The organism is Flavobacterium palustre (genome assembly GCF_014639535.1).
In the GTDB taxonomy this organism is placed as follows: domain Bacteria; phylum Bacteroidota; class Bacteroidia; order Flavobacteriales; family Flavobacteriaceae; genus Flavobacterium; species Flavobacterium palustre.
On record NZ_BMGA01000002.1, the window covers coordinates 173,015 to 288,357 of the forward strand.

Annotated in this window: 107 protein-coding genes (2 of these 107 running past the window's edge); 57 read left to right on the forward strand and 50 right to left on the reverse strand. The window is 34.3% G+C overall.

Annotation, left to right across the window (positions count from 1 at the left end):
- The 4 genes from IEV84_RS05535 to porX all read right to left on the reverse strand — a co-directional run.
- Positions 1-278, reverse strand: partial view of a DUF4258 domain-containing protein gene (locus IEV84_RS05535; protein ID WP_188493248.1) — the 5' portion only. 100 nt of this gene lie to the left of the window's left edge; 278 of the gene's 378 nt are visible here — the first part of the coding sequence; the start codon lies at positions 276-278; its stop codon lies off the left edge, out of view.
- Between the two features lie 35 nt (positions 279-313).
- Positions 314-1,513: an alanine dehydrogenase gene (locus IEV84_RS05540; protein ID WP_188493250.1), complete on the reverse strand. Its 1,200-nt coding sequence runs from the start codon at positions 1,511-1,513 to the stop codon at positions 314-316.
- Between the two features lie 205 nt (positions 1,514-1,718).
- Positions 1,719-2,126: a tRNA (adenosine(37)-N6)-threonylcarbamoyltransferase complex ATPase subunit type 1 TsaE gene (tsaE, locus tag IEV84_RS05545; protein WP_188493251.1), complete on the reverse strand. Its 408-nt coding sequence runs from the start codon at positions 2,124-2,126 to the stop codon at positions 1,719-1,721.
- Between the two features lie 67 nt (positions 2,127-2,193).
- Positions 2,194-3,747: a T9SS response regulator signal transducer PorX gene (porX, locus tag IEV84_RS05550; RefSeq protein ID WP_188493254.1), complete on the reverse strand. Its 1,554-nt coding sequence runs from the start codon at positions 3,745-3,747 to the stop codon at positions 2,194-2,196.
- Between the two features lie 368 nt (positions 3,748-4,115).
- On the opposite strand from porX, the gene IEV84_RS16470 reads away from it, so the two are divergent.
- The 4 genes from IEV84_RS16470 to IEV84_RS05565 all read left to right on the forward strand — a co-directional run bounded on the left by IEV84_RS16470 (position 4,116) and on the right by IEV84_RS05565 (position 7,513).
- The gene (locus IEV84_RS16470) at positions 4,116-4,256 is read left to right on the forward strand and encodes a hypothetical protein (protein ID WP_229732617.1); all 141 of its coding nucleotides are present in this window, start codon (positions 4,116-4,118) and stop codon (positions 4,254-4,256) included.
- The gene (locus IEV84_RS05555) at positions 4,228-5,664 is read left to right on the forward strand and encodes an HNH endonuclease family protein (protein ID WP_229732619.1); all 1,437 of its coding nucleotides are present in this window, start codon (positions 4,228-4,230) and stop codon (positions 5,662-5,664) included. The genes IEV84_RS16470 and IEV84_RS05555 overlap by 29 nt, the downstream gene beginning before the upstream one ends.
- Positions 5,665-5,715: 51 nt before the next feature.
- A complete protein-coding gene (locus IEV84_RS05560; protein ID WP_188493256.1) occupies positions 5,716-6,195 on the forward strand; it encodes a GyrI-like domain-containing protein in 480 nt (159 codons plus the stop codon).
- A gap of 274 nt (positions 6,196-6,469) precedes the next feature.
- Positions 6,470-7,513 carry a methyltransferase gene (locus IEV84_RS05565; protein ID WP_188493257.1) on the forward strand — a complete coding sequence of 348 codons (1,044 nt, stop codon included), beginning with the start codon at positions 6,470-6,472 and terminating at the stop codon, positions 7,511-7,513.
- A gap of 84 nt (positions 7,514-7,597) precedes the next feature.
- Here the strand turns inward: IEV84_RS05565 and IEV84_RS05570 are convergent, their stop codons facing one another.
- Genes IEV84_RS05570 through IEV84_RS05585 form a run of 4 tightly spaced genes read right to left on the reverse strand, consistent with a single transcriptional unit; the run spans position 7,598 to position 13,790 of the window.
- Complete coding sequence (locus tag IEV84_RS05570; protein ID WP_188493260.1) at positions 7,598-8,998, reverse strand: efflux transporter outer membrane subunit; 1,401 nt, start codon at positions 8,996-8,998, stop codon at positions 7,598-7,600.
- A complete protein-coding gene (locus IEV84_RS05575) occupies positions 8,988-12,155 on the reverse strand; it encodes an efflux RND transporter permease subunit (protein WP_188493262.1) in 3,168 nt (1,055 codons plus the stop codon). Before IEV84_RS05575 ends, IEV84_RS05570 begins: the two co-directional genes overlap by 11 nt.
- An 18-nt stretch (positions 12,156-12,173) precedes the next feature.
- Positions 12,174-13,286, reverse strand: coding sequence for an efflux RND transporter periplasmic adaptor subunit (locus tag IEV84_RS05580; RefSeq protein ID WP_188493264.1), 1,113 nt, complete (start codon positions 13,284-13,286; stop codon positions 12,174-12,176).
- Positions 13,287-13,295: 9 nt separating this feature from the next.
- Entirely contained in the window at positions 13,296-13,790 is a 495-nt protein-coding gene (locus IEV84_RS05585) for a GbsR/MarR family transcriptional regulator (protein WP_188493265.1), read from the reverse strand.
- A gap of 230 nt (positions 13,791-14,020) precedes the next feature.
- On the opposite strand from IEV84_RS05585, the gene IEV84_RS05590 reads away from it, so the two are divergent.
- The 31 genes from IEV84_RS05590 to IEV84_RS05740 all read left to right on the forward strand — a co-directional run bounded on the left by IEV84_RS05590 (position 14,021) and on the right by IEV84_RS05740 (position 49,278).
- Positions 14,021-14,812, forward strand: a complete 792-nt coding sequence (locus IEV84_RS05590; RefSeq protein WP_188493267.1) for a 3-keto-disaccharide hydrolase — start codon at positions 14,021-14,023, stop codon at positions 14,810-14,812.
- A gap of 125 nt (positions 14,813-14,937) precedes the next feature.
- Positions 14,938-16,167 carry an HD domain-containing protein gene (locus IEV84_RS05595; RefSeq protein WP_188493269.1) on the forward strand — a complete coding sequence of 410 codons (1,230 nt, stop codon included), beginning with the start codon at positions 14,938-14,940 and terminating at the stop codon, positions 16,165-16,167.
- Positions 16,168-16,205: 38 nt separating this feature from the next.
- Complete coding sequence (lpxD, locus tag IEV84_RS05600; RefSeq protein WP_188493271.1) at positions 16,206-17,252, forward strand: UDP-3-O-(3-hydroxymyristoyl)glucosamine N-acyltransferase; 1,047 nt, start codon at positions 16,206-16,208, stop codon at positions 17,250-17,252.
- A complete protein-coding gene (locus IEV84_RS05605) occupies positions 17,245-18,636 on the forward strand; it encodes a bifunctional UDP-3-O-[3-hydroxymyristoyl] N-acetylglucosamine deacetylase/3-hydroxyacyl-ACP dehydratase (protein ID WP_188493273.1) in 1,392 nt (463 codons plus the stop codon). The genes lpxD and IEV84_RS05605 overlap by 8 nt, the downstream gene beginning before the upstream one ends.
- 80 nt (positions 18,637-18,716) lie before the next feature.
- Positions 18,717-19,502, forward strand: a complete 786-nt coding sequence (gene lpxA / locus IEV84_RS05610; RefSeq protein ID WP_188493276.1) for an acyl-ACP--UDP-N-acetylglucosamine O-acyltransferase — start codon at positions 18,717-18,719, stop codon at positions 19,500-19,502.
- A 134-nt stretch (positions 19,503-19,636) separates the two neighbouring features.
- Positions 19,637-20,203: an elongation factor P gene (gene efp, locus IEV84_RS05615; RefSeq protein WP_188493278.1), complete on the forward strand. Its 567-nt coding sequence runs from the start codon at positions 19,637-19,639 to the stop codon at positions 20,201-20,203.
- Between the two features lie 102 nt (positions 20,204-20,305).
- The gene (locus IEV84_RS05620; protein ID WP_188493280.1) at positions 20,306-21,238 is read left to right on the forward strand and encodes a UDP-3-O-(3-hydroxymyristoyl)glucosamine N-acyltransferase; all 933 of its coding nucleotides are present in this window, start codon (positions 20,306-20,308) and stop codon (positions 21,236-21,238) included.
- 168 nt (positions 21,239-21,406) lie between these two features.
- Complete coding sequence (gene sucD, locus IEV84_RS05625; RefSeq protein ID WP_188493282.1) at positions 21,407-22,291, forward strand: succinate--CoA ligase subunit alpha; 885 nt, start codon at positions 21,407-21,409, stop codon at positions 22,289-22,291.
- 202 nt (positions 22,292-22,493) lie between these two features.
- Entirely contained in the window at positions 22,494-22,916 is a 423-nt protein-coding gene (locus IEV84_RS05630) for a hypothetical protein (protein WP_188493284.1), read from the forward strand.
- A gap of 137 nt (positions 22,917-23,053) precedes the next feature.
- A complete protein-coding gene (gene fabG, locus IEV84_RS05635) occupies positions 23,054-23,800 on the forward strand; it encodes a 3-oxoacyl-[acyl-carrier-protein] reductase (protein ID WP_188493286.1) in 747 nt (248 codons plus the stop codon).
- 71 nt (positions 23,801-23,871) lie between these two features.
- Entirely contained in the window at positions 23,872-25,899 is a 2,028-nt protein-coding gene (locus IEV84_RS05640; protein WP_188493288.1) for a hypothetical protein, read from the forward strand.
- A 52-nt stretch (positions 25,900-25,951) separates the two neighbouring features.
- Positions 25,952-26,908 (forward strand): YeiH family protein, encoded by a 957-nt coding sequence (locus tag IEV84_RS05645; RefSeq protein ID WP_188493581.1) that lies wholly within the window; start codon positions 25,952-25,954, stop codon positions 26,906-26,908.
- Positions 26,886-27,050 (forward strand): hypothetical protein, encoded by a 165-nt coding sequence (locus IEV84_RS05650; protein ID WP_188493290.1) that lies wholly within the window; start codon positions 26,886-26,888, stop codon positions 27,048-27,050. Before IEV84_RS05645 ends, IEV84_RS05650 begins: the two co-directional genes overlap by 23 nt.
- A 118-nt stretch (positions 27,051-27,168) precedes the next feature.
- A complete protein-coding gene (locus IEV84_RS05655; protein ID WP_188493292.1) occupies positions 27,169-27,573 on the forward strand; it encodes a hypothetical protein in 405 nt (134 codons plus the stop codon).
- A 98-nt stretch (positions 27,574-27,671) separates the two neighbouring features.
- Positions 27,672-32,006, forward strand: a complete 4,335-nt coding sequence (locus IEV84_RS05660) for a CusA/CzcA family heavy metal efflux RND transporter (RefSeq protein ID WP_188493294.1) — start codon at positions 27,672-27,674, stop codon at positions 32,004-32,006.
- 1 nt (position 32,007) lies between these two features.
- Positions 32,008-33,135, forward strand: coding sequence for an efflux RND transporter periplasmic adaptor subunit (locus IEV84_RS05665; RefSeq protein WP_188493296.1), 1,128 nt, complete (start codon positions 32,008-32,010; stop codon positions 33,133-33,135).
- A gap of 9 nt (positions 33,136-33,144) precedes the next feature.
- Positions 33,145-34,263, forward strand: a complete 1,119-nt coding sequence (locus IEV84_RS05670) for a VIT1/CCC1 transporter family protein (RefSeq protein WP_188493298.1) — start codon at positions 33,145-33,147, stop codon at positions 34,261-34,263.
- A 41-nt stretch (positions 34,264-34,304) separates the two neighbouring features.
- Entirely contained in the window at positions 34,305-34,781 is a 477-nt protein-coding gene (locus tag IEV84_RS05675; protein ID WP_188493300.1) for a DUF2231 domain-containing protein, read from the forward strand.
- Between the two features lie 304 nt (positions 34,782-35,085).
- The gene (hisG, locus tag IEV84_RS05680) at positions 35,086-35,943 is read left to right on the forward strand and encodes an ATP phosphoribosyltransferase (RefSeq protein ID WP_188493302.1); all 858 of its coding nucleotides are present in this window, start codon (positions 35,086-35,088) and stop codon (positions 35,941-35,943) included.
- Positions 35,944-36,038: 95 nt separating this feature from the next.
- A complete protein-coding gene (hisD, locus tag IEV84_RS05685) occupies positions 36,039-37,322 on the forward strand; it encodes a histidinol dehydrogenase (protein ID WP_188493304.1) in 1,284 nt (427 codons plus the stop codon).
- Positions 37,323-37,421: 99 nt separating this feature from the next.
- Complete coding sequence (gene hisC, locus IEV84_RS05690; RefSeq protein ID WP_188493306.1) at positions 37,422-38,465, forward strand: histidinol-phosphate transaminase; 1,044 nt, start codon at positions 37,422-37,424, stop codon at positions 38,463-38,465.
- 140 nt (positions 38,466-38,605) lie between these two features.
- Positions 38,606-39,742 carry a bifunctional histidinol-phosphatase/imidazoleglycerol-phosphate dehydratase HisB gene (gene hisB / locus IEV84_RS05695; protein WP_188493308.1) on the forward strand — a complete coding sequence of 379 codons (1,137 nt, stop codon included), beginning with the start codon at positions 38,606-38,608 and terminating at the stop codon, positions 39,740-39,742.
- A gap of 81 nt (positions 39,743-39,823) precedes the next feature.
- Entirely contained in the window at positions 39,824-40,405 is a 582-nt protein-coding gene (gene hisH / locus IEV84_RS05700) for an imidazole glycerol phosphate synthase subunit HisH (protein ID WP_188493310.1), read from the forward strand.
- 66 nt (positions 40,406-40,471) lie between these two features.
- Positions 40,472-41,197: a 1-(5-phosphoribosyl)-5-[(5-phosphoribosylamino)methylideneamino]imidazole-4-carboxamide isomerase gene (hisA, locus tag IEV84_RS05705; protein WP_188493312.1), complete on the forward strand. Its 726-nt coding sequence runs from the start codon at positions 40,472-40,474 to the stop codon at positions 41,195-41,197.
- Between the two features lie 72 nt (positions 41,198-41,269).
- Positions 41,270-42,025 (forward strand): imidazole glycerol phosphate synthase subunit HisF, encoded by a 756-nt coding sequence (hisF, locus tag IEV84_RS05710; protein ID WP_188493314.1) that lies wholly within the window; start codon positions 41,270-41,272, stop codon positions 42,023-42,025.
- A 27-nt stretch (positions 42,026-42,052) separates the two neighbouring features.
- Complete coding sequence (gene hisIE / locus IEV84_RS05715; protein WP_188493316.1) at positions 42,053-42,652, forward strand: bifunctional phosphoribosyl-AMP cyclohydrolase/phosphoribosyl-ATP diphosphatase HisIE; 600 nt, start codon at positions 42,053-42,055, stop codon at positions 42,650-42,652.
- Positions 42,653-42,792: 140 nt separating this feature from the next.
- Positions 42,793-43,920 (forward strand): alpha/beta hydrolase, encoded by a 1,128-nt coding sequence (locus IEV84_RS05720; RefSeq protein ID WP_188493318.1) that lies wholly within the window; start codon positions 42,793-42,795, stop codon positions 43,918-43,920.
- A gap of 180 nt (positions 43,921-44,100) precedes the next feature.
- Positions 44,101-45,531 (forward strand): leucyl aminopeptidase family protein, encoded by a 1,431-nt coding sequence (locus IEV84_RS05725; protein ID WP_188493320.1) that lies wholly within the window; start codon positions 44,101-44,103, stop codon positions 45,529-45,531.
- A 4-nt stretch (positions 45,532-45,535) separates the two neighbouring features.
- Entirely contained in the window at positions 45,536-46,750 is a 1,215-nt protein-coding gene (locus IEV84_RS05730) for an ATP-grasp domain-containing protein (protein ID WP_188493322.1), read from the forward strand.
- A gap of 117 nt (positions 46,751-46,867) precedes the next feature.
- Positions 46,868-48,523 (forward strand): M1 family metallopeptidase, encoded by a 1,656-nt coding sequence (locus IEV84_RS05735; protein WP_188493324.1) that lies wholly within the window; start codon positions 46,868-46,870, stop codon positions 48,521-48,523.
- 56 nt (positions 48,524-48,579) lie between these two features.
- Positions 48,580-49,278 carry a DUF4240 domain-containing protein gene (locus IEV84_RS05740; RefSeq protein WP_188493325.1) on the forward strand — a complete coding sequence of 233 codons (699 nt, stop codon included), beginning with the start codon at positions 48,580-48,582 and terminating at the stop codon, positions 49,276-49,278.
- A gap of 123 nt (positions 49,279-49,401) precedes the next feature.
- Here IEV84_RS05740 and IEV84_RS05745 read toward each other — a convergent pair whose 3' ends face one another.
- From IEV84_RS05745 to IEV84_RS05775, 7 genes are all read right to left on the reverse strand, one after another.
- Entirely contained in the window at positions 49,402-50,592 is a 1,191-nt protein-coding gene (locus IEV84_RS05745) for a hypothetical protein (RefSeq protein WP_188493327.1), read from the reverse strand.
- Between the two features lie 138 nt (positions 50,593-50,730).
- Entirely contained in the window at positions 50,731-51,561 is an 831-nt protein-coding gene (locus IEV84_RS05750; RefSeq protein ID WP_188493329.1) for a type 1 glutamine amidotransferase, read from the reverse strand.
- A gap of 44 nt (positions 51,562-51,605) precedes the next feature.
- Positions 51,606-52,712 carry a carboxylate-amine ligase gene (locus IEV84_RS05755; protein ID WP_188493332.1) on the reverse strand — a complete coding sequence of 369 codons (1,107 nt, stop codon included), beginning with the start codon at positions 52,710-52,712 and terminating at the stop codon, positions 51,606-51,608.
- A 16-nt stretch (positions 52,713-52,728) separates the two neighbouring features.
- Positions 52,729-53,676, reverse strand: coding sequence for an ATP-grasp domain-containing protein (locus IEV84_RS05760; protein WP_188493334.1), 948 nt, complete (start codon positions 53,674-53,676; stop codon positions 52,729-52,731).
- A 43-nt stretch (positions 53,677-53,719) separates the two neighbouring features.
- Complete coding sequence (locus IEV84_RS05765) at positions 53,720-54,433, reverse strand: alpha/beta fold hydrolase (RefSeq protein WP_188493336.1); 714 nt, start codon at positions 54,431-54,433, stop codon at positions 53,720-53,722.
- Between the two features lie 182 nt (positions 54,434-54,615).
- Positions 54,616-55,020: a glyoxalase gene (locus IEV84_RS05770; protein WP_188493338.1), complete on the reverse strand. Its 405-nt coding sequence runs from the start codon at positions 55,018-55,020 to the stop codon at positions 54,616-54,618.
- A 176-nt stretch (positions 55,021-55,196) separates the two neighbouring features.
- The gene (locus IEV84_RS05775; protein ID WP_188493340.1) at positions 55,197-55,493 is read right to left on the reverse strand and encodes a DUF3817 domain-containing protein; all 297 of its coding nucleotides are present in this window, start codon (positions 55,491-55,493) and stop codon (positions 55,197-55,199) included.
- A gap of 104 nt (positions 55,494-55,597) precedes the next feature.
- On the opposite strand from IEV84_RS05775, the gene IEV84_RS05780 reads away from it, so the two are divergent.
- From IEV84_RS05780 to IEV84_RS05795, 4 genes are all read left to right on the forward strand, one after another.
- Complete coding sequence (locus IEV84_RS05780) at positions 55,598-56,113, forward strand: DUF6155 family protein (protein ID WP_188493341.1); 516 nt, start codon at positions 55,598-55,600, stop codon at positions 56,111-56,113.
- 108 nt (positions 56,114-56,221) lie between these two features.
- Entirely contained in the window at positions 56,222-57,769 is a 1,548-nt protein-coding gene (locus tag IEV84_RS05785) for a DEAD/DEAH box helicase (RefSeq protein WP_188493343.1), read from the forward strand.
- Positions 57,770-57,913: 144 nt separating this feature from the next.
- Complete coding sequence (locus IEV84_RS05790) at positions 57,914-59,254, forward strand: DEAD/DEAH box helicase (RefSeq protein ID WP_188493345.1); 1,341 nt, start codon at positions 57,914-57,916, stop codon at positions 59,252-59,254.
- A gap of 67 nt (positions 59,255-59,321) precedes the next feature.
- A complete protein-coding gene (locus IEV84_RS05795) occupies positions 59,322-60,602 on the forward strand; it encodes an NAD(P)/FAD-dependent oxidoreductase (RefSeq protein ID WP_188493347.1) in 1,281 nt (426 codons plus the stop codon).
- A gap of 159 nt (positions 60,603-60,761) precedes the next feature.
- Here the strand turns inward: IEV84_RS05795 and IEV84_RS05800 are convergent, their stop codons facing one another.
- From IEV84_RS05800 to IEV84_RS05810, 3 genes are all read right to left on the reverse strand, one after another.
- Complete coding sequence (locus IEV84_RS05800; RefSeq protein WP_188493348.1) at positions 60,762-61,769, reverse strand: LLM class flavin-dependent oxidoreductase; 1,008 nt, start codon at positions 61,767-61,769, stop codon at positions 60,762-60,764.
- A gap of 21 nt (positions 61,770-61,790) precedes the next feature.
- Positions 61,791-62,819 carry a zinc-dependent alcohol dehydrogenase family protein gene (locus IEV84_RS05805; protein WP_188493349.1) on the reverse strand — a complete coding sequence of 343 codons (1,029 nt, stop codon included), beginning with the start codon at positions 62,817-62,819 and terminating at the stop codon, positions 61,791-61,793.
- Positions 62,820-62,933: 114 nt separating this feature from the next.
- On the reverse strand, positions 62,934-63,470 hold the full coding sequence (locus IEV84_RS05810; RefSeq protein ID WP_188493351.1) for a YfiT family bacillithiol transferase: 537 nt from the start codon (positions 63,468-63,470) through the stop codon (positions 62,934-62,936).
- A 178-nt stretch (positions 63,471-63,648) separates the two neighbouring features.
- Here IEV84_RS05810 and IEV84_RS05815 point away from each other — a divergent pair, with 178 nt between their 5' ends.
- Positions 63,649-64,050: a winged helix-turn-helix transcriptional regulator gene (locus tag IEV84_RS05815; RefSeq protein ID WP_188493353.1), complete on the forward strand. Its 402-nt coding sequence runs from the start codon at positions 63,649-63,651 to the stop codon at positions 64,048-64,050.
- A gap of 191 nt (positions 64,051-64,241) precedes the next feature.
- Here the strand turns inward: IEV84_RS05815 and IEV84_RS16475 are convergent, their stop codons facing one another.
- A complete protein-coding gene (locus IEV84_RS16475) occupies positions 64,242-64,493 on the reverse strand; it encodes an NrtR DNA-binding winged helix domain-containing protein (RefSeq protein ID WP_229732621.1) in 252 nt (83 codons plus the stop codon).
- Between the two features lie 116 nt (positions 64,494-64,609).
- Positions 64,610-64,993 carry an NUDIX hydrolase gene (locus IEV84_RS16480; protein ID WP_229732622.1) on the reverse strand — a complete coding sequence of 128 codons (384 nt, stop codon included), beginning with the start codon at positions 64,991-64,993 and terminating at the stop codon, positions 64,610-64,612.
- Positions 64,994-65,381: 388 nt separating this feature from the next.
- On the opposite strand from IEV84_RS16480, the gene IEV84_RS05825 reads away from it, so the two are divergent.
- The 4 genes from IEV84_RS05825 (at position 65,382) to fucP (ending at position 70,005) form a co-directional block, all read left to right on the forward strand.
- The gene (locus IEV84_RS05825) at positions 65,382-66,716 is read left to right on the forward strand and encodes a carbohydrate porin (RefSeq protein WP_229732623.1); all 1,335 of its coding nucleotides are present in this window, start codon (positions 65,382-65,384) and stop codon (positions 66,714-66,716) included.
- Positions 66,717-66,793: 77 nt separating this feature from the next.
- Positions 66,794-67,654 carry a sugar phosphate isomerase/epimerase family protein gene (locus tag IEV84_RS05830; RefSeq protein ID WP_188493356.1) on the forward strand — a complete coding sequence of 287 codons (861 nt, stop codon included), beginning with the start codon at positions 66,794-66,796 and terminating at the stop codon, positions 67,652-67,654.
- 29 nt (positions 67,655-67,683) lie between these two features.
- Positions 67,684-68,607 (forward strand): carbohydrate kinase family protein, encoded by a 924-nt coding sequence (locus IEV84_RS05835; RefSeq protein WP_188493357.1) that lies wholly within the window; start codon positions 67,684-67,686, stop codon positions 68,605-68,607.
- A gap of 42 nt (positions 68,608-68,649) precedes the next feature.
- Positions 68,650-70,005, forward strand: a complete 1,356-nt coding sequence (gene fucP, locus IEV84_RS05840) for an L-fucose:H+ symporter permease (RefSeq protein WP_188493358.1) — start codon at positions 68,650-68,652, stop codon at positions 70,003-70,005.
- Positions 70,006-70,074: 69 nt separating this feature from the next.
- On the opposite strand, the gene IEV84_RS05845 is transcribed toward fucP, so the two are convergent.
- The gene (locus IEV84_RS05845) at positions 70,075-71,856 is read right to left on the reverse strand and encodes an SLC13 family permease (RefSeq protein ID WP_188493359.1); all 1,782 of its coding nucleotides are present in this window, start codon (positions 71,854-71,856) and stop codon (positions 70,075-70,077) included.
- Between the two features lie 290 nt (positions 71,857-72,146).
- Here IEV84_RS05845 and IEV84_RS05850 point away from each other — a divergent pair, with 290 nt between their 5' ends.
- Positions 72,147-74,054 (forward strand): DUF294 nucleotidyltransferase-like domain-containing protein, encoded by a 1,908-nt coding sequence (locus tag IEV84_RS05850; RefSeq protein ID WP_188493360.1) that lies wholly within the window; start codon positions 72,147-72,149, stop codon positions 74,052-74,054.
- Between the two features lie 4 nt (positions 74,055-74,058).
- Positions 74,059-74,658 carry a 3'-5' exonuclease gene (locus tag IEV84_RS05855; RefSeq protein WP_188493361.1) on the forward strand — a complete coding sequence of 200 codons (600 nt, stop codon included), beginning with the start codon at positions 74,059-74,061 and terminating at the stop codon, positions 74,656-74,658.
- A gap of 20 nt (positions 74,659-74,678) precedes the next feature.
- Here IEV84_RS05855 and IEV84_RS05860 read toward each other — a convergent pair whose 3' ends face one another.
- The gene (locus tag IEV84_RS05860) at positions 74,679-75,683 is read right to left on the reverse strand and encodes an LLM class flavin-dependent oxidoreductase (RefSeq protein ID WP_188493362.1); all 1,005 of its coding nucleotides are present in this window, start codon (positions 75,681-75,683) and stop codon (positions 74,679-74,681) included.
- A gap of 219 nt (positions 75,684-75,902) precedes the next feature.
- On the opposite strand from IEV84_RS05860, the gene IEV84_RS05865 reads away from it, so the two are divergent.
- The gene (locus IEV84_RS05865) at positions 75,903-77,363 is read left to right on the forward strand and encodes an FAD-dependent oxidoreductase (protein ID WP_188493363.1); all 1,461 of its coding nucleotides are present in this window, start codon (positions 75,903-75,905) and stop codon (positions 77,361-77,363) included.
- Positions 77,364-77,532: 169 nt separating this feature from the next.
- Here IEV84_RS05865 and IEV84_RS05870 read toward each other — a convergent pair whose 3' ends face one another.
- Genes IEV84_RS05870 through IEV84_RS05900 form a run of 7 tightly spaced genes read right to left on the reverse strand, consistent with a single transcriptional unit; the run spans position 77,533 to position 86,492 of the window.
- Complete coding sequence (locus IEV84_RS05870; protein ID WP_188493364.1) at positions 77,533-78,561, reverse strand: NAD(P)/FAD-dependent oxidoreductase; 1,029 nt, start codon at positions 78,559-78,561, stop codon at positions 77,533-77,535.
- A gap of 5 nt (positions 78,562-78,566) precedes the next feature.
- Positions 78,567-79,526, reverse strand: coding sequence for an alpha/beta fold hydrolase (locus IEV84_RS05875; protein ID WP_229732624.1), 960 nt, complete (start codon positions 79,524-79,526; stop codon positions 78,567-78,569).
- A gap of 21 nt (positions 79,527-79,547) precedes the next feature.
- The gene (locus tag IEV84_RS05880; RefSeq protein WP_188493365.1) at positions 79,548-80,351 is read right to left on the reverse strand and encodes an SDR family oxidoreductase; all 804 of its coding nucleotides are present in this window, start codon (positions 80,349-80,351) and stop codon (positions 79,548-79,550) included.
- Positions 80,352-80,400: 49 nt separating this feature from the next.
- Entirely contained in the window at positions 80,401-83,445 is a 3,045-nt protein-coding gene (locus IEV84_RS05885) for an efflux RND transporter permease subunit (protein ID WP_188493366.1), read from the reverse strand.
- A gap of 1 nt (position 83,446) precedes the next feature.
- Entirely contained in the window at positions 83,447-84,475 is a 1,029-nt protein-coding gene (locus tag IEV84_RS05890) for an efflux RND transporter periplasmic adaptor subunit (protein WP_188493367.1), read from the reverse strand.
- Between the two features lie 11 nt (positions 84,476-84,486).
- Complete coding sequence (locus IEV84_RS05895; protein ID WP_188493368.1) at positions 84,487-85,821, reverse strand: TolC family protein; 1,335 nt, start codon at positions 85,819-85,821, stop codon at positions 84,487-84,489.
- 53 nt (positions 85,822-85,874) lie between these two features.
- Entirely contained in the window at positions 85,875-86,492 is a 618-nt protein-coding gene (locus tag IEV84_RS05900) for a TetR/AcrR family transcriptional regulator (protein WP_188493369.1), read from the reverse strand.
- 294 nt (positions 86,493-86,786) lie between these two features.
- Between IEV84_RS05900 and IEV84_RS05905 the strand changes: the two genes are divergently transcribed.
- The 4 genes from IEV84_RS05905 (at position 86,787) to IEV84_RS05920 (ending at position 90,125) form a co-directional block, all read left to right on the forward strand.
- On the forward strand, positions 86,787-87,893 hold the full coding sequence (locus IEV84_RS05905) for an alkene reductase (protein ID WP_188493370.1): 1,107 nt from the start codon (positions 86,787-86,789) through the stop codon (positions 87,891-87,893).
- Positions 87,894-87,911: 18 nt separating this feature from the next.
- On the forward strand, positions 87,912-88,769 hold the full coding sequence (locus tag IEV84_RS05910) for an SDR family oxidoreductase (protein WP_188493371.1): 858 nt from the start codon (positions 87,912-87,914) through the stop codon (positions 88,767-88,769).
- A gap of 8 nt (positions 88,770-88,777) precedes the next feature.
- Positions 88,778-89,674, forward strand: a complete 897-nt coding sequence (locus IEV84_RS05915; RefSeq protein ID WP_188493372.1) for a helix-turn-helix domain-containing protein — start codon at positions 88,778-88,780, stop codon at positions 89,672-89,674.
- 82 nt (positions 89,675-89,756) lie between these two features.
- Entirely contained in the window at positions 89,757-90,125 is a 369-nt protein-coding gene (locus IEV84_RS05920; RefSeq protein ID WP_188493373.1) for an MmcQ/YjbR family DNA-binding protein, read from the forward strand.
- A gap of 55 nt (positions 90,126-90,180) precedes the next feature.
- Here IEV84_RS05920 and IEV84_RS05925 read toward each other — a convergent pair whose 3' ends face one another.
- From IEV84_RS05925 to IEV84_RS05945, 5 genes are all read right to left on the reverse strand, one after another.
- Positions 90,181-91,002 carry a helix-turn-helix domain-containing protein gene (locus IEV84_RS05925; RefSeq protein ID WP_188493374.1) on the reverse strand — a complete coding sequence of 274 codons (822 nt, stop codon included), beginning with the start codon at positions 91,000-91,002 and terminating at the stop codon, positions 90,181-90,183.
- A 280-nt stretch (positions 91,003-91,282) separates the two neighbouring features.
- Positions 91,283-91,996, reverse strand: coding sequence for an SDR family oxidoreductase (locus tag IEV84_RS05930; RefSeq protein ID WP_188493375.1), 714 nt, complete (start codon positions 91,994-91,996; stop codon positions 91,283-91,285).
- A 249-nt stretch (positions 91,997-92,245) separates the two neighbouring features.
- Complete coding sequence (locus IEV84_RS05935) at positions 92,246-93,283, reverse strand: SDR family NAD(P)-dependent oxidoreductase (protein ID WP_188493376.1); 1,038 nt, start codon at positions 93,281-93,283, stop codon at positions 92,246-92,248.
- A gap of 125 nt (positions 93,284-93,408) precedes the next feature.
- The gene (locus IEV84_RS05940) at positions 93,409-94,413 is read right to left on the reverse strand and encodes an NADP-dependent oxidoreductase (RefSeq protein WP_188493377.1); all 1,005 of its coding nucleotides are present in this window, start codon (positions 94,411-94,413) and stop codon (positions 93,409-93,411) included.
- Between the two features lie 6 nt (positions 94,414-94,419).
- A complete protein-coding gene (locus IEV84_RS05945; RefSeq protein ID WP_188493378.1) occupies positions 94,420-95,217 on the reverse strand; it encodes an SDR family oxidoreductase in 798 nt (265 codons plus the stop codon).
- Between the two features lie 114 nt (positions 95,218-95,331).
- On the opposite strand from IEV84_RS05945, the gene IEV84_RS05950 reads away from it, so the two are divergent.
- The 6 genes from IEV84_RS05950 (at position 95,332) to IEV84_RS05975 (ending at position 98,900) form a co-directional block, all read left to right on the forward strand.
- Entirely contained in the window at positions 95,332-95,739 is a 408-nt protein-coding gene (locus tag IEV84_RS05950; protein ID WP_188493379.1) for a winged helix-turn-helix transcriptional regulator, read from the forward strand.
- A gap of 34 nt (positions 95,740-95,773) precedes the next feature.
- Positions 95,774-96,529, forward strand: a complete 756-nt coding sequence (locus tag IEV84_RS05955) for a GDSL-type esterase/lipase family protein (RefSeq protein ID WP_188493380.1) — start codon at positions 95,774-95,776, stop codon at positions 96,527-96,529.
- A gap of 807 nt (positions 96,530-97,336) precedes the next feature.
- Positions 97,337-98,095, forward strand: a complete 759-nt coding sequence (locus IEV84_RS05960; RefSeq protein WP_188493381.1) for a hypothetical protein — start codon at positions 97,337-97,339, stop codon at positions 98,093-98,095.
- A 21-nt stretch (positions 98,096-98,116) separates the two neighbouring features.
- A complete protein-coding gene (locus IEV84_RS05965) occupies positions 98,117-98,518 on the forward strand; it encodes a DUF5675 family protein (RefSeq protein WP_188493583.1) in 402 nt (133 codons plus the stop codon).
- Positions 98,519-98,521: 3 nt separating this feature from the next.
- Complete coding sequence (locus IEV84_RS05970) at positions 98,522-98,737, forward strand: hypothetical protein (RefSeq protein WP_188493382.1); 216 nt, start codon at positions 98,522-98,524, stop codon at positions 98,735-98,737.
- Positions 98,724-98,900, forward strand: a complete 177-nt coding sequence (locus IEV84_RS05975) for a hypothetical protein (RefSeq protein WP_188493383.1) — start codon at positions 98,724-98,726, stop codon at positions 98,898-98,900. Before IEV84_RS05970 ends, IEV84_RS05975 begins: the two co-directional genes overlap by 14 nt.
- A 73-nt stretch (positions 98,901-98,973) precedes the next feature.
- Here IEV84_RS05975 and IEV84_RS05980 read toward each other — a convergent pair whose 3' ends face one another.
- The 16 genes from IEV84_RS05980 to IEV84_RS06055 form a co-directional block, all read right to left on the reverse strand.
- The gene (locus IEV84_RS05980) at positions 98,974-99,879 is read right to left on the reverse strand and encodes a hypothetical protein (RefSeq protein ID WP_188493384.1); all 906 of its coding nucleotides are present in this window, start codon (positions 99,877-99,879) and stop codon (positions 98,974-98,976) included.
- A 52-nt stretch (positions 99,880-99,931) separates the two neighbouring features.
- Complete coding sequence (locus IEV84_RS05985) at positions 99,932-100,354, reverse strand: DUF6943 family protein (protein WP_188493385.1); 423 nt, start codon at positions 100,352-100,354, stop codon at positions 99,932-99,934.
- A gap of 1,047 nt (positions 100,355-101,401) precedes the next feature.
- Positions 101,402-102,625: an MFS transporter gene (locus tag IEV84_RS05990; protein ID WP_188493386.1), complete on the reverse strand. Its 1,224-nt coding sequence runs from the start codon at positions 102,623-102,625 to the stop codon at positions 101,402-101,404.
- Positions 102,626-102,636: 11 nt separating this feature from the next.
- The gene (locus IEV84_RS05995; protein WP_188493387.1) at positions 102,637-103,743 is read right to left on the reverse strand and encodes an MBL fold metallo-hydrolase; all 1,107 of its coding nucleotides are present in this window, start codon (positions 103,741-103,743) and stop codon (positions 102,637-102,639) included.
- A 71-nt stretch (positions 103,744-103,814) separates the two neighbouring features.
- Positions 103,815-104,378 carry a Crp/Fnr family transcriptional regulator gene (locus IEV84_RS06000; protein ID WP_188493388.1) on the reverse strand — a complete coding sequence of 188 codons (564 nt, stop codon included), beginning with the start codon at positions 104,376-104,378 and terminating at the stop codon, positions 103,815-103,817.
- Positions 104,379-104,594: 216 nt separating this feature from the next.
- Positions 104,595-105,071, reverse strand: a complete 477-nt coding sequence (locus IEV84_RS06005) for a DUF3659 domain-containing protein (protein ID WP_188493389.1) — start codon at positions 105,069-105,071, stop codon at positions 104,595-104,597.
- Between the two features lie 186 nt (positions 105,072-105,257).
- Positions 105,258-106,475: an efflux RND transporter periplasmic adaptor subunit gene (locus IEV84_RS06010; protein WP_188493390.1), complete on the reverse strand. Its 1,218-nt coding sequence runs from the start codon at positions 106,473-106,475 to the stop codon at positions 105,258-105,260.
- Positions 106,476-106,477: 2 nt separating this feature from the next.
- A complete protein-coding gene (locus tag IEV84_RS06015; protein ID WP_188493391.1) occupies positions 106,478-107,725 on the reverse strand; it encodes a heavy metal-binding domain-containing protein in 1,248 nt (415 codons plus the stop codon).
- 2 nt (positions 107,726-107,727) lie between these two features.
- Positions 107,728-108,978: a TolC family protein gene (locus tag IEV84_RS06020; RefSeq protein WP_188493392.1), complete on the reverse strand. Its 1,251-nt coding sequence runs from the start codon at positions 108,976-108,978 to the stop codon at positions 107,728-107,730.
- On the reverse strand, positions 108,965-110,839 hold the full coding sequence (locus IEV84_RS06025) for an efflux RND transporter permease subunit (protein WP_229732625.1): 1,875 nt from the start codon (positions 110,837-110,839) through the stop codon (positions 108,965-108,967). Before IEV84_RS06025 ends, IEV84_RS06020 begins: the two co-directional genes overlap by 14 nt.
- 74 nt (positions 110,840-110,913) lie before the next feature.
- Positions 110,914-112,194 (reverse strand): efflux RND transporter permease subunit, encoded by a 1,281-nt coding sequence (locus IEV84_RS06030; protein ID WP_188493394.1) that lies wholly within the window; start codon positions 112,192-112,194, stop codon positions 110,914-110,916.
- Positions 112,195-112,199: 5 nt separating this feature from the next.
- A complete protein-coding gene (locus tag IEV84_RS06035; protein ID WP_188493395.1) occupies positions 112,200-112,670 on the reverse strand; it encodes a heme-binding domain-containing protein in 471 nt (156 codons plus the stop codon).
- Between the two features lies 1 nt (position 112,671).
- Positions 112,672-113,220, reverse strand: coding sequence for a DUF3347 domain-containing protein (locus IEV84_RS06040; RefSeq protein WP_188493396.1), 549 nt, complete (start codon positions 113,218-113,220; stop codon positions 112,672-112,674).
- 340 nt (positions 113,221-113,560) lie between these two features.
- Positions 113,561-113,932: a hypothetical protein gene (locus IEV84_RS06045; RefSeq protein WP_188493397.1), complete on the reverse strand. Its 372-nt coding sequence runs from the start codon at positions 113,930-113,932 to the stop codon at positions 113,561-113,563.
- 311 nt (positions 113,933-114,243) lie between these two features.
- Positions 114,244-114,729: a hypothetical protein gene (locus tag IEV84_RS06050; RefSeq protein WP_188493398.1), complete on the reverse strand. Its 486-nt coding sequence runs from the start codon at positions 114,727-114,729 to the stop codon at positions 114,244-114,246.
- Positions 114,729-115,343: the 3' portion of a DUF3800 domain-containing protein gene (locus tag IEV84_RS06055; protein WP_188493399.1), read on the reverse strand. Its footprint extends 96 nt past the window's final position; 615 of the gene's 711 nt are visible here — the last part of the coding sequence; its start codon lies beyond the right edge, outside the window; it ends in the stop codon at positions 114,729-114,731. The genes IEV84_RS06050 and IEV84_RS06055 overlap by 1 nt, the downstream gene beginning before the upstream one ends.

A 115,343-nucleotide genomic window follows, 5' to 3' on the forward strand; every position in this document is an offset into this window, starting at 1 on the left:
ATTTTTGTTTTTTTACCAAATTCCGTGTCGCTTTTGTCAAAATTAACATCGCCAAATTCAAGTGTGTTTCTTATATCTGCAATAGTAACCCAGGATTCACCTAAAACTTTATTTGCATTTTCTGAATAATGGAAAGGTTTGTTGCGAAGATCGTTGAGTACTCTGGCGTTTGGAAAATAATTGCAACGGGTGTCTTTTCCGCTAAAAACAAGGGCTACAAAAAAGCAGCCTATTACTAAACCTACCAAATAATAGGCAAAACGTTGTACAAATTTCATGAAATATTTTTTTGCAAAGGTAGTTGAAAGTTTACTTAAAACACAATTAAATTGATGTCGTTATTAGGTAAGTCAAACCAGTCACCAATGGCTCTGTTGGTCAGAATTCCATGGTAAGTATAAATACCGTTTTTCAAGCCTTTATCACAGCGAATAGCACTTTCGATACCACCGTCTTCGGCAATTTTTAATAAATAAGGAGTGATAATGTTACTAATAGAAAGCGAGGCTGTCTTAGAATAACGAGAAGGAATATTGGGAACGCAATAATGAAGAATATTGCTTTTTATAAACGTAGGTTTTTCGTGGGTAGTGACTTCAGAAGTTTCAAAACAACCTCCGGTATCAATACTGACATCGACAATTACAGCTCCTTTTTTCATGTGTTCGACCATGGTTTCAGTCACTACTACCGGACAGCGTTCTAGGCCACGCATGGCACCAATGGCAACATCACAACGTCTTAGCGCCTTCATTAAAGCTTTTGGCTGGATAGTTGAAGTAAAAATGCGTTGGTTTAAACTGTTTTGAAGTCGTCTTAATTTAGTAATCGAATTGTCGAAAACTTTGATATTAGCACCCAGACCAATAGCGGTTCTTGCTGCAAATTCTCCTGCGGTTCCGGCACCCAGAATAACCACTTCGGTAGGAGGGACTCCGGTAATATTCCCAAAAAGAAGTCCTTTTCCATAGGAATTGGCAATCATCAATTCGGCTGCAATTAATATCGAAGCAGTACCTGCGATTTCGCTTAAAGATTTAACAATAGGATAGGTATCATCAACATCTTTGATGTATTCAAAAGCAAGAGCTGTGATTTTTTTCTTAGCCAAAGCTTCGAAATATTCTTTTTTCTTGGTTTTTAGTTGAATTGCCGAAATAAGTATTGCCTGATTGTTCATCATTTTGATTTCGGAAACGGTAGGCGGTTCTACCTTTAAAATCATTGGACAACCAAAGACTTTCTGAGTATCTTTAGTTACTTCAGCACCTACTTCAGAATATTCTTTATCGGAATAGCTGGCACTTTCTCCGGCACCTGATTCAATCATTACCCGATGCCCGTGACAAATTAACGAACTTACAGCATCCGGAGTCAGACAAATGCGACGTTCCTGATAGCTAGTTTCTTTGGGAATACCAATAAATAGTTTGCCTTTTTTTCTAGCTACTTCCAGCTTCTCTTCCTGAGGTAATAACTGTTGTTTGGTAAATGGAGTTATTGATATTGACATCGTTTTTGCTACAATTAAAAAGTAAAATTACACAAAAAGATTAAAAAAATAAGCTTTCAATTCTGATAAAAACACAAATGAATTTATTTATTAACATAAAGTTTGTTTTTTGAGGTTTTTATAGAAATATTTTGGCAGTCTTTTCGGAATTTCTTTTTAATAAATATTATTTAAAATACTGAATATCAGTAATTAAAAAACTTGTTTAATTTAGTTTCAAAAGGCGTTTTCCGTCCGAAAGTACTTCGATAGTAATGGTCGAATGTGTTTCAGGAATCAAACTGGCAATATTTTCGGCCCATTCGATAAAACACCAATTCCCGGAATACAAATAATCATCAACTCCCATATCGAGTGCTTCTGTTTCGTTTTTTAATCTGTAAAAATCAAAATGATAAATCAACTGATTGTTAGCTGCTTCGTATTCGTTAACTAAAGAAAAGGTTGGACTGGAAGTGGCATCGGTAACTCCCAGTGTTTTACACAATTGTTTGATAAAAGTGGTTTTTCCCGCGCCCATTTCGCCATTAAAAAGCAAAATTTTATTCGGCTGAGCCGCTACAATCAATTCGGCTACATTGCCTATTTCGTCTAATGAAAAAGTGATTTCCATTCTTTAAAAGTTTATAGTTTGTTGTTTATGGTTTTTTGTCAACAATAAACAACAAACCATAAACATATTATTTCGGATTAAATACCAGACAGGGAATAATCATTTCTTCGAGAGAAATGCCGCCATGCTGATAGGTATTTTTATAATAACTTACATAATGATTGTAATTGTTGACATAAGCCAGAAACAAATCATTTTTTGCAAAAATATAAGAACTGCTCATATTTATGGCCGGTAAACCAATTTTTTTTGGGTCTTTTACCGCATAAACATCTTTGCTTTCATAAGTCAGACTGCGTCCTGTTTTGTAACGCAAATTCAGACTGGTGTTTTTATCACCCACAACTTTTGATGGGTTTTTAACGTTGATGGTTCCGTGATCGGTGGTGAGGATTAGTTTGAAACCCAGTTTTTGCGCCTGCTGAATAATTTCCAGTAAAGGGGAATTTTTGAACCAACTCAGTGTTAATGAACGATAAGCTTTATCATCGGCAGCGAGTTCTTTGACTACATCCATCTCCGTTTTGGCATGCGAAAGCATATCGACAAAGTTATAAACGATAGCAACCAAATCATTATCTTTTAATGTTTTAAAACTATCCAAAAGCTTTTTTCCTGAAGCCATATTGGTAATTTTAAAATAATCCGATTTGATGTTCAAACTCAAACGCTTTAACTGAGCTGCTAAAAATTCGGCTTCAAACAGGTTTTTTCCGCCTTCATCGGGATCGTTTTTCCATAAATCCGGATGTTTTTTTTCCATATCGGCAGGTAATAAACCGGAGAAAATAGCATTTCGGGCATATTGGGTTGCGGTAGGCAAAATAGAGTAGTAGGGCACTTCTTTTTCCAGTTTGTAGTAATCAGCAACCACGCTTTCAAAGGCTTTCCATTGATCGTAACGCAAATTGTCGATTACAATAAATAAAACCGGTCTTTCTTTTTTCTTCAATTCCGGAACCACTAATTCCTTGAATAAAGTATGCGATTGAATTGGTGCTTCGGCTTTAGGTAAAAACCAGTCTTCGTAATTGCGTTCGATGTATTTTCCAAACTGCGAATTAGCTTCCACTTTTTGTGATTCCAGGATTTCAATCATGCTCTGGTCGTTGATGTCTTCCAATTGTAATTCCCAAAACAATAATTTTTTGTACAATTCAATCCAGTCTTCGTAGCTGTTGACCATGCCCATTTCCATGGCGATTTTGCGAAATTCCTTTTGGTAATCCAAAGTAGTTTTTTGGGAAATCAGTTTCGAATTGTCGAGATTTTTCTTCAAACTCAGCAAAATCTGATTGGGATTCACGGGTTTAATCAGATAATCGGCTATTTTTGAGCCAATAGCTTCCTCCATGATGTATTCTTCCTCGCTTTTGGTAATCATAATCATCGGGATAGCGCTTTTTTTCTCTTTCATTTCCGAAAGGGTTTCCAGTCCACTCATTCCGGGCATGTTTTCGTCCAGGAAAACAATATCAAAGTTCTCGTTTTCAAATATTTCAATAGCATCAAGACCATTATTACAGGTCGTGACTTCGTAATTTTTTTTCTCTAAAAAAAGGATATGTGGTTTTAGATAATCAATCTCATCGTCAACCCAAAGTATTTTTATTTTATCCATATTGTGTAAAAATATTTTATCGTTCTTAAATTGTCATTCCGAAGAATGAGGAATCTCACGAAGCATTGCTAAAGTTGCGTAAGCGTTCCAAAACTCGAACAATCCTGAACGTATTTATTTAAAATTAGTTATTGAAGTCAAACGCAAATAACACCACTTCATTGTGCAAATTACAGATTTTATATGCTCCATGTTCCTAATATTATGATAAAATTTCTTTCTTAAGATTGAAAGACGAAAGAAAAAAGAAGCAAGAAAATAGAAAAGAGACTAACAACTATTACTTTAAAGTTGTTGATAACTTAGGATTTTCGTTGTGATGAATTATCTTATATTTGGTTTTTGTGTTTTACAAAAATTTAGACAAGATGGCAAAAGTATATTTAGATGCATTATTACCAAGAGAAGATTTTGATATAGATGAATCTCAAAATTCAGCTAAGAAAAAAGAATCTTTTTCTATTTCAGATTTAAGAGAAGATGATTTTTTTTTATTCAACATTACGTAAACCCGATTTTCAAAGGGAAACAAACGAATGGACTCCAGAAAAAGTTTGTGAATTAATTAAAAGTTTTATAAATGGTGAATTAATACCAGCAGTTATTTTATGGAGAAGTAAAGGGGGATATAACTTTGTAATTGATGGTTCTCATAGAGTGAGTTCATTAATTGCTTGGATAAATAATGATTATGGGGATGGACCAATTTCAAAATTAGCATTTGATGGTTTAATTCCAGAAGAACAAATTGAAATAGCAAATAAGACTAGAAAATTAATTGAAAAAGAAATTGGTAATTATTCAGATTTTCAATTGGCTATAAAATATCCAGAAAAAGTACGAAATGATATTGTAGTAAATGCTAAAAATTTAGGAGCAATTGCAGTACAATTACAATGGGTTGAAGGAGATGCAGATGTTGCTGAGGCATCTTTTTTTAAAATCAATCAGCAAGCTGCCAAAATTGATCCGACTGAATTAAAGTTAATTCAATCAAGAAAAAAAGCAAATGGTATTGCTTCAAGAGCAATTATAAAAGGAGGAAAAGGACATCAATATTGGTCGAAATTTAATCAAGAAAATATCACTAATATTGTAAAATTATCAGACGAAATAAATAAAGTTTTCTTTTTACCTAAACTTAGAAACCCAGTAAAAACCCTTGATTTACCTATAGGAGGTAAAGGTTATTCCTCTCAAAGTCCTTTATTGATTTTTGAATATGTGAATTTGGTTAATAAAAATAATGCAAACATTACAAAGGATGATTTAGATGGAAGTTATACATTTGAAGCATTAAAAAGAAGCAGAAAAATTGCTTATTTAATAAATGCAAATCATATTTCATCACTTGGACTTCACCCAGCTGTTTATTTCTATTCAAAAACGGGTCGACACAAAACAGCTTCTTTTTTCGCTATTACAGATTTTGTGATGGAATTAGAAACTAAAAGTAAATTAAAAGATTTTATTAAAATTAGAGAGAAATTTGAAGATATTTTAATTGATTATGATTTTGCGGTTCAACAAATTTTAAGACATTATAGAGGTTCAACAAATGCATTGCCACATATTAAAAATTTCTATTTAAGTTTAATGGATGAGCTTTTGAGAAATAAAAACGATAAAGAATTATCGGTAAAAAATGTATTAGGAAAAGAAGAATTCAAATTTGTAAAAATTAGTGAATCAGATGATATTTTAATTACGTCAAGTAACTTCTCAGATGAAACTAAATCTTCAGTATTTATAACGGAAGCTTTAAATAATGCTTTGAGATGTAAAATATGTAATGCAAGAATTCATACTAACTCTATTTCGTTTGATCATAAACAAAGAAAAGAAGATGGAGGAATAGGAGAAGCTGATAATGCTCAATTGACACATCCATATTGTAATTCGGCAATAAAAAACTGATTACTCTATATGAATTTATTATAATATTTTAACAAAATTCATGATCATAAAATGAACCCCAAAATCACCACACTTTTAGAAAAAAAATTAATTGGTTGTAAGCAAAACATGAATTATGCGGCTTATAATCCGGTTCCGTTGTGGCAAAGTTTTATGCCTGTAAAACGGGAAATTACAAATGCGGTGAGTACTGATTTGTTTTCGTTACAGCAATTTTCGGCGGGTTTTTGGGAGCAATTTAATCCCAATACTAACTTTGAAAAATGGGCAGCGGTTGAAGTAAGTGATTTTGATACTATTCCCGCAAATATGGATTCCTTAGTAATTCCGGCTGGCAGCTATGCGGTTTTTGATTACAAAGGAGATGGCAGTGATGCGGCGACTTTTTTTGAAGCTATTTTTACTGACTGGATTCCTAATTCAGATTATGTGGTGGATGACCGACCTCATTTTGAAATTTTAGGAGAAAAATACAAAAAAGGAGATCCTAACTCAGAGGAGGAAATCTGGATCCCTGTTCGATTAAAATAATCATCTCGGTTTTTATGGAACAAGGATAAACTGATTTAAGCAAATATCAACGGATTTTGTAGTGTTATTTTATGGATGATGGCTTTAGCCAAACTTAAAATTTGGTTAAAACCATTTGTTTATAATTACTTGCATCAGGCTAAGGCCCGACTCAATTGATGTTTGAAAAAGAATTAAATAACATGATTTACTTTCTTATGAAACAGATTATGTTTATTTTTATATGATTGACTTTTAGTTAGTTGTATTCTTGTAAACTTAAAAACGTTTCAAAATGAAAAATCAAACGAATCAGCCTTCTCCGGCAGTTATTATGCAAATTGGTTCCGGATTTTGGGCTTCTAAAATTTTACTTGCTGCAGTAAATTTTGAACTATTTACTCATTTGGCTAGAAAAGAAAGTATGTCTGCCAGGGAAATTAAGGACTTACTGAAATTGAATTGTACTGACAGGCATTTATTTGACTTTTTAGATGCTTTATTTTGTTTTGGTTTTTTAAAGCGTGATGGCTTTTTAGAAACAGCACAATATTCTAATAGTCTCGACACTGGAACTTTTTTGGACAAGGAAAAAACCAGTTATATGGGAGGAATGCTCGAAATGATGAACAATCGGCTTTATGGTTTTTGGGGTAATCTGGAAGAAGGTTTAAAAACGGGATTGGTTCAAAATGAAGCTAAAAATGGGGGAGAACCTATATTTGAGAGTTTGTACAAAGATCCGAAGTTGTTAAAAGGTTTTGTGAATGCTATGACGGGAATCCAAATAGGTAACTTCATGGCTTTGGCACAGAAGTTTGATTTTTCAAAATACAAAACTTTTCTGGATGTGGGTGGTTCAGCGGGGATTTTATCTACGATGGTTGCCAAATACAATTCGAATATGAGTTGCACTACTTTTGATTTACCGGCAGTGGAAGCTATGGCTAATGAAACGATTCAAAAATTTGAAGTTTCTGCTCAGGTAAAGGCCGTTAGTGGTGATTTTTTTACTGATTCATTCCCTAAAGCCGATGTAATTACAATGGGAAATATATTGCATGACTGGAATGAAGAAAATAAATTAATGCTGATGCAAAAAGCTTATGATGCTCTTCCCGATGGCGGCGTTTTTATTGCAATTGAATCAGTAATTGATAATGAAAGGAAACAAAATGTTTTTGGGCTAATGATGAGTCTTAATATGTTGATTGAAACAGCTGATGGTTTTGATTATACATTTGATGATTTTAATAAATGGGCTAAACAAATAGGGTTTAAATCTACTTCATCATTAGGTTTGACAGGTCCTACAAGTGCTGTAATTGCTTATAAATAATGATAAAATATCAGAATCAAAAAAGCCATCTCGTTTTTTGGAACAAGATGGCTTTTTTTGAATAATAACTAATTTTAAATAAGATTACTGCCAACCTCCGCCTAAGGCTTTGTATAGCTGAATAATGGCTTTGTATTGCTGAAATTTATTGTCAACCAAACTCAATTCGGCATTCAGAGCATCGTTTTTAGAGGTCAGCACTTCCAGATAATTGGCTAAACCATAAGTCAGTAATTCATCCGAAAAGTTAGCCGCTTTTTTTAACGCATCAACTTGTTTTTCGCGAACAGTGATTTTGTAGGTTTCATTATTGTACTGTGCCAGTGCATCCGAAACTTCTTTTCCTGCCGTTAAAAGCGATTGTTCAAACTGGATATAGGCTTTTTCCTGATTGGCTTTGGCAATTTCGTATTTGGTTTTTAACTGCCTCTGATTGAAAACAGGCTGTGTCAAACCGGTAATAATATTGGCAAAAATAGAATTAGCACTAAACCATTCGTTGAGATGAATAGTTTGTAATCCGCCGGTAGCCGTGATTTTAAACGATGGATAAAAACCGCTTTTAGCAACGTTTGTCAGCTCAAAATTGTTGATTAAATTGTATTCGGCAGCAATTACATCAGGACGGTTGCGCAATAAATTTGCGGGAACGCCAAGGGTAATTTGAGGCTGGATTTTTTGCGATTCAAAAGTGCTGCGTTCTATTTTTTTAGAAGCTTCGCCTAAAAGAATATTCAGGGTGTTTTCCAGCAAAATAGCGTTGTTTTTCAAGTCGGCAATAATCAACAGCGTGGCATATTTTTGCGCCTCGGTTTGTTTAACACCTACTTCGGTCACGTTTCCGGATTTTTTAAGTTGTTTGATGGTTTCAACACTTTGCTCCCGGTTAATTAAGGTAGCTTCGGCCACTTTTATTTGCGAATCAATAGCCATCAACTGGTAATAAGTGGTCGCAATCGAAGCAATTAATTGGGTTTTTATAGCTTGATTAGCGGCAGAAGTCTGTAAAAAAGCAGCATTGGTTGCTCTTTTATTGCTTCGTATTTTGCCCCAAATATCGGCTTCCCAGGACAAAGTTCCGGTTAGTTGGTACTGATCGGTACTTCGGTTTTGTACAATCGCACCAAACTGACTGTTTTTTGACAATTCCTGATGTGTCCAGTCGGCTCCGGCAGAAAGAGTGGGGAAGTAGCCCGCTTTTCCTTGTTTCATGGTAGCCTCGGCAGCAGCCAGATTTTGCATGGCGATTCTGATATCCAAGTTGTTGGTCAGTCCTTTTTTGATGTAGCCCTGCAAAAGCGGATCGGTAAAAATTTTGTCCCAGGATACATTAGCAAATGAAATAGTGTCGGTTGACACTACTTCATTGCGATACAAATCGGCTGTTTTAAATTCCGGCCTTTTATAGTCTTTGGCTACAAAGCAGGATTGCAATACGGCCGCAGTTACCGCTAATAGAGCGATTTTATAGATATTATTTTTCATTTTCTTCTTCTAAAGATTCAATATTAGATTCATCAACCGGAATTGGAAGTGGTTTTGTCGAAATTTTTTCCTGTAAATTTTGGAAAACAATAAACAAAATCGGAATTACAAATACTCCCAGAATAGTACCTACAAGCATTCCTCCAATAGCTCCCGTTCCAATGGCTTTGTTTCCTACAGCACCGGCTCCTTTGGCCAACATTAATGGCAATAATCCAAGGATAAAGGCGAAAGAAGTCATCAAAATAGGACGTAAACGCGCTACAGCACCCTGTACAGCCGCCTGCGAAATACTCAAACCTTTTCTTCTGGCATCGGCAGCAAATTCGACGATCAAAATGGCATTTTTGGCGAGTAATCCAATAAGCATAATGAGTGTAATTTGAAGGTAAATAGTATTACTTAATTTGAACAAATAAGCAAAAATAAAGGTTCCCGCTAAACCAACCGGTAATGATAATAATACGGCGAAAGGAAGAATGTAACTTTCGTATTGGGCTGCCAATAAGAAATAAACAAACACCAGACACAATAAGAAAATGTATAAGGTTTGTCCTCCTGCACTAATTTCTTCACGGGTCATTCCTGAGAATTCGTATCCGTAACCTAAAGGTAAATTTTGAGCCGCAACTTCTTCAATTGCTTTAATGGCATCACCTGAGCTGTATCCTTCTTTTGGTGCTCCGGTAATTTTTACCGAAGTAAACAAATTAAAACGCTCAATAGCCTGTGGACCAAATACCTTTTCTAATTTTACATATTCAGAAATAGGTGCCATTTGTCCGCTGCTGTTTCGAACCAAAACTTTGTTTAAAGATTCTGGATCGGTTCTAAACTGAGGTTCGGATTGGTACATCACACGGTATTGTTTTCCGAATTTATTGAAATTGGAAGCGTAAACACCACCGTAATAACCTTGCATTGTTCCTAAAATATCCGTAACGCTAAGTCCTGATTTTTTGATGGCTGCTACATTCAAATCAATTCGGTATTGCGGGAAATTAGGCGAAAATGAAGTAGCGGCATACTGAATTTCGGGACGACTGTTTAAAGCTGCCAAAAATTGACTGTTTACAGTACTTAATTCCTGAATTGTTCCTCCTTTTTGATCCTGTAATTGGAATTCGAAACCATTAGAATAACCAAAACCAACCAAAGTAGGACGTGCAAAAAACAATACTTTGGCGTCTTTAACAACTGCAGCACGCTTGAATAATTCCTGTACAACAGCGGTAATCTCCTGATTTGCATTTTTACGTTCGGCCCATGGTTTTAATTTTACAATTACCATTCCGTAGTTACTTCCTGTTCCACTAATCAGACTTCGACCTGAAATACGCAGTACTTCCTGAATTTCAGGCATGTCTTTTACCTGATTTTCAATTTGGATTAATACTTTTTCTGTTTTTTCCAATGAAGTTCCAGGTGCTAAAGAAACATCCGACAGAATGGCTCCGGTATCTTCACTAGGTACAAACGCTTTTGGTGTAGTAGTAGTCAATAAGATAAAAAGTCCTGCAAAAACGGCAATTCCTAAGAATGCGAGCCATTTTCGTTTTACTAAAAATTCAATCGCTCTTTTGTATTTTGAAGTTGTAGAATCAAATCCGGCATTGAAAGCGGTATAAAAACGATCTAAAAATCCTTTGTTACTTTTTTCTCCGTGATTTTTTAAGAAAATAGCACACAAAGCCGGCGATAATGTCAAGGCGTTAATTGCCGAAAGTACAATAGCAATGGCTAAAGTCAATCCGAATTGTTTGTAGAATACTCCGGCAGAACCACTAATAAAAGAAACCGGAATAAATACCGCCGACATTACCAGGGTAATCGAAATAATAGCACTACTGATATCGCCCATAGCACTATGAGTCGCTTTTTTAGGATCGTGTTCACCGGCTTCCATTTTGGCATGAACGGCTTCGACAACCACAATGGCATCATCGACCACAATACCAACGGCTAACACCAATGCAAAAAGAGTCAGTAAGTTAATCGTAAATCCAAACAAACTCAGGAAAAAGAAGGTTCCGATAATAGCTACCGGAACAGAAATAGCCGGAATTAATGTAGATCTCCAATCTTGTAAGAAGATGAAAACAACAAGGAATACTAATATAAAGGCTTCTATTAAAGTGTGAATTACTTTAGATATTGATTCTTCGAGAAAATCATTAGCATTAATTAAGGTAGTGTATTTAACTCCTTTCGGGAAATTTACTACCGACTGATCCATTACTTTCAATGAGCCTTCAATCACTTCCTGTGCATTAGATCCTGCGGTTTGCGCAATAGCAATTGCTATTGACTGATTGCCGTTAGTAAACGATTTGCTGGCATAATTTACTGCTCCGAGTTCGATTCTGGCTACATCGCCTAATTTTAGTACTTCACCGCTTGGAGTAGAACGCACGATAATTTCTTCAAACTCTTTGGTGCTTTGCAAACGTCCTTTGTATTTTAAGGTATATTGAAAAGACTGGTCGCCGCTTTCTCCTAGTTGCCCCGGTGCCGCTTCAATATTTTGTTCAGCTAATAAGGCTGAAATATCCGACGGTACTAAGCCGTAAGCACCCATTACATCAGGCTTCAGCCAGATACGCATGGAATAATCCCTTTGACCAAATATCATTGCTTCTCCAACTCCCGGAACACGCTTGATTTTGGGTAAAATATTGATGTTGGCGTAGTTTTGAAGAAAAGTAATATCATAATCCGGATTTTCACTGTATAGTGACAAAATCAGGATGTTATCACTTTGTTTTTTGGATGTGGTAACCCCGGCTTTTGTTACTTCCTGCGGTAATAATGAGGCAGCACGTGCCACACGATTTTGCACATTTACTGCCGCTAAATCAGGATTAGTTCCTAATTTGAAAAAGATGTTAATTGATGCTGAACCATCATTATTAGAGGTAGAAGTCATATAAGTCATGTCTTCTACACCGTTGATTTGTTCTTCTAAAGGAATAACTACCGAGTTCATTACTACTTCGGCACTGGCCCCTTGATAATTAGCAGATACGGTTACGGTAGGAGGTGCAATTTCGGGATATTGTGAAACGGGAAGAGAAATCAACCCTAATATTCCCAGTATGACAATGATAATAGAAATTACCGTTGACAATACGGGTCTGTCAATGAATTTTGAAAACATACTGTATTTTATTCGATGTTAGTTAATGGCTTTTTTATCAGCAGAAATGATGGTTGCATAATCTACTAATTCCGGTTTTATTGCTGTTCCTTCGGCAACAATTCCCACACCTTCAATAAGAATTTTATTGGTGCTGTCTAATCCTTTATCCACTACAAAATATTGTCCTCCTGGTACAGCACGTACTTCAACGGGAACAAATTTTACTTTGTTGTCTTTGTCAGCAACCAGTACAATTCGTTTGTCCTGCATTTCTAAAGTAGCATTTTGCGGAATTAAAATTACATCTTTTAAATTGGTTGGAATCTGGATGGTTCCGCTTCCGCCGGAGCGCAATACTTTATTGGCATTAGGGAAACTGGCTCTTACGTTAAACGAACCTGTTTGTGTATTAGCCTGTCCGCTAAAAGTTTCGATTTTTCCTTTTAAATCGTATTGCATTCCGTTGCTCAGAATCAAATTTACCGCAGGCATTTTAGTGATTTTTTCCTGAAACGTTTTTCCGGCTGTTTGCATAGTAATGTCTAATTGCTGTTTTTCGTTCATTGAAAAATAAGCATAAATGGTACTTACATCCGAAATTCGGGTTAGAGGTTCGGCAGTTTGACTGCTTACATAACTTCCCAGTCTTAAAGGCAAAGTTCCTACGATTCCGTTTACCGGACTTTTAATTGTAGCATAATTAATGCGTTCCAGAATACTTTGATACGTACTTTTGGCACTGGCTAAATTAGCTTTGGCTGTTTCCAGTTGGACATCGCTGATAATGTTGCGCTCTACCAATGGTTTTAAACGATTTACTTCTACCTGAGCAGCAGCTACTTTTGCTTTTGCGGCGGCAGCTTCCTGATTAGCGGTTTGGGTTTCCAGTTTAAAAAGCAATTGTCCTTTTTTGACTTCCTGACCTTCCTGAACGTATATTTTTTCGATATAACCATCTACTTTGGCACGAATATCTATATCAGTGATACCCTCTAAAGTTGCAGGATATTCGGCTAATAAAGTAGTATTCGATTTTTCTATTTGAATTACTTTGTACGGAATTACAGTTGGTGCTGCTGCCTGTTCTTCTTTTTTTCCACAAGCTGCTAAGAGCAGGGCACTTATAAGGGTTAATGAAAGTTTTTTCATTGAGACTAATTATTTATTATTGTTGTTATTAATTTCTATTTTTTTGAACTCGTTGATTGTTTTAGAAAACACTTTTCCAACTTCTATAATATGGGTTCTGTAGGCTTTTACATTTTCTAAATTGCATTTTTCTTCAGGACAGGAAGCGGTAACTTCTCTGTAATTGACTAGTCGGTCAATGATGAGCATTTCAGAATCAATGAGTTTGATGATATTGCTGAGACGTTCACTTAAATTGGCTGGTTTAAAATATTTCTTGCGATCTCCTGATTTAGTGAAATAAGATATTTTTTCCATTTTTAAGAGTAAGTTCAGATTAGTGGAAATTGAACTTTTGCTGGCACCGAGTTTTTCGACTAAAGATTCAAATGTGAGTCCTGTTTTGCATCCGTCAATAATTAGTGTCCCTAATATTCGTGCTGCAAGTGGCGAAATGTTATAGAGTTTTTCGAAATAATTCCCGTACAATTCTATAATTTCTTCTCTTTCTTTTTTAATGTCCATGACAATTTTTTTGCAAATTTAGAGTTAGTTCGCAAAATACCGAACTAACCGAACTTAATTTTGTGTTAATTTTTAGTAAACATTATTTCTGTGATTTACAATTCGTTCAGTTAAAACAATCAAAATCAATTGGTAAGCAGTTTTATTTATAAAAAGAATTAGTTCTGAAAAAATGCTTAATATTGGAAACGAATAATTTAGAATTGTTAACCAAGTCAATACATTTAACCATGAAATTTAAAATTTTGAAGCAATCGTTTTTATTGATTCTCTTATTTTCTGTCGCAACTGTGGCTCAGCATAAATTTGTGAATACTCCGCCGGAAGTTTCTCCAATGCCTATGAAACCCGAAATGACTGAAATTTGGGAGCCTGAAGTAAAAATAGTTACAGCGGCTAAAATTTCCGGTAATGCACCTTCGGACGCAATGATCCTGTTTGACGGGAAAAATTTAGATCAGTGGGTGAGTAAAAAAGATACGAATAAGCCTGCAGCATGGAAAATTGTTCCCGGCGATTATATGGAAGTTGTTCCCGGTTCGGGTGATATTCAAACAAAAATGGTATTTGGAGATTGTCAGTTGCATTTGGAATGGAGCACACCTGACGAAGTTGTAGATGGAGGACAGGCAAGGGGAAACAGCGGTGTGTTTTTTCAAAACAGATATGAATTGCAAATTTTAGACTCTTATAATAACCGAACCTACAGAAATGGTCAGGCAGGTAGTATTTATAAGGATCATGCGCCATTAGTAAATGCTGTAAAATCACCATTGGAGTGGAATGTTTATGATGTTATTTATACAGCGCCACGATTTAAAGCTGATGGCAGAATCGATGCTCCTGCCAGAATTACTGTTTTTCTAAATGGTGTTTTGATACAAAATAATGCAACGATAAATGGCTTAACACTTTATACAGGTTTGCATAATTATCCATCTTCTCATGGGGATGATGTTATTTCGCTTCAGGATCACGGAACTAAAAATCAATTCAGAAATATCTGGATTAGAAAACTTTAAAAAGAATGTCAAAAAGTATCTTAGAAAAGCATTTTCTGGTTTGATAAAGCCAAATCAGAATAAGTATTTTTACTGGTTTTAAAATCTAATTTACTTATATTTGTCAACCTAAAATTCAAGTTCTAGTGACGCAAATCAATAAGCTTAAAATATTCAACGATCCTATATATGGATTCATCAGCATTCCAAATGCTTTAATATACGACTTAATTCAGCATCCTTATTTTCAACGATTAAGACGTATTTCCCAAATGGGTTTGTCGTATTTAGTATATCCCGGAGCTAATCATACTCGTTTTCATCATGCCTTAGGTTGTTTGCATTTAATGCAAAAAGCCGTTGATGTATTGCGCTTTAAAGGTGTTTCCATTTCGGAAGAAGAAGAAAACGCATTGTATATTGCTATTTTACTGCATGATATCGGGCATGGTCCTTTTTCACATGCAATGGAAAAAAGTATAGTTGAAGATGTGCATCATGAGGAAATTTCGTTATTGTTCATGAAGCAGTTAAATGTGGAGTTCAAAGGAAAATTAAGTCTGGCGATTAAAATTTTTGAAGGAGATTATCATCGAAAATTCATGTTGCAATTGATTTCAAGTCAGTTGGATATGGATCGAATGGATTATTTAAAACGAGACAGTTTTTATTCGGGTGTGGCTGAAGGAAATGTCAATTCAGAACGTTTGATTCAGATGATGAATGTTGAAGATGATGTTTTAGTAATTGAAGAAAAAGGAATTTACTCGGTTGAAAAATTTTTAATGTCACGCAGATTGATGTATTGGCAGGCTTATTTGCATAAAACCAGTTTGGTAGGCGAATTGATTTTGACAAAAATTTTAAAACGCGCCAAAGAATTAACGTTAAAAGGAATTGTTTTGCCCTGCAGTGAGCCATTACAATTTTTTATGCAGAATAAAATTGTATTGGAATCATTTGATACGGCTACTTTAGATTTGTTTTCACAATTAGATGACTTTGATATTATCAGCGCCTTAAAAGCCTGGCAAAGACAGGATGATTTTATTTTGGCTACTTTGAGCAAAATGATTATTAACAGAGATTTATTAAAAATAAAGCTAAGCAGTGATAAAATTGCTATTGAAGATTTAACTCCTTTAAAAGAGCGTTTTGCTTTAGAAAATAATGTAAGCGTGGCCGATGCCAATTATTTTATTTTTAAAGGAAAAATAAAAAATCAGGCTTATGATAAGGAAGCTGAACCGATACGAATTTTGAAAAAAGACCGAACAGTTGAAGATGTTATTGAATCATCCGACCAGTTGAATTTGAAATCTTTATCAAAGTCGGTGACCAAATATTACATTTGTTTCCCAAAACAACTGGTATAAAACTATATTTAAAATCTATTTTTTATATTTTTGTCGGAATGAAATTTACAGCAGAACAAATAGCGGGTGTTTTAGAAGGCGAAGTAGTGGGGAATTCCCAGGCTGAAGTGCATGAATTGTCTAAAATAGAAGAAGGAAAAGAAGGTTCGCTTACTTTTTTATCTAATCCCAAATACAATAATTATATCTATACTACCGAGGCTACAATAACCATTGTAAACAAAACTTTTGTCCCTGAATCCGATTTAAAAACCACTCTAATCAAGGTTGAAGACGCTTACATCGCTTTTTCCAAATTGCTGGAATTTTACGATCAGGCCAAAAAAGCCAGTAAAAAAGGCATCGAACCACATACAGTATTGTCTGATGATGTAAAATATGGTGAAAATCTGTATTTAGGCAGTTTTAGTTATGTAGGTACTAATGTTGTTATTGGTGATAATGTAAAAATATATCCTAATTGTTTTATTGGAGATAATGTTGTCATTCGCGATAATGTCACTATTTTTGCCGGCGCTAAGATTTATTCTGAAACCGTAATTGGCAATAATTGTATCATTCATGCAGGAACCGTTATAGGTTCTGATGGTTTTGGGTTTGCACCCAATTCAGATGGTACTTACAAAAAAATTCCTCAAATAGGAAATGTGGTCATTGAAGATGATGTTGAAATAGGTGCCTGTACTACTATTGACAGAGCTACATTAGGTTCGACCCGAATTAAAAAAGGAGTCAAATTAGACAATCAAATTCAGGTGGCACACAATGTTGAAATTGGTGAAAACACCGTAATAGCCGCCCAAACCGGAATTGCAGGATCTACCAAGATAGGTACAAACGGAATGATTGGCGGGCAAGTAGGTATTTCAGGCCATTTAATAATAGGAAACAATGTCAGAATCCAGGCGCAGTCCGGAGTGGCAAGAAATATAAAAGACGACGAAGTTTTGCAAGGAAGTCCAACATTTGGTTATACTGATTTTAGTAAATCTTATGTGCATTTCAAAAATTTACCTAAAATTATTGCAGAAATAGACGAATTAAAGAAACAAATATTAAACCAAAAACATGGAAACAATGGTTAAACAGAAGACCATCAAAACAGAAATCTCGTTAACGGGAGTTGGCTTACACACGGGTAAAGAAGTTAAAATGACTTTTAAACCTGCTCCTGCAAATAATGGTTTTACTTTTGTTAGGTTAGATCTTGAGGGACATCCGGTAATTGAGGCAGACGCAAATTATGTTGTCAATACTCAAAGAGGTACCAATCTGGAAAAATTAGGCGTTAAAATTCAAACACCCGAGCATGTTTTGGCAGCTTTAGTTGGTTGTGATTTAGATAACGTTATTATTGAATTAGATGCCTCTGAACTTCCTATTATGGACGGTTCTTCAAAATATTTTGTTGAAGCTTTAGAAAAAGCAGGTGTTCAGGAGCAAGATGCTAAACGTAACGTTTATGTAGTGAAAGAAGTAATTTCTTTTACTGACGAAGCAAGCGGAAGCGAAATTCTGGTTATGCCTAGTGACCATTATACAGTAACTACAATGGTTGATTTTGGTACTAAAATATTAGGTACGCAAAACGCAACTCTTAAAAGTATTGACGATTTTAAAACCGAAATTGCCTCTTCAAGAACATTTAGTTTTTTACATGAATTAGAGTCTCTTTTAGATAATGGTTTGATCAAAGGTGGCGATTTGAATAATGCGATTGTTTATGTTGATAAAGAGATTTCTACATCAACAATGGAAAATTTAAAAGTTGCTTTTGGAAAAGAAACACTTACAGTAAAACCTAATGGTATTTTAGACAATCTGACTTTGCATTATCCTAATGAAGCAGCAAGACATAAATTACTGGATGTAATTGGTGATTTGGCTTTGATTGGAACAAAAATTCAGGGTAAAATTATAGCGAATAAACCGGGGCATTTTGTAAATACTCAGTTTGCCAAGAAAATGGCTAAGATGATTAAAATCGAACAACGTAACTACGTTCCTGTTTACGATTTGAATCAGGAGCCATTGATGGATATTCATAAAATCATGGCTATGTTGCCGCACAGACCTCCGTTTTTGCTGATTGACAGAATCATCGAAATGTCAGACAGTCATGTAGTGGGAATGAAAAATGTAACGATGAACGAAAATTTCTTCGTAGGACATTTTCCTGATGCTCCCGTTATGCCAGGAGTTTTAATTGTTGAAGCGATGGCACAAACAGGAGGTATTTTGGTCTTGAGTACAGTTCCGGATCCGGAAAATTACTTGACTTATTTCATGAAAATTGATAATGTGAAATTCAAACACAAAGTATTGCCTGGAGATACCTTAATATTTAAGTGTGATTTGATAACTCCTATCAGAAGAGGAATTTGCCACATGCAGGCTAATGCTTATGCTAATGGAAAATTAGTTGCAGAAGCTGAATTAATGGCTCAAATTGCAAGAAAACAACAATAATCATAGAACAGTTCCTCCCTGTTACTATGAATTTTTTAAATAGTAATTAAGGTAATTAATTATAAAAAACAAAAAAATAGATGAATCAACCGTTAGCTTATGTTCATCCTGGCGCGAAAATCGCTAAAAATGTAGTTATTGAACCTTTTACAACCATTCACAACAATGTGGTAATTGGTGATGGTACCTGGATTGGTTCTAATGTAACTATCATGGAAGGTGCAAGAATTGGAAAAAATTGCAATATTTTTCCCGGAGCAGTTATCTCAGCAGTTCCTCAAGATTTAAAATTTGGTGGCGAAGATTCATTGGCGATTATTGGTGATAATTGTACTATCAGAGAATGTGTAACCATCAATAGAGGTACAGTTGCATCAGGTCAAACGGTTTTAGGTAACAATTGTTTAGTGATGGCTTATGCACACATTGCCCATGATTGTGTTATTGGTAATAATGCAATTATAGTTAATGGTGTAGCCCTGGCGGGTCATGTTGTTGTAGGTAATCATGCCGTAATTGGTGGTTTAGCAGCAATTCACCAGTTTATTCATATTGGTGATCACGCTATGATTTCAGGTGGTTCGTTAGTTCGTAAAGACGTTCCTCCTTACACAAAAGCTGCAAAAGAACCTTTGTCTTATGTAGGTATCAATTCAGTTGGTTTAAGAAGAAGAGGTTTTTCTACCGAAAAAATCAGAGAAATTCAGGATATTTATCGAATTTTATACCAAAAGAATTATAATACTACTCAGGCTTTAGGGATTATTGAAGCCGAAATGGAAGCTACTCCGGAAAGAGATGAAATTATTGATTTCATCAGAAATTCTTCCCGAGGAATTATGAAGGGGTATAGTGGAGGCTATTAGGAAGAAAATAGAGAAAAGAAGAAAGAGAAAAGAAGAAAGATAGTTTTTGGTTATCGATTCTTTTTAAATAATAAAACAAAGATTTTAGAAATCGAAACTCTAAAATCTACAATCTTAAATCAAAAATTAAAATAATGGCATCTACATCAGATATTAGAAACGGACTTTGTATTAAATACAATCACGATATTTATAAAATTATCGAATTTTTACACGTTAAACCAGGTAAAGGACCTGCTTTCGTGAGAACAAAACTGAAAAGTTTAACAACGGGAAAAGTATTGGATAATACCTTTTCAGCAGGACATAAAATTGAAGATGTTCGTGTGGAAACACATACTTACCAATATTTATATGCTGAAGGAGATCAGTTTCATTTTATGAATAACGAAACTTTTGAGCAAATCACTTTGAACAAAAGTATTCTTGATGCTCCGGATTTATTGAAAGAAGGAACTAATGTAATGGTTCAGATTAACACTGAAACCGATTTGCCTTTATCAGTAGATATGCCGGCTTCTATCATTCTTGAAGTAACTTATGCTGAACCGGGAGTAAAAGGAAACACTGCTACTAACGCTACTAAGCAAGCTACTGTTGAAACAGGTGCTACTGTAAACGTTCCTTTATTTATCAATGAAGGAGATAAAATTAAAATTGATACTGCTTCAGGTTCTTATATGGAGCGTGTAAAAGAGTAATTTAATTGAAAAATTTAAAGATTAAAAAATGAAATGATTTTAAGCTTTAAGTTGACAATAGAATTTTTTAATCTTTAAATTTTTCAATCTTTAAATTAAATTATGAAATTTACAAGAGCATATTCTTTAAAAGAAATCGCAAATTTACTGAACTGTGAATTTGTAGGGAATGAGGATTTTGAGGTTTTGGGCATGAACGAAATTCATGTGGTGGAGAAAGGAGATATTGTTTTTGTTGATCATCCTAAATACTACGACAAAGCGTTAAACTCGGCGGCTACAATTGTTTTAATTAATAAAAAAGTGGATTGTCCTGACGGAAAAGCACTTCTTATTTCTGATGATCCTTTTCGCGATTTCAACAAATTAACTCATTATTTCAAACCTTTCCAGTTTGCCGGAGTAGCTATTGCTCCTACGGCTGTTATTGGAGAAGGAACTATAATTCAGCCGAATTCTTTTATTGGCAATAATGTAGTTATTGGAAAAAATTGTTTAATCCATTCTAATGTTTCCATATATGACCATACTATAATAGGAGACAATGTAATTATTCATGCTGGGACTGTTCTTGGTGCTGACGCATTTTATTACAAAAAACGTCCTGAAGGTTTTGATCAATTATTATCGGGAGGTCGCGTGGTTATTAAAGACAATGTGGGGATTGGTGCTCTTTGTACTATTGATAAAGGAGTTACCGGAGATACTACCATTGGTGAAGGAACAAAAATTGACAATCAGGTGCATGTAGGTCACGATACGGTTATCGGAAAAAAATGCCTGATTGCTTCTCAAACAGGAATTGCGGGTTGTGTTATTATTGAAGACGAAGTAACGCTTTGGGGGCAAGTTGGCACAACCAGCGGAATTACTATTGGAGGGAAAGCTGTTGTTATGGGGCAAACCGGAGTTACTAAATCAGTAGCAGGAGGTAAGACTTATTTTGGAACGCCTATACAGGAATCCAGAGAAAAATTAAAACAATTAGCCAATATCAAAAAGATTCCGGAAATTCTTGAGAAATTAAAACAGTAAAAAAAGCACTTCTAAATTATTAATTTTGTTTAAAAAGTTAATAATTTGTGTTGAAGCTAACAAAAAGGGTGGAATATCCATCTTTTTTTTGATAAGAAAACCGTTTAGATTAATTTCGAAAATCTTATTTTTGCATAACAAATTTAAAAATCACAAAAAATATATATCATGAGTGTTTTAGTTAATAAAGATTCCAAAATAATCGTTCAAGGATTTACAGGTAGCGAAGGTACTTTCCACGCTTCTCAAATGATTGAATACGGGACTAATGTTGTAGGTGGTGTAACTCCGGGAAAAGGGGGGACGACTCACTTAGACCTTCCTGTTTTTAACACTGTTAAAGATGCCGTAGAACAAGCAGGTGCTGATACTTCTATTATCTTTGTACCACCAGCTTTTGCTGCTGATGCAATTATGGAAGCTGCTGATGCCGGAATTAAAGTAATCATCGCAATTACAGAAGGAATTCCTGTTGCTGACATGATTTATGCAAACAACTACGTTAAAGCAAGAAACAGTAGATTAATTGGTCCTAACTGTCCGGGTGTTATTACTCCGGGAGAAGCTAAAGTTGGTATCATGCCAGGTTTCGTTTTCAAAAAAGGAACTGTAGGTATTGTTTCTAAATCAGGAACTTTAACTTATGAAGCTGCTGATCAGGTTGTAAAACAAGGTTTAGGAATCACTACTGCTATCGGAATTGGTGGAGACCCAATTATTGGAACAACTACTAAAGAAGCAGTTGAGTTATTAATGAATGATCCTGAAACTGAAGCTATTATCATGATTGGAGAAATCGGTGGTCAATTAGAAGCTGATGCTGCTAAATGGATCAAAGCTGATGGTAACCGTAAGCCTGTAATTGGTTTCATCGCCGGAGAAACTGCTCCTGCTGGTAGAACAATGGGACATGCTGGTGCTATTGTTGGAGGTTCTGACGATACTGCAGCTGCTAAAAAACAAATTATGAGAGACAACGGAATCTATGTTGTTGATTCACCAGCTGAAATTGGTAAAAAAGTAAAAGAAGTTTTAGTTGCAGCAACAGTTTAATTTCTGAACTAAATTTTTAAATAGATTAAGCCTCACATTTGTGGGGCTTTTTTAGTATAAAACAGAATTAAAGAAATACATTTGCACTCGATTAAAATCGGGGTGCTGATTTTGTCTAAACTCAATTAAAAATTAATAATTGGTTCTCCAAAAATAACTTAAGTCTTAAAGTTTTTTAGAAATCAATTCAAAATGTAATACTATGTATAAGGAATTAGAAGGATTTAAAGTTAAAAATCAATTTTCATTAACAATCGAAGAAAGCTTAGAAGAAGTTTGTAATGCTTCTGAAGGTTCCGGGGTGTTTTTAGTTTTTGATGTTGCTGATGAAAAAGAGTTAATCATGGTAGGTTCTACAGGAACAGTGCAAAATGACGGGACTTTGAAAACTAAAAATGGCGGATTGTATGATAAAATTGTAAATGGTCATCAATTTGCTAAAACAGGGAGAAAATATTCCTGGCCGGCACAAATGAAAAAAGAAGAAATTAGCCGTTTAGAAGTAGTTTGGTACGAAACTTTCAATAATGATACTAAAGTGATTCCTACTTTTGTAGAAGGACAAATTTTGCAAAATTTCTTAAATGAAAATGCAAAATTACCAAGATGGAACGTAGCTTTTTAGTTCATTTTAAAAATGGTATAAAAGTATTTTGTAAAGCCTTACTTCGAGTAAGGCTTTTTTTATAGCATAAATTTTATAAAACAGCTAAATCGTTTATATTTGTACCTCAATTTAGAAAATAAACTTATTATCATAATATGAAATTACTTGAAGGAAAAGTAGCCATTATCACTGGCGCAAGTCGCGGAATTGGGAAAGGAATTGCAGAAGTTTTTGCAAAAAACGGTGCCGATGTCGCTTTTACTTATAGCTCATCTGCTGAATCAGCTTTGGCTTTGGAAAAAGAATTAAATGCTTTAGGTGTTAAAGCCAAAGGATACAAATCAAATGCTGCTGATTTTAACGAAGCGCAAACTTTAGTAGATACTGTTTTAGCTGATTTTGGTACTGTTGATGTTTTAATCAATAATGCCGGAATTACAAAAGACAATTTGTTGATGCGTATGTCAGAAGCAGATTTTGATCAGGTAATTGATGTGAACTTGAAATCGGTTTTTAATATGACTAAGGCTATTCAAAAAACATTTTTAAAGAAACGTGCAGGTTCAATCATCAATATTAGTTCGGTAGTTGGTGTTTCCGGAAATGCAGGTCAAACTAACTATGCAGCGTCTAAAGCCGGTGCTATTGGATTTACAAAATCAGTAGCTTTAGAATTAGGTTCTCGTAATATTCGTTGTAATGCAATTGCTCCTGGATTCATCGAAACCGAAATGACAGCTAAATTAAGTGAAGATGTTGTAAAAGGATGGAGAGAAGGCATTCCTTTGAAACGTGGTGGAACTGCCGAAGATGTAGCTAACGCTTGTTTGTTCTTAGCTTCTGATATGAGTGCTTATGTAACCGGACAAACGCTGAATGTTTGCGGTGGAATGCTTACTTAATCAGTTTATTGTTAATGGTTTGTGGTTTTTTAAAACTACAAACTGTAAGCCATAAACTATAAACTAAAAATATGACGACAAAAACCATTCTATTTATTATTTTTTCTTTAATAGTAGCAGTAGGTTTGTCTTATTTTCAATATTATTATAAAGCCAAAAGTAAATTAAAAGTTAATTTACTTTTGGCTTTTTTACGTTTTTTAGGCATATTCGGAATATTGCTATTATTGATAAATCCTATAATAACAACAAATAACATCGAAATGTTAAAACCACCGTTGGCAGTAGTAGTGGATAATTCGGGTTCGATTTCTTATTTAAAAGCTGAAAAAACAGCTTCTGAATTGTATTCGAAATTAAAGGATAATAAGGCATTGAATGAAAAATTCAATATCCAATCCTATCAATTTGATTCGGAGTTTTTGTCTTTTGGAAAATTAAACTTCAAAGGAACTCAAACTAATCTTGATGCAGTTGCAAAAGATTTAAAAGTAATCAATAAAAACACTCTGTTTCCCACAGTGCTGATTAGTGATGGAAATCAAACTTCGGGTAATGATTATGTGTATAGTTTTGATGCGAATAATAAAGTTTTTCCAATAGTTTTAGGTGATACAGCAAAGGTTTTTGATTTAAAAATCAATCAGTTGAATGTCAATAAATATGCTTTTTTCAAGAATAAATTTCCTGTAGAGGTGTTTTTACAATATTCAGGAACAAAAAATGCAACAGCCGATTTTCAGATTTCGCAGGGTAATTCAGTTTTAAGTAAACAGAAAGTTTCTTTTTCGGCTATTAAAAACACAGCAGTTGTGAATTTTTTATTGCCAGCAAATAAAATAGGAACGCAATTATATAAGGCGAGTTTGATTTCGAATGAAAAAGAAAAAAACAGCTATAACAATCATAAAAATTTTGCTGTAGAAATTATTGACCAAAAGACTAATGTAGCTATTATTTCATCAATAAATCATCCTGATATAGCTGCTTTAAAACGGGCAATCGAATCTAATGCACAGCGAAAGGTAACTGTAGTTAATCCAAAACAAATCAGTCAATTAAATGATTATAATGTTTTGGTTTTGTATCAACCTGTAACCGAATTCAAATCAGTTTTTGAAGCGGCTAAATTAGCCCGAATGAATACATTTATCATTACCGGAACGCACACTGATTTTGGTTTTTTAAATCAATTGCAAAATAATTTAGAATTCAAAATGACTTCTCAAAAAGAAGATTATCTGGCCGAGTTTAATTCGCAATTCAATTTGTTCGCAATTGATAATATCGGTTTCGAAGATTTTCCTCCTTTGCAAAATCCGTATGGAAAAATTAAAACGAATGGTAATACGAGTGTTTTACTTTCTTCAAAAATAAGGAATATCAATACTCAATCTCCTTTGTTTGCTTTTAGTGAAAATCAAGGGAATCGTTCTGCTTTTCTTTTAGGGGAAAATAGTTGGAAATGGCGTTTAGAAAGCCATATTAAAAATGAGTCTTTTGAGAAATACGATATTTTTGTTGATAAAATCATTCAGTTTTTGGCAACCAGTAATGCTAAGAAATCTTTGGTTGTCAATCATGAGAGTTTTTATAATTCAGGAGATGCCATCGAAATTACGGCTCAATATTTTAATAAAAATTATGAATTTGACGAAAAAGCACATTTGACTATTTCGTTGGTGAATTCGAAAACGAAGCAAACTAAAAATTACGATTTGCTAAAAGGAAACAATGTTTATAAAGTAAATCTGGATGGATTAGCCGCAGGAAGTTACCAGTTTACAGTAAAAGAGTTGAATTCAAAATCGTCTTATTCGGGTAATTTTGAAATTTTAGATTTTGATGTCGAAAAACAATTTGTAAATCCTGATTTGGAACGACTGAATCAATTGGCTTCATTGACACAAGGAAAAGTGTATTTTCCAGATCAGACTGATGCTTTAATACAATCGCTTTTAGCAGATGAAACTTATAAGACTATTGAAAAAAATAATGTACGCCGTTCTCCTTTGATTGATTGGAAATGGTTGTTGGTTTTTATTTGTAGCTTCTTTGCAATCGAATGGTTTATTCGAAAATACAATGGTTTGTTATAGCCAATTTTAAATTTTATTAAAAAGATTCCCCTTGAAAAAACAATACAAAATTATCCCTGAAAACGGAATCTTTAATTTAGAAAAGCACTCCAGGATACAGCAAATTATTTTTGTGAGTTTACTATTGGTTTGTTTAACAGGGATAATAACTCCGCCAATTGCACTTTTACTGGGAATACTTGTGGCTAATCTTTCAGGGCATCCGTGGTTGCATTTGAATCATAAAATCATCCGTGTTTTGCTTCAGGTTTCTGTTGTCGGTTTAGGCTTTGGAATGAATGTTACCAATGCTTTATCGTCCGGTAAAGAAAGTTTTTTACTCACCGTTGTCACATTATTCAGTACGATTTTCTTAGGAAGATTGATTGGGAAATGGCTCAAAACCGACTCAAAAACATCTCATTTAATTTCCTGTGGGACTGCAATTTGTGGAGGAAGTGCTATTGCTGCCATTACACCGGTTATCAAATCAGATGAGAAACAAACCTCAGTAGCTTTGGGTGTAATTTTTATCCTGAATTCAATTGCCTTGTTTTTATTTCCAATAATCGGGCATTGGCTACACTTATCTCAGGAAGATTTTGGATTGTGGTGCGCCTTAGCCATTCATGACACCAGTTCGGTTGTGGGAGCGGCTAATAAATATGGAGCCGAAGCCTTAGCTATTGCAACAACGGTAAAATTAGCCCGCGCTTTATGGATTATTCCAGTTGTGTTATTGACCGGTTTTTTGTTTAAAAACAAAACCAGCGGAATAAAAATTCCATATTTCATCGGTTTTTTTATTTTGGCTATGATGGTAAATACTTATGTTGCTGAAGTGGCAATTGTTAGTCCTTATATAGTTTCGGTTGCCAAAATTGGATTAACGGTTACTTTGTTTTTTATAGGTTCAGGATTAAGTAGTTCGGTATTACTGGCTGTTGGAATAAAACCATTAATACAAGGAATCTTGTTATGGGGATTTATAGCAACATTGTCCTTAGTTGCTATTTTGTTTTCAACCTAATAAAAATCCGCTGCAATTTAAGGTCGAAAAAGATACTGTTTTTACACCGGTAACTCTGAATAAAGAATTAGCAAAAGATGCTTTAGCACATGTGATTACGGCTTCTTATTTATATAAAAACAGAAAATACCGTTCTCAATAATACAGGATAATAATAAAACGGATATATTTTTTTAATTTAAGCAGTTCTTAAGATGATTGCTACATTTACTTCTTATTTTTGTAATTAAAGCTTTTTAAATTTTATAATTGTCATTATTATGACTCTCAAAAAAACAACGACACTGCTATTTTTACTCTTTTTTGTATATTCCAATACAGAAGTGGGGCAGTTGTTTAAAATTTCAAATCTTGTTCAACATTATTTAGAACATAATAATCACAAACAAGAACAGTCATTGTCTTTTATAGCGTTTGTTGTTAATCATTACAAAAATTCACAAAAACATCATGATGCAGATGAACATGATAAGCATGAAAATTTACCTTTCAAAACCCAAAACCTCAATTTAGATACCGTTGTCTTAACTTTTGAAGAGATTCAAACGATTTTTGTATTTAACAAATTGATGCCAAATTATGTAAATCAATCGCTTCCGGTTTACAAAGAGTGGTATATTTCGAATGTATTTGTTTCGATTTGGCAACCACCTAAACTAGTATAAATAAATATTTTTTCACTAATTGTTTTTTGATGATTAGTGGTTTTTGGGTTATTCCTTTTCGAATAATTCTAACTAATAATTTATTAATTTTAACTAGTATGCTTAATAAAATCATTCTTTTTTCTATACAGAATAAGCTCATTGTGCTATTGTTCTCGTTAGGAATTTTTGGATTCGGAATTTTTTCTGTGTTCCAAATATCCATTGGTGCAGTGCCTGATGTGACTAATAATCAGGTTCAGGTAATCACTACCTCACGCAATCTTTCCACTCAGGATATTGAACAATTTATTACCTATCCCGTAGAGATTGAAATGTCTAATTTACCGGGTGTAAAAGAAATACGTTCGGTTTCTAAATTTGGATTATCAGTTGTAACGATTGTTTTTGAAGATGACTTAGGAACGTATTTACCACGACAATTAATTGCCGAAAAAATAAAATCAGCCGCAGAGAAAATTCCGGAAGGTTTCGGAACTCCCGAAATGGGACCTATAACAACCGGACTGGGTGAGATTTACCAATATACGCTTGAGGTAAAACCCGAATTTAAAAACAATTATTCGGTTACCGATTTAAGAACGCTACAGGACTGGGTGGTAAAACGTCAGCTTTCAGGAATAAAAGGAGTGGTTGAAATTAATACCTGGGGTGGTTATTTAAAACAATACGAAATTGCTGTTTCGCCAGCTCGTTTAAAAGCGATGAATATTAGTGTTTCCGATGTTTTTAAAGCTTTGGAAAACAATAACGGAATTGCCGGAGGTGCTTATATTGAAAAAGTCAATCAAAGTTATTTTATACGTGCTGAAGGAAAAGTAAAATCACTCGAAGATATTGGAAATATAGTTGTTGTAAACACTAACGGACAGCCTGTTTATGTGAAAAATGTAGCTGAAATCCGTTTTGGTCATGCCAATCGTTTTGGAGCCATTACCGGAAATGGAGAAGGAGAGAAGGTGCTTGGGCAAGTTATGATGCTCAAAGATGCCAATTCGAAACAAGTAATTAATGATGTAAAAGACCGAATAGCCGAAATTCAGAAAAGTTTGCCTGAAGGTGTTTATATCAATGGTTTTTTAGAAAGAAGCGAATTAGTAAGCAAGACCACTTTTACAGTAGCCGAAAACCTGATTTTAGGCTGTTTGATTGTGGTTTTTGTGGTGGTTCTGTTACTTGGAAACTGGCGTTCGGGATTAGTTGTCGCATCGGTTATTCCGCTTTGTTTGTTGTTTGCTATTTCGTTGATGAATATTTTTGGTATTGATGCCAATTTAATGAGTCTGGGAGCTATTGATTTTGGGATTATTATCGATGGAGCTGTAATTATTGTAGAGTTTATTGCATTTCAAATCGCTCATAAATCGAAACATTTGGTTCACTTATCAAATGAAAACCGTCAACAGGAAATTGATCAAATTACCTACCAAAGTGCTTCAAAAATGATGAATTCGGCGGTTTTTGGTCAGTTAATTATCTTAATTGTTTTTATCCCGATTCTTTCACTTTCCGGAATTGAAGGCAAAATGTTCAAGCCCATGGCTATGACATTTAGTTTTGCATTGGTTGGGGCTATGTTATTTTGTTTTACTTATGTTCCGGTGGTTTCTTCGCTGTTTTTAAAACCAAAAGAAGAAAATCCGGATTCATTTTCGAATAAATTAATAGCTAAATTAAATTCATTTTACCTGCCTGTTATCAGTTGGGCATTAGCAAATACTAAAAAAGTACTGTACAGCGCAATGGGATTGTTAGTTATGGCAGTGCTTTTATTTACAACTATGGGAGGCGAATTTATTCCAACCTTAGACGAAGGTGATTTTGTGATTCAGCCTGTTTTAAAAACAGGAACTTCTTTGAGTAAAACTATCGAGACAACCACTAAAATCGAAAAAATAATACTTAATAAATTCCCTGAAGTCGAGCAGGTAGTGAGCAGAATAGGTGCTGCCGAAGTTCCTACCGACCCAATGAGTATGGAAGAAAGTGATGTTATTGTGAAATTGAAACCAAAATCAGAATGGGTTTCGGCAGAGAGTAAAGATGAATTGGCGGATAAAATAAAAGAAGCTATTGTAGAACAAATTCCGAATATGGAAATCGAATTTACCCAACCTATTGAAATGCGTTTTAATGAATTGATTTCGGGAACACGTTCGGATGTGGCTGTGAAAATCTTTGGAGAAGACTTAGATATTTTAGCTAAAAAAGCACAAGAAATTGAAAAAGCCATTAGAAATGTTGAAGGAGCTTCAGATATTATCATTGAAAAAACCGAAGGATTGCCACAAATGAGTGTGCAATTTGACCGTTCAAAAATTGCCCGTTACGGCTTGAATATTTCCGATTTAAATGAATTGATAGCACTTGGTTTTGCCGGAAAAACAGTCGGAAATGTGTTTGAAGGCGAAAAACGATTTGATATGGTTATTCGTTTGGATCAATACCACCGTCATGATATTGATGATTTAAAAAATCTTTATGTCAGCACGCCTTCCGGACAACAAATCCCGATGCAGGAATTAGCCCAAATTGAATATACCCAAGGTCCGGCTAAAATTTCAAGAGACAATACCAATAGACGAATTGTGATTGGGATTAATGTGAGAAACCGCGATTTACAAAGTGTGGTTAAGGATATTCAGCATATAGTAAATACGAAAGTCAAACTTCCAAATGGTTATTATGTGAAATACGGCGGACAATTTGAAAATCTTGAAAGTGCCAAAGCACGTTTGCTCATTGCGGTTCCTATCGCTTTATTTCTGATTTTTATATTGCTTTATTTTGCTTTTGGTTCTGTCAAAGAAGCTTTGATGGTGTATTCGGCTATTCCGTTATCTGCCGTGGGAGGAATATTGTTTTTATGGATCAGGGATTTGCCTTTTAGTATTTCAGCCGGAGTTGGTTTTATTGCTTTATTTGGAATAGCAGTGTTAAACGGAATTGTATTAATTGAACATTTTAAAGAATTAAAACAGCAGGGAATGACCAATCAAGACGAATTGATTTTAAAGGGAACAACCGATAGATTGCGCCCGGTATTATTAACGGCTGCGGCTGCTGCTTTAGGTTTCTTACCCATGGCGGTTTCAGCATCTGCAGGAGCCGAAGTACAGCGCCCATTAGCAACTGTAGTAATTGGAGGTTTGTTTACCGCAACTATTTTAACAATGATTGTGTTGCCGGTTTTATTTAAAGTTTTTGATGGAAAAGAATTTAAAAAACCAAAATTCAAAAATCATCATGGTACTATGACAATCATTTTATTGTTGTTGAGTTCTTCTTTTGCTTTTGCTCAAAATCCAAATAACGAATTGGATCAACTGATTGCCATTGGAATCCAAAATAACAAAGCTTTAAAAGCTTCTCAATTGCAGGTTGAAAAAATGAAAGCGAATATTAAAAGTGCCTATTCTTTTGATAAAACCAATATTTATTACAATTATGACCAGAATAATTTAGCATACAATAATAAGGCTGTTTCGGTAATTGGAGCACAGCAAAGTTTTTTGTTCCCTACGGTTTATGCGGCTCAAAAAAAGAACAATACAGCAGAATATGAAAAGCAACAATCAGTTTACGAATTAGAAAAAAACAAGCTGAGCTTAGAGATTTCAAAATTGTTTTATCAAATTGTGTATCTACAACATCAGGAAATTTTGTTCAAAAGATTAGATAGTTTGTACCAAAATTTTTCTAAAGCAAGTAATAGACGTTTTGAATTAGGAGAGACTAATTATTTGGAAAAAATTACAGCCCAGTCTAAAGCGAGGCAAATTGCTTTAAAGCTTTCGCAAATTAGAAAAGAGAAAGAAGCACAGTATCATTTGTTTCAATATAGCATTCAATCGGATGAGAAAATCACAATAAAAACAAATGAAATCAAGCCTTTAAGTTTTTCAACAGAAGAAACAAGTAAAGTGCTTTATAGTAATTATTTACAATCAGTTAGAGAAAATTATAAAAATCAAATGAATTTACAAAAACAAAGTTGGTTGCCTGATTTGAATTTGGAATTTTTCAGAGGTTCTAACAAAGGATTATCGCGATCCTTAAATGGTTTCCAGGTTGGGATTGCTTTGCCCATTTTGTTTTCGGGAAATGTTTCCAAGGCTAAAGTCGCAAAGCTTGAATTAGAAAGTTGGGAAGCACAAATGCAAAATGAAAATGAAAAAATGAATGGTTTTGTTGAAAACAAAAAGAATGAATTATTAAAGTATCAGGAAGCCATTAATTATTACAATCAACAGGGTAAAAAACTGGCAGACGAAATTTTGAAAGTAGCTAATATGAGTTACAAACACGGAGAAATAGACTTTTTTCAATACATCCAAAGTCTTGAAAACGCTACTGTTATTGAAGTCGAATATTTAGAAAATGTACTTCAGTTCAATAAAACACAATTAGATTATCAATTTTTAAATTTTTAAAATGAACCCAATAAATAAAATACTCGCTATACTTTCTTTGTCAATTGTTTTGTTTTCCTGTAAAGAAACTAAAATCGAAGAAAATCCTGTTGTTAACTCGGATTTAATATCAGTAACAGCCGCACAGTTTAAATCAGCCGGAATGGAAATCGCCAGTCCGAAAGAGCAATCTTTTGACGTTACGGTAAAAACGACCGGAAAAGTAGATGTTCCTCCGCAAAACAGAGCTCAAATTACTTCTTTTGTTGGAGGTTATATAAAATCAACTCAATTGTTAGTTGGAGACAAAGTAGTAAAAGGACAAGCTTTATTAACCCTTGAAAACACCGAATTTTTAGACATTCAAAAAGAATATCTGGAGGTAGCGGAACAGATTAATTATCTGAAATCAGAATACATTCGTCAAAAAACATTGTTTGATGAAAAAATTACTTCTCAGAAAAACTATTTAAAAGCAGAAAGCGATTATAAGAGAGCTAAAGGAATGTATCAAAGTTTAAAGGAAAAACTAAAACTTTTAAATATAAATCCGGCAAATGTAGAAAAAGGAAAATTATCTTCTGTTGTAACTATTTATGCACCTATTTCAGGTGATATTGTGGTCATGAATGCGCATTTAGGCATGCACGTTAATCCATCTGATGTGATTTTAGAAATTATTCAAACGGATCATTTGCATTTAGAATTGGCTATTTTCGAAAAAGATATTTTAAAAATTAAGAAAGAACAGGATATCCTGTTTACAGTTCCTGAGGCTTCTAAGGAGGTTTTTAATGCTAAAGTTCATTTGGTAGGTAAGTCAATTGAAGGAAACGACAGAACAATAAATATTCATGCGCATTTAGACGATAATATTAAACAACGATTGCTTACCGGAATGTTTGTGGAAGCTAATATTATTGTTGATTCTAAAAAAGGCTTAGCGATACCAAAAGAAGCTTTATTGGATGAAGAAAACAAAAATTTCGTACTTTTATTAAGTGAGAACAAAAAAGATAGTTATGCTTTTAAAAAAGTAGCTGTTACTGTTGGGGCAATGTCGGAGGATTATGTTGAAATAATTCCTGATAATCAAATCAACAAGAATTCCAAAATTTTGATCAAAGGAACGTATGATGTTGCAAATTAAATTTTTGTCATGAATGTACAAAAACTAAAAAGTCAGTTACAAACAGAAGTAGATACTGCTTTTCTTTATGAAAGCATAGCCGCTATTCAAACAGATGCTAATTTAGCAAAGGTTTTAAGCGGTTTGGCAGAGATTGAAAATAAACATGCCACTCACATGCTTGAAAAAGTGAGAACCTTAGAACCGGATTACAAAATGCCGGTAGCTTCTTCGAGAGCTAAGATGCAACTCAAGGCAGGGAAATATTTTGGATACAGCAGTATCATTAGCAATTTATCTAATACCGAAAGAGAGTTTGCTGAAACGGCTATTAAAGATAAGAAGGCTAAAGGAATTAAAGCTTCGGGTTTTGAACACAATCATTTGAATATAATTGAATCCGTAAGTCAAAATGAAGCGCTGAATGTTTCGGGCGGTTTGTTGTCTAAATTTGAAAGTCGTCACAAATCTGTTGGAGGAAATGCTTTAAGAGCAGCAGTTTTGGGAGCTAATGACGGTTTGGTTTCTAATATGAGTTTAGTTATGGGAGTTGCCGGAGCAGCTGTTTCTAATAATACGATTTTACTAACCGGTATAGCCGGACTTTTAGCGGGAGCTATTTCGATGGCTTTAGGCGAATGGCTTTCGGTACAAAGTTCGAGAGAATTAAATCAAAGACAAATCGATTTAGAATTGGAAGAATTGGAAGCTTCGCCTGAAGAAGAAAAAAAAGAGTTGGTTTTATTGTATCAGGCTAAAGGAATGAATGTTGAAGAAGCCCAAAAATTAGCCGAAAAAGCATTTGAAAATCCTGAAACAGCAATGGATGCTATCATTACGGAAGAATTAGGAATTGACAAAGAAGAATTAGGTGGTTCAGCCTGGGAAGCAGCCATTGCCTCTTTCATTTTATTTTCAATAGGAGCAATTATTCCTTTGTATCCATTTATTTTTATCAATGGTGAAAAAGCTATTTTATTAAGTTTAGGAAGTTCTGTAATTGGACTTTTTGGAATTGGAGCCGCAATTACTTTATTAACGGCAAAAAGTATTTGGTTTTCAGGTTTTAGACAGGTTTTGTTCGGACTGGCCGCTGCCGCAGTGACCTATGGAATTGGTTCGCTTATTGGCGTTTCCTTAGCAGGATAATTTTAAACATAAACAAATATTAATATTAAAAACTGGCAGTTATGAATGACGCACATTTACACATGATTGTAAACCATTTTCCTATTATTGGAACTATTCTGGGATTATTGGTTTTGATGGGAGGAATTTATTTTAGAAGCAATTCTATTAAAAACACTTCTTATTTTTTATTTATCATAGCAACTGTTTTTACGGTGTTTAGTATGGCAACAGGTGAAGGAGCAGAAGAATTGGTGGAAGATATGCCTTCAATTGGACATGAAATTATTCACAACCATGAAGAATTAGCGGAAAAATTGGCTATTGTCATGTATTTATTGGGAGTAGTTTCTGTTATTGGTCTGATTACTAACATCAATAATCACGCTAAGGCTAAATTCTTTTCGTATGCTATTTTAGTTATAGCTGTTGTAGCGGTATTTTTATCTGTAAAAGTAGGGACTTCAGGAGGTGAAATTCGTCATACCGAAATTCGTCCTGATGTCGTTTTACTGAATACTAATTCGGAAAACAAGTAATCGGCTGTTGATAAAGACTAAGATTTTAATATTTTCGAAACATTTAGTTAAATTAAAAATTTGCTTGTAACTATTTTATAACTTATATTTGCATCACAAAAAATTAAGATTAATACAAAATCATAATGTTATCAAATCAATTGCATCATCATCATTTACATTATTGCTCTCAAGCGATGTGTTAATGGTATGCGTGTAAGTCATCATATTAATAAACCCGTTTGAGTACATCAAACGGGTTTTTCATTGTGTGTTAAGTCCTTTGTACTCAAGCACATTCAATAAAACATAAAAAAACAAAACAATGAGTACGTTAAAAATTGCAATTCAAAAATCAGGCAGATTAAACGAAGATAGTATTCAAATCCTGAAAGATGCCGGAATTTCTATCAACAATGGTATCGATCAATTAAAGGCAGAAGCTTCTAATTTTCCATTGGAAGTACTGTATTTACGTAATTCTGATATTCCTCAATATTTGATTGACGGAGTAGTAGATATTGCTATTGTAGGAGATAATTTATTGGTTGAAAAAGGAAAAAACATTGAGGTAATCCAAAAATTAGGATTTTCGAAATGTAAAGTTTCTGTTGCTGTTCCTAAAACTTTTGAATACAAATCGGTTAAAGATTTAGATGGTTTGCGTATTGCAACTTCTTATCCGAACACTGTAATTGAGTATTTTAATAAATTCGGATTAACTGTCGATATTCACCAAATTTCAGGTTCGGTAGAAATTGCACCTAATATTGGTTTGGCTGATGCTATCGTGGATATTGTTTCCAGCGGAAGCACTTTGTTTAAAAACAATCTGAAAGAAGTGGAAGTTATTTTGAAAAGCGAGGCTGTTTTAGCGGTTTCTCCAAAAGTAACTCCGGAAGCGCAAAAAATAATTGATACTTTAAAATTCAGAATCGAATCGGTTTTAAGAGCAAGAAAATCAAAATACATTTTGATGAACGTGCCAAATGATAAAATTGAAGCGGTAAGCAGTATTCTCCCTGTTTTGAAAAGTGCTACGGTAATGCCATTGGCTCAGGAAGGCTGGAGTAGTGTGCACACTGTAATAGACAAAGACACTTTCTGGGAAGTAATTGACCAATTGAAAGCAGCAGGTGCCGAAGGGATTTTGGTTTGCCCAATTGAGAAAATGGTACTTTAAAAAGTTAGAAGTTAGAAGTTGGGAGTTAGAAGTATTCAAATAACCGAATAACAACTGACACTTAACTCATAACCCATAACCCATAACTTGACAATATGAACAAAATATATAATCCAACACCCGATACCTGGGCTTCTATTTTAGAAAGACCCACGAAAACGGTAAACGATATAGAAGCAACGGTAAAAGAAATTTTTACTGCTGTTCAAAAAGACGGAGATGCGGCTGTTGCCAAATATACGACTCAGTTTGATGGCGTGTATTTTGAAAACAGCGAAGTTACCGCTGCTGAAATTGAAGTTGCTATTAATACTGTTTCTGACGAATTAAAAGCAGCGATTTCTTTGGCGAAAGCCAATGTGGAAAAATTTCACCAGGCTCAAAAAACAACTCGTGTTTCAGTTGAAACAGCTGAAGGAGTGCAATGCTGGCAGGAAAAAAGACCTATTCAAAAAGTAGGTTTGTACATTCCCGGAGGAACTGCACCATTGTTTTCTACGGTTTTAATGCTGGCTGTTCCGGCTAAAATTGCAGGATGCAGCGAAATTGTTTTGTGTTCGCCTCCGGATAAAAACGGAAATATCAATCCTGCTATTTTATATGCTGCCAATTTATGTGGTGTAACTAAAATTATTAAAGTAGGAGGAATTCAGGCGATTGCCGGAATGACTTTTGGAACACAAGCAATTCCTAAAGTATATAAAATTTTTGGTCCCGGAAACCAATATGTGACTGTAGCTAAACAATTGGCAACACAGTTTGGCGTGGCTATCGATATGCCGGCCGGACCATCTGAATTATTGGTCGTAGCCGATGATACTGCAGTACCGGCTTTTGTAGCTTCTGATTTATTGTCTCAGGCTGAACACGGAGCTGATAGTCAGGTGATTTTGGTTTCTACATCTAAAGCTATAATTGATGCTGTAGAAAGCGAAATTCAAGCGCAATTAGAAGTATTACCGCGTAAAGCCATTGCTGAAAAAGCCATTGCGAATTCTAAATCAATCTTTGTAGAAAATGACAAAATTGCTTTGGATTTAATCAACGAATACGGTCCGGAGCACTTTATTGTTTGTACAGCAAATAATGATTTTTATGTGGATGGAATCCAAAATGCCGGTTCGGTTTTTATAGGGAATTATACCCCTGAAAGCGCCGGGGATTACGCATCAGGAACCAATCACACTTTGCCAACGAATGGTTATGCTAAAAATTATAGCGGTGTGAATTTGGATAGTTTCATGAAATCAATGACGTTCCAAAAAATTTCCGAAAAGGGAATTCAAAACATCGGAAATGCAATTGAAGTGATGGCAGATGCCGAAGGTTTACAAGCGCATAAAAATGCAGTGACTTTGAGATTGAAAAGTTTAGAATAAAGAACATAGAATAAAGAAAATAGAGCAGAGACGGTATATTAAGTAGATTTATCTATATTCTATTCTCTGTTTTCTTTATTCTTTTTAACGATAAAAAAGATGAAATTCGATATAAATACCCTTATCCGTGAGAATGTAAAGGTTTTAAAGCCTTATTCTTCGGCACGTGATGAGTTTGAAGATTTTGATACTGCCGAAATGGTGTTTTTGGACGCTAACGAAAATCCCTATCAAAATGGGGTAAACCGTTATCCGGATCCTCAACAAGCTAATGTTAAAGTAGTTTTAGGAGAAATTAAAAATCTAAATCCACAACAAATTCTTTTAGGTAACGGAAGTGACGAAGTGTTGGATTTATTGTTCAGGGCTTTTTGTGAGCCTAAAGTGGACAATGTAATTACTTTGCCGCCTACTTATGGAATGTATGGTGTTTTGGCAAACATCAATAACGTTGAAAACAAAGAGATTTTATTGACTGCCGATTATCAACCACAAGTCGATAAAATTCTTGAAGCGGTAACAGCTACAACCAAATTGATCTTTTTGTGTTCGCCAAATAACCCAACAGGGAATTCTTTTTCTACAGAAAGTGTTACGACTTTATTAGAAAAATTCAATGGTTTTGTGGTGATTGACGAAGCTTATATTGACTTTTCGGATAAGGCAAGCTGGCTTGAAAAATTAGATCAATATCCTAATTTGATTATTACACAAACCTTGTCAAAAGCTTATGGTTTGGCAGGAATTCGTTTAGGAATTTGTTATGCTTCAACAGAAGTTATCGCGGTTTTAAACAAAATCAAACCTCCTTATAACGTTAACGAATTAACCCAACAACGAGCGCTGGAAAGATTAAGCGATCAGGAAAAAATAAACAGAGAAATCAGTTCTATTTTAACCGAAAGAGATACTTTATTAGATGTTTTAAATAAAGTGTCTTTTGTAGAAAAAATATATCCTACTGAGGCTAATTTTATTCTGATAAAAGTGGATGATGCCAATAAGCGTTACGATGAATTAATTGCTAAAGGAATCGTAATCAGAAACAGAACCACGCAGCCGCTTTGTGAAAACACTTTGCGTTTGACTGTTGGAACAGAACAAGAGAATAAGAAGTTAATGGAGGCGTTACAATCGATTTAAGCACAAATTTCACAAATTAGCACAAATTTTTAAAAGTAATCGTAGTAAAAAATAGAGTAGTAAAAACCCAAAAGAAATAGAATTTAAGCAATTTAGAATTTGTGAAAATCTGTGAAATTTGTGTTTTAAAAATATAAAAAATGAAAAAAGTACTTTTTATAGATCGTGATGGAACGATTGTTTTAGAACCGGAAGGATATCAATTAGATAGCTTGGAGAAATTAGAGTTTTTCCCAAAAGCATTTCAATATTTGGCTAAAATTGCTAACGAATTGGATTATGAATTGGCAATGGTAACGAATCAGGATGGTTTAGGAACGAATTCTTTTCCGGAAGATACTTTTTGGCCAACACAGGATTTTATCTTAAAGGCTTTTCAAAACGAAGGAGTTTTGTTTGATGATATTTTTATAGACCGTTCTTTCCCGGAAGACAATGCGCCTACACGCAAGCCGCGTACAGGAATGTTAACTAAATACATTGACAATCCAAATTATGATTTGGCTAATTCTTTTGTTCTTGGTGACCGATTGACAGATGTGGAACTGGCTAAAAACCTTGGTGCAAAAGCGATCTTTTTAAACACTACCGACGGAGCAGGAAGTTCTGAAATAAGCGCTAAAAGAGAAGAATTAGATGCTGTGATTGCTTTGCAAACTATGGATTGGAAAAAAATCTATGAGTTTTTAAAATTAGAAGCCCGCACCGCTTCCATCACAAGAAAAACACACGAAACTGATATCTATATCAAATTGAATTTGGACGGAACAGGAAAAAGTAACATCGATACAGGAATTGCTTTTTTTGACCATATGCTGGATCAAATTTCGCGTCACGGACAAATGGATCTGGAAATCAAAGTAAAAGGCGATTTGGAAGTTGATGAGCACCACACTATTGAAGATACTGCAATTGCTTTAGGAGAAGTTTATGCTAAAGCGCTTGGAAATAAATTAGGTATTGAGCGTTACGGCTTCTGTCTGCCAATGGACGATTGTTTAGCACAAGTTGCTATTGATTTTGGTGGAAGAAACTGGTTGATTTGGGAAACAGAATTCAAACGCGAAATGGTTGGTAAAATGCCAACGGAGATGTTTTTCCACTTTTTCAAATCGTTCTCTGATGGTGCCAAAGCAAACATCAACATCAAAGCAGAAGGCGATAACGAACATCACAAAATCGAAGCAATCTTTAAAGCTTTTGCAAAAGCAATAAAAGTAGCCGTAAAACGTGATACAGAAAAAATGATTTTACCTTCAACAAAAGGAATGTTATAAAGTTGGAAGCTTGGAGTTGGAAGCTTGAAGTAAAATTTGCTTCTTCTAACTCCCAACTTCTAACTCCCAACTTAAAAAGAAATGAAAATAGTTATCATAAATTACGGAGCAGGAAATATTCAAAGTATTCTATTTGCCATAGAAAGATTGGGTTATACCGCTGTGTTAACCAATAATCCTGACGAAATAAAAGCGGCTGACAAAGTAATTTTTCCAGGCGTAGGAGAGGCGAGTTATGCCATGAAAATGCTTAAAGAAAGAGGTTTGGATACTTTAATTCCAACATTAAAACAACCGGTTTTAGGAATTTGTCTGGGCATGCAATTGATGTGTAATCATACTGAAGAAGGAAATACGACTGGTTTGGGTATTTTTGATGTAAATGTGACTAAATTTACCCCAAAAGTAAAAGTGCCACAAATGGGCTGGAATACCATTTACGATCTAAAATCGGATTTATTTAAAGATGTAGCCGAAAAAGAATACATGTATTTGGTACATAGTTTTTATGCTCCTATTTGTGAAGAAACCATTGCAACCACTGATTACGAATTGCCTTATTCTTCTGCATTGGAAAATGGTAATTTTTACGGAACACAGTTTCACCCGGAGAAAAGTGGGGATATGGGAGAGAAAATCTTAGGCAATTTTTTAAAGCTATAAAATTTCAATAACAATATTAAAAATCAGCGGAATGAGATTGCTTCGTTCCTCACAATGACAAATAAAATGAGAATAATACCAGCTATAGACATCATCGACGGAAAATGTGTTCGTTTGTCAAAAGGTGATTACAATACTAAAATAATTTACAACGAAAATCCGCTTGAGGTAGCCAAAGAATTTGAGGCGCACGGAATCGAATATTTGCATTTGGTAGATTTAGACGGAGCAAAATCAAGCAAGATTATCAACTATAAAATATTAGAGCAAATTGCCACTCAAACTAAATTGAAAATTGATTTTGGTGGTGGTTTAAAAGCGGATTCTGATTTAAAAATTGCTTTCGAAAGTGGTGCAAACCAAATTACTGGCGGAAGTATTGCGGTAAAAAATCGCGCTGTTTTTGAAAAATGGATTGCTGAATACGGTTCGGATAAAATCATTTTAGGAGCTGATGCTAATAATGAAAAAGTAGCGGTTTCAGGTTGGTTAGAAGATTCTAATGAAGACTTAGTTCCTTTTATTCAGGATTATCAGGCTAAAGGAATTCAATATGTAATTTGTACCGATATTGCCAAAGACGGAATGTTACAAGGACCAAGTTTTGATTTATATTCTAAAATTCTGGATCAGGCCAAAGGTTTAAAATTAATTGCTTCGGGAGGAATTTCAACTTTTGACGAATTGCCAAAATTAGCCGAAATTGGTTGTGAAGGAACTATTATCGGAAAAGCTATTTATGAAGGAAGAATCTCGTTGAAACAGTTAGAGAATTATATAATTAGTTTATAGTTTATTGTTAATAGTTTGTAGTTGTAGAACGGCAAACCTTAAACAATAAACCACTAACAACAAACAAAAAGAATGCTTACAAAAAGAATTATCCCTTGTTTGGATATCAAAAACGGGAGAACTGTAAAAGGAGTAAATTTTGTAGATTTGCGCGATGCGGGAGATCCGGTGGAATTAGCCAAAATTTATTCGGATGAAGGAGCTGACGAATTAGTGTTTCTGGATATTTCAGCAACGGAAGAAAGAAGACGAACTCTGGTTGATTTGGTTCGAAAAGTAGCTTCGACTATCAATATTCCGTTTACTGTGGGGGGAGGAATTTCGGCTGTTGAAGATGTTGAAGTATTGTTGCAAAATGGTGCTGACAAAGTTTCCATTAATTCCTCAGCGGTTAAAAATCCCCAGTTGATTAACGATTTGGCACAGAAATTCGGAAGTCAATGTGTGGTGGTAGCTATTGATGCCAAGCAAATTGATGGGGAATGGATTGTGCATTTAGTAGGAGGAAAAGTACCAACAGAAATTCGATTATTTGACTGGGCTGTTGAAGTAGAACAAAGAGGAGCAGGAGAAATTCTTTTTACCTCAATGGATAATGACGGGACCAAAAACGGATTTGCTAATGAAGCTTTGGCTAAACTGTCAAGCTTAGTGAATATCCCGATTATTGCTTCAGGTGGTGCCGGAAACATTCAGCATTTTGTGGATAGCTTTGCTAAAGGAAAGGCTGATGCAGCCCTGGCAGCCAGTGTTTTTCATTTCAAGGAAATTGAAATCAAGGCTTTGAAAAAAGAACTTAAAAATAACAATATAGAAGTCAGAATCTAAAATCTGAATTCTAAAATCTAAAATAAAATGGAAATAGATTTTTCAAAAAGTGCACACGGATTAATTCCCGCCATCATTCAGGATAGTGAAACTAAAAATGTTTTGATGTTAGGCTATATGAACGACGAAGCTTATCAAAAAACAATTGAGACAGGAAAAGTAACTTTTTTTAGTCGCTCTAAGCAACGTCTTTGGACAAAAGGAGAGGAAAGTGGTCACTTTTTAAATTTGGTTGATATTAAGAATGATTGCGATGGTGATACACTTTTAGTTCAGGCTGTTCCTGTAGGACCAACTTGCCACACGGGTGCTGATACCTGTTGGCAAACTCCAAACGAAAGCAGTTATGGTTTTATTTCAGAATTGGAAAATACCATTCAGTCAAGAAGAGAAAAAGCAGATTCTGAACAAAGTTATGTGGCTTCTCTTTTTGCAAAAGGAATCAATAAAATAGCTCAAAAAGTAGGGGAAGAAGCCGTAGAAGTGGTTATCGAAGCCAAAGACGCTAATGATAATTTATTTTTAGACGAAAGTGCTGATTTATTATTCCATTATTTGATTTTATTACAAGCTAAAGGATACAAATTAGAAGATGTTATTAAGGTTTTAAAAAGCCGTCAGAAATAGCATCTATATTTTCTGTTAATTTATATCAAAAACGAGTTTATAAGTGTAAAAAAACACCTTATAGATTCGTTTTTATTTTTTCACAAAAACACAATCTGTTATATTTACCACATTAATTAATGATTTAGATACAACAACTTATGATTTTTGATAAAACTCATTTTTCAGAAGATTTAATCGATACTAAAATAAAAACAGGACTATACATCATATTGACCACTGACGAAGACGATTCCCGTCCGGTATATATATCGGGCAATTTTAACGATTGGCGTACTCAGGACAAGGAATTTATGATGGAAAAAGTAGGTGTAGGTCTGTATCATTATAAGTTCACGCATGATTTTGATTATCCGGAAACCTTATTGTATAAATTTACTAAAGGAGACTGGAGTGATGTAGAAATTGGTATTAATGAAGAGCGAACAGAAAATCGTTCAACAACTAAACATACTGGAATTCAAAACGAACATGTATTTAAATGGAGAAGAAACTGGTTGCCATTCAAGCCTAATTTTTTGCCTCAAATCCAGTTAATATCGGATGAATTTGAAATTCCGCAACTCAATACAACCAGAAAAATTTGGGCTTTATTGCCACATGATTATGATGCTTCGGAAGAAAGTTATCCGGTGATGTATTTGCAGGATGCCCAGAATTTATTCAATGAAAATGCTGAATATGGTAATTGGGAAATTGACAAAAAGTTGGCGGTAATGTCCGAATACAAAGTGGGGAAGATTATCGTTATTGCTGTTGAACATGCCGAAGAAGACCGAATAAAAGAATACAATGTAGGGAAAACAGTTTTAGGAAAAGGCAGAGGGAAAAAATACATTCAGTTTTTAGTTGAAACCTTAAAACCTTATGTTGACAGTAATTTCAGAACTAAAAAAGAAAGAGAATTTACAGGAATAGGAGGAAGTTCGATGGGAGCTTTGGTAAGTATCTTTAGTGGTTTAAGATATCCGGAAGTATTTGGTAAATTGATGATATTTTCACCTTCACTTTGGGTTAACCCAAAAATAAAAGTTAAAGAAGCTGAAAATTCCGGAGACACTAAAATTTATTTGTATGCCGGAGGTGATGAAAGTGAAACCATGATTGAACATGTGGAAACTTTTAAAAACCGAATACTTGAAAATGAATTTGTTAATGATAAGATGAAGATTAATCTCAGTATTAACAAATTAGGAAAACACAATGAAACCTATTGGAGTGACGAATTCCCTAAAGCAATAGAGTGGTTATTTTTTAGTACTAAGTAATTGGAAATATTTAATGACATACCGTAACAACGATTTATCATATAAACATATAAGTCAAGTAAGAATTAAATCTACAATGCACTTATTGTTACTTAAGGTATATAAGTAAAAAAACTTAAATGACTTATATGGTTGAAAAAAGCGATATTGTTTTACTCTTACAACTTAAAGACAATTAGAATGAAAATAATAAAGATTGATAGTTTAGAAAATTTTTCAGGAACAGTTTTAGTTCCTGTTTTTGAAACTGCTGCCAAAGATTTGGTTCCAATCCAATTTGAAGGACTGGAAATTTCATCCAGGTTATTTTCCGGCAAAAAAGACACTTATTATTTAGCCGAAAAAAACGGCACTATTTTTATTTTTATTGGCTTAGGAAAAACAACTGATTATAAATCGTTAAAAACAAATTTCAGAAGAATTGCTTTCAAAGAAAAAGACACATTTAGCTCAAATGTGTCTTTATTTTTACCGGATGTTTTTACTGAAGAACTGGTGGAAGCCGCTATTTTAGGATTGCTTTTAGGAACTTATAATTTAGGACATTATAAAAAGCAAGATACTCATCCGTTTTTGAATGCTGATTTTATACTTCAAATTTTATCAGCTAATGATTTTTCGAAATCCATTGATAAGGCTATAAAAATTGCGAGAGCCCAACTGGAAATTTTCAGCCTAGTTGATTTACCTCCTAATAAAGTAACTCCAAAATTTTTAGCACAATGGGCTCAAAATAAAGGAAATCATTATGGTTTTGATGTAAAAGTGCTGGGATTAGAAACCGCTAAACAAGAAAATCTTGGTGCTTTTGTAGCGGTTGGAAAAGGAAGCGAAAATGAAGCTCAATTTGTAATTATGAATTACAGTCCTAAAAACGCTGAGGCTAATTTAAAGCACCTTGGTTTGGTTGGGAAAGGAATCACTTTTGATACCGGCGGATTGAATATCAAGACATCGGGCATGGTACATATGAAATGTGATATGGCTGGTGGAGCTGCTGTTTTGGGAGCAATGCAACTGATAGCCGATTTACAATTGCCGGTAAAAGTTACTGCTATTGTTCCTTGTGCCGAAAATTCGGTCGATAGTAAGTCTTTTTTACCAAGTGATGTTATCCATAGTTACAGCGGTAATACCATTGAAATTATCGATACGGATGCCGAAGGCCGATTGGTTTTGGCCGATGGATTATCATACTTAATTAAGAATTACAATCCTGAATATATTGTAGATATTGCCACGCTTACAGGAAGCAGTGTGGCTACTTTTGGATACGAATGTGCCGCTTTGTTTAGTAATAATGAGGTGATTTCGAAAAAACTTCAGGAAATAGGTGAGAAAATCGGAGAGCGTTTATGGCCGTTACCACTATGGGATGATTATAAAAAGGACATAGAAAGTGACATTGCCGATGTGAAGAATTTTAGCGGAAAACCAGTAGCCGGAGCCATCAGCGCAGCTAAATTCTTAGAGTTTTTTACTAAAGAACATAAGGCCTGGGCGCACTTGGATATAGCCGGTGTTGCCTTTGGTGATGACGAATTTGCAAAAAGTAAACATGCAACTGCTTATGGTGTACATTTATTGACTAAATTCATAGAAAATTTATGACATTATGGAAAGTGCTAAAAGTTTCGTTTGTATCTCAAATTATTTTAAAGGAACTGATTTTCTAATTCAGTTAAAAAAACTGGGGAATACCGTATATCTTGTAACTAGTGAGAAACTACGTGACAAGCCTTGGCCACATGATTATATAGACGAAATTTTCTATATGCAGGGACAGGATACCGATTGGAATTTAGAGCATTTATTACTGGGAGTTGGCAATTTGATGAAAACGAACAAGGTTGACGCCATAGTAGCATTGGACGATTATGATGTTGAAAAAGCCACTTATCTAAGAGAAAATCTCAGAATTGACGGGATGGGACAAACTACAGGCCGTTATTTTAGAGACAAACTCGCTATGAGAATGAGAGCCAAAAGTTGCGGAATTCCTATTCCGGCATTTTGTTCTTTATTTAATGACCATGACATCAATACTTTTGCCGATACTGTTGCTCCACCCTGGGTTTTAAAACCACGTTCCGAAGCTTCTGCATCCGGAATTATAAAGGTTTTTGATAAAGAAGCTTTGTGGATTCATATTACCGAAATGGGCAATAATCGTTTTAAATATTTATTGGAACAATTCAAACCCGGCGATGTCTATCATTGTGACAGTTTGGTTTTAGACCGTAAAAAAATATTCAGTCTGACTTCAAAATATCTGGCTACGCCAATGGAAATAACACAAGGAGGAGGCGTTTTTAGAAGTTCGAATATTCCATACGATTCGGAAGACGATATCGAAATCAAAAAAGTAAATGAAGAAGTGCTGAAAAGCTTTGGTTTGAAAAATGGAGCGGCTCATACCGAATTTATAAAATGCAATGAAGACGGGAAAATCTATTTTCTGGAAACTTCTTCCCGTGTAGGTGGTGCTCATATTGCCGAAATGGTCGAAGCGGCTTCGAATATTAATCTTTGGAAAGAATGGGCTATAATTGAAGATGCTTTGGTAAAAGAAAAAATATATCAATTGCCAAAAGTAAAAAAAGAATACGCCGGTATCGTTTTGACTCTGTCAAAATACCAACATCCTGATTTATCCTCTTTCTCTGATCCTGAAGTTTGTTTCAGGGTTCCGTTGGATTATCATGCGGGATTAATAGTGAAATCGGATAAAAGTGAACGAGTTTTGGAATTACTCAACAATTATGTTGATCGTTTAATTGCCGATTATACTGTGGTTGTAGCACAAAACAAAGTCACTAAACTGCATTAGTTATAACTACAAACTTTGTCATTCCGACGAAGGAGGAATCTCATCAAGTAATTCAGATAATGGGATTCCTCCTTCGTCGGAATGACAAATATTACTTTCAAAAAAGACTTCAAATTCATGAAAATACTTTGTCTTTTCTTTTTTATGTCATTCTTTATTTCGAATGGAATAAAAGCACAATCACTTTTGGGTAACCCAACAATTTCGTTTACAAAGCAAGACAGTTTGCGTGGAAGTATCACAAAAGAAAGATCCTGGTGGGATTTAAAACAATATCGCTTAGACATAAAAGTAAACCCTTTAGATAGCACAATTACAGGTTCTAACGCTATTAAATATCAAGTTTTACAAGAGTACAATGTAATGCAGATTGATTTGCAAAAACCTTTAGAAATCAGCAAAATTATTCAAGACGGTGTAGCCTTAAAATACAGCCGTGAAGGCAATGTTTTTTGGGTTGATTTAGTCACTCCTCAAAAAGCAGGTACAATAAAAGAACTCACCATTTTTTATGGAGGCAAACCTAAAGTTGCTGTTAATCCGCCTTGGGACGGAGGAATTAGTTGGAAAAAAGACAGTAATGGAAAACCTTTCATTGCTTCTTCCTGTCAGGGATTGGGCGCCAGTGTTTGGTGGCCAAATAAAGATCATATGTATGACGAAGTCGATGATATGTACATTAGTGTTAATGTTCCGTCGGATTTAATGGATGTTTCCAATGGTCGTTTGCTGAGTGTGAAAAAACAAAAAAATAGCACTACAACTTACAATTGGTATGTTTCCAATCCGATAAATAATTACGGAGTTAACATCAATATTGGTGATTATGTTTCTTTTTTAGAGAAATATAAAGGCGAAAAAGGAATTTTAAATTGCAGCTATTATGTTTTGAAAAATAATTTGGCGAAAGCCAAAAAACAATTCAGGGAAGTTCCCCGAATGTTAAAGGCTTTCGAATATTGGTTTGGTCCTTATCCTTTTTACAAAGACGGTTATAAGTTGGTTGAAGTACCTTATTTAGGCATGGAACATCAAAGTTCAGTAACCTATGGAAATGGATTTCAAAATGGTTATTTAGGTCACGACATGAGCGGGACAGGCTGGGGACTGAAATTTGATTTTATTATTGTTCACGAATCTGGGCACGAGTGGTTTGCTAACAACATTACTTATAAAGATATTGCCGATATGTGGATTCATGAGAGTTTCACCAATTATTCCGAAAGTCTTTTTGTGGAATATTATTATGGTAAAAAAGCGGGATTTGAATATGTTATTGGAACGAGAAAAGGTATTGCTAATGATTTTCCTATCATTGGGAACTATGATGTAAACCATAAAGGCTCAGGAGATATGTATCCAAAAGGAGGAAATATGCTGCATACTTTGCGCCAAATTGTAAATGATGACCAAAAATGGAGAAAAATTTTAAGAGGTTTAAACAGTACTTTTTACCATCAAACTGTTAGCACGAAGCAAATTGAGGATTATTTGAGTCAGCAAGCAGTAATGGATTTGAATCCTTTTTTTAATCAATATCTGAGAGATACGAGAATACCAATACTAGAATATTATTTTAAAGAAGGACAATTATTTTATCGTTGGAGCAATTGTGTTGCTGGATTTAATATGCCAATTAAAATCTCGATTAACGGAGTTGAAAAATGGTTGAAGCCTGAAACTGATTGGAAAACAGAGCTTAATACTGATCAAAATTCAAAATTGCTGATTGATGTCAATTTTTATGTGACAGGAATTCAGATTAGAAAATAAAATAGACTAATTTTATACTGTAATTTAGAAAATTTCTAATTGATTATTCCATCATCATGAGACATCATTATTTTTTTATATCGTTTTTTCTATTGCTGTCAGTGGTTGATTATAGCCAAAACAGCAATGTAAAATCAGATGAGTTACTCACCAGTACTGACTCTATTGAAGCGGCTCCAAGAATCAATTTGGACTCTATTCATTTGGATCCGACAAGTGAGATGTTAGACGAAGAAAGTTATTGGAAAATTATTGAAAGCTCATTAAAAGAAACTACCAATCAGGAAGATCAGGAAATTTTCCTTACTGCTGAGTTAGAGAAACTTTCTCCAAAGGAGGTGATTGGTTTTCGTCTGAGAACCGACAAACTTTTATTTGATTCTTACACTTCTAATTTATGGTGTGCTAACTATGTCATCAGTAATGGAGCTGCCGATGATAGTTTTGATTATTTCAGATGTTGGTTGATTTCAAGAGGAAAAGAAGCTTATTATAAAACACAGGAAAACCCCGATAATTTAGTTAATTTGGTGGGTAATGAACCTCAAGCTTATGATTTTGAGGGCTTTTGGTACGTAGCCAATAATGCTTTTAAAAATCTTACTCATAAAGAGGTGGAAAGTTATGTGGATTATGAAAAATTCACTACAACTGACGTACATTATCCCATTTTAGAATTCAATTGGAATGTTGACGATCCTAAAACAATGGAAAAAGTTTGTCCTGTTTTGTTTAAGAAATTCTGGAAGAAATAATTTCCACCATATAAGTCATATAAGTTTTGACCTCTTTTTTTTATATTAAATGACTTATGTGGTAAAAAAATAGTAGTTGTTAATTTGAAGTCCATATAAGAAGTTTATAATTTTTTCTTCAAATTATCTTTCAAACAATCCAATAGTTCCGCCCACCCAGTCTTTGTCCTGATTGTATTTTACACCAATCATTTCGCCACGGCTCAAACGCACTAAATTACACAAAAGAGTAGGAGAGGTATCATCTTTTTTCCAAGTGCAAAGCATTCTCACTTCAGCTTTTACTTTACCGTCAGGTGATTGTACAATAGGAAGATAATTGACTTTTTTCTGAAGAATATAAAGCTCTTTGTCCTTAACGGCTTCGATGTCTTCACGTTTGACATGGAAAATAACACCGGAACCAGAGAAAGAGAATAAAGGTTTTAAAACATAATTTTCTAAGTCTTCCGGAATTTCTTTTAACTCGCTCAATAAAGTGGTTTCGATGAAATATTTTCCTTTTAACAGCGGCAAAATGAACTTACTGATTCTGAAAAACCAGTTGGGATGTCCGGCCCATTCTACATCCAGTTCATCTGAAAAACTGAAATTCATTTTCAAATCGGGGCGCAAGTCTAATTCGTCAAAAATAACTCTGTTGTAAATGCGTTTTACCAATATTTCGTCACCATTTTCGTTTTTGTAAAATAGCTGATTCCCTTTTTTAATTAAATCGGTAACGCATACAAAAGGGATTCCGAGATCTCTTTTACAGTAATAAAAATCAATTTTGGTGTTTTGTTTTTCAGGTTCTATTTCGAGCAGAATAACATTTTCCTTAGGATGATTGTTGCAAAAAACTTCCTCTAAAGTTTTTAGATATTGCTGTGGTGTCGTACCATTTAAAAACGGTGTTAATTCATCAAGAAAAGGATAATATGTTTTGAATTTCTCGAATAAATTTACCTGATAATTAAACAAGGAAGGAAATCCCTGTACTTCAATTAATTTAGGAATTGTTTTTCCGTCTTCTTCACAAATTCCAAAATCGATAGCCAGAAAAGTACTGTGTTCGTCTTCATTTGGAACTTTATTGTTTAATTCTAATGCCTTATTGGTAAGTTGTTTAAAATTTTCTTTTTGAACTAAAGCTATAACATCATTACAGCCTTCAATCAGCTGTGCTTTTAATTCATTCGAAATGAAAAAAGGAGTTTCTCCTAATCGAAAAGTAGGTGCGTAATCAAAATCCTGAGCGATACTATCTTTTAATTGTTGGTATTTTTCCTGAGTGAATTGCTCGTTGAATAACTTTCGATATTTTGAAATCATACAGTTTTTGAATGTTAAAAAAAGGAACACAGATGATACTAATTTAGCAGATTAAAAGAAATTTTTAATTTTAATCTGTGTTAATTAATTTAATCTGTTATATCGGTGTTCCAATATTTTATTAGCATAAATAATTTATTAATTAGACATGATTTTTTTAGATTTCATCAGGTCAGTAATGGCAGAACGAAGAAAATTAGGAATCAGGGTTTCGTTAGTTCGATATATTTTATCATCGTCAACCAAGTCTTCCAGCATATTTCTGAATTTTCTTTTGCCTTTCATTTTTCTTATTTTGTCTTTTATATCCTTATTTCTTAGATGTGACAGAAAACTAATAGGATCGGCTTCGGGATGAAATTGCGTTCCCACTAAATGATCTGTAAAGCGTACCGCCATAATGGCTCTTTCGTATTGCACATGATCTCTTATTTTTTCCAGAGAAATGATTTTAGCACCTTTTTTGGCAAAAACACTCAATTTAGGCTGTATTACCTGATAATCTCTGGAATCAATGGCGTAAAATGGATCGGCTAAACCTTCAAACAACAAATCCTTAAGGCCATCTTTGGTTTTATGGATAGTCATTACACCAAATGAGGTGTCGTGTCTTTTGGTAATTTCGGCCAGTCCAAAATGTTTACAGGCCATCTGAAAAGAATGGCAAATAAACAAAACATGTTTTTTTATCGGATTTTCACTGTTCCATTTTACAATGGAATCAATAAAAGCATAATATTTTTTATCCCAGTTTCCATCGCCTTCCAGTGGATTTCCCGGACCACCAGAGGATATATAAATATCAAACTGATCAATTTCGGGTAATTCACATTTTCCTCTGACATCAAATATTTTAAAACACACAAAAGGAGCAAATCGGCTAACAACATCAATTATACATCGCATTCCCTGATTAGGTTCACCATTGTACATGTCTAATATTGCTACTGTTATACTTTTCTTTTTCATTAGTCCCACTTTTTAAAATAATTATTCAAAGATAAGTTATTATTTTATAAGCCTTTAGTAAATTCTGAAGTTATAAAATCAACTACTTTAGTCAGGTCTTTTGTTTCTTCAAAAACGGCCAATTGTTTGTCGGCTCCAGTACCATTTTTCAGGATTTGGTGCGCAAAATTAATATGCTCCCTGCTGCCTAATTCGTCCACAACATCTTCAATAAAATCAAGTAATTCAAGAATCAACATTCTGGTTTCCACTTCTTTTTGAAGTCCAAAATCAATCATCTGTCCTTCAATTCCATAGCGGGCAGCACGGAATTTATTTTCTTTTATCAATGCCAATCGATAAATATTGAAACTCATGTTTTGTGAATTGAGTCGGTATAATTTGGCTACAACGGCCTGTATTATAGAGACAATGCACATGGTTTCTTCAACCGTCAAACTCATATCACAAATGCGAAATTCAATGGTGTCATAGAAAGGATGCAAACGTAAATCCCACCAAATTTTCTTTGGATTATCAATACAGCTGGTTTTTACCAGCGTTTCCAAAAAGTTATCGTAAGAGGATAAGGAATCGAAATATTCCGGTAACCCAGTTCTTGGAAATTTATCAAAAACCTTTGTTCTGTATGATTTGTAACCTGTTTGTCTGCATTCCCAAAAAGGGGAATTAGTAGATAACGCAAAAATATGCGGTAAAAAATAACAAGCCTGATTGATTAACTGTAACCCAATTTCGCGGTTTTCAATTCCCACATGGCAGTGCATCCCGAAAATCAAATTAGAACGGGCTGCATCCTGTAATTCGTTGATAATATTATGATAACGGGGATCATCGGTTATGGGTTGATCCTGCCATTTTGAAAATGGATGTGTTCCTGCACCTCCAACGATAAGCCCCTGTTTATCGGCTAATTCTACAATTTTTGTCCTTAGAAACTTAATCTCACATTCGGCTTCTTTGACATTTTTACAGATATTTGTTCCTACTTCCACAACCGACTGGTGCATTTCGGCTTTTACCTGTTCGTTTAATAATATTTTGGCTCCATCGACAATTTTGGACAAATGGGAGCGTAAATCACGGGTTTCGGGATCTATAATTTGGTATTCCTCTTCAATACCAAGCGTAAAAACAGGCAATTTTTTCATTTAAATATTCCGATAGTTATTTAAGTCCAACAGCATCTTTCATAAAAGTTCCCCAGGTCAGATTGATTTTTTCTGGTTTTTGTTTTTTTGCGGCAGCAATAGCCATTTTTGCAGCTTCTTCGACCACCCATTCGAAGTTTTCTGCTCCTACCGAATTGATATCGGCATCAGGTGCCGGATTTCCAAAATCAATAGCATAAGGAATCCCGTCACGCACAGCAAATTCTACGGTATTAAAATCGTATCCTAAACCTTTGCAAAGACGAATCGTGTAATCTTTGATAGTAGCTAATAGTTTTTTATCTACCGGAGGTCCGTCAAGAACATAACGCAAATGGGGTTGATTTCGGGGTTCATATTGCATGATTTTAACCGCTTTACCACCTAAACAATACACTCTGAAATATTCGGTAAAAACAATTTCTTCCTGTAACAACATCACTAATTGACCCGTTTCACTGTGTTTCTCCCAAAATTCTTCTTTGTTTTCCAGTCGATATACATTTTTCCATCCACCGCCGGCATACGGTTTCATATAAGCAGGAAATTTTACATAGTCAAAAATGCCTTCCCAGTCTAATGGAAATTGTAAGTTTCTAAAAGATTTAGAAGTCGTATCCGTGGGATGTTCCGCTGAAGGAAGAATTACGGTATTAGGCAACGGAACACCCAATGTATCCGCTAAGGCATTATTGAAAAATTTATCATCAGCACTCCACCAAAAAGGGTTATTGATTACATTAGTTCCTGTTAAAGCGGCATTTTTTAGAAAAGCACGATAAAACGGAACATCTTGTGAAATTCTGTCAATAATTACCGCATATTCACCGCCTTTGTTTTGGATAACCTTATCAATAGAAACGGCTTCGGCTATAATGTCTTTTTCATTTTTTGAATTTACTCTATCAATAAAAGCCTGTGGAAAGGTGTCTTCCATTCCAAATAAAATTCCGATTTTCTTCATGTTTATTGTTTCTTTACTACTTTATTACTTTTTTATAGTTGGTTTAGCTAAATTTAATTCGGGATAAATAATGAGGAAACATTTCTTTCCAAAGTGGCCAGTCGTGTGGCTTATTCTGCCTGATATCAAGCCAATGGTGCATGCTTTTGTCAGACAAGAGTTTACTCATTTTCAGATTGGCATCAAAACAAATATCCCAATTGGAAGTTCCCAGAACTACATCCATATTCCACAATTCATAATCATTAAGACCATGCAGATAATCGTCGGGACTGTGATAGAAAACAGCATCATTATGGAAGCCGTCTAAGTAACTTTTGATATTGAAAATACCGCTCATACTAAACAAATGACTCACATAACCGGGATGTCTAAAGGCAAAATTAGAAGCATGATAACCTCCAAAACTACAACCTGCCATCACCACTTTTCCAGAAGGGGTATTGTGTCGCACTTTTTCCACAATTTCATGACAAATCATTTTGTCGTACCAATCGTGATTTTCTATGCGGTGTACCGGATGGATATGTTTGTTGTAAAAACTGTCTTTGTCAATACTGTCGGGACAATAAATTTGGATTAATCCCTGTTCGACATACCATCTTACCGATTCAATTAACCCCATGTCTTTATTTTCGAAATAACTTCCCATGGAGGTTGGAAACAGGATTACGGGATAGCCTGAATGACCAAAGACAAGCATTTGGGTATCCCTATTCAAATTAGGAGAATACCATTTAAAATAATCCTCTTTCATAATAACTTTGATTTTAACAATTATAATGAAATTTATTACATCAAATCCCTAAATAGAGTAAGTTGCTCTATTTTTAACGAAAAAATAATACTCGCTTTATTTGGGTTGGATATTATTAGTTTTTGAGGCTAAAAACCGTGTTCTTTTTGAGTAATTTCTTAACATGGCAATAAAAGATTTTTTTAGCCTACTAAACTTTGATCAAATAACTGCACCTGATTTTTTAGTCTTTCAATAAGCATATTCATCATGCGTTTGTTTAGGTTCGATGAATTCCTGATGTACAATAAATATTCATCAACCGTAAACAAGGCAATAATCATCCCTTTTAGAGCATTCCTGAACTTGATGTCTTTTTGAATGGCATTTTCGATAATGGTTAATTTTTTTTCGACACTGAGTGTGTAAAAATCCCTTTTGTATTTACTAATGTAATTGTGGAAAGAAGCAATGAATAAATCATTTTGTAGTTTTAATATGGGTCTCAAAACTTCATTTTGAAAAATTTCATCTGCTGAAGATTGCGTGCTAACACTCCCGATAGCTTCACCTCTGAATTCACTTAAAAAACGATCTCTCTGGTCCATCTTTTTTTCTTAAATATAGGAAAAAAAAGTATCGAAGAATTTTTATTTTAATGTAAATATAAGGAGTGATTCATAATTTAACAGTTATAAATAACTACTGTTTGAAAATCAGTTTGTTACAAAATAAAACCGCTAATTGGTGAATTAGCGGTTTCAGTTTTTATAGTGAAATTTTATTATTTTGATAAAAGCGGCTCTTTACAGTATTTCTTTTCTACATAAAAAGTACCAAAAGGCAGTAAAGAAGCAATTAGAATAATTCCAAAATCTTTTAAACTCCATTTTTGTGCATTTTTCAATAAAAAAGCTAAAATGATATAGCCAATAAACAAAATTCCGTGACTCATTCCGATTGGATACAAAAGAGTGTGGTACAATTCGAAATTGTTAGGTTTAATAAAAAGCATATTGGAGAACAGAACTAAATAAGAAATTCCTTCAAGAAGAGCGGTAATTTTAAAAATCTTAAGCATGGATATTATTTTAAATATTTACACGCCAAAAATAATGATTATCATTGATTTTATGGCTAAGAAAACCCAAAGTAATTTACATTTGCAATCATAAAATTTTCATAATGAGCAAAAGAGATTTAAAGAAATATTTGGGCGAACTCGATAAAGAACAACTTCAGGAGCAATTGATAGAATTGTATGAAAAATTTACAGCCGTAAAAGAATATTACGATTTTGTTTTTAATCCAAAAGAAGAAAAGAGACTTCAGGAAGCCAAGCTGAAAATCTCCAATGAATATTTCCCTATTGGAAAAACCAGAAAAGCTAAAATGCGTCGTTCGACAGCTCAAAAAATCATCAAACATTTTATTACGCTGGGCGTAGATCCTTTTGTAACTGCCGATGTGATGTTATATACTATTGAAATTGCTCAGACTTTCTCGGCTGAAAATTCCATAAAACAGGAAGCTTTTTATAAAAGTATGCACAATTCTTTTGATCAGGCGGTTCAATTTTTAATTGCAAATGGCATTTTGAGCGAATTTAAACGTCGGATAAATGCAATTTATGACGAAATTCTTCAGCAAAAATGGAAAAACAGCAGCGATTTCCTGCTAATAATGGAGCGAATTAGCTAATAATAGGCTTGTAAATCAAATTATTTCAAATTGAGTTAATAATTTAAATTAAATATAACAAGATAACTGTTTTTTAGACGTATTTTTGCAAAAATTCAACAAAAAGCAATGTTCGAAAGTACGATAGAAATAGAAAAAGAAGAAAAAAAAGAACTTTATGCCTACCAGCAGGGTGATATTGATGCCATTTTTGAGCGCATTGATAATGGTCCTGAAAAACACCACTTATTGTATCAATTGCCTACAGGTGGAGGAAAAACAGTAATATTCTCAGAAATCGTTCGCCGTTACCTATCCAAACACAATAAAAAAGTAGTTGTTTTGACACACCGAATTGAGTTGTGCAAGCAAACTTCTAAGATGTTGAAAGGTTTTGGTGTTAAAAATAAAATCATCAATTCTAAAGTAAAAGATTTACCGGATCAAAACGAATATTCCTGTTTTGTAGCCATGGTAGAAACCCTTAAAAACCGTATCAACGATGAAAAATTGTTATTGGACAACATCGGTTTGGTTATTATTGATGAGGCGCATTATAATTCCTTTCGAAAATTATTAAATTCATTTGCCAATGCTTTTATATTAGGAGTAACCGCTACGCCGTTGAGTTCTAATATCAAATTGCCGATGAATCAAAGTTATGATGAATTAATTGTAGGCGATACTATTGGTTCATTAATTGAAAACGGATTTTTGGCCAAAGCAACCACTTATAGCTATGATGTAGGTTTGACTTCGCTAAAAGTAGGTATCAATGGCGATTATACCGTAAAATCATCCGATGATTTATATACCAATACCTTAATGCAGGAAAAATTACTGCATGCTTATACCGAAAGATCTATGGGTAAAAAAACCCTGATTTTCAATAATGGTATCAATACTTCATTGTATGTATATGAAACTTTCAGAGAAGCAGGTTATGCTATTCGCCATCTTGACAATACCAGCAGTAACGAAGAAAGAAAAGAAATTTTACACTGGTTCAAACATACAAAGGATGCCATTCTAACTTCGGTTGGGATTTTGACAACCGGTTTTGACGAACCAACAGTAGAAACCATCATATTGAACCGTGCTACAAAATCATTGACTTTATATTATCAAATGATTGGTCGTGGTTCTCGAAAATTACCTAACAAAGACGAATTTACAGTTATTGATTTGGGTAACAATGCCGCTCGTTTTGGATTGTGGAGCGAACCGGTAAACTGGCAGCACATTTTTAAATCACCGGAATTTTATTTGGAAAATCTTCGTGATGATGCTGAAATTGAGATGTATTTTAAATACACCATGCCTCCTGAATTAAGAGCTAAATTCCCGAATACTGAAGACGTAACCTTCGATGTAGATGAAGAACATAAATTGGCCATCAAGCACAATTTACGTTCTAAAGTAGTTTTGGATAAATCGTTGGATCAGCACGCAACGATGTGTGTTTATAATACAGAGACTTTACAGGAAGCCAAATTATTGTCTAAAGAATTGGATGATGATATTGAATGCCGTATTAAGCGTTATGCAAAATGCCTGAGCCAATGCAGTAAAAATTACCGTGAATGGCTAGTGGATGATTACAAACAAAAATTAACCTTGCTGATAGGGAAAAAGTATCGTGAGAAAATCATGAACGAACCTGATGACGAGGAATAAAACAATTTATATTTCAGAAACCATTAAGATATTTAGATAAGTTAAGCCTAAATTTCCTTAATTTCTTAATGGTAAAATTAAAATAGCTAATGTTTATTCAGTAGTAAAAATAAGGAGCTAATTATACAAATAATAAAAAAAACAATGTCAAAACAATTCTCAGATTTAGGAATTTCGACAGCTTTAGTACAAACCCTGAATGAATTGCAGCTTGTGATTCCCACAGCTATTCAGGAACAGGTCATTCCGTTGCTTTTAGCCAATCAAACTGATTTGGTAGGATTAGCAAAAACGGGAACGGGAAAAACCGCCGCTTTTGGGTTGCCTATTTTACAATTAATAGATGCTTCAAAACCCGTTGTACAGGCTGTAATATTAGTTCCAACCCGAGAATTAGGACATCAGGTTTTTAAAAATCTGGAATCTTTTGCACAACATCTTCCGGAAGTTTCTATTGCGGCAACTTGTGGAGGAATCCCAATAAAACCGCAAATTGAACGTTTAAGCAGTCCAACACATATTGTGGTGGCTACTCCGGGACGTTTGATTGATTTATTGCAACGAAAAGCCATCAGTTTAGCTGAAACCCAATTCTTAGTTTTGGATGAAGCTGATGAAATGGTGAGCATTCTAAAAGAAAGTTTAGATGAAATTGTTGCCGAATTACCTAAAAAACACCGTACTTTTCTGTTCTCGGCTACGATGCCGGGAACAATAAAGCAACTGATTCAGAATTATTTGCATAAAAATGTGGTACAAGTAAGTGCCAATATGGAAACTTCAGGAAATCAGCAGATTGATCATCAATATATTGTGGTAGATCCTATTGAAAAACTGGACGTATTGATGCACTTTTTGAATTCAAGAGAAGGACAACGCGGAATTATTTTTTGCAAAACAAAAGCAGCCGTAAATAAATTAGCTAAAAACTTAGCGATTAACCGTTTTTCATCGGGCGCTTTACACGGAAGTTTGTCTCAGGGAATTCGTGACAGAATCATGGAGCAATTTCGTGAAGGACATATTAATATATTAGTAGCTACTGATTTGGCTGCCAGAGGAATTGACGTAAAAGAAATTGCTTATGTAGTCAATTATCATTTGCCGGATACTTACGAGAATTACGTTCACCGTAGCGGAAGAACGGCAAGAGCAGGAGCAAACGGATTGTCATTAACCGTTTTACAGGCGGAAGAAGAAATTGAAATTGCTGATTTTGAAAGGGAATTAGGTATCCAATTCAAACCATTTGCAAAACCTTCGGTTGCCAGCATCGAAGACAACAATACGGTACTTTGGGCAAAACAAATTTTTAAAACGAAACCCAATCACGAAGTAGATACCGAATTAAAAACAAAAATCAAAACCATTTTTCATCATTTAACCAAGGATGAATTAATTGAAAAAATACTAGCCCATCATTTATTGCAAAATAAAAGTACGCTAGCAGAAAAACCAGTAAAAAAACTAAAACAAAAAAAATAAAAACAATCCACGCATCCTTTGATAACTAACACTAGCAAAAGATGTTATTTTAAAATTCTAAAAAATCATGGAAATCGTAATAATCGGAGGCGGTTTTGCAGGAATGAATCTGGCAAAAGAACTATTAAATCAGGACGGAGTTCACGTAACTCTGGTGGATAAAAACAACTACAATTTTTTCCCGCCATTGATTTATCAGGTAGCAACGGCCTATTTAGAGCCATCAAGTATTAGTTACCCTTTTAGAAAATTTTTCGCAGGCAAAAAGAACCTACAATTTCGTTTAGGAGAATTATTGGAAGTAGTACCTGCTGAAAATAAAGTAATCCTGAGTAATGGTGAGTTATCATACGACAAATTGGTTTTTGCAACGGGAGCAGAGACAAGTTATTTTGGTATGGAAAACGTAAAAAAGAACGCCATTCCAATGAAAACGCTGAATGATGCCATTGTAATGCGTAACACTTTGCTTAAAAATTTGGAAAAAGCTTCTATTACTAAAGATATTCGTAAACGTCGAAAATTATTGACTATTGTAGTTGCCGGAGGAGGACCTACAGGAGTTGAAATTTCGGGAATGTTTGCAGAAATGCGTAAAAACATCCTTTTAAAAGAATATCCTGAATTAGAAACTACGGCCAGTAATATTTATCTGGTTGACGGAGCTCCGGCTTTGTTGACACCAATGAGCAAACAATCTCAGGAAGATACTTATAAAGCCATTACTGATTTAGGCGTTATTGTAAAATTGAACAATAATGTGGTTGATTATGTTGATGATACAGTTCATTTTGCTAACGGAGATACCATTCAGACAAAAAATTTAATTTGGGCAGCCGGAGTTACGGCACGTGAATTCAAAGGGATTCCTGCTGAGAGTTATGGTCGTGGAAAACGTTTAAAAACAGACCCTTTTAATAAAATTGAAGGTACAGCTAATATTTACGCTATTGGTGATACCTGTATTCAATTTAATGATGAAGCTTTCCCTCACGGACATCCTCAGGTAGCACAGGTGGCTATCCAACAAGGAATTAATCTGGCTAAAAATATCAAACTGGAAATTCAGAAAAAAGCACTTGTGCCTTTTAAATATGTGGATAAAGGTTCAATGGCCATCATTGGAAAAGCAAAAGCTGTGGTGGATTTACCAAAGCCAAAAATGCATTTCAAAGGCACTTTTGCCTGGATGATTTGGTTATTTATTCACTTGATTTCATTGATTACTTACCGAAATAAAGTAAAAACTTTCTACAACTGGATGATTGCTTATTTCTCTAAAGACAATTCATTGCGAATGATTATCAGACCGGATAAAAAAGTAAAAACAGAAGATATTGTAAAATAAATTTTTCTATATAATTAATGAAACCGATACAGTGATTGTGTCGGTTTTTTTTGTGGGATATAAGCAATAATCCACCTATGAGAAATCTTCAAAAACAAAAACTAGATAACTTGACATTGATAACTTCTAAAGTGACTCATATTTGTTTACCATTAACTTTTAGCTATTATTAATTTCTTTCATTATTTCGGCAAATAACTCAACTGATTTGATGCGGTTTTTAAATCCGAAAACATTAGTAGAAACCATTAGTTCATCTACTTGGGTATCTTCCAAAAAACGTAGTATTCCAGCTTTAACCGTTGCTTTACTGCCTACGAAAGAGTATTTAAGCGTTTGTTGTACGGTTGGATGTTGAAACATTTGTCGCATTTCGAAATCCATTTCTACTGGTGGTTGCAAAGGTTTGGATGCACCAGTGAATATTCCGTAAAACATTTTAATTAAAGATGTAAAAATTGTCTGTGCCTCGGCATCGGTATCGGCAATAATTACATTAATTCCAGCAATGCTGTACGGTTTGTTTAAAAATTCAGAGGGTTGAAATTCTTGTTTATAAATTGCCAAAGCTTCGTGCAAATGCGTAGGTGCAAAATGGCTACCAAAGGCATATGGAAGTCCCTTTGCAGCCGCCAAGTGAGCACTATCCGTACTAGAACCTAAAATATATAAGGGTACGTCCATACCTTCGGCAATTGCCACTCGTACTTTACCAGATCCATTCTGAACGTCGAAATAGTGTTGAATTTTACTGATTCCCTCTGGAAATGAACGTGTTCCCTGCATAAAATCTGACCGGATAGCCTGTGCAGTTGCCGTATCGGTTCCGGGTGCTCTGCCTAAACCCAAATCTATACGGTTAGTGTACAATTGTGCCAAAGTACCAAACTGCTCGGCAACAATTAAAGGCGAATGGTTAGGAAGCATAATGCCACCAGAACCAACTCTGATATATTCCGTATTATTTGCAACATAACCAATCAAAACAGGTGTAGCATTGCTCGCAACAGTGTCTGTATTATGATGCTCTGCAAACCAAAATCTGGTGTAATGATTCTTCTCGGCCACTTTGGCTAATTGCAGTGAGTTGTTCAAAGTTTCTTTAAAACTCGTTCCCTCCGAAATCGCTGCAATTTCTAATAGCGAATAATTGATTTGATTTTTCATTCCTTAAAATGGTAATGCGTTTTATATTTCAATCACTACTTTACCCGTCACATTGCCACTTTGTAAGCGATCGTAGGCTTTTTGGTAGTCATCAAATACAAAAACACTATCAATCACAGGTTTCATTTCCACGCTTGCCATTGCTGATAATAATGCTTCAAAATCACTGCGAGAACCCATAGTGGTAGCACCCAGTTGTATGCCACGTGTCATAATTTCCAAAGGTGAAACGTCACCGCCCATACCGCTGGCAAAGCCTACCAACGCCACATTGCCACCTGCTTTGGTGCTGGCAACCGATTTATTAATTGTTTTTTCGCCTGCCACTTCCACGACTTTATCTACACCTAAGCCATTGGTTAATTTTAAAATTTCTTTGTCCCAATCAGGGTTTTTACCGTAAGCAACCACCGTTTCTGCACCCAATTCTCGTAATAGTTGGGCTTTGTCATCATCATCACGACTGGCAATCGCCAAAACCCTTGCACCGCTTAATATGGCTAATTGCAAAGCAAACACCGACACACCGCCTGCACCTTGTACCAATACAGTTTGACCTGCCGTTAAAATGCCGTGTTGGTGAATGGCATTCCACGCCGTTACCGCACCACAAGCAAGCGTCGCTGCTTCTACATAACTTAAATAATCAGGTAGTTGTACCAGTGACATTTCGTGCAACACAATATATTCAGCAAGCCACCCATCCATATTAAACCCAATACTGGCAACATAGTATTCGGGTTTCAGAACTTTGCCATCAACCCAATTTGCCCAGCAGTTTGCTGACACTCGTGAGCCAACTGTCACACGAGTCACATTTTCTCCCAATGCCACCACTTCGCCAGCACCATCTGACAATGGCACAACCGAATTGACTACCCCAGGATAGTTGCCACTTAAAGCCGCATGGTCACGGAAATTTAAAGATGCCGCTTTGACTTTAATCAATACTTCATTTTTTCCAAGCGTGGGAATAGCTTGCTTGGCTTGGATTAATTGCGTGTGATTACCATTTTTGGTTAATCGCACTGTGGTTTGAAAATCTAACATATAATATATCTTATTAAGGTTAAAAAAAGTCTTTTTATTGAACTGTAGCTATTGATAGAAAGCTGAGCGTAGAAGTAAGGTGTTATGATGTATATATCTTCGCACTAGGTTTCTTTACCATCCCATTCGGTCTTTCAGTCCTTTTATGTGTGCAAAATGATGCTTGCTGTGCCACGCAAAAATTGCTAAGAACTCGGGAAGCGACATTTGTCTGCCTGCATCAGGATAAAAAAAGGTAAGATTAAGCTCTTGCTCTGAAAGGGATTTTAGGTCTAAAACCCAACTTTCGTGCACACTATAAATCGCTTGCAGTACTGCTTGAATTGCACTATTTTGGATGTCGCCAAAATCTGTCAACTTCTTTTCGTTGTGAGGTTTTATGATTATTTTGTTTTCTTCCAATCCACGCTTAAACATTACATAAGCTCTCGAATGAGCATCAACAACGTGGGTTATCACTTGCTGAACTGTCCAGCCATTTTCCCGATATTGAGTGTCGAATTTTTCATTATCAAAGTTTTCAACAGTCTTAATCAATTCGCCAGGAATATTTCCAAGGATTCTAATGTAGTCCTGCACATCTTCACTTGATATTTTTGTAGGCATTTCAAATCGTCCAACTGGATATTTTAGTAATTCTAAATCGTTCATTTTTTAAATTTTTATTGATATTACAAAGGTATTTTAAAATACTTTCCTTTTGATAGTGCTTACCTGTAGGAAAGTAAATTTGTGCAAAATGAATTAATTTGAGATTCGCTATTTGGTAGTTTTAAAATTTACGCTTTCCTTTGTATAGCTATTTACAAGTTGATAGTGATGTATTGATATGAGAGATATTGCAGAAAAACAAAAAGAAAAGCCAATCTACTATGATTGTGCGGAAACGATCAAACCGTTACGTGACGCATTGGATGTCTTTACCGGAAAATGGAAAATACCTATATTGTTTTCAATGATGTCTGGAAATGAGCGTTATACAGAAATTCAGAGCAGTATGCCGTGTATATCACCAAAGGTTTTGGTTAAAGAACTCAAAGATCTTGAGCAGCATAAACTTATCAAACGGGTAATTATTGATGATTATCCTATAAAGGTTTTGTACAAATTGGAACCTTATGCTCAAAGCGTTATCCCAATTATAGAGACACTCAAAACTTGGGGACAAAACCATAGAAATAAACTGTTTGGACAACAAGAAGAAAACTTAAATTCTTCAAACCATAAGTAAATTTTAAACTGCAAATACAATATAAGTGACCAAAAATGACCGAAAAAAAGGCGAACACACAACAGCTAGGGTTTCTTTCGCGCCATAAATAACTGTAAAAATATAAACACTTGGTGGAATTACTAAGTGAGATTGCAATGCTATCGCTCGCAATTGACCAATAAATCCGTAAAATCCGTGGCAAAAAAAACTTAAATATTAATCAAATAACTCTCTTTGTAGATTTTTTGGTACACATCTTTGCTAAACATATACAATTGGGACGGTTTTTTAGAAACGCCGGTTTGTTTTTCGTCTAGAGCAATAATGTATTTTTTGGTAATTAATTTTCGTCTGAAATTTCGGTTGTCAATTTCCACTCCTAAAATCGCTTCGTAAGCTTCCTGTAAATCTTTGATGGTAAATTTATCAGCCAGTAACTCAAAAACAATAGGCTTAGACAAAGCATCTTCTTTTAAATCGGCATAGGCTTCGGCAATAATTTTTTCATGGTCAAAACCCAGTTCCGGCAGTTGGTTTACCGGAAACCATTGCGGATTGTATTGATTTTCTAATTGAACTATATCCGTTGGTAAAAAATATAATAAGCAATAGTGATGGTTCTTTCGCTGAAATGTTCGCTTTCGGCCCAGATTACATCTTTTTCATTCTTCAAACGGTTAGGATCTCCAAAAACATTAAATTGTTTTTTGTATAAATTATCCAGACCCGTTAATTCTTTCAAAACCCGGTTAGCCGTATCGTCTATGGTCTCATTTTCATAGGTGTGAAATCCTTTCAAAACATAATCATTCACAATAGCGTCTTTGGTGTTTTCTAATTTTAAAACACGTTCAATTAATAATACATTCAATGATTTTGTAGTGTTGTCAAATCCAAAAATTACACAGTCAACAGATATATTTGGAATTATTTCGACTTTCCTGTTTTGAATCAAACTCATAGTTTTTTTGGGTAAGTTGGTTTTGTTATGTCACAAATTTAACGATTAAATTTTAATATTCCTTCTTTTGATTTTCTTTAAAAATAAAAATTAAACGTATATAAAACGTTAAATATTCTTCTTTTACAGTATGTATTTTTTATAGCTGTTTTATATTGTAAATGTGTAATATATCTTTTATAATATTGATAAAAACAAAAAAATATTGATTTTTATTTGCTGAATACAAAAATAAAATAATATATTTGAAAAATAATAGTCAAATTGACGTTTAATAAAAAATAGCTTTGTTAGCTAAGCCGAAATGAAAATAAAATATACTTTGACGGAGAATAAACCACTCAAAAAATCAGTTTGGATTTTTTTGCTGTGTGCACTAGTATCCAAAATGAATGCACAGGTAGTAATTACCAATTCAAATTTTTCAATGGGAACAACGGGTAGGATAGGAGTTGGACTTTCGCCAAATGGGGAAGGAAATATGTGGAAACCGTTGAATTTATCAGGTCAGGGTTCGTTAGGCGGACGTATGGAGCAGGTGGATTATGTAGATATTTTGCCGGCGATTCATTTTACACCAAAAATCATTGGAAGCGACAGTACCAATGTTACTTTTCAAATGCGATTAGGAATGTATTCGGCTAACGGACAATTTGTGGGTAATGTAAGCAGTCGTTCTAATAATGGACTGACTTTTATTCTGCCGGAAGCTTATGTAGAAGCAACGAATATTTTAGGTAGCAAATGGTCAGCTTGGGCAGGTTCTCGTTTTCGCCGTTATGACGATATTCACATTAGTGATTATTTTTATTTTGATGATCATTCGGCACAGGGATTTGGTGTAAAATATAAAAACACCGAATTGACACTATTGATGCCTGCGTCAACCGATTCTACCGGAGTTTTTCCATACAATTATGAGGTTACTGTGGCTGGAGCAACTAATCCCGCAATTCGTCAAAGAATGGTTTGGATAGGGGAACATAGTATTCATTTGAAAAACAACAATACCATTAAACTTTTAGGAGAGTTTCATTATGTTTCTAAAAATTCGGCAGCAGCTTCTAAAACTTTTCCTTCCGATAACGGTTGGGTTGCCGGAATCAAATACAACAGTTCGTTTAAAACGGCCAAACCGGGTTCGTTTAACCAAATATCAGTACGTTATGGTTCCGGAATTGCTAATGGTGGTGACAACGGGAACACCTTTACCTGGGCTACTTACGGTGCTCCGGATGAAAATGGAAAATATACCAATGCTTATTCTTTTACAATGGTGGAACACTTTTTACTGAATCTATCCAATAAATTCAGTATTAATGGTTACGGGGTTTTCACAAAAAGCAAAGGAGGTTCAGCCAGCACAAATACCGATGAATATTTTAACGGAAAACAATTCTATAATCGAAAAACGGATTTTGTTGTTGGTGTACGTAACTTTTTTTATGTGACCAATTGGTTGCATTTGATTCAGGAAGTGCATTATGCTGTTAGAAAAGATGGTGATAATCCCGAAGCCAGTATGTGGAAATTTTCATTGGCTCCCACAATTGTTCCGCTGGGAAAAAGAGATCCCTGGAGTCGTCCTCATATTCGACTGGTTGGAACAGTAGCCCGATATAACGATTATGCACGGGATCATAATTATTCTCCTTTTTTGCAAATCAATCAAAAACGTTGGGGAACTTATGTAGGTGTAAAAACAGAATGGTGGCTTTTTTAAAAATCACTTCTATCTGATTTATAATTGCTTAACATATATTGCTTAAAATTATTTTTTAAATTAAAAATTAAATAGTCATGCCGATTTTTGGAACATCCATTTTATCATTTATACCCACCTGGACTTCTGATGGAGGACAATATGCTATAAAAAAAACAGCCGAATATGGTTTTGATATGCTGGAAATTCTTTTACCAACTTCACTGGATTTTGATGCAAAATCAGTAAAAAAACAATTGAATAATCACGGAATCTCAGCACGTTGTTCTCTTAATTTACCTAAAGATTGCCATGTTCCTTTTTATCCTGAAAAAGCTACTGTTATTATCAAAAAAGCCATTGATAAAGTTGCCGAAATGGATGGTGATTTTTTGGGCGGTGTGCTGCATTCGGCTATTGGGACTTTTACCGGAAATTCCTGTTCGAATGATGAAAAGTTAATTGTAGAGCAGGTGTTTTCTGAAGTGGCTGATTATGCTTCGAAACAAAATATCACAATTGCTATAGAACCCATCAACCGATATGAAAGTTATGTATTTACCAATGCCGCTGAAGTTTTGGAATTAATTAAGAATGTAAATAGTGATTTTTTAGGATTGCATTTGGATACTTTCCACATGAATATTGAAGAAAATGATTTCTATAATCCAATTGTTTGTGCCGGAAAGAATTTAAAACACCTTCATATCACAGAATCAGACAGAGGAATGACAGGAGAAGGCAATGTACATTGGGATAATTTATTTAAAGCTCTGGCCGAAATCAATTATCAGGGACCATTGGTATTGGAGAATTTTTCTTCTGAAATTAAGGAATTAATCGGACCTACATCGCTGTGGAGGCCTTCCAAATACAATTCGGAAGATCTTGCCAAAGGAAGTCTGGCCTTTATGAAAGCAATGGTAAACAAACATTATATCAACAACTCACACAAATAATTACTACAGTAAACCTAAAAAAAGAAGCAATGAAAAAAGAATTAAAAGCAGTTTGTTTTGGAGAAATCCTTTTTGATGTATTTCTGGAACATAAAAAAATTGGCGGAGCACCACTTAACGTAGCCACAAGATTAAAAGCCTTAGGAGGGGAGGTTGCCATGATAAGTGCGGTAGGGGACGATAGCAATGGTGAAAAACTAACCACCTATCTGAATGATTTAGGAATTAATACCACAGGAATTGAAGTAAAATCGAATTATCCAACAGGAATTGTCAATGTAATTTTGAACGAAAAAGGAAATGCTTCTTATGATATTCAATATCCTTCGGCCTGGGACAAAATTGAAATTTCTTCTTTAAATAAAACGATAGTGGAGCAGGCTGATTTTATGGTTTACGGAAGTTTATCGTGCAGAGATGCTGTTTCTAAAAAAACACTATTGGATTTATTGACTGTAGCCAAATACAAAATATTCGATGTGAATTTAAGAGTGCCGCATTATACAAAAAAGAATGTTTTGGATTTATTGTATGCTGCTGATTTTATCAAATTTAATGATGAGGAATTGAATGAAATCTGCGAAGATTTACATTCGAATAGAAAATCTCTGGAACAAAACATTCAATTCATTGCTGAGTTTACTAATACGCCAACGGTTTGTGTTACGTTGGGATCTCACGGCGCAGTACTTTTTCATAACAATAAATTCTATCACAACTGTGGTTACAAGGTAAATGTAGTAGATACTGTAGGTTCAGGCGATTCTTTTTTGGCGTCATTAATTATCATGCTGCTCAATGGTGAAAACCCACAGTATGCCATCAACTTTGCCAGTGCCATTGGAGCGATTGTGGCTCAAAATGAAGGAGCAAACCCAATCATTTCGCAATCGGAAATCGACGCATTCTTAGGTGATTTCAGTAAAAAATCATCTCAATATGAAACCGTTTAAACAAAATACAGTTTGTAATCCATTAACCAAAACCAATAAAAAATGAGTTTATCTAAAAAAATATCCGTTGTCAGTAAAGAGTATGTTTTTCAGTTTGTTATCATTACTATATTGTTTGCGCTTTGGGGAATCGCTAACGATTTGACCACTCCAATGGTTTCGACTTTCAAAAAAGTAATGCCCGAACTTACCAATGTACAGGCTTCATTGGTACAATTTGCTTTTTATTTTGGCTATTTCTTTATGGCATTGCCGGCTGCATTATTCATTAGAAAATACAGTTACAAATCGGGAATAATAGTAGGACTGATTTTGTATGCAACAGGAGCTTTTCTGTTTTATCCGGCAGCACATTATCAAAGTTATAATTTCTTTCTGGTATCTTTATGGGTAATTACCTGTGGTTTAGCGTTTTTAGAAACAACATCTAATCCGTTAATTTTATTTCTGGGCAACAAAGAAACAGCTACACAACGCTTGAATTTGGCTCAGGCATTCAATCCAATTGGTGCAATAACCGGACTGGTAATGGCTCAGTTTTTAGTAATCAAAGAAATAAAATCAGATGATTACAGCTCAGAAGCTTTTAACGCATTGTCTTCAGCAGAATTAGCCCGCATTAGAGAGAATGATTTGGGAATTATTAGTATTCCTTATATTGGATTAGGACTTTTTGTGTTGGTTATTTTAGTGATTATTTGTTTGACAAAAATGCCAAAAACAGCTCATGAAGACAAAATGTCTATTGGAGAATCGTTTAAAAAATTATTAGCGAATAAAAATTACAAACACGGCGTTATTGCGCAGGCTTTTTATGTAGGGGCTCAAATTATGTGCTGGACTTTTATTTTTCAGTATGTGGACAATATCAATATGAATTTCGGATTAGAATTAACAGCAACTTATTACAATATAGGTGCGATGCTTTTATTTTTATCGGGAAGATGGGTTGGAACCGCATTGATGAAAAACACAAATCCGTCTAAAATACTGATGTATTTTGGTGTTGGAGGTGTTTTGTGTGCTGCCGGAACAATTGTTCTTCAGGGCATACCGGGGTTAATTTCGTTGATTAGCATTTCTATTTTTATGTCGATTATGTTTCCAACTATTTACGGAATTGCATTAAAAGACATGGGCGACGAAGCTAAAATTGGTTCAGCAGGACTGGTGATGGCTATTGTTGGAGGCGCGTTAATGCCTGTTTTACAAGGAAGTATTTTAGATTGGGGCGGATCAGGATTTTCAGATGTGCAAATTTTAGGATTTATTCCCGAAGTGAATTTTTCTTTTATTTTACCTTTAATTTGTTTAGCCGTTGTAACGCATTATGGATATACAACTTACAGACTTTCTGTTAAACATAAAAAAACCGAAAATATTCTCGTTACGGAATAAATTATATTTTTTAAAGAGCTAAAAACCGATATGAATTAATGATTTGTGTCGGTTTTTTGATCATATTATTCAATTAAATGGATAAAAATAAGGTATAATGAATGTTGCAAGAATCCACAAAATAATATTTAATGGAGTACCTACAAGTAAATAATCCTTAAATCTATAGTTTCCGGGAGCATAGATCATTGTATTGGTTTGATACCCCATAGGTGTCATAAAACTAAGTGAAGCAGCAAATGCAACCGTCATTATAAATGGACGTGAATCAATTCCTAACTCAAGAGCTGTTTTGATTGCAATAGGAGTAAGTATTGCTGCAGTTGCATTGTTAGACATAAAATTTGTTGAAAGAAATGTTAATCCAAAAAAAACGGATAGAAGTACCTGTGGACCAAATATTCCTAATGCTTTTACCAATCCAACAGCCAATAATGCAGCTGTACCTGTCTTTTCCAGTGCTACACCAAGTGATAAAATTCCTGCTAACATAAACACTACTTTCCAATCAATTGATTGATAAGCTTCATCTGTTTTTAAAAATTTTAATGCTATTAAAACAACTACACCTATAGTTGCTGTTAATACAATTGGTGCTATATGAAGGGCTGCTAATAAAACAACAGTTGCTAAAATTAAAACAATAGAAAGCATTCTTTTAAAAACAAAAGGAGAGTGGTTAGTCTCAGAAATAATCAATAAATCATCACTCTTTTTTAATTCTATCATTTGTTCATTAAACGCAGTAATGAGTAAAACATCTCCTGATTTTAAGGTAACTTTACTGAAACTGTCATGTAATATTTCATCTCGTCTCCTAATAGCCAAAACATTTGCTTCTTCAAAACGTTGACGAAAATTGTATTCTTTTATAGTAAGGTCTTCCATTTTAGAACCACCAGGAATAAGCGCTTCAATAAGAACAAGATCATCTTTCAATAAATCATCATCTTCAATCTTTTTATCTGCTTTTAATTTTATTCCTTCATAATCCAACATTTTTTTTAATTCTTCAATATTACAGCTTACTTTAAGTATGTCGTTTGCATGTAATACCAATCCGGGAAAAGGAATTAGTGTTTTTTCATCCCGAATAACCTGTATAATACTTATATCAATTTTTTTTACCAGAGGTGAATTTTTAATTGTTCCTCCAACAGATTTTGCTTCCGGTAATAAAATAATTTCTGTAACATACTCACTAATTCCATATTCCTTTGCAAGTGAATTTTCTTCTTTTCGGTTAGGAAGCAACCAATTCCCAAATAAAGCCATATATGTAATACCAATAATCATAAAGCACAATCCTGCCGGAGCCATCTCAAACATCCCAATTGGGCTAAATCCTTCATGCTCTGCAATACCGCTGACCAAAATATTAGTAGAAGTCCCTATGAGTGTACATATTCCTCCAAGTAAAGCTCCAAATGATAAAGGCATCAATAGTTTGGACGGATTTATTCCTGTCTTTTTGGCAACATCCAGTGTAACAGGCAGCAAAATGGCAACAACAGCCGTATCATTCATAAAAGCAGAAAGAGTTCCTGAAATAAGCATGAGACTTATCATAGTAAACAAATAACTCTTTTTGCCAATCAGATTAAGTATTGTAGTAATTTTACTTAATGCTCCTGATTTATAAACAGCAGCACTCATTACAAACATAGCAGTAACTGTAATTGTTGCAGGATTTGTAAAACCGGAAAAACCTTCCTGAGGTGTTAATATTCCTGTTATCATTAACAAAATCATGACAATAACAGACACAGTATCAATACTAAATTTTTCAGTTATGAATAAATATAGTGCTAATACCATTATAATTAATACTGTTATATTTTCCCAAGTCATTTATTTGCTTTTATTATTGTAGTTTATCATAAATATAAGGATTTATTCTATAAAATTGTTATTTTTTATATGTTGAAAAAATGAACTATAATTTACATTATGTAAAATAGAATATATGGTTTTATCCAATAACCTCCATTTTATTGAATTGTAATCAAAGAAATAATCACCTGTTCAGGAAAATAAATAGTACAAAAAACATTTTTCTAAAACAATAACATTAAGCTGTAATCAAATTTATTTTAACTCATTTATTTAGTATTTTTACGCCAATAATTTATTGAAAGCACATGAATATAATTGCGGAACAAATTGCCGATTTTTTAAAAAATTACGCCCCTTTTAATCAGCTCAGATCTGATGAATTAGCCGAAATTGCTAATAATGTTCGTGTAATAAGTTTAGAAAAAAAGCAAACTTTATTCAAGATTAACGATGCTCTACATGACAGTTTTTATGTGGTGGCTTCGGGTGTTGTTAATATTTCAGTAATTGCTGATGCTGAAGAAAGTATTATCAATAAATGTCACGAAGGAACGATATTTGGTTTACGTCCGTTTTTTGCTAAAAATAAATACAAAATGACGGCAAAAGCCCGTGAAGAAAGTTTGGTGTACGCTATTCCTATTGCAGTTTTCAAACCATTATTAGCAAACAATTCGGAGGTTTTAAACTTTTTATTGGAAAGTTTTGCCAGCAATTTACCTGAAGATCGTTCAACACAGGGCAATCTTGCTTCTGATGGTGTTTTTTATACCGAAAAACAATCTGAAGTTCAGTTTTTTCAAACTTTAGCTTACAATACTACTCCTCTGCTGGCCACTGCTGACAGTACCGCTCAGGAAGTAGCGCAATTAATGGCTGAATCTTTAAAAAATAACGTGATTATTTTTGAAAAAAATGGTCCCATTGGAATTGTAACTCATGCCGATTTGGCTTCAAAAATTGCAACAGGGCGTTATCCTGTTACTATTCCGGTTAGTAATATCATGTCTTCGCCGGTAGTTACAGTTTTAGAAAACGTTTCTTTGGCGGAAGCCCAATTATTAATGCTTAAAAATAATGTAACTCATTTGTGTGTAACGGTTGACGGAACTGATAAATCGGTCATCAAAGGAGTGATTTCGGAACACGATTTAATTGCGGCTCAGGCCAGTAATCCGGGAGTTTTAATCAAAGAGGTAAAACGTTCTTTGTCTTCTAATGAACTCAAAGAAATTCGCAGTCGATTGACTAATTTAATTCAGTCTTCGATTCAAAAAAATATTCCTTTGACACACATAACCAATATAGCCAGCGAAATTAATTTTGCCATTTTAAAACGTGCAGTCGAATTGTCTATTTTAGATTTAGGCTCTCCTCCTGCCCGATACGCATGGTTGAGTATTGGTAGCCAGGGACGAAAAGAACAGCTTTTGTTAACGGATCAGGACAGTATTTTAGTTTTTGAGGATGTTCCGCAGGAAAAATATATTGAAGTAAAAGATTACTTTTTAAAACTGGGAAAAAAGACAACCGCCACCTTGGAAAAGATAGGTTATGAACTATGTCCGCATGGTCACATGGGAAGCAATATGATGTGGTGTAAGTCATTGACTGACTGGATTAAACAGTACAACAACTGGATGAATGCTCCAAGAGAAAATCAGGATAATTTAAGTAGTATTTTCTTTGATTATGAATTGGTTATTGGTGAGCAAAAAATAGAAACTGCCATCAATAATATTGTTTTTGAAAATGCCTATAACAATACTTTGTTTTTCGATTTTCTGGGGAATGATGCTTTGCGAAAAAATTCGCCTTTGAGTTTTTTCAAAAAGTTTATTGTTGAAGAAGAAGGAATTCACAAAGATAAATTTGATATTAAATCCCGTGCATTAATGCCGTTAATTGACAGCGCACGACTTTTTACTTTAAGTCACGATATTAAAGGAATTAACAATACTTATACCCGTTTCAAACAATTGGCAATTGTGGATCCAAAACATGCTGAAATTTTCCTGAATTGTGCCGAAGCTTATTTATTTTTAACCCGAATTAGAACTTTAGAAGGGTTGAAAAACGAAAATTCAGGACAATATATTAACTTAGAGGAACTATCGAAAAACGATAGAGAAAAACTTAAAAATTCGCTAATTCCGATGAAAGAATTAGAAGAATTAATTAAAGACAGCTTTCAACTTACCCAATTCTCATAAACAGATGCTAGACTGGTTAAAACATATCAATAAAGAATATCCGGAATTTTGGAACGATTATTTGGCTAAATTTTCTAAAAAATCGAAGCGTTACGTAATTCTGGCCACTGATGCAACAGGAAATTCGACTGAAAAAGACGTCATAACATTTATTAGCGCTTTTGCAGTTGAAGATGATGCTATTTTAATTAAAGACAGTTTTGAAACAATATTATTGCAGTACCGTTTTTTACATGATAATCATCTTTCCAACGAATATATTATCGAAAGCAGATTGCTTAAATTATCAGAACCGGAAGCTCTTAAAACTTTTATTGAATACTTAGGCAACGGAATTCTTGTGGGACATCAGATTCAGTCAAGCGTTGCAATGATTAACGCTACTTTAGAAAGGCTTGATTGCGGAAAATTACGTAATGAGGCCTTGGATATTGATATTATGCATCGAAAACTCAATGAAATTACCGACGATAAAGAATTGTCATTAGATGAACTGACTGATTTTTACAAAATTCAATCCACACCTGCTAATTCGACTACTGAAAGAGCCTATACAATTGCTTTACTTTTTTTAAAATTAAAATTTAAATTGGGACTGAAGTAGAAAAACAAACTAAAAAACAGCTATTCTTTGTTTAATTGCGCCAGAATTTCATAGGAATACAATCTCGGTTCATGTTCATAAACAGCAGTTGTTACCATTAATTCATCTATTTGAGTGATTTGGATAAAATTTTCTAATTCTCTTTTTATTTTTTCAGGACCACCAATAAAAGTATATTTTATCATTTGCTGTAAAGCTGCTTCTTCCATAGGATCCATAAAATCTTCGTCCGGTTCGACAGCTTCTTTCAGTTGCTGTCTGTTTCCGGTTATAATACCCAGAAACAGCTTTTTAAACGAAGTGGCTAATCGTTCGGCTTCTTTATTGGTATCCGCGGCAATTACATTCACACAGGCAATTACATAAGGTTTTTTTAAATTTTCCGAAGGCGTAAAATTTCTTCTGTAAATAGCCAAGGCATTATGCAATTGTGCCGGAGCAAAATGACTGGCAAAAGCATAAGGTAAGCCCAAAGACGCAGCCAAATAAGCACTTTCGGTACTTGATCCGAGAATCCAAATTGGGATATCTAAACCTTCTCCGGGAAAAGCCCTCACTCTCCCATTTTTGTTCCCTTCCGATAAATAACGTTGTAATTCTTCTACATTGGCAGGAAATTCCATAGCTGCATGTTCGTCTCTTTTTAAAGCTGCAGCCGTAAACTGATCGGTTCCAGGGGCGCGTCCCAAACCTAAATCAATCCGATTAGGAAAAAGAGTTGCCAAAGTACCAAACTGTTCCGCCACAATCAAAGGAGCGTGATTAGGAAGCATAATCCCCCCAGAACCCACTCTTAATGTAGAAGTTCCCGCAGCAATATGTCCAATCAATACCACTGTTGCTGTACTGGCAATGCCCTGCATATTGTGATGTTCGGCGAGCCAAAACCGCTCATAACCCCATTTTTCTGCATGTTGGGCTAATGACAAACTATTTTTAAAAGTATCGGTTGCATTTCCTCCGTCTCTAACTATGGCTAAATCAAGAACGGATATTTTGATTTGGGAAAGTGTATTTACAGTCATGAATAATCATCTTATTTGTATATACAAAAGTAAAGATTATAAACTGCTTTTAAGAAGATAAAAATACTAATAGAAAGTTAAATACTTATCTATTAGAAAACCTAAAAGCAACAAAATAAGACCACTTCTATAATAGTATTTTTTGTCTTAAATTTGCACAGCTTTAAAAAGTGGTAAAATATTGAAAAATAGAAGTTTTTCAAATTAAATAATAAGGAATTGAGAAAAATAAAAAACGAAGATACAAAATGGACTGTTTGTCCCGAATGTCGAGGACGTGGCAAAAAAAGCCAAAGAATCAGCAAGAAAGTCCGACTTCGTTACCAGGCAGCATTAGAACAATTTAAAAAAACAAACGCTGAAGGAACAGCTCCCCTTCCTCCTAAGAGTCACTTAATTCTCTGTACTCATTGTAACGGATCCGGATTGATTCCGGCTGTCTCTCCTCCTATTCCAGATAAAGAAAATTATCCGCATCTTGCTATCATTGGTGGTGGTATTGGTGGTGTGGCTCTGGCTGTTGCCTGTTTACACCGTGGAATTCCTTTTACACTTTATGAGCGTGATACTAATTTTGAAGCCCGTTCCCAGGGTTACGGATTGACTTTGCAACAAGCCAGTAAAGCAATTGAAGGCTTGGGAATTCTTTTTTTAGATCAAGGCGTAATTTCAACAAGACATTTGGTTCATACCACAGAAGGAAAAGTCATTGGCGAATGGGGAATTAGAAAGTGGCTGCAATCAGAAACAAAAACAACTCCCAAACGAACCAACATACATATTGCACGACAATCGCTACGTTTAGCTTTATTGGAACAACTGCAAGGCAATGATGCCGTAAAATGGGGACATCAACTAATCGATTTTAAGAAATCCGAAGATGGAAGTATTAATTTGAGTTTTCAGGTAAATAATGAAATAACGCATTCCAAAGCCGATCTTGTTGTGGGAGCCGACGGTATTCGCAGTACGGTGCGCAGGTTGTTAATTGGTGAAGAAACTACTCCTTTGCGCTATTTAGATTGTATTGTGATATTAGGAATTTGTCCTTTGAGTGCTATTGAAAACTTTGATAATGCTTTATTAGATTCCGCTACAGTATTTCAAACTGCTAATGGCAATGAGCGAATCTATATCATGCCTTATACTTCCGATTCGGTAATGTGGCAACTTAGTTTTCCAATGCCGGAAAATGAAGCTAAAGCTTTAAGCGCTTTGGGTTCTCAGGCGTTAAAAGAAGAAGCCTGTCGAAGAACCCAATGGCACGCTCCTATTCCTCAAATTGTAGCCGCAACACAAGAAACCCAAATTTCCGGTTACCCTGTGTATGACAGGGAATTACTGGATTCCGAATTATTAAAGAAAAGCGGACAAGTAACATTAATTGGTGATGCTGCCCACCCCATGAGTCCATTTAAAGGGCAAGGAGCTAATCAGGCCTTGTTAGATGCGCTCTCACTAGCCCGTACCATCACAAAAGAATGCCGACCTCAATCACAATGGAGAAAAGCCGGAATTAGAAAAACTGTACTCAATGAATTTGAAACAGAAATGTTGGCTCGCAGTGCTGTCAAAGTAAAAGATTCAGCCGCAGCAGCTGAGTTTCTACATTCTGAAATTGTGCTTCATGAAGGCGATGAACCCAGAGGAAGGTGTTTGAAGAGAAAAGATGTTTATTAGGTTTTATAAAAGCAAACTTTTAACTTTTAGAAATTTTATTATTTAATTTTCATCAACAGAAATCGCTGTCCCATTTAGCCATTTCGTAAATGGGATAGATTTCCTGAAAATGGTTTTTCAATAAGACTTTGAAGTAGTGAAGTCTTTTATTTTCCATTTTACTTTCAATTTAATTTTCCAAAAATTCTTCTTCTACCATAGCATTATTTAAAAATACTCCTGTATTATTTCCTGTTGATACAGCATATGGTACAGAGCGAAGAGGATTAGTGCTGTCTCCACAAGCGAAGACGTTATCCACTGTTGTTTTCTGAAATGCATCTACTTTGATAAGCCCTTGATCTGTTAATTCACAGCCCAATAATTCGGGGATTTTACAGTGTTGTTCAAAAGGAGGTCTTGAATAAATAGTTTGCAATTGAAAAGTGGAATTGTCTGCAAAAATTATTTCTTCCATTACACCTTCTTTGTGTTTTAATGAGGAAATTTCCTTTTCAACTATTGCAATATTGTGTCTTTTGATTTCATCGGTTTGCTCCTGTGTCAATTGAGATTTTCCATTGGTAAATAGGGTTAAATCCTTTGTCCAGTTACTAATGAGTCGAGCAAAATGAAATGCACCATATCCATTTGCTATAATCCCTGTTTTTTCGTTCTTTACTTCATATCCGTGGCAATAGGGACAATGAAGAACTGAAATTCCCCAACATTCCGAAAATCCCTTAATATTTGGCATAATGTCTTTTAAGCCTGTTGCAAAAATGAGTTTTTTAGCTGAAAACACTTTTCCTGACTGAGTTGAAATCTCAAAGCCTTTATCGGTTTTTATTCCACTAACGGCAAAGTCAGTTAAAAATTTTACCGTGTCGTATTTCAACACTTGCTTTTTTGCTTTTTCTGCAATAACAGCTGGTTTTTCCCCGTCTTGTGTAATGAAGTTATGCGAATGGGGTGTTTGCCGGTTACAAGGCAAACCGCTGTCAATAATTAGAACATTTCTTAATGATCGTCCCAAAGCCATTGCTGCCGAAAGTCCTGCGTAGCTTCCGCCAACTATGATTACGTCAAAATTTTTGTTATCTGTCATTTCGTTAAAATTTGAAAAGGTTATTAATGGAAAAGGTAAAGCTAAAACTGATAAAGCAAGTCCCCCTTGTTTTATCAGTTCTCGTCTTGATATTTTTTTCACTTCAGTCATTTGTTTTATAGATGTGTGCCGTTTTTTAAAGTAGTAAGGCTCCATGCCGCGATCCGTTCCGCGATCGCCTCGGGTGCCTCGATGTGAAGGAAGTGGCCAGTGTCTGGGACGACCTCCATCGTATGCTGGGCGGCAAAACGATGTCGGTCGTCAACCTGTGCAGGGAGGATGCAGCCGTCGTTGGCACCGTAAAGCTGCAACAAGGGCACTTTGATTGGCTTAGACATGCGTCGCGTTGCCCCAAGCATGCCAGGTCGCAACATCGCACGGTAGTACTTTAGAGGAGCAGGCATGCTCGCCCGCAGGTGCTCATGTAGCTCCGCCTTGAGAGCAGGATCGAGCGAGAAGCCGGGCGACCATTGACGCCAAAGGTTGTCAATGAGGGAAAGATCGCGAGCGGTGGCTACCCAGCCGCTTCCAGGAAATTGAAAAAGCCCCATGTACCAGCTCCGGCGTAACTGAGGTAGGTGCGTTAGTCGGCTCATGAACGTGAGTGGGTGAGGGATTGTGAGCGCGACCGCGCGTACAATCTTCTCCGGTGCTGTGACACAGACATCGTATGTGATTAGGGCTCCCCAGTCGTGGCCAATCAACTCGACAGGCCGTCCCGGAGACCAACGGTCGATTAGCGCGAGTACGTCGCTGGTGAGGGATACAAAGTCGAACGGCCCAGCAATCGGGGACGGCGAGTAACCGCGAAGCCAAGGTGCGACGACGTAACGTCCGCGGCGGCCGAGCTCCGCTAGGAAGAGCCTCGCGGTCGGCGGATGGTCTGGGAAGCCGTGCAAGAAGATAGTTGGTTGACCATTGGGATCACCACCTTGCAGCGCATGAAAGGTGCCGTGAGGCAGGTCGAAGGTGACGTGTTCGAACTCCATGTGTGCAAGAGTCGTTGTACGAGAGACAGTGTCTTTGGTTTTTGAAATGGACTCACCTTGTTCTGATTCGTTACGAATTTTCTCCATTGTATTCATATTTAAGATGATTTATTTTGCTGTTTTTACACTTTTATATATTGCTCCTTCAAACTGTGTATAGACGTAATTATTAAGGAATAGTACTATTCCCGCCATTTTCCCTACAATGTTTCGGAACTTTGGTTTTTTAGCATTAATCACTTTAATAATTTTGTTCACTATTATAGAAGGCTCATCTCCATTTGCCAAACCATTTTTGATATACTTATTCACTTGCTCTTTATAGTTCTTGTATTCTGGTATATTTCCATCAACAGAAATCATATTTGTGCCAATATTTGTTTTTGCCCACATAGGCTGTACCATACTAACATTGATATTAAATTGGCTTACCTCAAAACGCAATGATTTAAAGAATCCTTCTAAAGCATGTTTGGATGCAGCATATATTGGGTGCATAGGCAAAGATAAAAGCCCCATCATTGAGCTAACTGTAATAATCTGGCCAAACTTTTGTTTTCTGAAATAAGGCAATATTGCTTTTGTTACATTTACAGTTCCCCAAAAGTTAGTTTCAAATTGAAGTCTCCCTTCTTCTGTTGATGTTTCCTCTGCTAATCCAATGAGCATATAACCCGCATTATTAACCAAAACATCTAATTGATCTACGGTTTCAAAAAGTTGCTTTGTAAATTCTTTAATTGAATTCTCATTAGAAATATCCAAAGCCAATACTTTAAAGGGAACAGTGGCTTGCAGTTTATCTGGATTACGACTTGTACCAATTACATTATGACCTTGTTGATGTAAATTCTCTGCTAGCAGTAAGCCAAAGCCTGATGATGCTCCTGTTATTAAAATTGTTTTTTTCATTTTTTAACTTATTTTTTATTGTTTATAATCTTAATTATTATTGTAATTATTATTTTTCAATACTTGGAGGTATCAGTTTATACATTACAGGTGTAACAATTCTTGATAAAATTGTTGAACTGATTAAGCCTCCAATTAATACTAAAGCTAAAGGTGATATTTGCGGATTAGGATTCATTGCAAGTGGTATTAAACCACCAATGGCTGTTAGTGATGTTAGAACAACTGGTAAAAAACGTATTTCTCCTGCTTTTTCAATAGCCTCTCCTAAGGGTACACCATCCATTCGTAACTGATTAGTGAAATCAACCAACAAAATGGAATTTTTTACTTCAATACCTGCCAATCCAATAAATCCAATAATTGCAATAAAGGACATAGGATTTCCAGACAACCATAACATGATTACACCTCCAATAACCCCAAGTGGAATTACAGAGAGTACAATTAAAATTCCTTTGAATGTCTTGAATTGTAAAATAAGAACCGCAATAAATAAGAAAACGGTTAGAATGATTACAGTAATAAAGTTTCCTCCAAAAGCATCTCCTTCACTTTCTGCTTCTCCAGATAATTTATAATAATATCCTTTTGGCATTTTTAGATTATCCAATTTTGGAACGATGTCTTTTAACACATCATTCGCTAAAATACCATCTTTAGTAGAAGCAGTAATTTTTATAAATCGGTTTTTGTCAAAGTGATTAATGTTGTTTGGTGAAGTAACAAATTCAATATTAGCTATTTGTTTTAGCGGAATAGGAGTTCCAACTGCATTATTTACATATAAATTGGTTAAAACATTTAATGTTGCTTTGTCGCCTTTAGGAGTATTCACTACAATTTCAAAGTCATCACCATCATCATCTGTATATGTTCCTATAGATATACCAGCCACGGCTAATCGAATTGTTTTATCAATGTCTGAAGTAAAAACACCGAGAGTTCTTGCTTTTTCTCGATTGATATTAACTTTAATATCTGTTTTTAATGTATTCAAATCATTATTTACATAGATTGTACCTGAGTTAGATTTTACAATTTTTTCAACATCAAATGATAATTTTCTCAAGGTGTCCAAATTATCCCCAAAGACTCTAACTGATATTGGAGCTTCAATAGGTGGTCCTTGTTCAAAATCTTTGATTTCTACTTTTGCTAATGGAAAATTTTTGAATTGTTTACGAAGTTTCTCTATGAGTTCAATTTTACTTTTTGGTTTTGCATCATCCTCTAATTGAACAAAAAGTTGAGCAAAATCATTTTTCTCCTCTTGTTGTGGCACATTATAATAAATTTGAGGATTGCCTTTTCCAATATTTGAAGTGAAGTATTTTATTTCCTCATATTTAACAATATCACTTTCAACTAACTTAGTTATCCTTTTACTTTCTTCCAAACTAGTTTGCAACGGCATTCTTATATTGACCAAAAAAATTGGTTTTTCAGACGAAGGGAATAGTTTAAAACCTATTACAGGGAAAAGTGATACCGAACCAACAAATAATACTACCGTAATAATTAAAGTTAACATTGGTTTTTCCAAAGCTTTATGCATTAATCGAGTGTAGGTTCTGTTAATAAATTTTTGTAAATATTGAAGAAAAATGTTTCCTTCGCCATTATGATGCTCTTTTAAAATTCTGCTGGATAAAAACGGAACTAAAGTCAAAGAAACCAGCATAGAGGCAAGAATAGTAGATATTACTGCCATAGGTAAGCCACGAATGAATTCGCCCGGACCTGCAGGTAAAAACAGTAAAGGCAAAAATGAGATTACCAATGTTGCGGTACAGCCAATAACAGCTAATGTAATTTGTTTTGTTGCTTTTATGGCAGCTTCTCTTTTAGTGTGTCCTTCTCTGAGCCATCGTTCAATATTTTCAACCACAACAATACTGTCATCTACTAAAAGCCCTAACGAAACAACAAGCCCAACAATACTTAACTGATTTAAAGAAAACCCAAAAGCATTTAGACCAATTAACCCCAATGCTAATGATAAAGGAATAGCAATCATTACAACAATGGATGCACGAGTTCCTAGAGGTAAAAGCGTAATTAACACTAAACCTAATGCAATGATAAAATCTATACCTAATCCAGAAAGGCGTAAGGCAACATTGTTAGCCTGATCAAAGTTTTTGACTAAGGCTACATTCTTGGGTAATATTTTTTCAAACTCAGCAATAATTGGCAATGATTTCTTCTGCGTACTGCTAATATTAGCTCCTACTTTTTGAGCGGCAGAAACTAGTACACATCGTTGTCCATTTAGTCTTGTAATATGCTTTTCTTCTTCTAATTTATAATCAACTTTTGCAACTTCCTTTAGCGTAATAATTTTACCGTTACCGTTGTAAACTACAGTGTTTTCAATATCTTCAATATCTTTAAACTTTCCGCTGGTTTTCACGTTGAATGTCTTATTTCCGGCTTCTAAACTTCCTCCAGGAATGTTAAGAGCTTCGCTTTGCAAACTTCCAATAACAACGTTTAACGGAATTTTTAACTCAGCTATTTTATCCAGTTTTAAATCAATTCTGATAGTCTCTTCTGGTGCTCCCGATACTTTAACTTTTTTTAGTTCCTTTACTTTCTCTAACTTTTCTTTTAAATCATCCCCTAAGTCCTTTAAGTCTTTATATGATGCGTTCTCTGAAATTAAAGCAACTTGGAAAATATTTACATCCGAAGGATCTACTTTTCGAATATCAATTTTGTGAATATCCTGCGGTAATTCACTTCTTAAATTGTTTACTTCTCTAATTACTTCCTGATATTTATTGTCAACATCTTCGCCATATTTAAAATCTACCTGAATGATGGCCAAACCATCTTCAATAGAAGTTACAATTTTGTCAACATTATCTAACTCATATAATTTATTTTCAATTGGTTTTACAACTAATTCCTCCATGTCTTTTGGGCTGGTTCCGGGATAAACAACTACTACCGGATAAGATGGAGGATTAATTTGAGGGTCTTCAGCTCTTGGCATTGTGAATAAAGTAACAAAACCCACAACTGCTACCATGATGAATACTACTAAAGTAAACTGGTAATTTTTGACTGTAAAATTGGTAAGGTTCATGTTATTTTATGATTTTGATTTTTGATTTTTCATTCAGGAACGGAGAATTACCAATAACAACACTTGAAGCATTCTCTAATCCGTTGGCAACAATTACTTCTTTGTCATTAAAACTTTCAATTTTAATTGGGATTTTCTTCACCGTAGTATTTGATGTTGGAATAAATACGAAAGCATTTTTTCCATTAGCCTCTATAACGGCATCGTATGGAATAGCATTACTATTTTTATTGCCGGCAACATTTATAATTACTTTGGCAAACATTCCTACGGCTAAATCTTTAGTAGCATTTTGAATTTTTATTTCAATTTGAAAAGTACCCGAATTGCTGTCTACCGCTTTACTTTTTTGAGATACAATACCAGAGTAGGATTTACCATTAACTTCAATTTTACAGGAATTATTTTCATTAATAGTAACCCAATCACTATCAGAAACTCCGATTTTTACAATCCAATTTTTTTGATTGTTATTTTCGTTAATAGTAAGGACAGGGGAACCTCCTTGTATAATTTCGCCTTCATTTGCTGTTTTTTCTGTTACAAATCCGGATGAAGTAGCATAGATATAAGCATACTTTTTATTGAATTTGGCTTGTTCAAATGATTTTTCTGCAATTTCAAGCAATGTCTTTGTATTTTGCAATTGCTCTAATGTAGCTACACTGTCTTTATGCAAGCTGTAAATTCTATTATAATCTCTTTTGCTTTTTTCATAGCCCAATTTAGCTTGTGTAACCTGAGCTTCGATTTCAGTTAGTTTTAATGTTGCCAATAATTGGCCTTTACTAAAAGATTGTCCTTCTTTTACATATATTCTGTCAATTACACCACCTACTTTGAAAGCAAGTTTAGTCTCATTCTCAGTAGTTATTAAACCGGTTGATATAATACTGCTGCTGTTATTTACATTCCTTAGATCAAACGTTTTAACAGGGATGACTTCTGTGTTTTCTGCTTTATCTTTTGCCTTATTGCAAGACATTACACTGATAATTGTGAAAAGAATTAAAATTTTATTTATTTTCATTTTAGTAATTTTTAAAAGTTAATATTATAAGTTGCATTGGCTCTTTCTAATTCTGCAAAAGCAATCCAGGTGTCATAGAAAGCAATATTTGAATTAAGAAGAGAGTTGATGTATTGGTTTTGAGCATCTAAGACTTCTATATAAATAACCTGTCCTTCTTTATACAGCTTTGAAATATCATCGTTGTATTTTTTGGCTGCCACATTTTGATTTTTCTCCGACTTATAGAGTTCGATTTTTGACAATAGGTTATTTCTGTTTATTTCATATTGTAATAGTAGTTGTTGTCTAACATTGTCTGTTTGGGAATTAATGCTTTTTCTTTCTTCCTGAATCTGTTTGAGTTTGTATTTGTTTTTATTTCCAGAGAAAATGTTCCACTCCAAAGCAACACCTCCAAAATAATAACGGGATTGTTTATTAACTTCAAAATCAAAATCTTGTAAGCCCAAGTCTATAAAACCACTTAATTTTGGAAACCAATAGGACTGCGTTAGTTTTGATAGCGTAGTGTTTATTTCTGAAGCTGTTTTTAGTTTCGAAAATTCTTCTCTCGTTTTTGTATTTTCAGAATAAAAATCAATAGGAATAAGAGTATTGTCCTTATCGAATGCTATTTCGGTATCGAGCTTTTGATTGATTAAAAAATTGAAATAGGCCTGAGCATTTTTACTATTTTGTCTGGCTTCTTCTAATTTGGCTTCGATGCGTTTTACCTCATTATCGCTTCGTAAAACAGCAGTACGGTTTATTTTATCATTCTTGAATAAAGATTGATTTACTCTTTGATTTTCTAATGTAAGTTTTAAAGCAATTTCGTAAATAGATATCGCTTCTGTGGACTGTATGAATTTATAATAAGCAATCTTGATGTCCTTTACCAGCTCTCTTTTGTAAATATCAAGTTCCACTTTTTGGAGGTCATTTTGATAAGCTTTAATTCTTTTGTTATAAATAATCTCATAATTCAACAGCGGCATTGTTGTATGAATCTTTGCATCGTAGAAATTATTCGGATTAATCAAAACAGACTGATTTTCTAATGTTGGAAAGGCATTGGAATTTGTTATTTGATTTAAAGTTGCATATACAGGATTAAGCATATCGCCAATTGGAATATCAATGGTTCTTCCTCCATCAGCAACAGTATAATTTGCATTAATTGATGTAATTGGATAAAAAAGACTCTTTGCTTCTTTCAAAGCCCAAATACTTCTGTTAATATCAAAATTGTGCTGTTTTACAACTTCATTGTTTTGAAGACCTATTTTAATATAGTCCTCAAGTTGATTTTGGGAATAAGTACTAAGCCCAAAACATAAAAAAAGATAAGTTACTATTTTCATAATATTACATTGTTTACTTATTGAACATTGTTCAAAATATTGAACAAAAAAAATTACATTTTATCTATTATTTTTAAAAACTCATTATACCCATCATATAGAATGGTGTCTGGATTAGTGAATTTCACACCTTTGGTTCTCTGTCTGATTTCAAGGCAGCACATTCCATGAACTAAACTCCAGATCATGAAAGATAAAGCTTCTAATGAATTTCCCTCAAAATGCCCTTTTTGCATACACTGATTGACCGTTTCTTTTAAAGCCCCAAAGGTTGTTACTCCTTCATCCCAATCTTCATTATCGCAGTTTGTTAAAAATTCAATTGGAGCCTTAAGATTGAACATCAGGTCATACATTTCAGAATTTTCTATAGCAAATTTGATGTAAACAAAGCCCATTTTTCGAAGACGTTCCATAGGATCTTCTATTTTGAATAAATCTTTAAAATAACCACCTAATTCCTGAAATCCGATCGAATGTAAATCGTGTAAAATGGCATTTTTGTCTTTAAAATATACATATACCGTACCTACGCTATAATCAATCTCGTCAGCAATATTTCTTATGGTAGTCTGTTCAATCCCTTTTTCTATAAAAAGTTTTTTTGCTCCTTTTAGAATAAGCATTTTTAATGCTTCTTTTTCCCTTGCTTTTCTATCAGCTACACTCATATATCAAAAAATATTATTCAACAAAGATATGTTTTATTTTTGAACAACGTTCATTTTTTTGAAAAAAAATAAGAACAGCAATAAAATTAATCGTTTTGCAGTGTTTTTAGAGATAAATTTTTAATCGTTTTTTGAGTTTTTTTTCAGATGTATAGATTCAATTCACATCAATACCCCACCCCATATATACAAAACCTCCGTAAAAACGTATCACACCTTCCCACTTTTGTATAACAAGCGAGGACAACTTCGATAGTAGCTTTGCATCATTAAATAATCATAAAAAATAAAATAATGAGCAAAACAATTTTCGAACCCTACAATTTGAATGGGTTACAATTAAGAAATCGTATTGTAATGGCACCTATGACCCGCTCTAGAGCTGATAATGAAGGTAACGCTGCCACAGAACTCATTGCAGAATATTACAGACAGCGAGCATCGGCAGGACTAATCATTACAGAAGGAACTTTCATCAGTCCCGAAGCCGTTGGCTATATTAATGTACCTGCCATTTATTCAAAAGAGCAAATAGAAGGTTGGAAATTAACAACCCAAGCTGTACACCAAGAAGGAGGAAGTATTTTTGCCCAATTATGGCATACAGGAGCTATTTCACATCCTGATTTGCAAAACGGGAACAAACCACTTGGCCCATCGACTGTTAATCCTTACCAACAAGTATTTACATTTGAAGGCTTTAAGGATACGGTAGAAGCACAGGCAATGACCATTGCCGATATAAAAAGAACGATAAATGATTTTAAGCAAGCAGCACTCAACGCTTTTGAGGCTGGATTTGATGGTGTAGAAATACACAGTGCCAATGGTTTTTTGTTACAGCAATTTTTACATAAAAATTCAAATCATAGGACAGATGAATATGGGGGTTCTATAGAAAATAGAGCTCGTATAATTTTTGAAATACTAGACGAATTAAAAACAGTAATTGATCTTTCTAAAGTTGGAATTCGTTTTAACCCTTCAGTTCACGGAATTATGGGCATTGAAGCTGATGATGAGACTATTGCTTTGTATAACTATATTGCAAAGCGATTAAATGATTATAATTTAGCCTACATACATCTTACAGAGCCTTTTACAGATGTTTCAAAAGTGGATTTGGCTATTCAAAAAGTAGCCAAACATTTTCGCGAATTTTACAAAGGCACTATCATCACAAATGTTCGTTACACCAAAGAAACAGCCAATCAGGTTATAGCCTCTGGCGATGCAGATTTGGTAGCTTTTGGGGTTCCGTTTATTGCGAATCCTGATTTAGTTGAACGTTTTAAGTCCGATGCTGCACTTAATGCACCTGACCCAGACACTTTTTACACTTCCGGAGAAAAAGGATATACTGATTATCCGAAAATGACTGAAGTTTCTAACTCCATCTAAATTTTAAAAAATTAAACAATGATTAATAAAATAACAGTAATTGGAGCAACAGGAATGATAGGTACTCCTGTAACCAAAGAATTGATAAAAGCGGGTTTTGAAGTAACAGCTTTTGTAAGAAACATTGAAAAAGAAAAACATATTTTTCCATCGGGTATAGATTTTGTGCAAGGCGACCTCAAAAATAAATCTGACATTACTGAATCCATCAAAGATGCCGATGCGGTTTATATCAGTATATCTTCAGGCTCAAACGATACCGAAAACGGATTTAATCCTGAAGTCGGTGGAGTGGATAATATTATTGCTGCCCTTAAAGCATCATCTGTAAAACGAGTTGGATTTTTATCCTCGTTTTTGGCAAGAAATTACAATGGCGATTGGTGGGCGATGAAAGCCAAAAAACAAGCGGCTCAAAAAATTAAAAATTCAGGGATTCCTTATACAATATTTTATCCTGCCAATTTTATGCAAAATTTTAATGGAGGTATGAGAGATGGAAATAAGGTAAACATCATCGGAAAATCAAATGAAAAATCGTGGTGGATAGATGCCGAAGATTTTGGTAAACAAGTAGCCAACGCCTTCAAAACTGAGCAATCATTGAATAGAGAATATGCTGTACAAGGCTTAGAGCCATTGACAACTACAGAAGCGACCAAAATTTTTGTAGAAAACCATACCAAAGAAAAATTAACTATTGCAAAATTACCAATCGGGATGGCTAAATTTTTATCTTTGTTTATAAAGCCTTTACGGTATGTTGTGCCATTAATAACGGTAATGAACAACAACAAAGAAACCTTTGAAGCTCAAAAAACTTGGGACGAACTAGGCAAGCCTACAATAACGGTGGCGAAATTTGCAAAAAAATAATAAAATCTATGACACATTATAAAACCATTAGTGAGTTATTTAAAGCTAACGAATTCCCTCCCCCAGAGAATCCGTTATTGGGGGTATTAACTTTTGAGCAAGCCGAAGATTGCCCCTTTGTAGAAAAAGAGTTTACAATGGCATTTTACGGCATTTCATATAATAAATTTGAAACAGGTACTCTTTTTTATGGCAAAACTAAATATGACCACGACAATGGCTCAATGGCATTTGTAAAGCCTCATCAGAAAATTAAAATGGATAATTTAAAAAATGCTGAAAAAGGATTTTTGCTCTACATTCACGAGGATTTTTTATTCAATTCTAATCTTTATTCCGAGATAAAAAAATACGGATATTTTGATTACGAAGTCAACGAAGCCCTGCATTTATCACCAAAGGAAGAGGAAATTATTTGGGACTTGTTCAATAAAATAAAATCGGAATATTACAACAATCAGGATGATTTTAGCAGAGATATAATGATTACGCATATTGATTCCATTTTGAAATATTCGCAACGGTTTTACAAACGACAATTTTTAAACAGAGCAGTTCTTTCAGGTACAACGGTTTCAAAATTTACTGATGTTTTGACTACTTATTTTGAAAATGGGAGTTTTCAAAAAAATGGTTTGCCAACCGTAAAATATATGGCCGAAAAATTAAACTTATCGCCAAGGTATTTAAGCGATTTACTGAAACAAGAAACAGGCAAAACAGCTTTGGAACACATACACATTGCATTGGTTATGGAAGCCAAAAAATTATTAATGAGTACCGATAAAACCGTAGCAGAAACAGCCTATCAATTGGGCTTTGAAAATGCTCCGTATTTTTCAAGGCTGTTCAAAAAAGAAGTAGGACAAACACCCACCGAATACAGAGAGCGGTTTTTGAATTAAACAAAATGGAGCGGTCATTTATAGCAATTTTTAAGCAAAAAATTATGTCAAAGAAGCGGTTTAATTTTAAAATTAATAAGGTATGAATGTTGAGGATTTTAGGAAATATTGTCTATCTCTAAATGGTGTGACTGAAAAAATGCCATTTGGAAAAGCAACAAGCCAATACGATCGTAATTTACTTGTCTTCTCTATTGGTGATAAATGGTTTTGCCTTGTAAACATTGAGGTTTTTGACTTCTGTGTTCTAAAATCAGAACCCGATTTAATTGAAGAATTACGCATTCAATACGACGCTATCCGCCCCGGCTATCATATGAATCACAAACATTGGATTTCAGTATATTTCAATACCGATTTAGATGATAAAAATATCCTAAAACTTGTTAAGGAATCTTATCGGTTAGTGTTAGAATCGCTTCCAAAAAAGGAACAAGCAAAATATCTCTAAAATGCTCAATAAAGAAGTCCTAAATAAAGAATGGTTTTTGAATTGAATAATATGATTATCTCAGATTGTGATTTACAAACTCCGTAGGGCTTTTACCAAATTGCTTTTTGAAAGCAAAAGAGAAATGGGATAAGTTTTCAAAACCCACTTCATAAAAAACATCAATAGGTTTTCTCTTTTTTTCAGTTATTTGAAAACGGGCTAGTTCCAGTCTTTTTTGGGTAATCCATTTTTGTGGTGTTGTATTGAAAGCCTTTTTGAAGTCACGTTTAAAAGTCGTCAAACTTCGTCCGGTCAGGTAGCCAAATTTTTCTATTGGCATATTGAACATATAATTACGTTCCATAAATTCGACCAAGTTGATTTTATGAGGCTCTGAAAAGTCGGATAAAATATTGTCGATGTCTTGGTTTATGGAGCGCAAAACGGTAATCGCTTCCTGAATTTTCAATTGGGAAAGCTCTTGCGGCAATTTGTAGTTCAGGTCGAAATACGGCAAGATCGAAGCAAAAAAACTGTCGAGTAAAGGACTTTGGGACAATGGAATGATGTAATCGGTTTTAGAAACCAGAGTGGCTTGCAATTTTTTTTGTTCGTAAAATGCCCTTAAAACGTCCTGTGTCAGTTTTACTACAATGGCTCTGTAAGGCAAACCGTCTTTATCGGACTTTACTAACGTAGATAGTTGATTTCTTGGAAAAAGAAGCGTTTCGCCCAACCCAAAAACATAGGTTTTATTTGACTGAATCACTTTTAATTCGCCCGACAACACCCGAACAACACAATGTTCCTCCGAAATCATTTCGGTATTGTGACGAGTAGATCCGCTACAGCTGAAAACAATTTCAGCGTTTTTATTGATTTGTTTTGTTGCCATAATACAAAGGTAAAAAATAATGAGGCTCATCAATGTGCCTTATTATTTATAATTAAATTTATTGTTAAATATGTAATTTACAAATTCGGTAACTTTTTTTATACAGCCTCAATAAATAATAATTATTTTATGACTGTCCGTAAAGAGTACTATATATTTTTTTTGCCATTGATTACACAGATTCTCACAGATTTCATTACACTTTTTTAAAAATCTGTGTAAATCTTTTTAATCTGTGGCTAATTCTATCTGCTAGGTATTAGTTACGGATAGTCATATATTATTTAGCAGACGGAGGTGCACTAGGTCTCACTTCTATTTTACTAGGAAGTGTTCGAGGGGTCATTTTCATCACATCAATTATTATTTCGCCTATATCTTCTGGTTGAATTTTCCAATTATCTGTTTCGGATGGAATATGATTATTAAAATTGGATGCTACAGATCCAGGCAAAATCGTAGAAACCTTCACATCATATTTTCTTAAATCAAGCATAATTGCCTGACTAAAACCTGTGAGACCAAACTTACTCGCATTATAGGCCGAACCTCCAGCAGAGAAGCTAATTCCTGCTAAACTAGAAATGGTGATAATATAGCCTTTACTTTTTTTCAATGCTTCTAATGAAGCTTTTACACTATAAAATACACCTGTTAGGTTGGTATCAATAGTTTCGTTCCATAAATCAGGAGTAAGATCTTCAATAGATGTATAATGCCCTATACCTGCATTGGCTACTAATAAATCAATCTTTCCCCACTTTTCAATTGTTTTTTGAACGGCTTGTTGTTGAGAGTCAAAACTACGCACATCAGCCTCTAGTGCCAGTACATCGTCAGAACTTAATCGAGATACAGCTTCATCCAAAGCCTGTTGCGAGCGACCTGTAATTGCTACTTTCATTCCCTCTTTCAAAAGAGAGGCAGCTACCCCATATCCTATTCCTTTACTACCTCCTGTAATAAACGCTACTTTTCCTCTTAAATCTGTCATTTGATATTTAATTATAATTTAAACTATAGAAGCAAGTCATTGATATATTAAATAGTATCAACTGGGTATTATAATGCTCCTTTGTAGTTTGTGTACGCCTTTTTTAGATTTTGATATTCATTAAAATTTAAACAAAAATAGAATTTCTTTTGATGACAAGCTTTGTTTAAAGGACCATTAAGTTTATAACTAAAGTTGTCTAAAATTAATAATGAGACTGTCCGAAAAGGACAGCCTCATTATTTTTAATTAAATGTCAAATTTTGTGTTAGTCAATTCTTCGGTCAAAGTCCAGAGTTTTTGGGCAGCTTCTGCTTCTAATGCAAAGGGTGCCACACCTCCAAATCCGCCTGGGTTTCTATAAGCAGCAGCAATGCTGTCGTAATTTTCTGCATCGTATTGGGCAATTTCTACATCTTCCAAATACACGCCTCCAATGTTTTCAAGCTGTGGACTCGTTGCTGCCCAGATTGTTGTTGCAGCTCCTTGTTCCTTGGTTTTCTGTATTTTTTTCATTGCTTCTTCGGCTTCAGAGTTTGGTGTGCCGTCCGCATTTAAAATACCCAAGGTAACAAAATCCTCAAAAGCTAAATGTCTGCCCAGATTGGTTTCCAAAATCAACCCCGGGTGCAAGGCATAAGCCCGAACGCCAAATTGCTGTGCTCTTTTATCCAATTCTACCGCAAAAAGCACATTTGCAGTTTTGGATTGTCCATAGGCTTCAAATTTGTCGTACTCCCTTGTGTTATAGTTTACATCGTCAAAAAGTACCGGCGAATAATGGTGTCCTGAAGACGAAACGGTAATTACTCTTGCGCCATTTGCTTTTTTCAATGCTTCCCAAAGTTTCGCTGTCAGTTGAAAATGCCCCAAATGATTGGTAGAAAATTGTCCCTCATTGCCACGTTCGTCACGATACAAAGGAGTCCACATTACACCAGCATTGTTGATAAGCAAATGTAATGGTCTGCCCGAAGCCAAAAATTTCTCAGCAAATGCGTTAATAGAAGCAGAATCAATCAGGTTTAACGCAGCTACTTCTACATTGTTGATGCCTTCCAGATTTTGTTTCGTTTTTTCGACATCTCTAGCCGGAACAATAACCGTTGCTCCAGCCGAAGTCAATGTTTTGGTGATTTCCAAACCCAATCCGCCATCACCGCCCGTTACGATGGCAATTTTTCCTGTAAGGTCAATTCCTTTGATAACATCTGTAGTTGTTGATGCTGCGTTGAAGCCAGAACCTATCGGTTTTTGTAAAGCTCCGTTGTAATTGTTTTGTCCCATTTTTAAAATTCATTTTAAATTTTTATTGAGACAAAGATAGAATGCTTATTCCCAGTGCGTTTTGTTCAAAAGTCCTAATTACTTTGTTGAAAAGGTCGGTTTTTTATTGGTGATGTTTGTGTTGATTATTTAACTTTAATAACAACTTTCCCTTTTGCCCGACCCGTTTCCACATAAGCCATAGCATCATTGGTTTGCTCAAATGGAAAAACTTTATCAATAACGGGTTTTATAATTCCGGATTCTATCAATTTTGTTATTTCGCCCAATTGATTTCCTTCGGCTCTCATAAACAGGAATTTAAAAGCTACATTTTGTTTCTTGGCTTGTTTTCTGGCACTAGAACTTAAAAGTTTAATAACCAATTTTAACGGCCAAGACAAGCCAAGAGCCTCCGCAAATTCGGGAGTAGGAGGACCAACAAGTGAGATTAATTGCCCACCAGGTTTGAGAACTCGAAGTGATTTTTCAAGAATTTTTGGGTCACGATTACTATGCAAAACCAAATCGTAATCTTTCAAAATAGTAGAGAAATCTTCTGTTTTGTAGTCAATAATTACATCAGCTCCCAGACTTTTGACTAAAGCTCTATTTTTTTCACTGGTTGTTGTAGCCACAAAAGCCCCCAAATGTTTGACAAATTGAATGGCAAAAGTACCCACACCTCCAGAACCAGCCTGAATAAATACTTTTTGTCCTTTTTTTATTTTTCCCATTTCAACAAGAGCTTGCCAAGCTGTTAAACCAACCAATGGAATTGAAGCAGCTTCTTCCATCGAAAGATTTTTGGGTTTTGGAGCAAGATCAGCTTCATTTACGGCGATATATTCCGCAAAAGTGCCTATTCTATAATCTGCTACTCTTGAATAGACTTCATCCCCAACTTTGAATTTCTTTACGCCAGAGCCTACTTTAACGACCGTTCCAGCCATATCGTGCCCATTGACAAGTGGCGTTTTATAAAGCAAAAAGAGTTTGAACTCGCCATTTTTGATGAGTGAATCTAACAAGTTTACACCCGCTGCGTGAATTTGAACCAGCACTTCATTTGCTTTCGCAACCGGTTCTGCTAATTGGGTAAGTTGCAGTTTTTCTTTTTTGCTGTATTTTGTTATGATAAATGCTTTCATTCCTACTTATTTGTTTAGTTGTTTCAATACGTTTTTTTCTAAAATACCATAAGCAAAGTGCTGTAGATTTATCAAGGCAGGAGTATCTTTACCAACAATGTTTCTAAATTTGGGTTTGTCTGTTTGAATTACTTTAAGCACTTTTTCAACAACTAATATTGGATCTTCGGCTTTACTTACTAATTCGTCGGAGAATTTTTGAATTTTATTTCTTAAAGAGTTATAGTCTGGAATTCTATTTATAGTAGCAATTGAATTAGTAATAACATTTGTCTTAAAAGCAGCAGGTTCAATCATTGCTACCTCAATATTAAACTCATTCAATTCATAACGCAATGATTTGAAATAGCCTTCCAAGGCGTGTTTTGAAGCGGCATAGTAGGCAGTATTAGGAAACGACACCAATCCTATAATAGAACCTAAAGTGATGATTTTACCTGATTTTTGTTTTCTAAAATGAGGTAAGATGGCATTGGTAACTTTGATGGTTCCCCAAAAATTAGTTTCCAATTGTTGTCTTCCTAACTCAATAGGCGTTTCTTCGGCAATTCCTGACACATAAAAGCCTGCATTGTTGATAAGGACATCCAATTTTGGTATTTCTTTAAAAAGTCTTTCCGAAAAGGAGTTTATTGACTGCTCCGAATCAAGGTCTAATGCAATCATTTTGAATGGCAATTTTGACGCATACTTTTCTGGGTTTCGGCTTGTGCCAATGACATTGTGGCCACTTTGTTGAAGCTTGTTTGCGATTAACAATCCAAATCCTGACGATGCTCCAGTAACTAAAATATTTTGTTTCATTTTTATTGTGTTTAAAAATTAATTTATAAATTTGCTTGCATTTTGCAAGTACAAATATAGATACATTAACTTGTTATTTGCAAGTGGTTTTGGAAATATTTTTAATTTATTTTTATGAAAGGAATAAAAAAAAGATCGGATTGCCCTATTAGCGGCACTTTAGACGTGTTTGGCGACAAATGGTCGTTTTTGATTATCAGGGATTTATTATTCAGAAAAGAGTGCACTTATGGTGATTTTTTAAAATCTGCCGAAGGAATTGCAACCAATATTCTGGCAAGCAGATTGGTTACTTTGGAAGAAAATAAAATAATAGAAAAACTAGAACATCCAACGAGTAAAGCCAAAGTGTTGTATAAATTAACCAAAAAAGGAATTGATTTGTTGCCTATTTTAATCGAAATTCATCTGTGGTTTGATAAATATGGAACAACTCCGGAGGAAATTCGTGAAATGCTTGAACTTGTAAGGAAAGATAAAGCAGGTTTTATTGAAAACTTTACCAAGAATCTTGAGAGTTAAACGGATTTCATTAAAATAGCATAAACAGAACACTATGAAAAAAATAGGCCTAATTTTATTTTTAATTATAAGCATCAACGCTTTTGGACAATCAGCTCCGGTTGAGACAAATAAATTAGCTGAATTATATCCAACCCAAAAAGTAGTAAGCCGCTATCATAACGATTGGACCCAAAAATATTACCCAAAACGGATTCAAGAGTTTAAAAAAGAACCATTGGAGTTTGGGGAAATTGTCTTTATAGGAAATAGTATCACCGAAGGAGGGAAAGATTGGAGTGCCAGATTTGGAATAAACCATATCCGCAACCGGGGAATTGCTGGAGATGGTACCGATGGCGTATTGCAACGCTTGGACGAAATTATTTATTTCAAACCCAAAGCCGTATTTATCCTCATTGGAGTTAATGACCTCTTTAACCTTCATCACAATGAAGACAATCGTTCTTTAAAATATGATAAAATCGTTCCGTCAACCGAATATATAGCAAAGAATATCTTGAAAATTGCAAAAACAATTCATCGCAAATCACCAATTACAAAGATTTATGTGCGCACACTTTTGCCCAGCAGAAGAGAATTTTTGAAAGAAGATATTCTATCGGTGAATGCAATCATTAAAAAAAATGAGTCAAAAAGCTATTATAAAGTTATTGATTTATATGCTCAATTTGTGGATGCAGAAGGCGAACTACAAAAAGAATTGACCAAAGATGGCCTTCATTTGAATGACAAAGGCTATGAAAAATGGGTTGATTTTGAGAAACCTATAGTTGGAGAAATTAAGTGAAAAAGGATTTACACAAAAAGTTTGAAAATATTAGGCATAAAAAAAACTCCTTAATTGCTTAAGGAGTTTTTTGTGGGCGATGAGGGATTAGAACTTAACCTCTAATACGCTGATATATAATAAAATATATTAGTCTAAAACATAAGGATCTCGATTTTGCTCCTTTAAACAGATACAAATATCACTAAATCTTATACTGTAAATTTACTGATTAATAAGGTATTGACCAAATGCATCTACAATTAATTCATACTAAAAAATGAACTAGTTATTAAACTAGTTGGAGATTCTAGGGAAATTTATTCTCTGTTTTTTGGTTTCTTCTTTTCATCCAAAAATTAGCGGTTCTACTTGTTCAATTTTTAAACCTGCATACTGGCAGAACTCCTCAATGGTTACTAACTCATTTTCAAGCTTATTAAGGTTCTTTCTAATAGCTTGCAACATTCTAGCACTTTGTCTGTAACTCTTGCCTGTGATGCGTTCAATGTCTTTTGGATAGATGCATATTCTTTTAATTTGCGTTTTCATACTCTATCTATAGCTTTGAGTAGGCTATACTATACTTCTAATAGCCTTTTGTACTTTTTAAAATTACTGCAATTTAATCATTATTTTGAGACGTTCAATAATGATTGTTTATGCCCTATTGAGTCATTTACGTCGTTTTAGGACATATCGAACGCCTCTCCCTTTTTATTGTTCTAAAATAGCTTAAAATTTGTTTCAAAATCAATCAGGAGATGTTGCAACAAGATGATGATTGAGTGAATTATTCACTGATTTATTAAACAAAATTTTGAAGTTATGGCAAGGCAAAAAGGCATAATTAAATTAAAAGGTACTATCGGAGATATTACTTTTTACAAAACGCAAGATGGACACTTAGCAAGAGAAAAAGGCGGAATTGACGCTAGTAGAATTGCAAGTGACCCAGCTTTTCAAAGAACACGTGAAAACGGTTCTGAATTTGGAAGAGCAGGTAAAGCTGGAAAGATTTTGAGAACAGCTCTTAGAGTTTTGCTTTTGAATTCTTCTGATAGCCGAATGGTGAGTCGTTTGACGCAATCTATGGTTAAAGTGATTCAGGCGGATACAACGAGTGAACGTGGATTGAGAAATGTGATTGATGGTGAAGCAGAATTGTTAACCGGATTTGAATTCAATATTCGTGGAAAACTGGGCACCAGTTTGTTTGCACCGTTTACTGGAGGTATCAACAGGGTTACCGGTGAAATATCGGTAGATATTCCACCCTTTATTCCATCGAATATGATTGCTGCTCCAGGAGGAACTACTCACTTCAAAATTATTTCAGCAGGTGTTGAAGTTGATTTTGAAAATGAAACTTTTGTAGAGCAACATTCTGAAACAGCAATTACGGCTTGGGATGCAACGGCTACAGCTATGATTAGCCATGTGAATACGGTTACACCTAACAGTACTAAACCACTATTTTTAGCTTTAGGTCTTGAGTTTTACCAAGAAGTAAATGGCAGCATGTATTCATTGAAAAACGGTGCTTACAACCCTTTATCGCTTATTGCAGTTGATGGAGGTGTCTAATCTCAATTTAGAATTTAGATGATGGTTTTGTTTTTAACCAGAACTTATTTCCCTGAAGGAACTAATGGTAAACTCGAATGCGAAGGTAAGTTGATTTGTAAAACAATTGAATTACCGTGGAAGATGAACGAAACGAAAGTTTCCTGTATTCCGGAGGGGAAATATTTTATTAGAAAGCGATACAGTGCAAAGTATAAATGGCATTTAGAAATAATGGATGTATCCAATAGAAAATTTATTCTTTTTCATCCTGCTAATAATGCCCAAAAAGAATTACAAGGCTGTATTGCTCCTGTTACTAAACTTTCTGGACCTGGATTAGGTTTGATGTCCCGAAAAGCTTTTACGAAGCTAAAAGACATTGTATATAAAGCTTTAGACAATAAGGAAAGTGTCGAAATACTAATTCAATCTCACTATTAGATTATGAAAAAAATTATAAATAGAGCTTCAGCTCCCACTCCAAAGTTTTTTAAAGTGCTTCGAAATGTTGGTTTGGCAATGGCTGCCTTTGGTGGAACAATTTTAGCTGCTCCAATTGCTCTGCCTGTAATAGTAACAACTATTGGAGGTTATGTTGCTGTAGCAGGTGGTGTTTTGTCGGCTGTAAGCCAGCTTACTACAACTGATGACAGTCCATAACCAAACCTTGATGGGAACTGCCGGAGGCACATTTTTAAGTATAGTACCTAATATTCAATCTGAAGATATTGTAAAAACAGTTATTTTAGCTACTGTTGGAGCCGTTGTCAGTTTTATGATTTCGTTACTGCTTAAAAGCCTAAATAAGAAGCACAAAAAATAAGTTTAGCCCTAGTTGTGGTGACCTTTGGGTTAAGCAAAATGAAAGCCTGGTCGCAAGACCTGGCTTTTTTACTTTATGAAAATAAATCATCCATTGATTTTAACCCCAACTGATTAAGACACTCTTTTCTATGTGATTTTATTCGTTTAAATTTTAATTTTCTCCTATTTCCTTTATACTTTAAAATACTATCATTCCCTATTACTGTATGATCATATAACTTGTATACGGAACTTTCACCAGCTGCATATAATCTTAGCTTATGTGAAGCTTGAGGTGTTATCGCAATATTAAATCCCATCCCACCAACTCTAACACTCGGATAAAAAACACCATCAAATCCTTTTTGTACACACATTTCACTAAAAAGAGCAGATATTAAATATTCATAATCGTTATCTGTATCTTCTTTTGAAAATTCTTCAGCTAAAAAATCTTGGATTTTCATTGAGTTTTCAATCATTTCAGGAGATTGAAATTTAAATATTTCTTTGTATGCGTCTACTAATTCTTTTGTGAAACTATTTGTTTTATAAAATGTCTCTTTGAATACAATAGCTAATAAATTTAAATCTTCTTTTACATACCATCTACTATACGTTATTTTTTGATAACCTTTTTTTCTTTTATCTCTCAGCCATTTTACCGCTTCAAAAGGAGCAATTGCTCGGGCATTGTCTAAATCTCCTTCTGATGGATTATCTGCAACAGTACATCCATAAAACATAGTTTTATGAGAAGTACTAGCTCTTTGGTATGTAGTATTATATTTTTGCGGCTTATATGAAAGTTGATCAACATAATTAAACTTTTGATATTTATAATTTGGACGAACTCTTATAATAGATTTGCCTTTATGGTAAGATACAACAATATGCCCTACTTGACCAAGCGAATTAAGAAGATTTTTTATTTCATCTACAGGATATGTACTTAGTTCTAGTTCTTTTAAGCTCTTAATAATTTCGTCAACGCTCATTTTGTTAATTTTACATTTAAAAATATAAAATTAACAAATTATGGCAATTAAACTATCGGTTGCTATAACGATGCAAAATAACTTTTCTCATATCATTGATTAAATTGATGTTTTCGTGAAATTGTTTTTCTTTTTGTTCCAGAAGTTTTAAGGCCGCTACTTGTTTTAGATGCTCTTCGTGTTCCTGCATCATCAAACTGGCTTTAAGATTGAATTCTTTTGAAAAAATTTGAAGGCGTAAAAACGGAATAACCGAACCTACCAAAAATGGATGCCAAAACTTGGTTTTCCATAAGCTGTAAGCCACAAAATAAATATTTTCACAATCTTCCTCATTTTGAAAAATGATTACAAAACTATTGGTAAATGGTTCTTTTTGGGGTTTGCCGCTGTTCATCCCTTTGTTCAGAATGAATAAATGCGGTTTGCTGTAGCACGTGTCTTTTTGGTGTGTCTTAATGATGAAATTTGGCATGGCTCAATAGTATTAAAAAATTCGACATTATTTATTGAAAAGAAAAAAGAGAAAAAAAGAAAGCCGTTATTACAGCAGGAATGACGAACGAAAATGGAGGGAGGAACGACCGACTGGAAGTGAGGAATGGATGCTAAACTTGCTGTCTTTTTTTCTTTTTCTTTTCGATAAAATGCACCTACGTTCCTGTGACTATTTGTAGCAGGAACGCGATTCGGAAATCGGCAATCAAACACCCCCAAGCACCGCAGGGAAAAGAATGGAGTTTACGGAATTCTTTTTCCCGAGGAGCGCCGTGGCGGTGTTGCGGCAATCGAGCAGCCACCATAGACGCGGGAGTTGAGCGAAGGAACGTAGCGAAACGTAGCGGATATGAGCGTGTAACGGCGGGCTAACTATAAGCTCACCGCCTTTTGGCGGTTACCTTGATTTAGGGCAAAGTGAGGTTTTTACCGAACGGAGCCAAGCCCGATGGCTGAGCGAAGGAGCAACCGCTGAAAAAATAAAGGGCGGCAGACATAATACTGCTGGAATGAAGTGTAGCGTAGTTTACGGAGCGAAACGGAATGAAGCGGTATTGTGGATGCATAAGCCCGACCGAACGCAGGAAGAGAACGTGTGAAGATGAGGAACGAAACAGCGCAAAAAAATAGCTGCTTATTTTCAAGCTGCTGTTTTTTTTAGTGCTGTGAAGTGTCTGTGGAACGGAGGGAAACCAAACTATTGAATAGAAGTATTAGATTGCTTATTTACCCAAAAAGGTTCTTATGAAAATATAAGGTTGACCGACTGGAACAGCCGAACGGAACAAAGCGAACGACTGGAGAGAGACCGATTGATTGCCCGTGATTTTTTACGTAATTTTTGTTTTGGAATCGATTTTCAAATTAATTTTATTCACTCCTTTTGGATTATTATAATGTAATATTTTTTATCGAGGTCGATCAATTGGAATGTAAAATGTCTTTTTACCAGAGAACGAAAAAGAGTCTTCTCGTTATTACAAAAATAATTGAAAGAAACAGATGTTAGTTTTAGGAGTACTTTTTAAAAAAGTCTTTTGGATTTTATTTTGCAAGACATTCTGTAAATAATGATTATTGCCGAAATAATGGTCACTATTCCAATAAAGCCAATTGAAAACTCAATGCTAAATAAATTTGTCAAAACACCAGTCAATACAGCACCAATCACATAACCAAAATCTCTCCAAAAACGGAATACGCCAATACTTTTTGCTCTTTGTTCCGGATTAGTGTCTTCGGCGATGCTTGCTAAAAATGTTGGATATACAATAGCTGTTCCAATCCCTAATAAGACCGAAATAGCTACAAAATGAAAAATGGATGTTGAGAAAACCAAACATACTATGGCTAAACCTTGTAACAACATTCCCCAAAACAGCAAATCTCTTTTGCAATAGATATCCGAAAGTTTTCCTGTTATCAATTGACCTAAACCCCAAACAATTGGATAAGTGGCTGTAATTATTCCAATATTGGCAATTCCAAATCCTTTTTGTGCTAATAAAATTGGAATTATACCCCAAATCATTGCGTCATTCAAATTATTTATTAATCCTGCTTGAGTAACAGAACCCAAATTTTTATGTAACCAACTTGTTTCTGTAAAAGTGTTTTTTAATAGTGGAATTGTATTATTTATTTGGGTTTCTTTTTTAACGTGTCCGTCAGTATCTTTTACAAAGAACCACGTTAATACCGTTCCAAGGATAACAATCGCAATTCCTATATAAAATGGATAAGGTCTTAATCCATAATTATCGGCTATTAGACTTGTTATGTAAGCAACAAGCCCTAAAGTTCCATAGCCTGCAAATTCATTTAACCCCATAGCAAAACCACGCTGTTTTTCGCCAACTAAATCCATTTTCATTACTACTGTACTTGACCAGGTTAACCCTTGATTGATACCTAATAAAATATTTGCAAATAAAATCCAGTTCCAATTATTGGCATAAATAAGAATAAAAGGAACAGGAATTCCAATTATCCAGCCGTATAAAAGCAGTTTTTTTCTACCTATTTTATGTGCTAATGCACCAGCAAAATAATTGGTTATTGCTTTAAATAATCCAAATAATATGATAAATGATAAAATGATAGAAGTTGAAGTAAGATGGAATTCTTTTTCGGCAATTTCGGGTAATAATGTTCTTTCTAAACCTATCATTCCACCAACAAGTGCATTGATGAAAACCAATAACCAAAATTGTTTCCAGTTTTCTTTTAATCCTAATTTTATTTCCATTGTTGGGTGGTTTAAGAAATTGCACATCTGTTTGCCCCAGCTTCTAAATCAATTGGATTTATATCTTCTAAATCTCCTTTTAAATTTAATGCTACAATTTCTAAATAGTTAGTTGGTGTTGGTGGAATACGCTGTAAAATAATATCCGTAAAATCTTTTTCGTTTAGTTGTAGCATTGCCACATTTTTTTTCACAAAACCAATAGTAGTCTGAATGGGTTGATTATCAAAATCAACCGGTTGACTGGTGTGTGATGGCAAAACAAGTGTATTTTCATCAAGTGCCAAAACTATTTGTAATGATTGATATAGTTTTTTTGTTTTTTCTAACGCTTCGTTGTTATTGGCTTTTAAATCAGGTCTTCCTACACCATTTGTAAAAAGAGTGTCGCCTGACAATAGCACTTTTTCATCAATTAGAAATGTAGTGCTTTCCAAGGTGTGCCCAGGAGTTTTTATAGCTTTAATTTTGATATTTCCTAAATCGAAAATTGTATCGTTGTTTATTGGCTCAAAATCAAAAATCACTTTGTTTGGATGTGGAAGAAATAAGGGAACTGTATTATTTTCTGCTAATTGTTTTGATCTTGAAATATGATCTGCATGAATATGCGTTTCAATTACACATTTTAAAGTCAGATTTTCTTGTTCTAAAATTTTCTCATAAATCTCTGTAGAAAGCGAAGCATCAACAATAATTGCTTCATTATTGGAAATCACAATATAAGAAAGACAGCCTTTTCCTGTTCGTCTTAGTTGTATGATTTCAAAATTTGGAAAAGTAATTTTAGCAGTATTCCAGGATAGACTCCAAGCTTTCATCCCACCTTCTAAAGAATAGGCTTCAAAACCTTGGTTTTGCAATATTTCAGCTCCAATTAAACTCGTCTTACCACCTGCACAAATTACAACAACAGGAATGTGTTTTTCAAGATGTAATCCTTGAAAAGCAGATTTATCATTTGCTTTTAATTTGTCGTAAGCATTAATATGAATACTTTGTGGAATATACCACTCTACTCGTTCCTGGATGGGACGAATATCAATTATTGAAATCTCTTTTCCTGTTTCTAGCCAATTTCGAAGTGTTTCAGTATTAATGTTTTTTGTGGGTGACATTTTATGATTGATTATTTATTTCACAAATTTCGACACTTCAAAACACTAATCCTTTAACATAAGATAAATAATTACTTAATCGCTCTTATTCTACTCAAACTAACTTGGGTAATTCCTAAATAAGATGCAATATGTTTTAAAGGAACTTTTTTTAAAATATTTGGTTCTTCAGCTATTAAAGCATTATATCTTTCTTCGGCTGAATGAAATTGAATTCCTTCAATTCTATTTACAGTATCTACATAAGCAACTTCAAATATTTTTCGAAATAATCGTTCAATTTCAGGATAGGTGTCATACAATTTAAAAAGTTGAGTAGCATTTATGGCTACTATTTCACTGTCTTCTAAAATTTGGATTGCTTTTCGGGATGGATTTCCTGTAAATAAACTTTCAACTCTTGCTATAATATTGTTTTCAAAAGCGAAGCTTTCGGTAATGTCAATTCCATCTTTGTAATAATAAATCCTTGCAGTTCCTTTATTTATATAATAAATAGTTTTGCAAGTATGGCCAAAGGTTTGTAATTCTTGATTTTTTTTGATTTTTATAATAGAACAAATTTCAGTAATAGCATTTTCAGCTTCTTTTGAAAGTGAATTATAAAGTTGAAAATATTGAAATATTGATTTCATTAACAAATTTTAAATTTTATCTCAAAGTTAGTTATTTTTAATTTGTCAATTAACTAGCTAGTTTCTGAAACTAACCAGCATAAAAAAAATTATCTTATACTAAAAAGTAATTAGCGAAATGAAGCAAACGGCAATCTTAATCAGAAAGTCTTCAAAGAATTAGTATTCCATAAAAAAACAAATGGTTCGTTTTTTCACGAACCATTTGTTGAAAAATTATTTTTTAGATTTTTCGGGATTCATCTTTTTCTCTAACAATAAGCAATGGGCGGCACAGGCATGAAGTTTGTAATTTTCATGTACGCTACCTACATTATGCCCTTTTGCATCCAGTATTTCACATTTTTCTTTTTCTGTTTTTCCTACATTAAGTACATTTTCACCTTTTATGTTGTAGTACGAACCATTCTTTTTAGCCATACCTAACTTTTTCCCTTTAGAATCAATCACATTCCCGTTTCCATCAATAAAATATACTGTCTGACCTTTGTTGTTTTTCACGATATCTTCTTTGGTAATAAATCCTATTTTGTTCCAATTATAGTTGTAAACTTCACCCTTTTTATTAATATGAATTTTTTCAGACGGTGCGGAGTTCGATTTTGTTTGTGCGTTGGTACTTAAAGAGATTACCATTAAAAACATTGTTAGTAATGAAACTGTTTTTGTCAAAATTGATTTTTGTGTTTTCATAATAAATAGATGTTTAATTGTCGTCAGTTCCACTGTTGCCTGGTCTTCAGTATCGCTGTTGCCCGATTTATTTATTTATTTTATAAGTATTGATTTTCTATATTTTAAAGCATTTACAATCATAGAAACCTGATTAGAATTCTTTATTAAATTTACGGTATTTTCTTCTTTTACTAGTTTTAAGTATCACATTTTCATTCCCTCCATTGGATTACTGCCTTTTCTAAAAACGTATTCGCTATTTATACCATAAGCACCAGTAATCACGACTTTTTTTGTGCTATCTATTTCAGATTTGATTTCTATCATTCCATTGGTTTCTATTCCTGTTTCGACCATTAGGTTTTCAAATACTCCCGGTCTTTTTTCTACCCAAATATAGGAAGCGTTTTCTTCCCTGATAACTGCATCGACAGGAATGTATAATCCTTTCAGATTAGATTGTGTTAATTTTACCATCGCTTGCATCCCAGGTTTTAATTGCAAATTTGGATTTGGTATTTCCAATCGAATTAAAAGTAGACGAGTATCGGGGTTTATTTCGGGATTGATAAAAGAAACTTGAGCATTTATGATTTTATCAGGAAAATCGTTAAATGTAATTTGGGCTTTCTGTCCTATTTTTAGATTTTTAGCATAGTTTACGTTAACCTGTGTTTCTAACCAAAGGCTGTTTAAATTGGCCAATTTAATGATGCTGGAACCTTCCATTGCATAACTGCCTTCGGTGGTACTTATTTCCGATATTGTTCCACTGGTAGTGCTGTAAAAAACAATATAAGGAGAAACCTGCTTACTGGCTTTTAAACTTTCAATTTGGGCATTGGTTAAACCAAAGAATAACAGTTTTTGTTTTGCTGCATTGAGCATATTTTGTGCATTTTTTCCAAAATCGCCAGGCATTTGCAGTTGTTTGTATGCCGTGTAATAATCCTGTTTTGCAATAGCAATATCTTCACTATACAATTGATATACGGCTTGGTTTTTAGCCACATAATCGCCAACGGTTTTGAAATACAACTTTTCAATTCGTCCCATTGCTCTTACAGAAATGGTTTTGATTTTTTCCTGATTAATAGTCAATACTCCTGTATAATTTTGCTCTAAGCTGTTTTGAGTTTCTGAAATAGTTTGGGTAGTAATATTTCCCAGTTGTATTTGTTGTTTACTCAAACTTATTTCGTTAGTTTCAGTATCATCTTGTTTTATTGGTGTTAACTCCATTTGGCAAATGGGGCATTTTCCCGGTTTATCCTCCTTAACTTGTGGATCCATAGAACAGGTGTAAAATGTTGTTGCTGCACTCTTATTGTGTTTGCTATGGTCTTCTTTGTCTTTAGTATTACAAGCCACCATTATCATAAATAGTATTGATAATAAACTTATTTTTTTTATTGTCTTCATCATTATTCGGTTTTAATAAAGCTTTCGCTGTCGATTAAATATTGTGCATTTTTGGCAATGGTGTCTTTTACTGAAATACCCTCCATAATCTGAACAAAATTATCTATTTCAATTCCTGTTTTTATGGCCGATGCTTTAAAGCCATTTGCCATTTTCAAGAAAACGATTTTCTTGTTTCCAATGCTTACCATTGACTCTTTTTGTATCCAAATTCCATTTACTGGATTTGTTTTTACAACGCCTTGCAATCGCAAGCCAATTGGTAATTTCAAGTTATTGTTATTTAAATAAACTCGAATTCTATTGGTTTTATCAGCTGCATTTAATTGTGTTTCGACAAAATTTATTTTTGCATTTATGAGATCATTTTTGTCTAGTTCAGTAATAATTTTGATAGATTGGTTGGTTTTGATTACACTATTATATCCTTGTATAACATTAAATATTCCCCATACTTTATCCGTATTTAATAATTTAAAAATGACTTCCCCCTTTTTTATATAATTTCCTTCCTTAACATCCAATACTGCGGTGTTGTTGCTTGCACTTTGCATCACAGGATTAGTGGTGTTATCCATTGTTTCAGTTCCGTCAATAATTCCTGAAGCAGGACTATAAATTGTTATTAGCGGGTTAACTTTTTTGGAATTAGACAGCGCATTTATTTGATTTTGTGTCATTCCATAAAGCACTAATTTTTGTCTTGAGGCATTAATAATCGAAGAATTTTCAGCATCATTAGTAATCATATAAATAAAGCTTTGTTGCTCAGTCAGTAATTCAGGGCTGTATAAATCAAATAATTTTTGTCCTTTATTTACTTTTTGGTATTTATAATTGACATACATCCTTTCTATTCTCCCACTCATTCGAGCTGCAATATTTACTGATGAATTGGGATCATAGCCCACAAAGCCCGGTAAGTTTATTTCACTGCTTATGGTGGTGTCTATTGCTGTTGTCGTTTGATAATTACCTACTATAAAATTGTCGGTAGGTTTTATAAGATTGTCGATTGAATTGTCGTCAACGGAATTGTTCTCTGTTACTTTTTTTACCAAAGCCATTCCGCAAATGGGACAATTTCCGGGTTTATCTCTAATGATTTCCGGGTGCATCGAACAAGTATAAACCTCGTTTTGATGTTCTATTTCCGAATGATTGTCTGATTTTATGACATAGAAATAGATTGCAATTCCAATAATGGAAATTCCAATAAGAGCCAAACCATATTTTATATACTTGTTCATAATTATTTGGTTTCAAGTTGTTTTTCAATTTCTACTTGTGTGACTAAAATTGATTTTAATTTGTCTAACGCTTCTATTTGAGTCATGTTCAAGGCTTCCCAAGCATCTAAAGCCACGAATAAATCTCCAGTGTTGTTTTGCCAAGCTAAAATTGCCGTATCATAGTTTCGCTTTAAAGCAGGAATAATATTGTCATGAGTAATTTGGTATTGTTTTTTTAAATTCAAAAATTCAGCATTCATTCCTTTTATCATTCCGTTGGCTTCATTAGCAATCATTTGTTTTTGCCATTCCAAACTTTCGTTTTTAATGCGATAACTTTCCATATTTGCTTTATTCATTTTGGTTGACCAAGGCATAGGAATGGTAATCATTCCCATTAATGAAAATTGCTGTGGCTGATTTCCAAAAGCAAACATGTGATCGTATTTTACTCCAAATTCCGGTTTTGTTTCGGCTCTTTGAACTTCGATTTTCAATTTGTTAATGGTCTTAGTTTTGTCGATGGCTTTTATATCACTACGGTTATTGATATAAGAGGATAAATCTGTTTCAAAGAGATTAAAATCCTTAATCTCGTAATTGGAATCAATTTCTAAATCTTCTTTTTTATCGCGTGCCATTAAAGTATTGAGCATGTATTTACGCTGCGAGACATCATTTTCCAACATAACAATCATACGTTGCAGTGTAGCATATTGAGATTTAGCCTTATAATACGATGGTAATTTATCCATATTATACTGATAGCGTATTTCCATGCTTTTAATCATATAATCTAAAAGTAAGAGATTATCTTGGGCTATTTTTGTCTTTTTCTTAATGATTATCCATTCATAATAATAGGTTTTGGCTAACGCATTTAATTGATTCAGCGAGAAATTTTTATTTTCATTTTCGACTGATGACATTGCTTTCATCAAATTTTCATTTGCATTTAGCTTAGAAGCATTGGGTATCATTTGGGTTACACCCAACATATAATTTCCCATACCTGGACTCATTTCATTGGCTTTCCACATTTTACTATTGTAAGGAGTCATAAAGAAACCTGCTTCTACTTGTGGCGGCATCCAACTTCTGGCTCCTTTGGCTAAAGCATCCATACTTTGAATATCGGTATCATACATTTTTAATTGTGGATTATTTGTTTTGATTGTATTCAAAACAGCATCCAACGAAAGTGTTTGAGCGGCTATAGTAGTACTTAAAATCAAACAACTTATGGCTATATAAAATTTATTCTTTAACATCTATAAGGTCTATTTTACCTTTTGTTCTTAATTCTCGAAGTTTTACCATCTCAAAAACAATCGGTGTTACTAATAATACATAAATCGTGGAAGTAATAGTGCCTCCAATTAGTGGGACAGTAATGGGAAGCATTATATCGGATCCTGTTCCTGTTGCCCAAAGAATAGGAATTAATCCAAATAAGGAAACCGAAACCGTCATCAATTTTGGTCTTAACCTTTTGGCAGAACCATCAATGATATATTGTTTCAATATTTCTTCAGTTATGGTTTCCTTACTATTTCCGTACTTTTCTACCATTTTATTCATTGATTCATTCAAATAGATAGTCATTAACATCGCCGTTTCGATTGCCATTCCAAACAGAGCAATAAATCCAACGGCAACAGCAACGGATAAATTAATTCCATAAAAATAAACCATAAATATTCCTCCAATTAGAGCAAAGGGTACTGTAATCATCGTGATTAATGCCTCTTTCATTGAATGGTAAGTAAAATATAAAACAAGAAATATAATGACCACAACAATAGGCAGTATTAAACTTAATGTTTTGTTGGCTCGAATTTGATTTTCCCATTGTCCACTCCATTCTACATAATATCCTTTTGGCATTATAGTAATCATTGCATTGAGTTTCTTTTGCGCCTCTTTTACAGTGCTTCCTAAATCACGTTCCCGAACGTTGAACAACACAGTGCCTCGCAGCATTGCGTTTTCGCTGTTTATCATCGGAGGACCATCACTTATTTTCACGTCGGCAACTGTTTCCAAAGGAATGGGGCCAAACTGCATCGTTTGCACTTGCAGTTTTTTTAAGGCTTCAAGGCTATTTCTGTATTCTTGTGCATATCTTGCATTTACAGAAAAACGTTGTCTTCCCTCGATAGTCGTGGTTAGTTTCATCCCTCCAATAGATGCTTCGACCACGTTATTTATATCATCTATGGTTAGTCCGTATCTGCCAATAACATCTCTTTTTGCTTCAATATCAATATATTTTCCGCCTGTTATTGGTTCAGCATACAAATCTTTAACTCCAGAAGTTCCTTCCAAAGTTTTTTTAATTTTTTGAGCCAAAACATTGATTGTATCTAAACTTGCTCCGTAGATTTTTATTCCCACATCAGTTCTGATTCCAGTTGAGAGCATATTGATACGGTTGATGATAGGTTGCGTAAAACCATTAGTTACACCAGGGATTTGCAATTTGTTGTTTATTTCCGTGATAATATCATTCTTAGTTTTGTCTTCTCTCCATTCTGCTTGAGGTTTTAGCAAAATAATTGTTTCAACCATACTTATTGGACTATTATCGGTTGCTGTATTTGCCCTCCCTGCTTTTCCCAACACGTGAGCCACTTCGGGAATTGATTTTATCAATTTGTCCTGAACTTGAAGGATTCTCTTTACTTCGGAGTTGGATACATCAGGCAAAGTGACTGGCATAAACAGTACAGATCCTTCATCTAAAGGAGGCATAAATTCTGAACCTAAACGAGTAAACATCAATACGCCAATCAGCAATGCAATGATGTTGATACCTAAAACCGTTTTTCTCCATTTTAAACAAAAAACTAAAATGGGTGTATAAATGCTTTCCAATTTTTTGTTAATTGGATTTTTGTCTTCTGGGCGAAGTTTTCCTTTTAGTAAAAAACTAATTAGCACAGGTGTGAGTGTAATGGCTAAAAAAGCATCAACTATCAGTATAAACGATTTCGTCCAAGCTAGTGGGCCGAATAACTTGCCTTCCATTCCCGTGAGAAGAAATACAGGTAAAAAGGATGTAATTACAATTATTGTTGAGTAGAAAACACCAGGGCCTACTAATTTGGAAGAGCTTTCTATAAGCTTCAACTTATCTTCTGGAGATAGTGGATCGTTTTCTTTTTTGAATATATTTTTGATTTTATTTTTCATCTTATTTCCAATTACTGATTATTATCCATTTCTTCCTGTTTCTCCGAAATTGTCCTGTAGGCATTCTCCACCATTACGATACCATCATCAACGACAACACCAATTGCCAGAGCAATACCCGTTAATGACATAATATTAGAAGAAATGCCAAATGCTTCGAGTAAAATAAAGCCGATAGACACCGATATAGGTAACTGAATGAGTATAATTAAAGCACTTCGCCAATGAAAAAGAAAAAGTAACACAATGATAGAAACGGCAATCATTTCCTCGATTAAAGTGCCTTTAACTGATTCTATTGCTTTTTCAATCAATTCACTTCTGTCATAAGATGTTTTGAAAGTAACACCTTCAGGTAATCCTTTTTCGACTTCTTTCATTTTCTCTTTTACTGCAGTAATTACTTTATCAGCATTTTCGCCATAACGCATTACTACAATTCCGCCAACTACTTCACCATTGCCATTTTCATCAAAAATACCTAGTCTCAAATCGCCACCCATTTGTATTGAACCAATATCTTTAACTTTTACCGGAACGGAATTATAGTTTTTAATGGCAATGTCTTCTACATCTTTTATGTTTTTGATATAGCCCAAGCCCCTAACTATATAAGACATATTACTCATTTCAAATTTTCGTCCACCAACATCATTATTATTTGTTTTGACGGCATTCATCACTTCCATCATACTCACGTTGTAGTACTGCATTTTTAAAGGGTCTAATACTAATTGATATTGTTTTTCAAAACCTCCAAATGAAGCTACTTCGGCAACGCCAGGAACGGTTTGTAAGGCGAATTTCACGTACCAATCCTGCAAGGCTCTTTGCTCTCCCAAATCCATACCATTAGCATCTAAATGATACCAAAAAACGTGACCCACACCTGTACCATCTGGTCCTAATGTTGGAACTACGTTTTGTGGTAATAATCGTTGTGCATAATTTAGTCTTTCTAAAACCCGGGTTCTTGCCCAATATATATCGACATCATCCTCAAAAACAATATACACGAAGCTCATTCCAAACATAGATGCCCCCCGAATGTTTTTTACTTTAGGAATTCCTTGAAGATTAGAAACCAAAGGATAGGTTACTTGGGACTCTATAACTTGTGGGCTTCTACCCATCCATTCTGTAAAAACAATAACTTGGTTTTCTGATAGATCTGGAATGGCATCAATAGGATTCTGTTGTACACTATAGATACCCCAACCAAATAAACAGGCTGAAATAAGTAGGACAACAAATCTATTTTTTAGTGAGAATGTTATTAATTTTTTTACCATTATTTTTAATTTTGTAATGAAATACTATCTTCTATTTTATTTATCCAATCCAATACTTCTTTTTTTTGAGTGGCTGTAAGGATTGCATTTTTATGAATTAAAGTATAGGAACTCAAAGGCATTTCGTTAGACTTAATTTGTTTTGCAATTCTATCTAATTTATTATTTTGCTTACGGCTACTATAATTTCCCCATTCATTAAAATTCAAATTTTCTTTCCCTGCTGCAATATGACTATCCATAAAAAAACGAGCGGGTTGAATGTAAGAATACCAAGGATAATTAGTGTTATTACTATGGCAATCGTAGCAAGAGGTGCGGAATATGGTTTCTACATTTTTAGGTATATCATATACTTTTGTGAAATTGCCAGTTATATCCTGCTCAAAACCAATATTTCGAGCAGGTTGATACAACTGCATCAACAAAAAAATAATTGACCCAATAAAAAGTATTTTTTTGATGCTAATTTTCATTCTAGAATTCTTTTTTTATAGAACCGCAAGTAGCCATATCTTTTCCAAAATAGGGGTTTGTAATTTCTTTGGTTTCGCTTATCCAAACTGCACCTTTGTTGTCATCTGCCATTGGGCAAAAATCCAGATAAAGTTTTTGATTGGTTCCAAATAATTGAATTAAGTCATTCATATCCTTACTTAAAGTTATAAAGTGTTCTCTTTGGTGTTCAATCTTTCCACCATTTGAACCTATATGGTCTGCGTGTTCTTTTGCATCATCCGTAATACTCATATAAGCTTCCATCTGGTCGGCAGAAACCTTTTTCATATCAGTTTTTGCCATCGTCTCTGACAATGCTTTTCCGGCATCAGCCGCAGCATCAGAATCATCATTTGCCAATGAATTTTTAATTGCCAAATAATTTTTCACAATAATATCAATTGAGAAGGCGGATTGCGCAGCAACTTTGGTTGCTGATTCTGTTTTGGACGTTCCTTCTTGTTTGTTTTTTTGAGTGCAGGAAATAATTGTTATTGCTAAGGCTACTACTGTAATTATTGTTTTCATCTTTTTAATATTTAAATTGTTTTTTAGTATTATTTTCTTGTTTCGATTGTTTTACCACAACTCAATATTTGTGAGCTATAGTAAGGATTTTAACTGCGTTTTCTTATCGAAAACTGCTCGCAATAGATTCATTTCTTTTCGACATCAAGTCGTAGTTATGCCATCATTATTTTTTTAATGAGTTCATTGAATGTAACTATTTTGGAAATTAGTTAATCAATAACAAAATGAAACATAGCAAAGCCATCTTTTTGAAATTGAAATTAACCGAAAAAATAAATGATTTGAATGCCTATAAGAGTTGTCAATTAGACAGAATTATGGCTATCAGCTTTGGGATTTAGCTTATTTTTGGTATAAGCCATAAAGAATTGAAACCAGAAGAAATAGAGGTTTCGTAGTTGTAAAATTTTTGTTTTTCAGAAGCGAAATTAAAAAGATTGTTATTAAATTTCGATTCATTTATAGCAACAGTTGAACTGTTGCAAGAAGTAGCGCAACTGCATTTAGAATGCTTGCACTTTCCTCCGCAACCATCTTGGTTATTGGTTTTGGAATGATTGTCGTTTTTGCAACAATCATCTTTTTCCATTTTTGAGGATGTTTCTTTTGTAGAAGAATGTTTAGATGAATTCATTTCACAGGCAAAAGAATTACTTGGCATCAATAAGAAACCAAATAATACAATTACTATAATGTGAAACTTTTTCATTTCCAGTTCAATTTGAATCAAAATTAATCAAATTATATTAATTGTTCACTAACAAGCTGTTAAAAAAAGTACATTCGTTAGGTTTTTTCTTAAAAAGTTTACTAAATAAAACGATTAGGGTGATATAAGCCATCTTTATTAGTTTAGGTATCTTTATTACTATAAAATTTATAGAAATATTACAGAAAATAGTAGTGAATCAAGGTTTTTGATAGAAAATTTGTTTTTTGATTTAAGATGGCGTAAATTTGCCAAGTCATTTCCCTAGGGAAAAGGATCTGGTCGGCCACAACACCTTAGTTGTGGCATTTTTATTTTACCCTCTTTGTATATTTGTCTTCGTAGTATTTTTGGTTTCTGTCATCATCAATATGAAAGCAAGAAACTATTATATAGTCCGGTCTTATTTTCTCCATAACAACTAAAAAAAATCCTTCTTTAAACCAAAAATAATCTCTTATTTTTCCATCAGCTTCTAAAAACTGAAAACAAGTAACATCCTCGGTATCTTTATTTTCAAGTATTGGCTTAATCCAATGAATTTTGTTAGCTCTTTTTTTATCAAAGCATCTTTTGCCTTTTGGACCTCTTGTAATGATTTTTACAAAAGTGTGTGGGTATTTTTCATACCCCTTTTCTTTTGAGTACCTAACATCTATAAATACTTTACAACCGTCTAAATAAAATTCATTATCCAGAAAATCGGCTTTGAATAATTGAAATAGTTCTTCCAAATGTTCAGCTGATGGATCAATCCCTAAATTAGGTATATGATCATCCAAATTAAATAAATCCATTATAGTTTTATTTTAGGCTGGTGATCAAAAATATTGAACTTTGTTTCCCAAGGTTCTGTTCCTTCTTCGAGGTTAAAACCAGATTTAGTTTCTAAATATTGAATGAAATCCATTTTGTTTGGAGTTGGATTCTCTATATTTTTAATTACTACTCTTGTTTTATAAGTAATCGCCCCAATAAAGAAATCGGCTAATTGAAAGAAATTATTATCGTGAGAATGTAAATGTTGGAATTGTTTGAATGGGCTTTTGCCTTTGTATTCATTCTCAAAAACTTCGTTGATTTTTCTTAACTTTTCTCTACCACGCGTATTTTGAATATCTATAAAAACCCTGTATTCATCCCCATTGCTATTATTTGGGCGCAATAAATAATAGGTCATTTTATAATAGAAATTATCGTGTGAGCCTTGGTTAAAATCGGTATGATTTAGACGCTCTTTGTATTTGATTAAAACACAACGAAATTGTAATGATGATCGAAAGAAATAATCAACTAATTCTTTGTATAATGCGGTTCTTGCATTTGAAAATTTATTCCATTTTAACTCTGATTTTTGATTGTGCTTTGCCAGTATTTGATTGAATTCTTTTTGTAATTCAGCATAATCGGT

Bases quoted from the DNA above. Each gene is read 5' to 3' on its own strand.
- IEV84_RS05540 (WP_188493250.1), bottom strand. From the start codon at position 1,513: ATGTCAATATCAATAACTCCATTTACCAAACAACAGTTATTACCTCAG.
- tsaE (WP_188493251.1), bottom strand. From the start codon at position 2,126: ATGGAAATCACTTTTTCATTAGACGAAATAGGCAATGTAGCCGAATTG.
- porX (WP_188493254.1), bottom strand. From the start codon at position 3,747: ATGGATAAAATAAAAATACTTTGGGTTGACGATGAGATTGATTATCTA.
- IEV84_RS16470 (WP_229732617.1), top strand. From the start codon at position 4,116: ATGGCAAAAGTATATTTAGATGCATTATTACCAAGAGAAGATTTTGAT.
- IEV84_RS05555 (WP_229732619.1), top strand. From the start codon at position 4,228: ATGATTTTTTTTTATTCAACATTACGTAAACCCGATTTTCAAAGGGAA.
- IEV84_RS05560 (WP_188493256.1), top strand. From the start codon at position 5,716: ATGAACCCCAAAATCACCACACTTTTAGAAAAAAAATTAATTGGTTGT.
- IEV84_RS05565 (WP_188493257.1), top strand. From the start codon at position 6,470: ATGAAAAATCAAACGAATCAGCCTTCTCCGGCAGTTATTATGCAAATT.
- IEV84_RS05570 (WP_188493260.1), bottom strand. From the start codon at position 8,998: ATGAAAAATAATATCTATAAAATCGCTCTATTAGCGGTAACTGCGGCC.
- IEV84_RS05575 (WP_188493262.1), bottom strand. From the start codon at position 12,155: ATGTTTTCAAAATTCATTGACAGACCCGTATTGTCAACGGTAATTTCT.
- IEV84_RS05580 (WP_188493264.1), bottom strand. From the start codon at position 13,286: ATGAAAAAACTTTCATTAACCCTTATAAGTGCCCTGCTCTTAGCAGCT.
- IEV84_RS05585 (WP_188493265.1), bottom strand. From the start codon at position 13,790: ATGGACATTAAAAAAGAAAGAGAAGAAATTATAGAATTGTACGGGAAT.
- IEV84_RS05590 (WP_188493267.1), top strand. From the start codon at position 14,021: ATGAAATTTAAAATTTTGAAGCAATCGTTTTTATTGATTCTCTTATTT.
- lpxD (WP_188493271.1), top strand. From the start codon at position 16,206: ATGAAATTTACAGCAGAACAAATAGCGGGTGTTTTAGAAGGCGAAGTA.
- IEV84_RS05605 (WP_188493273.1), top strand. From the start codon at position 17,245: ATGGTTAAACAGAAGACCATCAAAACAGAAATCTCGTTAACGGGAGTT.
- lpxA (WP_188493276.1), top strand. From the start codon at position 18,717: ATGAATCAACCGTTAGCTTATGTTCATCCTGGCGCGAAAATCGCTAAA.
- efp (WP_188493278.1), top strand. From the start codon at position 19,637: ATGGCATCTACATCAGATATTAGAAACGGACTTTGTATTAAATACAAT.
- IEV84_RS05620 (WP_188493280.1), top strand. From the start codon at position 20,306: ATGAAATTTACAAGAGCATATTCTTTAAAAGAAATCGCAAATTTACTG.
- sucD (WP_188493282.1), top strand. From the start codon at position 21,407: ATGAGTGTTTTAGTTAATAAAGATTCCAAAATAATCGTTCAAGGATTT.
- IEV84_RS05630 (WP_188493284.1), top strand. From the start codon at position 22,494: ATGTATAAGGAATTAGAAGGATTTAAAGTTAAAAATCAATTTTCATTA.
- fabG (WP_188493286.1), top strand. From the start codon at position 23,054: ATGAAATTACTTGAAGGAAAAGTAGCCATTATCACTGGCGCAAGTCGC.
- IEV84_RS05640 (WP_188493288.1), top strand. From the start codon at position 23,872: ATGACGACAAAAACCATTCTATTTATTATTTTTTCTTTAATAGTAGCA.
- IEV84_RS05655 (WP_188493292.1), top strand. From the start codon at position 27,169: ATGACTCTCAAAAAAACAACGACACTGCTATTTTTACTCTTTTTTGTA.
- IEV84_RS05660 (WP_188493294.1), top strand. From the start codon at position 27,672: ATGCTTAATAAAATCATTCTTTTTTCTATACAGAATAAGCTCATTGTG.
- IEV84_RS05665 (WP_188493296.1), top strand. From the start codon at position 32,008: ATGAACCCAATAAATAAAATACTCGCTATACTTTCTTTGTCAATTGTT.
- IEV84_RS05670 (WP_188493298.1), top strand. From the start codon at position 33,145: ATGAATGTACAAAAACTAAAAAGTCAGTTACAAACAGAAGTAGATACT.
- IEV84_RS05675 (WP_188493300.1), top strand. From the start codon at position 34,305: ATGAATGACGCACATTTACACATGATTGTAAACCATTTTCCTATTATT.
- hisG (WP_188493302.1), top strand. From the start codon at position 35,086: ATGAGTACGTTAAAAATTGCAATTCAAAAATCAGGCAGATTAAACGAA.
- hisD (WP_188493304.1), top strand. From the start codon at position 36,039: ATGAACAAAATATATAATCCAACACCCGATACCTGGGCTTCTATTTTA.
- hisC (WP_188493306.1), top strand. From the start codon at position 37,422: ATGAAATTCGATATAAATACCCTTATCCGTGAGAATGTAAAGGTTTTA.
- hisB (WP_188493308.1), top strand. From the start codon at position 38,606: ATGAAAAAAGTACTTTTTATAGATCGTGATGGAACGATTGTTTTAGAA.
- hisH (WP_188493310.1), top strand. From the start codon at position 39,824: ATGAAAATAGTTATCATAAATTACGGAGCAGGAAATATTCAAAGTATT.
- hisA (WP_188493312.1), top strand. From the start codon at position 40,472: ATGAGAATAATACCAGCTATAGACATCATCGACGGAAAATGTGTTCGT.
- hisF (WP_188493314.1), top strand. From the start codon at position 41,270: ATGCTTACAAAAAGAATTATCCCTTGTTTGGATATCAAAAACGGGAGA.
- hisIE (WP_188493316.1), top strand. From the start codon at position 42,053: ATGGAAATAGATTTTTCAAAAAGTGCACACGGATTAATTCCCGCCATC.
- IEV84_RS05720 (WP_188493318.1), top strand. From the start codon at position 42,793: ATGATTTTTGATAAAACTCATTTTTCAGAAGATTTAATCGATACTAAA.
- IEV84_RS05725 (WP_188493320.1), top strand. From the start codon at position 44,101: ATGAAAATAATAAAGATTGATAGTTTAGAAAATTTTTCAGGAACAGTT.
- IEV84_RS05730 (WP_188493322.1), top strand. From the start codon at position 45,536: ATGGAAAGTGCTAAAAGTTTCGTTTGTATCTCAAATTATTTTAAAGGA.
- IEV84_RS05735 (WP_188493324.1), top strand. From the start codon at position 46,868: ATGAAAATACTTTGTCTTTTCTTTTTTATGTCATTCTTTATTTCGAAT.
- IEV84_RS05740 (WP_188493325.1), top strand. From the start codon at position 48,580: ATGAGACATCATTATTTTTTTATATCGTTTTTTCTATTGCTGTCAGTG.
- IEV84_RS05745 (WP_188493327.1), bottom strand. From the start codon at position 50,592: ATGATTTCAAAATATCGAAAGTTATTCAACGAGCAATTCACTCAGGAA.
- IEV84_RS05750 (WP_188493329.1), bottom strand. From the start codon at position 51,561: ATGAAAAAGAAAAGTATAACAGTAGCAATATTAGACATGTACAATGGT.
- IEV84_RS05755 (WP_188493332.1), bottom strand. From the start codon at position 52,712: ATGAAAAAATTGCCTGTTTTTACGCTTGGTATTGAAGAGGAATACCAA.
- IEV84_RS05760 (WP_188493334.1), bottom strand. From the start codon at position 53,676: ATGAAGAAAATCGGAATTTTATTTGGAATGGAAGACACCTTTCCACAG.
- IEV84_RS05765 (WP_188493336.1), bottom strand. From the start codon at position 54,433: ATGAAAGAGGATTATTTTAAATGGTATTCTCCTAATTTGAATAGGGAT.
- IEV84_RS05770 (WP_188493338.1), bottom strand. From the start codon at position 55,020: ATGGACCAGAGAGATCGTTTTTTAAGTGAATTCAGAGGTGAAGCTATC.
- IEV84_RS05775 (WP_188493340.1), bottom strand. From the start codon at position 55,493: ATGCTTAAGATTTTTAAAATTACCGCTCTTCTTGAAGGAATTTCTTAT.
- IEV84_RS05780 (WP_188493341.1), top strand. From the start codon at position 55,598: ATGAGCAAAAGAGATTTAAAGAAATATTTGGGCGAACTCGATAAAGAA.
- IEV84_RS05785 (WP_188493343.1), top strand. From the start codon at position 56,222: ATGTTCGAAAGTACGATAGAAATAGAAAAAGAAGAAAAAAAAGAACTT.
- IEV84_RS05790 (WP_188493345.1), top strand. From the start codon at position 57,914: ATGTCAAAACAATTCTCAGATTTAGGAATTTCGACAGCTTTAGTACAA.
- IEV84_RS05795 (WP_188493347.1), top strand. From the start codon at position 59,322: ATGGAAATCGTAATAATCGGAGGCGGTTTTGCAGGAATGAATCTGGCA.
- IEV84_RS05800 (WP_188493348.1), bottom strand. From the start codon at position 61,769: ATGAAAAATCAAATCAATTATTCGCTATTAGAAATTGCAGCGATTTCG.
- IEV84_RS05805 (WP_188493349.1), bottom strand. From the start codon at position 62,819: ATGTTAGATTTTCAAACCACAGTGCGATTAACCAAAAATGGTAATCAC.
- IEV84_RS05810 (WP_188493351.1), bottom strand. From the start codon at position 63,470: ATGAACGATTTAGAATTACTAAAATATCCAGTTGGACGATTTGAAATG.
- IEV84_RS05815 (WP_188493353.1), top strand. From the start codon at position 63,649: ATGAGAGATATTGCAGAAAAACAAAAAGAAAAGCCAATCTACTATGAT.
- IEV84_RS16480 (WP_229732622.1), bottom strand. From the start codon at position 64,993: ATGAGTTTGATTCAAAACAGGAAAGTCGAAATAATTCCAAATATATCT.
- IEV84_RS05825 (WP_229732623.1), top strand. From the start codon at position 65,382: ATGAATGCACAGGTAGTAATTACCAATTCAAATTTTTCAATGGGAACA.
- IEV84_RS05830 (WP_188493356.1), top strand. From the start codon at position 66,794: ATGCCGATTTTTGGAACATCCATTTTATCATTTATACCCACCTGGACT.
- IEV84_RS05835 (WP_188493357.1), top strand. From the start codon at position 67,684: ATGAAAAAAGAATTAAAAGCAGTTTGTTTTGGAGAAATCCTTTTTGAT.
- fucP (WP_188493358.1), top strand. From the start codon at position 68,650: ATGAGTTTATCTAAAAAAATATCCGTTGTCAGTAAAGAGTATGTTTTT.
- IEV84_RS05845 (WP_188493359.1), bottom strand. From the start codon at position 71,856: ATGACTTGGGAAAATATAACAGTATTAATTATAATGGTATTAGCACTA.
- IEV84_RS05850 (WP_188493360.1), top strand. From the start codon at position 72,147: ATGAATATAATTGCGGAACAAATTGCCGATTTTTTAAAAAATTACGCC.
- IEV84_RS05855 (WP_188493361.1), top strand. From the start codon at position 74,059: ATGCTAGACTGGTTAAAACATATCAATAAAGAATATCCGGAATTTTGG.
- IEV84_RS05860 (WP_188493362.1), bottom strand. From the start codon at position 75,683: ATGACTGTAAATACACTTTCCCAAATCAAAATATCCGTTCTTGATTTA.
- IEV84_RS05870 (WP_188493364.1), bottom strand. From the start codon at position 78,561: ATGACTGAAGTGAAAAAAATATCAAGACGAGAACTGATAAAACAAGGG.
- IEV84_RS05875 (WP_229732624.1), bottom strand. From the start codon at position 79,526: ATGGAGAAAATTCGTAACGAATCAGAACAAGGTGAGTCCATTTCAAAA.
- IEV84_RS05880 (WP_188493365.1), bottom strand. From the start codon at position 80,351: ATGAAAAAAACAATTTTAATAACAGGAGCATCATCAGGCTTTGGCTTA.
- IEV84_RS05885 (WP_188493366.1), bottom strand. From the start codon at position 83,445: ATGAACCTTACCAATTTTACAGTCAAAAATTACCAGTTTACTTTAGTA.
- IEV84_RS05890 (WP_188493367.1), bottom strand. From the start codon at position 84,475: ATGAAAATAAATAAAATTTTAATTCTTTTCACAATTATCAGTGTAATG.
- IEV84_RS05895 (WP_188493368.1), bottom strand. From the start codon at position 85,821: ATGAAAATAGTAACTTATCTTTTTTTATGTTTTGGGCTTAGTACTTAT.
- IEV84_RS05900 (WP_188493369.1), bottom strand. From the start codon at position 86,492: ATGAGTGTAGCTGATAGAAAAGCAAGGGAAAAAGAAGCATTAAAAATG.
- IEV84_RS05905 (WP_188493370.1), top strand. From the start codon at position 86,787: ATGAGCAAAACAATTTTCGAACCCTACAATTTGAATGGGTTACAATTA.
- IEV84_RS05910 (WP_188493371.1), top strand. From the start codon at position 87,912: ATGATTAATAAAATAACAGTAATTGGAGCAACAGGAATGATAGGTACT.
- IEV84_RS05915 (WP_188493372.1), top strand. From the start codon at position 88,778: ATGACACATTATAAAACCATTAGTGAGTTATTTAAAGCTAACGAATTC.
- IEV84_RS05920 (WP_188493373.1), top strand. From the start codon at position 89,757: ATGAATGTTGAGGATTTTAGGAAATATTGTCTATCTCTAAATGGTGTG.
- IEV84_RS05925 (WP_188493374.1), bottom strand. From the start codon at position 91,002: ATGGCAACAAAACAAATCAATAAAAACGCTGAAATTGTTTTCAGCTGT.
- IEV84_RS05930 (WP_188493375.1), bottom strand. From the start codon at position 91,996: ATGACAGATTTAAGAGGAAAAGTAGCGTTTATTACAGGAGGTAGTAAA.
- IEV84_RS05935 (WP_188493376.1), bottom strand. From the start codon at position 93,283: ATGGGACAAAACAATTACAACGGAGCTTTACAAAAACCGATAGGTTCT.
- IEV84_RS05940 (WP_188493377.1), bottom strand. From the start codon at position 94,413: ATGAAAGCATTTATCATAACAAAATACAGCAAAAAAGAAAAACTGCAA.
- IEV84_RS05945 (WP_188493378.1), bottom strand. From the start codon at position 95,217: ATGAAACAAAATATTTTAGTTACTGGAGCATCGTCAGGATTTGGATTG.
- IEV84_RS05950 (WP_188493379.1), top strand. From the start codon at position 95,332: ATGAAAGGAATAAAAAAAAGATCGGATTGCCCTATTAGCGGCACTTTA.
- IEV84_RS05955 (WP_188493380.1), top strand. From the start codon at position 95,774: ATGAAAAAAATAGGCCTAATTTTATTTTTAATTATAAGCATCAACGCT.
- IEV84_RS05960 (WP_188493381.1), top strand. From the start codon at position 97,337: ATGGCAAGGCAAAAAGGCATAATTAAATTAAAAGGTACTATCGGAGAT.
- IEV84_RS05965 (WP_188493583.1), top strand. From the start codon at position 98,117: ATGGTTTTGTTTTTAACCAGAACTTATTTCCCTGAAGGAACTAATGGT.
- IEV84_RS05970 (WP_188493382.1), top strand. From the start codon at position 98,522: ATGAAAAAAATTATAAATAGAGCTTCAGCTCCCACTCCAAAGTTTTTT.
- IEV84_RS05975 (WP_188493383.1), top strand. From the start codon at position 98,724: ATGACAGTCCATAACCAAACCTTGATGGGAACTGCCGGAGGCACATTT.
- IEV84_RS05980 (WP_188493384.1), bottom strand. From the start codon at position 99,879: ATGAGCGTTGACGAAATTATTAAGAGCTTAAAAGAACTAGAACTAAGT.
- IEV84_RS05985 (WP_188493385.1), bottom strand. From the start codon at position 100,354: ATGCCAAATTTCATCATTAAGACACACCAAAAAGACACGTGCTACAGC.
- IEV84_RS05990 (WP_188493386.1), bottom strand. From the start codon at position 102,625: ATGGAAATAAAATTAGGATTAAAAGAAAACTGGAAACAATTTTGGTTA.
- IEV84_RS05995 (WP_188493387.1), bottom strand. From the start codon at position 103,743: ATGTCACCCACAAAAAACATTAATACTGAAACACTTCGAAATTGGCTA.
- IEV84_RS06000 (WP_188493388.1), bottom strand. From the start codon at position 104,378: ATGAAATCAATATTTCAATATTTTCAACTTTATAATTCACTTTCAAAA.
- IEV84_RS06005 (WP_188493389.1), bottom strand. From the start codon at position 105,071: ATGAAAACACAAAAATCAATTTTGACAAAAACAGTTTCATTACTAACA.
- IEV84_RS06010 (WP_188493390.1), bottom strand. From the start codon at position 106,475: ATGAAGACAATAAAAAAAATAAGTTTATTATCAATACTATTTATGATA.
- IEV84_RS06015 (WP_188493391.1), bottom strand. From the start codon at position 107,725: ATGAACAAGTATATAAAATATGGTTTGGCTCTTATTGGAATTTCCATT.
- IEV84_RS06020 (WP_188493392.1), bottom strand. From the start codon at position 108,978: ATGTTAAAGAATAAATTTTATATAGCCATAAGTTGTTTGATTTTAAGT.
- IEV84_RS06030 (WP_188493394.1), bottom strand. From the start codon at position 112,194: ATGGTAAAAAAATTAATAACATTCTCACTAAAAAATAGATTTGTTGTC.
- IEV84_RS06035 (WP_188493395.1), bottom strand. From the start codon at position 112,670: ATGAAAATTAGCATCAAAAAAATACTTTTTATTGGGTCAATTATTTTT.
- IEV84_RS06040 (WP_188493396.1), bottom strand. From the start codon at position 113,220: ATGAAAACAATAATTACAGTAGTAGCCTTAGCAATAACAATTATTTCC.
- IEV84_RS06045 (WP_188493397.1), bottom strand. From the start codon at position 113,932: ATGAAAAAGTTTCACATTATAGTAATTGTATTATTTGGTTTCTTATTG.
- IEV84_RS06050 (WP_188493398.1), bottom strand. From the start codon at position 114,729: ATGGATTTATTTAATTTGGATGATCATATACCTAATTTAGGGATTGAT.